Below are 109,460 nucleotides of genomic sequence, written 5' to 3'. Positions count from 1 at the left end.
GGACACGCGCGAAGGGGGGCGGCCCGGCCGGGCCGCCCCCCTTCGCGCGTGTCCGTCCGGCCGCGTCGGCTACACCCGTTCGCCCCGCCGCCGGTGCCCCCACAGCGCCATGTACGCCATGTCGCCGACGGCCACGATGACGATCGCGGCCACCAGCTGGAAGAGGTGCCGGGTCCAGTCGATGCTGCGGGTCTCGGCGACACCGACCACGCGGGCGACCGCGTTGCCGACGATGGCGCCGAGCATGCCGAAGATCGTGGTCAGCCACAGGGGGCTGTGCTGCTTGCCGGGGATGACCGCCTTGGCGATCAGACCGAGAACGAGACCCACGATGATCGCCCACAACCAGCCCATGGCTGCCTCCTCGTCCGGCTCGACGTGAGCATTACGGCAAGTGTCGGCGGGCCTGCCGTACGCCGCCTGCCGGGTACGGCCGTACGCGTGGTGCGCAGGGCGCGTACGGCGGGTGCGCGGGGCGCGCCCTGGCGGGGGTGCGTGAGCCGTTCGCGCAGGCAGGGGCGTGACCCGCCCTCGAATGCGGGGTGGGCGCGGCGTACCGTGGAGTCGTACCTGGTGCGGGACCGGCGCCGTCGGCCGGCCGGGAACCGGATGCGGGCCGAAGGGCTGTCCGATGCGGGCGATGGGTGGAATGTGATGCGGAAGCAGCATGGCGGTGGCCACGTCGAGGTGTTCCGGATCACGGGAGCCCGGACCGGTCTGCAGGAGGACGTGCGCGGCCGCCAGCGCCGGTACGTCATCTCCATGGCCGTCCGTACGCTCTCGGTGCTCCTCGCGGTGGTGCTGTGGAACGTCGAACGGTACGTCGCGATCGTGGCACTGGTGCTCGGCGCGGTGCTGCCCTATGTCGCCGTGGTGATCGCCAACGCCGGGCGGGAGAACGCGCCGAACCTGCCGTCGACGTTCGTCACCCTGCCCGCGAAGCCGATGATCACCGCGCCGCGGGGCACGGAGGACGGCTTTGCGGAATCCGTTCCGGAGGACGGGCCGCGCGGCCCGGCGGCGGACGCGCCGGGCGCGGCGCACGAGTCCCGTGACGGAGCGTGACCGGCGACGGCTGCCGGACTCCCGTGGGGTCTCCGCGTGAAGCTCAAGAAAAGCTCAGATCAATCATGTTGTTCCAGTGCCGGGCGACGGGTCACCCGTGACATACTTCGTACGCGCTCCGCATCCCCCGTCGGAGCGACAGACCGACGCCGGGCAGCTCCCCCCGTGGCTGCTCGGCGTCGCCTTGTGCGCAGTGGCTGTGAGACGAACCTGTGACTGACGAGACCGCCCCGATCTGCTCCGCCAAGGGCTGCCGTGCCGCCGCCGTGTGGGTGCTGGCCTGGAACAATCCGAAGCTGCACACGCCCGAGCGGCGCAAGACGTGGCTGGCGTGCGAGGAGCACCGGGAGCATCTGTCGCAGTTCCTCGGCGTACGGGGTTTCCTCAAGGACGTGGTCCTGCTCGCCGAGTGGGAGGCCCCCGAAGGGGCTTGACCCCTCGGTCCCCTGCTAGCCGCCGATCGCGGACATCGGGCGGTCCGGCTGGACGAAGGACGGGTCGTCCAGGCCCGCGCCGGCCTTCTTGCCCCACATCGCCAGCCGCCAGATGCGGGCGATCTCCTCGTCGGGGGCGCCCGAGCGCAGGGCGGCGCGCAGGTCCGTCTCCTCGGTGGCGAACAGGCAGGTGCGGACCTGTCCGTCGGCGGTGAGGCGGGTGCGGTCGCAGGCCGCGCAGAACGGGCGGGTGACCGAGGCGATGACGCCGACGCGGTGCGGGCCGCCGTCGACGAGCCAGCGCTCGGCCGGGGCGGAGCCGCGCTCGCCGGCGCCCTCGGCGGTCAGCTCGAAACGGGTGCGCAGGGAGGCCAGGATGTCGCCCGCGGTGACCATGCCCTCGCGCTTCCAGCCGTGCTGGGCGTCCAGCGGCATCTGCTCGATGAACCGCAGCTCGTAGTCGTGCTCCACGGCCCAGGCCAGGAGGTCGGGCGCCTCGTCGGCGTTGAGCCCTGGCATCAGGACCGAGTTCACCTTGACCGGGGTCAGGCCGGCCTCGCGGGCGGCGTGCAGTCCCTCGATGACGTCCTTGTGGCGGTCCCGGCGGGTGAGGGTCTTGAAGACGTCCGGGCGCAGGGTGTCCAGGGAGACGTTGACCCGGTCCAGGCCGGCCGCCTTCAGGGCCGGCGCGGTGCGCTTGAGGCCGATGCCGTTGGTGGTCAGGGACATCTGCGGGCGGGGCTCCAGGGCCGCGACGCGCTCGACGATGCCGGGCAGGCCGGGGCGCAGCAGGGGCTCGCCGCCGGTGAAGCGGACCTCCTCGATGCCCAGGGAGGTGACCGCTATGCCGATCAGGCGGACGATCTCGTCGTCGGTGAGCAGGTCGGGCTTGGCCAGCCACTGCAGGCCCTCCTCGGGCATGCAGTAGGTGCAGCGCAGATTGCACCGGTCGGTGAGCGAGACTCGCAGGTCGGTGGCCACCCGGCCGAAGGTGTCGATGAGCACGTGCGCCCCCTCCCTCGTCGCGGATCAGTGATGTGCCGTCTCCTGCGAGCCTACGCGACCGCACCGACAAGAACACCGGCCCGATCCGACGACGTGGGACGCGGCCGTGTCGTAGATCCCTACGACACCCGCGGCCGCGTCCCGGGAGGGGCGGGCCGGGGTCAGTGCGCTCCGGTGCCGGTCAGCGACCTGACCTCCAGTTCCGCGTACTTGGCGGCGTCCGGTGTCTCCTTGGACAGCAGGGTGCCGACGGCGCCCAGCAGGAAACCGACCGGGATGGAGATGATCCCCGGGTTCTCCAGCGGGAACCAGTGGAAGTCGGTGTGCGGGAACATCGAGGTGGGCTTGCCCGAGACGACCGGCGAGAACAGCACCAGGCCGACCGCGGTGACCAGGCCGCCGTAGATGGACCACAGGGCGCCGGCGGTGGTGAACCGCTTCCAGAAGAGGCTGTAGAGGATCGTGGGCAGGTTGGCGGAGGCGGCGACCGCGAAGGCGAGCGCGACCAGGCCCGCCACGTTGAGGTCCCGGGCGAGGGCGCCCAGGACGACGGAGACGGCGCCGATGCCGACGGTCGCCCAGCGGGCCGCGCCCAGTTCCTGCTTCTCGGTGGCGGTGCCCCGCTTGATGACGTTGGCGTAGATGTCGTGGGCGAAGGAGGACGAGGAGGCCAGGGTGAGGCCGGCGACGACGGCGAGGATGGTGGCGAAGGCGACCGCCGAGATGGAGGCCAGCAGGATCGCGCCCCAGGTCGAATCGGTCCCGCCCAGGTGCAGGGCGAGCAGGGGCGCGGCCGTGTTGCCCGCCTTGTTGGAGGCGATGATCTCGCCCGGCTCGATCAGTGCGGCGGCGCCGAAGCCGAGCGCGAGGGTCATCAGGTAGAAGGCGCCGATCAGGCCGATCGCCCAGATCACGGACTTGCGGGCGGCCTTGGCGGTGGGGACCGTGTAGAAGCGGATCAGGATGTGCGGCAGTCCCGCGGTGCCGAGCACCAGGGCGAGGCCGAGCGAGAGGAAGTCCAGCTTGGTGGTGCCGGTGGCGCCGTACTTGAGTCCCGGCTCCAGGAAGGCGGTGCCCTTGCCGCTGGTGTGGGCGGCGCTGCCGAGCAGGCCGGAGACGTCGAAGTCGAACTTGAGCAGTACCAGGAAGGTCAGCAGGACGGCGCCCGCCATCAGCAGTACGGCCTTGACCATCTGCACCCAGGTGGTGCCCTTCATGCCGCCGATCGTGACGTACACGATCATCAGGACGCCGACCAGGGCGACGATGCCGATCTTGCCCGCGTCGCTGGTGATGCCCAGCAGCAGGGAGACCAGGACGCCCGCGCCGGCCATCTGGGCCAGCAGGTAGAAGATCGACACGACGATGGTGGAGGTGCCGGCGGCGGTGCGGACCGGGCGCTGGCGCATGCGGTACGCCAGGACGTCGCCCATGGTGTAGCGGCCGGAGTTGCGCAGCGGTTCGGCGACCAGCAGCAGGGCGACCAGCCAGGCGACCAGGAAGCCGATGGAGTACAGGAAGCCGTCGTAGCCGAAGAGGGCGATGGCGCCGGCGATGCCGAGGAAGGAGGCGGCGGACATGTAGTCGCCGGAGACGGCCAGGCCGTTCTGGAAGCCGGTGAACTGCCGTCCGCCCGCGTAGAAGTCGGCGGCGTCCTTGGTCTGGCGGCCGGCCCGGACGGTGATGACGAGGGTAGCGGCGACGAACACCGAGAACAGGGTGATGATCAGCGTACGGTGCTCGCTCGCGGCGCCGCCGGCGGCCAGCAGGGTGTGCGCGGCGGGGTGCGCGGCCGGGGTCATGCGCCGCCCTCCATCCGGGACTTGATGGCCTCGGCCCGCGGGTCGAGCTTCGTGGCGGCGTGCCGCGCGTACCACCAGGCGATGAGGAACGTGGTGAGGAACTGGGCGAGGCCCAGGACGAGGGCGACGTTGACGTTGCCGACGACCCGGGTGCCCATGAACCGGCCCGCGTAGTTGGACAGCAGGACGTAGAGCAGGTACCAGGCGATGAAGGCGACGGTCAGCGGGAAGGCGAAGGCCCGTTGGGAGCGGCGCAGTTCACCGAACTCGGCGCTCTCGCGCACCGCGGCGAACTGCTCGGCGCCGGGGCCCTGGGGCTGGGTCTTGGGGGGTGGCGGTGTCTCGGTGGCCACGTCGGTCTCCTCGTTCGCGAATGCGGATGGCGCGGATTGCGGCAGGGGGCTCGATGGTCCCGGGACCTCTGTCGAAGGTCCACGGCGCCACGCGCGGGCCGGTTCAAGTCCTATGAGCCGTTTTCGCAAGCGGACTGGACGAGTCATTGCCAAGTCATTGCTGACCGGTGAGACGGCAGGATAGCTTCGCCCTGCGCCACCCGTCATGTACCTGCCCGAACAACACGCCTGTGTTCTCGGGCAGTTCTGTATCCGGACGATGATGATGTGGAGACCCCATGGCTCATCCGCGTTCCAGACGCCGACTCGCCCTGGCCGTACCGGTCGTGCTCGCGCTGACCGCCTCGCTCGGTTCCCTCCCGGCCGCGGCCTCGGCGTCGCCCCGGGCGCAGCCCACCGGCACCGGGGCCGACGCGGCCCCGCTCAGCTATGTCGTCGACGTCCGGCCGGGGCACGGTGTCCCGGCGCGGGTGAGGAACGCGATCACCAGGGCGGGCGGCACGATCGTGACGGCGTACGACCGTATCGGCGTGATCGTCGTCCACTCCGCGAACCCGGACTTCGCGAAGACGGTCCGGAGGGTGCCGGGGGTGGACGCGGCGGGCGCCACGCGCACCGCGCCGCTGCCCGCCCAGTCGACCACCGACGTGGGCACCCCGCAGCCGCTCACCGCCGCCCAGCTGGCCGCGGCGCGGGGCCGGGCGGCCGCCGGGCAGGACCCGCTGGAGCCGCTGCAGTGGGACCTGCCCGCCATCAAGGCGGACAAGGCGCACGAGAAGACGCTGGGCAGCCCGAAGGTCACCGTCGCGGTCATCGACACCGGCGTGGACGACACCCACCCGGACATCGCGCCCAACTTCGACCGCGGGGACTCCGTCAACTGCGTCTCCGGCAAGCCCGACACCACGGACGGCGCTTGGCGGCCCAGCGCCTCCGAGAGCCCGCACGGCACGCACGTGGCCGGGGAGATCGCGGGTGCGAAGAACGGCGTCGGCATCACGGGGGTCGCGCCGGGGGTGCGGGTGGCCGGCATCAAGGTCGCCAACCCGGACGGGTTCTTCTACACGGAGGCCGTGGTGTGCGGCTTCGTGTGGGCGGCCGAGCACGGCGTCGACGTGACCAACAACAGCTATTACACCGACCCCTGGTACTTCAACTGCGCCGACGACCCCGACCAGAAGGCGCTCGTGGAGGCCGTGCGGCGGGCCTCGCAGTACGCGGAGAGGAAGGGCACGGTCAACGTCGCGGCGGCGGGCAACGAGAACTACGACCTGGCGTCCCGCTCGATCACCGACCCCTCCTCCCCGAACGACTCCACCCCCGGCGGCCGGGTGATCGACCCGCACAAGTGCTACGACATACCCACCCAGTTGCCCGGTGTCGTCACGGTCGCGGCGACCGGCGCCAAGGGCGTCAAGTCGTCCTTCTCCAACTACGGCCTCGGGGTCATCGACATCGCGGCGCCGGGCGGCGACTCGACGGCCTACCAGAAGCCCGACGCCCCGGCGACCAGCGGCCTGATCCTGGGCCCGCTGCCGGGCGGCACCTGGGGCTACATGGCCGGTACGTCGATGGCGAGCCCGCATGTGGCGGGTGTGGCCGCATTGATCAAGTCAACGCATCCGCACGCGTCCGCCGCCCTGGTGAAGGCGCTGCTGTACGCGGAGGCGACCGGCACGCCGTGCACGAAGCCGTACGACATCAATGGGGACGGCAAGGTGGACGCGGTCTGCCAGGGCGTCCGGAACTACAACGGCTTCTACGGCCGGGGCACGGCGGACGCGCTGGCCGCGGTGACCTGGTAGCCGACCGCCCCACGGTGGCCGCCCGTCTCACGGTGGCCGGCCTCCCCTCGGCGGCCGCCCCGCAAGTTGATTCAATCAATACTGCATAGTGCGGTCATGACTGACATCGCGTTCGCATGGTCCGCGCTGGGCGGCGACCCCGCCCTGCTGCGGCGGATCACCACGGTGGAACGGGAGGGCGCGCTGCGGGCGCGCCTTCCCGTACGGGAACTGGCCCGCGCGTGCGTGGGCGCGTGCGCGCTGGCCGCCGCCGAACTGGCGGCGCGGCGCGCCGGGCGCGCCGGGGTGCCGGCGGTGCGCGTGGACGACGGGGCGCTGGCGACCGCGTTCGTCAGCGAGCGGCATCTGCTGATCGACGGGCGGGCGCCGGTCACCTTCGCCCCGCTGTCGCGGTTCTGGCGGACCGCGGACGGCTGGGTGCGCACGCACGCCAACTATCCGCACCACCGCGCCCGGCTGCTGCACGCGCTGGGGCTGCCGCCGGGCGCGACGGAGCGTGAGGTGGCCGGCCGGCTCGCCGAGCGGTCCGCGCTGGACGTCGAGGAGTGCGTGTACATGGCCGGGGGGCTCGCGGTCGCGCTGCGCACGCCCGCCGAGTGGGCCGCGCACGAGCAGGCGGCCGCGGTGGCCGCCCGCCCGCTGATCGGCCGCGAGCGCCTCGACGCGGCGCCCGCGCGCGTGTTCCCGTCCCTGGCCGGCGCCCCCGTCCTGCCCGCCGCCGGGCTGCGCGTCCTGGACCTGACCCGGGTCATCGCCGGTCCCGTGGCCACCCGCACGCTCGCCCTGCTGGGCGCGGACGTGCTGCGCGTCGACCCGCCGCACCTGCCGGAACTGGCCGACCAGCACGCGGACACCGGGTTCGGCAAGCGGTCGGCGGCGCTGGACCTCGCGGCCGGCCGCGCCGCCTTCGAGGAGCTGCTCGCCGGGGCGGACGTCGTCGTCACCGGCTACCGGCCCGGCGCCCTGGACCGGTACGGGCTCTGCCCCGAGGCACTGGCCGAGCGGCGGCCCGGACTGGTGGTGGCCCAGTTGTCGGCGTGGGGCGACTACGGGCCCTGGGCCGGGCGGCGGGGCTTCGACAGCCTCGTCCAGGTCGCCACCGGCATCGCGGCCGTGGAGGGAACGGCGGAACAGCCGGGCGCGCTGCCCGCGCAGGCCCTGGACCACGGCACGGGCTATCTCCTCGCGGCGGCCGTGCTGCGGGCGCTGACCGAGCAGTCGTACGAGGGCGGCACCCGCGTCCTGCGGGCGGTACTGACCCGGACGGCGGCCTGGCTGACGGGCGGCGACGCCACCGGCACGGCGACCGGCCCTTCGGCCACCACCTCGGTCGAGTCCGCCCCGTACGACAGCCCGGAACCGTGGCTGGCCGAGACGGCCGGCCGCCTCGGCACCCTGCGCCACGCCCTCTCCCCCGTCACCTTCGCCGACGGCCCCACCGACTGGGCACACCCGCCGGTGCCGTGGGGGACGGATTCGGCACGGTGGTGGTGAGCGGGGCGCGGTGCTCCCGCAGCCCCGTACTCCCGTGCCCCGGGGCGCACCCCCGTGCCCCGGGACCCGTCGGCGGTCAGGTCGTCGTGACCAGTACCTTCAGCGCCGCGCGGTCGTCCATGGCGCGGTAGCCGGCGGGGACGTCCTCCAGGCCGACGGTCATGTCGAAGACCGGTGAGGGGTCGATGGTGCCGTCGAGGACGTCGGGCAGCAGCTCGGGGATGTAGGACCGGACCGGGGCGACGCCGCCGCGCAGCGCGATGTTGCGGTCGAACATGACGCCGAGGTCCAAGCCGGTGCCACTGCCGTGCGGGACGCCGACGAAGCCGATGGCGCCGCCGTCCCGGGTGATGTGGACCGCCGTGCGCATCGACTGCTCGGTGCCGACCGCCTCGACGACGGCGTGCGCGCCCTGGCCGCGGGTGAGTTCGCGGACCGCCTCGACGGCGGCCTCGCCGCGTTCGGCGACGACGTCGGTGGCGCCGAAGCGGCGTGCGATGTCGGTCCGGGCGGAGTGGCGGCCCAGGGCGATGATCCGTTCGGCGCCCAGCCGCCGGGCGGCGAGCACCGCGCACAGCCCCACCGCGCCGTCGCCGACGACCGCGACCGTGGCGCCGGGCCGCACGCCCGCGCCGAGGGCCGCGTGGTGGCCGGTGCCCAGGACGTCGGAGAGGGTGAGCAGCGCGGACAGCAGGCGGTCGTCGGAGACCGCCTCCTTGGGCAGCCGCACCAGGGTGCCGTCGGCGAACGGCACCCTCACGGCCTCGCCCTGACCGCCGTCGTAGCCCACGGACCCCCAGAAGCCGCCGTGCTCGCACGAGGTGGTCAGGCCCTCGCGGCACTGGTCGCAGACGCCGTCGGACCACATGAAGGGCGCGACCACGAGGTCACCGGGCCGCACGCCGGTCACGTCGCCGCCGGTCTCCTCGACCACGCCCAGGAACTCGTGCCCGATGCGCTGTCCGGGCTGCCGTGCCGCCTCGCCGCGGTAGGCCCACAGGTCGCTGCCGCAGATGCAGGCGCGCAGCACCCGCACCACGGCGTCGGTGGACAGCCGTGTGATCGGCTCGGGCACGTCCTCCACCCGCATGTCGTACGGGGCGTGGATGGTGGTGGCGCGCATGACGGGTCCTTCTCGCTGTTCGTTCGGTGTGACGGCCGCGGCCGACGAGCGGCCGGGCGCATCTCACCGTACGTCGTCGCCGTCCTCCCTCGCGCACCGACGTGCCCGTGACCAGCGGAGTCCGCCGAGGCGGGAGCCGAGGACAGGGCGCCACCGTGCGACTCGTCGTGGGTGATGTCGCGCGTCTCGTCGTGCGTCTCGTCGTGCGTCTCGTCGTGCGTGGGTCCGGTCACCGCCAGGGGGATCACACGGCCGTGCCCGATTCCGCTTCGACCGGTTCCTTCGGCCCGTTCCCTCAACCGCTTCCCGCCGTGGGGGCCTTGTCGTGGCCCGGTGCCGGGGGGTTCGCGCGGGTGGCGCCACCGGCGTGAACTCCGGGGCGCGACGGACTCTTTCGCGCCCGGGTGTACGGGACCGGAGCCGGCGGTGGCCTGCGGGGACCGTTGTCCCGGGGGTCCGGGCGGCCACCTGGCGGGCCGGAGTGTCAGTCATGGCCCGTATCCTCAATGACCATGCTGGAAGACCGCACCCTCGCAGGGCCCTCCCCCGCACCGTGGCCGGTCGCGTATCCGCAGGGATACGCGGTCGTTGACGTGGAGACCACCGGCCTGGCCCGGGACGACCGCATCATCTCCGCGGCGGTCTACCGGCTGGACGCGCGCGGCGAGGTCGAGGACCACTGGTACACGCTGGTCAATCCGGAGCGGGACCCGGGGCCGGTGTGGATCCACGGACTGACCAGCGATGTGCTGGAGGGCGCGCCGCTCTTCACGGACATCGCCGAGGAGTTCGCCGTCCGGCTGGCCGACCGGGTGCTCGTCGCGCACAACGCGGTGTTCGACTGGCAGATGATCGCCCGCGAGTACGCGCGCGCGCAGCGCGAGGCGCCGGTGCGGCAGCGGCTGTGCACCATCGCGCTCTCCAAGGAGCTGCGCCTGCCGCTGCCCAACCACAAGCTGGAGTCGCTGGCGGCGCACTTCGGCGTCGTACAGCAGCGGGCGCACCACGCGCTGGACGACGCCCGGGTGCTGGCGGAGGCGTTCCGGCCGAGTCTGCGGGCCGCGGCGGCGGGCGGGGTGCGGCTGCCGCTGCTGGAGTGCCGGCCGCTGACGGAGTGGTCGGACCGGCCCGTGCCCCGGCAGCAGTCGGGGGGCTACAGCGGGTACGGCGGTTACGGCGCGGGCAGTTGGCGTCCGTCCCGGAAAAGGCCCGCATGCCCTCATCCCAACCCGGGACGCTATGAACCGGGCAAACGCCTCAAACAGGGTATGCGGGTCGCCTTTTCCGGTGACACCTCCACCGACCGCGAACTCCTGGAGGACCGGGCGACCGAGGCCGGACTGCATGTCGCCACCAGCCTGTCCCGGCTGACCAGCCTGCTCGTCACCAACGACCCGGACTCGGGCACGTCGAAGACGGCCAAGGCCCGCCAGTACGGCACTCCGGTGGTGGACGAGGCGGCGTTCGGGCAGCTCCTCGGGGACGTGGAACCGGCGGACGGGGCCTGACGGGGGCGGCGCCCGCGCGGCGGCGACCGCGCGGTCCGCGGGTGCGTGCCGGGGGCGGCCCGGCCGGGGCGCGTACGGGTGATTGCCGGACGACTCGCCCGCCGCCCGCTCGCCCGCGCGGCGGCCACGGCTCACCCTGTGGCGCATGGCGAGATGTGAGGTATGCGGCAATGACTACGGCATGACCTTCGAGATCCATGCCCAGGGAGCGGTGCACGTCTTCGACTGCTTCGCCTGCGCGATCCACCGCATGGCGCCGATCTGCGAGCACTGCCGGGTGCAGATCATCGGCCAGGGCGTCGAGGTCGAGGGCCACTGGTACTGCGGCGGACACTGCGCCCGCGCGGAGGGGAGGGCCGGCATCGTCGACCGTGTCTGAGGGCCGCCCGGACACCCCTGCCGAAAACACCCCACGGACGGAGAGGTACCGTCGTGGGGTGTACCGCTTCCTGTTGACCCGCCAGTGGGTGATCCTCACGATCATCGCGATCGCACTGATCCCGACGATGATCTGGCTGGGTTTCTGGCAGTTGCACCGCCACGACCACCGGCAGGCGCTGAACAAGGTGATCGCCGCCTCGCAGGCGGCCGAGCCGGTGCCGGTCGAGACACTGGCCTCGGTCGGCGGTTCGGTCGCGCACGACGACATGTACCGCCGGGTGACGGCGCGGGGCCACTTCGACACCGCGCACGAACTGGTGGTGCGCCGGCGCACCAACGCCGATGACAAGGTCGGCTACCACGTGCTGACCCCCTTCGTCCTGGACGACGGCAAGGTCCTCCTCGTCAACCGCGGCTGGATCCCCTCACCCGACTCGCAGACCGCCTTCCCGCAGATCCCGGCGCCCGCCCGGGGCGAGGTCACCGTCACCGCCCGCCTGATGCAGGACCAGACGACGGCGGCGAGCGGCATCAAGAACGTCAAGGGACTGCCGGACCGCCAGATCATGCTGATCAACAGCGCGCAGGTCGGCTCGCTGCTGCGCGACACGGGCGACCCCTCCGCCAAGGAGGTGCTCGGCGGCTACGCCGAGCTGCTGTCCCCCGCGCCCGCGGGCGGCAGCCCCGAACCGGTGCCGGCGCCCTCGGGCGACACGAGCTGGATCGGCGTCGAGGACGTCAACCTGCCGTACGCGGTCCAGTGGTGGCTGTTCGCGGCGTGCGTGCCCGTCGGCTGGCTGATCCTGGCCCGCCGCGAGCTGCGGGACCGCGGGCCTGCCGCCGAGGACGCGGCGCGGGAAGCGGAACCCGCCGCCGTCTAGCTCTCTCCCCGGCCCGGTCGTCTAGCTCTCTCCCCGGCCCGGTCCTCCCCCGCTCTCGCCCGGTACGGGGCCGACCGGGCAGGATAGGGGTCATGGATCTTGGACTGAAGGACCGGGTGTACGTCGTCACCGGGGCCACCCGCGGACTCGGCGGTGCCGCCGCGCGCGAGCTGGTCGCGGACGGGGCGAAGGTCGTGATCAGCGGGCGGGACGAGCAGCGGGTCGCCGACGCGGCGGCCGCACTGGGCCCGAACGCGGCCGGGGTGGCCGTGGACAACGCGGACGACGGTGCTCCGGAGCGGCTGATCGCGGCCGCGCGCGAGCGGTTCGGCGGCTTCCACGGCATCCTCGTCAGCGTCGGCGGCCCGCCGCCCGGCTTTGTCGCGGACAACACCGACGAACAGTGGCGGTCGGCGTTCGAGTCGGTCTTCCTCGGCGCGGTCCGGCTGGCCCGGGCGGCGGCCGCGGAGCTGGAGGCCGGCGGTGCGATCGGCTTCGTGCTGTCGGGTTCGGTGTACGAGCCGATCCCCGGGCTGACCGTCTCCAACGGCCTGCGGCCCGGTCTCGCCGGGTTCGCCAAGTCCCTCGCGGACGAGCTGGGGCCGCGCGGCATCCGGGTCGTGGGGCTGCTGCCCGGCCGTATCGACACCGACCGGGTCCGCGAGCTGGACGGCCTCTCGGCGGACCCGGCGGCGACACGGACGGCGAGCGAGTCGCGCATCCCGCTGCGGCGGTACGGCACGCCGGAGGAGTTCGGGCGCACCGCCGCCTTCGTGCTGTCCCCGGCGGCGTCCTACCTGACGGGACTGATGCTCCCGGTGGACGGCGGGTCACGGCACGGCTTCTGACGCCACGGGAGCCTGGAGCCTTCGGCGCCCGCCGCGAGGCCCCCAGGGCGGTCGCGTCGCGCGAGCCCCGGGCGGCCCCGGGTTCGCGGCGGACGCCGAAGGCGGACGTCCTCTTCCTATTCGCCGAGGCCGGCCAGGTCGCGCAGGCGGCGGGCCTGGGACTGGCGTTCGGCGGTGCGCTGCTGCTCGTACGTGCGGTCCCGGGCGCCCTGGAGCAGGGCCTTGGTCTCGATGACCGCGCTGCGGGGCGCGGCCAGGACCGCCGAGGCCAGGTCGCGTACGGCGTCGTCCAGGTCGTCGCGGGGCACGGCGAGGTTGGCCAGCCCGGTCGCCACCGACTCCTCGGCGGTGACGAACCGGCCGGTCAGGCAGATCTCCAGCGCGCGGGCCTGGCCGACCAGGCCCACCAGCGGGTGCGTGCCGGTGAGGTCGGGGACCAGTCCGAGGCTGGTCTCGCGCATGGCGAACTGCACGTCGTCGGCGACGACGCGCAGGTCACAGGCGAGGGCCAGCTGGAAGCCGGCCCCGATGGCGTGCCCCTGGACCGCGGCGACGGAGACGATGTCGCTGCGCCGCCACCAGGTGAACGCCTCCTGGTACTCGGCGATGGTCGCGTCCAGTTCGGCGTCGCCGCCGCGCGCGAGGTCGAGGAAGGACGGCTCGCCGTCGAAGCCCTCGGGAGTGAACGCCTGCCGGTCGAGGCCGGCGGAGAACGACTTGCCCTCGGCACGCAGCACCACGACGCGGACGGAGCCCGGCAGCAGCCGTCCGGCCTCGGTGAGCGCCCGCCACAGGGCGGGGCTCTGCGCGTTGCGCTTGGCCGGATGGGTCAGCGTCACCGTGGCGATCGCGTCGTCGACGGTGAGCCGTACGCCGTCCTTGTCGAGAACCGGGTCCAGTTCCGATTCGAGTTCGTGCTCGGGCGAAGCCATGGTTACGCCTCCGATGGGTGCGGTCAGCCGGGACGCCCGGTACGAGGCCCTACGCGAACGTGGGGAAACGTGCCGGGGCATCCGTAAGTGACTGCACAGTAACCACCCGGCCGGTCGGTCGACCGACCGGGTGGTCACCTCGGAGCCGAAGCCGGAGGGACCGCCCGGGGCCGGTCAGGCCGATGTGGCCTTCTTGCCCCGCGTCGCGCCGCCACGCCCACGGAGCGTGACGCCCGACTCGCTGAGCATCCGGTGCACGAAGCCATACGAGCGGCCGGTCTCCTCGGCCAACGCCCGAATGCTCGCACCGGCGTCGTACTTCTTCTTCAGGTCTGCCGCGAGCTTGTCGCGCGCGGCGCCGGTCACCCGGCTGCCCTTCTTCAGAGTCTCGGCCACCCGTGCCTCCTCATGGGAAGTGCGCTCTGGTCCCCTCATGATCACCCCTCCGGGCCCTCATGGCCACCCATTCGGCAAGGTCCGTGAGACAGGCTGGTGACGACAGGAGCGGGTCCCCACATGCGGAATCACAGATTCCGCACGCCGCGGTCCGTACCGCCGAACGGGTTCTTCCGCGAAGTGCCAGGTCAGCGACGCACGACGGCCGAGCCCTTGGCGCATAAGGGCTCGGCCGTGAAATCCGTGGAGGACACACCCCGGTACGAGGAGATCTCACGCAGATGATGGATCACCGATGGGCCGAATGATCCATACGCTGTTGATCACGGGGCGGCCGGGCGGCCGCCGCCGGGTCAGGCGAGGGCGACGAGGTCCGCGTAGCCGGCGCCCCACAGGTCCTCGACGCCGTCGGGCAGCAGGATGATCCGCTCCGGCTGCAACGCCTCGACCGCGCCCTCGTCGTGCGTGACGAGGACGACGGCGCCCTGGTAGGTGCGCAGCGCGCCGAGGATCTCCTCGCGGCTGGCCGGGTCGAGGTTGTTGGTGGGCTCGTCGAGGAGGAGGACGTTGGCGGAGGAGACCACCAGGGTCGCCAGCGCGAGCCGGGTCTTCTCGCCGCCGGAGAGCACCCCGGCCGGCTTGTCGACGTCGTCGCCGGAGAACAGGAACGAGCCCAGCACCTTGCGGACCTCGACGAGGTCCATGTCGGGCGCGGCCGAGCGCATGTTCTCCAGGACCGTGCGGTCCGGGTCCAGGGTCTCGTGCTCCTGCGCGTAGTAGCCGAGCTTGAGGCCGTGGCCGGGGACGACCTGGCCGGTGTCGGGCTTCTCCACGCCGCCCAGCAGGCGCAGCAGGGTGGTCTTGCCGGCGCCGTTGAGGCCGAGGATGACGACCCGGGAGCCCTTGTCGACGGCCAGGTCGACGTCGGTGAAGATCTCCAGCGAGCCGTACGACTTCGACAGGCCCTCGGCCATCAGCGGGGTCTTGCCGCAGGGGGAGGGCTCGGGGAAGCGCAGCTTGGCGACCTTGTCGGACTGACGGACGGCCTCCAGGCCGGCCAGCAGCTTGTCCGCGCGGCGGGCCATGTTCTGCGCGGCGACCGTCTTGGTGGCCTTGGCGCGCATCTTGTCGGCCTGCGAGTGCAGGGCGGCGGCCTTCTTCTCGGCGTTGGCGCGCTCGCGCTTGCGGCGCTTCTCGTCGGCCTCGCGCTGCTGCTGGTACAGCTTCCAGCCCATGTTGTAGACGTCGATCTGGGAACGGTTGGCGTCCAGGTAGAACACCTTGTTGACGACCGTCTCGACCAGGTCGACGTCGTGGGAGATCACGATGAAGCCGCCGCGGTAGGTCTTCAGGTAATCGCGCAGCCAGGTGATCGAGTCCGCGTCGAGGTGGTTGGTCGGCTCGTCCAGGAGCAGGGTGTCGGCGTCGGAGAACAGGATCCGGGCCAGCTCGACGCGGCGGCGCTGACCGCCGGAGAGCGTGTGCAGGGGCTGGCCGAGCACCCGGTCGGGCAGGTTGAGCGCGGCGGCGATGGTGGCGGCCTCGGCCTCGGCGGCGTACCCGCCCTTGGTGAGGAACTCGGTCTCCTGGCGCTCGTACTGGCGCAGCGCCTTCTCGCGGGTGGCGCCCTGGCCGCTCGCGATGCGCTGCTCGTTGTCGCGCATCTTGCGGATCAGGACGTCCAGGCCGCGGGCGGAGAGGATGCGGTCGCGGGCGAGCACGTCGAGGTCGCCGGTGCGGGGGTCCTGCGGGAGGTAGCCGACCTCGCCGGAGCGGGTGATGGTGCCGCCGGCGGGGACGCCCTCGCCGGCCAGGCACTTGGTGAGGGTGGTCTTGCCGGCGCCGTTGCGGCCGACCAGGCCGATGCGGTCGCCCTTGGCGACGCGGAAGGTGGCGTTCTCGATGAGGATGCGGGCACCGGCGCGCAGCTCGATGCCGGAAGCGGAGATCACGGACAGACTCCAGGGCGGGTCGGTGGCGGGTGGGGCGGCTGAGGGCGTTCCCGCCGTCTAATGCGCGAGGAGAAAGGCCATGGGGGACAGTCTAACGGGGGTGTGCAAGCACTTTTCCCGGGTGTTTGCCACGTCACAGCCTCGGCATGAAGGCGTGAAGGCATGAAGGGGTGCCCGAGTCCGACGTGACGGCCCCGTGCCGTCGGCGCTCCGGCTAGACACCCCCCGTGTGCACCTGGAAGGCGGCCCGGCGGACGGCTTTGGCCAGGGCCGGGTCGGGGTGGGCGGCGGCCAGCGCGACCAGCACCTGCACGGTGCGGGGGTGGCCGACGGCCCGTACCTCGTCGAGCAGCGCGGGGACGGTGGGCTGCAGCGCGGACTCCAGGTGGCGCACGAGCATCGCGGACTCGCCGTGGTCGGTGACGGCGGCGGCGGTGTCCACCCACAGCCAGGTGGCCTCCTCGCGGGTGAGCACCTCGTGGGCGTCCTCCGGGTCCACACCGTCGTGCTCGGCCAGCCACAGCAGGGCGTACGGCCGCAGCGCCGGCTCGTCGAGCACGGCCCGCACCTCGGGTTCGGCGGGGCCGCCGACCACCCGCAGCGCCTCGAAGGCGAGGCCGCGCAGCAGGGCATCCTCGCCGCGGGCGGCGCCGAGGAGCTCGGTGACGGCGCTGCCGACGGGGCGGGCGGCGAGCCAGGCCCGGTACTCGGCGCGGGCCGCGTTGGGCCGTAGCTGGGCGCAGCCGCGCAGCATGTCCTCGGCCGCCTGCTCGATGTTGCCGGCGGGGCTCTGCGCGGCGACGCAGATCTGCTCCAGCTTGACCCAGACCGCCCAGCTGCCGAGCGGGGTGAGGGTGGCCTGCGGGGCGCCGTAGGTGAGGGCGCCGACGGAGGCGAGGGCGCGCAGCGCCCAGTCGAGCAGGGGGGCGAGCGCGCCGGCGTCCGCGCTGTGCGGCTCGGGGGCGAGCGCCGCGGCGGCCGGCGCTGCGGCCAGCGGCCGGACGGGCTCCAGGCGCGGGTCGTAGGGGACCTCGCAGCGTTCGGTGCGCAGCTCGGTGACGCGCTGGCGCAGGAGGTCGAGCAGCTGCTCGACGGGGACCGGGCCGGCGGAGAGCTGGAGGAAGGACAGCACCTGCGGCATGGCCGAGACGACCTCGGCGACGGCGGCGGCCTCGTGGCCTCCCGGTTCCGGGCAGGCGAGCGACCAGGCGTCGAAGAGGGCGACCCAGCCGCGCAGTACGGCGCTGTCGTCGCGGTCCCAGGCGCGCAGCCGCCAGCCGGGGCGGGCGCTGCCGCCGTGCACCTCGACGAGTCCGGCGAGGCGGGCGGTGTCCCACTCGGCGCGCACCCGGGCGGCGGTCAGGCCCAGCTCCGCGGCGGCCCGCTCGGCGGTGGCCGCGGAGAGGGTGGCCTTGCCGTCGGCGGTCGCCGCGCCGCGGCCGGGGCCGAGGGCGGTGTCCGCCCAGCGGGCGACGCGGGCCGCCCAGGCGAGGTGGGAGCGCGCCATTCCGGCCAGTTCCGCGGGGGCCGGGGTGCCCTCCGGGGGGCGCGGTGCGGGGCGGTGCGTGCGCCGCTGGTTCACAGCTCGGGGGGCGGCGGCCAGGGGTCGTGGGCGGACGAGTCGAAGCCTGGAGTCGCGCGGGATACGGGACGTCACGGGTGCAGTCTTCCGGTTGACGGTCCGAAAACCCAAACGGAATGTCACCGCGGGCAACGGACAAGGCCAACGCAGGGGTCCGGCGGGGGCCTACGCGTCCTGGCCAAGGTGGGTGTGGGAGGGGTGGGGCGGGGCTTGCTGGGGGCGGGGGGGCGCTGCGGGCGGAGGGCGTTGCGGGCCGGGGGCGGGAGGCGCCGTGGGCCGCGCTCTGGGCCGACGCGGGCCGGGGGGCCGCCACGGCCCGGAGCCGAATCCGTCGCGGGCCGGAGCCGCGGCCCGCCGCGGCCCGAGGGCAGGGGCGGCTACGGGCCCGGGACTGGAGCCGCCACGGGCCCGAGCCGGGGGCCGCCAGGGGCCTGAGCCCAGGGCCGCCAGGGCCCGGAAGACGGGGTCCGCCGCAGGCCGTGGCCGGGGCCGCCGTGAGCCGAGGGAGGGGCGCCGCAGGCCGGGCCCTGGGCCGACGCGGACCGGTGCGGGGGCCTGCCGAAGTCCGGAGCCAGAGCCCATCGCGGGCCGGAGCCGCAGCCCGAGCCAGGGCCGGCACAACCCGGAGCCCGGGCCGCCACGGCCCGGAAACCGGAATCCGCCGCAGGCCGTGGCCGGGCCCGCCGTGAGCCGAGGGGGGGCGGAGGGCGGGGGCGGCGCAGACCGAACCCTGGGCCGACGCCGCCGGGGGGAGCCCGCCACGCCCCGGCCCGGAGCCCATCGCGGGTTCAAGCGGCAGCCCCCCGCAGCCCGGAGCCGACGGCTGCCAGGTCCCGTAGCCAGGACCAACAGCAGGCCGTGGCCACGATCCGCCGCAAGCCGTGACGAGGGCCCGCCGCAGGCCATGGCCGGGGCCCGCCGCAGGCCTAAGCGGAACCGCCCCCGGTGCAGGCCCCCCGGCTCACATCAGTGGCGTGAGGAAGCGTCGTAGGGCCTCCTCGTAGCCCTGGGGGTCGGCGTTCCACATGGCGTTGTGGGGGGCCCTGGGGACGGGGTGCAGGGCGATGAGGTTGGGGCGGGCGGCGGCCAGTCGGCGGGAGGCGGACCAGGGGGCGACCTCGTCGTCCGGGCCGTGGAAGATCAGCGTCGGCATGGTGAGCCGGGTCGGGTCCGGTGTCGCGGCGGCCCCGTCGCCGTACCGTCCCGTGCGGCCCTGGGCGGCGCGCACCGCGAGCGGCAGCAGCGGGCGCGGGGTGTGCCGGGCCCGGGCCAGGGCGCGCAGCGTCGCCTCCCAGTCGAGTACGGGCGAGTCCAGGACCAGGCCGCAGATCCGGTCGCGCAGCTCGGAGTGGAGGGCGGCGCGCAGCGCCATGGTGGCGCCGGTGGACCAGCCGTGCAGGACGACCCGTTCGGCGCCGTGGCGCACGGCGTGCCGGATCGCCGCGTCCAGGTCGCGCCACTCGGTCTCGCCGAGGTGGCTCAGGCCGTCCGGCGGGCGGGGCGCGCCGAGGTCGCCGCGGTAGGCGAGGTCGAGCACCGGGAAGTGCCTGCCGTGCAGGAACCGCAGGATGTTCAGGGGGTGTTCGCGGGTGGCGCCCAGCCCGTGCACCGTGATCACCCACGTCTCGCGGACGGCCGGCACGAACCAGGCGGGCAGCACCCCGAGTTCGCCCGGGACGTCGACGTCGGCGTAGCGCAGGCCGAGGGCGGAGCGCGGGTCGCCGACGTGCAGGTTGGGGGTGAGCCAGACCTTGTCACGGGGGTGCAGCGAGCCGTGCGTGACGCGCTCCAGGCGGCGTACGACGGTGTCGGGCAGGTGCGGGGCGCCGTCGAGGACCGGCCCGACGATCGCGTGGGAGCCGTCGCCGGCCAGGCCGTAGGTGCCCGGGCGCAGGGAGGCCAGGTCGCGGGTGAGGGTGATCTGGCCGGCCGCCGTGGAGTGCACGGTGAGCCGGGGTTCGGTGGGCAGGGGCCGGCCCGGGGCCGTCTTGAGCGCGGCGTCGCTGGCGAACCGGCCCGCGGCGACGCTCGCCGCGCCGGCCGCCAGGGCCGCGGTGGCGGCAGCGGCCGCCGCTCTGACTGTGCGCACGGGTCCAGTGTCCTGGCGTACGGGTCCACCGGCCAGCGGGAGGAACGGTCGGGGTGACATGTCCTTGCGGGTTCCAGGAACGGCCGTCTTCACCCCTGCGGCTCCGGCCGCCCTCCACGCGGGGCCCCGGGCAGGCCCCACGCAGGCACCGTGGTCAGGCTTCCGGGCCGTGCTGTCCGTAGCCCCGCAGCCGCTCCTGCGCCTGCGCCAGTTGCTCCGCCGTCAGCAGCGACGGCGTCAGGCCGGGCACCGAGGACGCGGTCAGCCACAGCCGGCACATCCACTCCAGCTGGGCGGTGCGGTCGTAGGCCTGGTCGAGGGTGGCGCCGTGGGTGACGGTGCCGTGGTTGCGCAGCAGGCAGCCGGAGCGGCCGGCCAGGGCGCGCAGCATGTTCCCGGCCAGTTCCTCGGTGCCGTAGGTCGCGTACGGCGCGACACGCACCGGGCCGCCCAGGGCGCCGGCCATGTAGTGGACCAGCGGCAGCTCGGTCACCAGGGTGGAGACGGCCGTGGCGTGCACGGCGTGGGTGTGGACGACGGCGCGCGCGTCGGTGGTGCGGTGGATCGCGAGGTGCATGGGCAGCTCGCTGGTGGGGACCAGGGTGCCGAGCACCTGCCGGCCGTCGAGGGCGACGCCGGTCACGTCGTCCGGGGTGAGACGGTCGTAGGGCACGCCCGAGGGGGTGACGAGCACGGTGTCGCCCACCCGGACGGAGACGTTGCCCGAGGTGCCGACGACGAGTCCGTCCGCCACGGTCCGGCGGGCCGTCGCCACCAGTTCCTCCCAGGCGCTCAGCTCTTCCGCGCGCGCCTTCCGCACACCGCTCGCGCCCCGGGCGTCCCGCTCCTGTCCACCCACGCGCCGCTCCTGTTCAGCCATGCGCCGATCCTGCCAGCCGGGCGGGCGCCCCGGGAGCCGTCCGGCGGGCCGACGGGTGGATCGGCGGATGGGCCGACGGGTGGATCGGCGGGTGGGAGTGCGAGGCACACCACAGAATCGGACACCACTGCGACCGGCCCAGTTCATCTTCCGTTCACCCTGGTTACCTACGTTCGACGAGCCAATGACGCTCGAACGATTGCCTGGGTAAATGGAAAGCTTCTCGCTGATCCTCGCGATTGTGGTCGTGACCGCACTCGCGTTTGATTTCACGAACGGTTTCCACGACACCGCCAACGCGATGGCCACCACCATCTCCACCGGCGCGCTCAAGCCCAAGGTCGCGGTGGCCATGTCCGCCGCGCTCAACCTGGTGGGCGCCTTCCTCTCCGTGGAGGTCGCCAACACGATCTCCAAGGGTCTCGTCGACGAGAGCGGCATCCGTCCCGAGGTCATCTTCGCCGCCCTGGTGGGCGCGATCCTGTGGAACCTGCTGACCTGGCTGGTCGGGCTGCCCTCCAGCTCGTCGCACGCCCTGATGGGCGGCCTGATCGGCGCCACCGTCGCCTCGGCCGGCACCGGCGCGGTGCACGGCGACGCCCTGGTCACCAAGATCATGATTCCGGCGGTCGCCGCCCCGGTCGTCGCGGGCGTCGCCGCGCTGGTCGCGACCCGGCTGTCGTACGGCATCGGCGCGAAGGCGGACGGCAAGGCGGCCGAGAAGGGCCACCGCGTCGGGCAGATCGCCTCCGCCGGACTGGTCTCGCTCGCGCACGGCACCAACGACGCGCAGAAGACGATGGGCATCATCACCCTCGCCCTGGTCGCCGGCGGCGCCCTCGCCCCCGGTTCCAACCCTCCCACCTGGGTCATCCTCTCGGCGGGCCTGGCCATCGCGCTGGGCACCTACATCGGCGGCTGGCGCATCATCCGCACCATGGGCTCGGGCCTGACCGACCTCCAGCCGCAGCAGGGCTTCGCCGCCCAGACCAGCGCGGCCGCGGCCATCCTGGCCTCCTCCCACCTCGGTTTCTCGCTCTCCACCACGCACGTGGTCTCCGGTTCGGTGATGGGCGCGGGCCTCGGCCGCAAGGGCGGGGTGGTCCGCTGGTCCACCGCGGGCCGGATGGCCGTCGCCTGGGTGCTCACGCTGCCGGCCGCGGCCCTGGTCGGCGCGGGCGCGGAGGCCGTCACCGGTCTCGGTGACTGGGGCACCGCGCTGGTCGCCGTGTTCCTGGTGGCCGCGAGCGCCACGATCTGGAAGATCTCCCGCCGCCAGGTCGTCGACCACACCGATGTGGCCCCGGCCCAGGAGCCGGCCGGTGTGGTGACCCAGGCGATCGCCGCCGTCGCCCCGCCCCCGGCGGCCCCGGCGCCCGCCTCCGCCCCCGCTTCCGCCGCGGAGCCCTTCGCGGCCGAGTCCTTCCCGGCGGAGTCCTTCCCCGCGGTAACGTTCCCCGTGCAGGCGACCGGTCCGGTCCGCGGCACGGCGCCCGAGCCGGCCCCCGCGGCAGCGGCGGCGCCCCCGGCCGCCACCGTCTGAGCCCGCGCCCGCCCCTCCCGGCACCGCCACCCCGGCACCCCAGGCACCCCAGGCACTCCCGGCACCCCAAGGAAGCATCATCATGAAGATCGACTGGGCGGCGCTCGGCTCCGTCTTCGGCGTCAGCATCGCGGTCACCGTGGGTCTGGTCGCCCTGTTCACCCTCGGCATCGCCGGGCTGTCCCGCCGCGAGCGGGCCGTCGCGCAGGGCAGCGGCGGCGGGACCCTCGCGGTCACCGGCGCCTACGTCTGCTTCGCCGCCTGCGCGGCGGCGGTGGTGTACGGCATCCAGCTCATCGTCGGCAAGGGCTGACCCCCGTCGTCCATGCCGGCCTCCGGCCGCGCACGCCGGTCGTACACGCCGGTGGTGTGGGCCTCATCTCAGTGCGCCTGCGCAGGTCAACAGCGAGTTGACGGGTGTTCGCGGGCCGTGGTGGACTTCCGGGGCCATGTACGGCGGCACGAGAGGAAGCCGGTGCGAATCCGGCGCGGTCCCGCCACTGTCACCGGGGAGAAAACACCCCGGGAGCCAGGAACTCTCGCCGCCGGTCTCGTCGAACCAGGGCGCGGAAACCCTGAGTGAGGACATATCGCCATGCGCGGCTGCCGACCCAGGTCCCTCAGCACCCCTCCGACCGGCACCCGGGACTGATCCCCATGGGTGCCGATCGCGTCTTCGCGTACGGCGCCGCGGCCGGCCTCCTCGGTGACCTGCTCCTCGGCGATCCGCGCCGCGGGCACCCGGTCGCCGCGTTCGGACGGGCCGCCGGCGCCGCGGAACGCGTGCTGTGGCGGGACCACCGCGGCTGGGGCGCGCTCCACACCGCGCTGTGCGCCGGCGGCGCCGCCGCGCTGGGCGCCGCCGCCGCGCGTGCCGTGCGGTCCTCCCCCGCCGCCTCCCTCGCGCTGACCTCCGCCGCCACCTGGGCCGTCGTCGGCGGCACCTCCCTGGCCCGGGAGGCCCGCACCATCGGCCGGGCGCTGGAGGCGGGCGACATCGAGGCCGCCCGGGCCCGGCTGCCGCATCTGTGCGGGCGCGACCCGCGGTTCCTGGACGCCGACGGCGTCGCCCGCGCGGTCGTCGAGTCGGTCGCCGAGAACACCTCGGACGCCGTGGTGGGCGCCCTGGTCTGGGGCGCGGTCGCCGGGGTGCCGGGGCTCGCCGGGTTCCGGGCCGTCAACACCCTGGACGCCATGGTCGGCCACAAGTCGCCCCGCCACCGGCGCTTCGGCTGGGCCGCGGCCCGGCTGGACGACGTGGCCGGCTGGCCGGGGGCGCGGCTGACGGCCGTGCTGGCCACCGTGGCCGGCGGCGATCCGCGCGGGGCCGCACGGGCCTGGCGCGCCGACGCCCGGCTCCACCCGAGCCCCAACGCCGGGCCGGTGGAGGCCGCCTTCGCGGGGGCGCTCGGGGTGCGGCTGGGGGGCACCTTGTCGTACGCGGGCCGGGTGGAGCACCGGCCGGTGCTGAACGGGGCGTCGGGGCGCGCGGTGCGGGCCGGCGACATCGACCGGGCCGTGCGGCTCTCCCGGCGGGTGGGCTGGCTCGCGCTCGGCACCTGCGCCGCCGCGAGCGTCGTGCGCGGCCGCCTGACGAAGGGACGTACCTCATGAGCGGCGGTCTGCTCGTCGCCGGGACCACCTCCGACGCCGGCAAGAGCGTCGTCACCGCCGGGATCTGCCGGTGGCTGGCGCGGCAGGGCGTCAAGGTCGCCCCGTTCAAGGCGCAGAACATGTCCCTGAACTCCTTCGTCACCCGCGAGGGCGCCGAGATCGGGCGGGCGCAGGCCATGCAGGCGCAGGCCTGCCGGATCGAGCCGACCGCGCTGATGAACCCGGTGCTGCTCAAGCCGGGCGGCGAGCAGAGCAGCCAGGTGGTGCTGCTGGGCAAGCCGGTGGGCGAGATGAGCGCGCGCGGCTACCACTCCGGGCGCCAGGAGCGGCTGCTGGGCACCGTGCTGGACTGCCTGGCCGAGCTGCGCGGCATGTACGACGCGGTGATCTGCGAGGGGGCGGGCAGCCCGGCGGAGATCAACCTGCGCCGCACCGACATCGTCAACATGGGCGTCGCCCGGGGCGCGCGGCTGCCCGTGCTCGTCGTCGGGGACATCGACCGCGGCGGTGTCTTCGCCTCCTTCTTCGGCACCGTCGCCCTGCTGTCCCCCGAGGACCAGGAACTGGTCGCCGGGTTCCTCGTCAACAAGTTCCGCGGTGATGTCTCGCTGCTGGAGCCGGGGCTCGACATGCTGCGCGGGCTCACCGGCCGGCGCACCTACGGCGTGCTGCCGTTCCGGCACGGGCTCGGCATCGACGAGGAGGACGGGCTGCGGGTGTCGCTGCGCGGCGCCGTACGGGAGTCGGCCGTCGCCCCGCCGGTGGGCGAGGACGTGCTGCGGGTCGCGGTCTGCGCCGTCCCGCTGATGTCGAACTTCACCGACGTGGACGCGCTGGCCGCCGAACCGGGCGTCGTGGTGCGGTTCGTGGACCGGCCCGAGGAGGTGGCCGACGCCGACCTCGTGGTGGTCCCGGGCACCCGCGGCACCGTGCGCGCGCTGGACTGGCTGCGTGAACGGGGCCTGGCCGGCGCGCTGCGCCGCCGGGCCGCCGAGGGCCGGCCGATCCTCGGCGTCTGCGGCGGCTTCCAACTGCTCGGGGAGCACATCGAGGACGACGTGGAGAGCCGCCGCGGGCACGTCGACGGGCTGGGTCTGCTGCCGGTGCGGGTCCGCTTCGCCCGCGAGAAGACCCTGACCCGGCCGGCCGGCGAGGCGTTGGGCGAGCGGGTCGAGGGCTACGAGATCCACCACGGGATCGCCGAGGTCACCGGCGGTGAGGCGTTCCTGGACGGCTGCCGGGACGGACAGACCTGGGGCACCCACTGGCACGGCTCGCTGGAGTCGGACGGCTTCCGGCGGGCCTTCCTGCGCGAGGTGGCCGCCGCGGCCGGCCGGCGTTTCGTCCCGGCGCCCGGCACCTCGTTCGCCGCGCTGCGCGAGGAGCAGCTCGACCGGCTCGGCGACCTGATCGAACAGCACGCGGACACGGACGCGCTGTGGCGGCTCATCGAGTCGGGACCGCCGCGGGGGCTGCCCTTCGTCCCGCCGGGAGCGCCAGGGACGCCAGGGACGCCAGGGACGCCGGCATGAGCATGTATCAGAATCTTGAAGGCGACTTGGAGGGCGACGAGAAGTGAGTACCCCGTTTCCGTTCACGGCGGTCGTGGGCCAGGACGACCTGCGGCTCGCGCTGCTGCTGAACGCCGTCTCCCCGGCGGTCGGCGGCGTGCTGGTCCGCGGCGAGAAGGGCACCGCGAAGTCCACCGCCGTACGGGCGCTGTCGGCACTGCTGCCCGGTGTGGACGTGGTCGCCGGGTGCCGGTTCTCGTGCGATCCGGACTCCCCCGACCCCACCTGCCCGGACGGCCCGCACGAACCGGGGGCCTTCGAGTCGCGCCCGGCCCGCATGGTCGAGCTGCCGGTCGGCGCCTCCGAGGACCGCCTGGTGGGCGCGCTGGACATCGAACGGGCGCTGGCGGAGGGCGTGAAGGCGTTCGAGCCCGGACTGCTCGCCGACGCCCACCGGGGCATCCTCTACGTCGACGAGGTCAACCTGCTCCACGACCACCTCGTGGACCTGCTGCTGGACGCCGCCGCCATGGGCGCCTCGTACGTCGAGCGCGAGGGCGTCTCCGTCCGGCATGCCGCGCGGTTCCTGCTGGTGGGCACCATGAACCCGGAAGAGGGCGAACTGCGGCCGCAGTTGCTGGACCGGTTCGGGCTGACCGTGGAGGTGGCCGCCTCGCGCGAACCCGACCAGCGGGTGGAGGTCGTGCGCAGGCGGCTGGCGTACGACGACGACCCGGCCGCGTTCGCCGCGCGCTGGGCCGACGAGGAGGCCGCCGTACGGGCCCGGATCGCGGCGGCGCGGGAGCTGCTGCCGCGGGTGCGGCTCGGTGACGGGCCGCTGCGGCAGATCGCGGCGACCTGCGCGGCCTTCGAGGTGGACGGCATGCGCGCCGACATCGTGATGGCGCGTACGGCGACCGCGCTGGCCGCGTGGGCGGGCCGCACCGACGTGCTCGCCGAGGACGTACGGCAGGCGGCGCTGCTCGCGCTGCCGCACCGGCGCCGGCGCAACCCGTTCGACGCGCCGGGGCTCGACGAGGACAGACTCGACGAGACGCTGGAGGAGTTCGCCGGGCCGGAGGACGACGACGAGCCGGACCCCGGCCCGGACGGGCCCGGCGGTGGCGGCGGGCAGCCCGCCCCCGACGACGGCGCCCCGCAGGGCGGGGACGGCGCCGCGCGCCCGGAGGAGGACCAGGCAGGCGGCGAGCCGGAGCCCGCCGGGGCCGACACCGAGCCGCAGCCGGCCGGGGCCGACGGCGAGCCGCAGCCCGCCCGGGCCGGCGCGGGCGAGCAGTCCGCGGTGCGGGCCGGCGAGCCGTTCCGCACCAAGGTGCTGAGCGTGCCCGGGCTCGGCGAGGGCGCCGCCGGGCGGCGCTCGCGGGCGCGCACCGAGCACGGACGCACCACCGGCGCGCGCCGGCCGCGCTCCACGCTGACCAAGCTGCACCTGGCGGCGACCGTGCAGGCCGCCGCCCCGCACCAGCGGGCGCGGGGCCGGTCAGGGCCGGGGCTGGTGGTGCGGCGCGACGATCTGCGGCAGGCGACCCGGGAGGGGCGCGAGGGCAACCTCGTGCTGTTCGTGGTGGACGCCTCCGGGTCGATGGCGGCGCGGCAGCGGATGGGCGCGGTCAAGGGTGCCGTGCTCTCGCTGCTCCTCGACGCCTACCAGCGGCGGGACAAGGTGGGGCTGGTGACCTTCCGGGGGACCTCGGCCGAGGTCGCGCTGCCGCCCACCTCGTCGGTGGACGCGGCGGCGGTCCGGCTGGAGTCGCTGCCCACCGGCGGGCGCACCCCGCTGGCCGCCGGGCTGCTGCGGGCGCACGAGGTGCTGCGGGTGGAGCGGCTGCGGGACCCCGCGCGGCGGGCGCTGGTCGTGGTGGTGACGGACGGGCGGGCCACGGGCGGCCCGGAACCGGTCGCGCTGGCCGGGCGGGCCGCGCGGCTGCTGGCGGCCGCGGGGACCGCCAGTGTGGTCGTGGACTGCGAGTCGGGGCCGGTGCGGCTGGGGCTGGCCGGGCGGCTCGCGGGTGAGCTGGACGGCACGGCCGTCACGCTGGACGAGCTGCGGGCCGACTCGATCGCCGGGCTGGTACGGGATGTGCAGGGGACGTCGAGGAGGGCCGCGTAATGCCGCAGGGACAGCCGAGTGTCGTACCGCAGGACGGGCTGACGACACGCCAGCGGCGCAACCGGGCGCTGGTCGCCGTGCACACGGGGGTGGGCAAGGGCAAGTCGACCGCCGCGTTCGGGCTGGCGCTGCGCGCCTGGAACCAGGGCTGGCCGATCGGGGTGTTCCAGTTCGTCAAGTCGGCGAAGTGGCGGGTCGGCGAGGAGCGGGCGCTGCGGGTGCTCGGGGACTCCGGCGAGGGCGGCAGCGTCGCCTGGCACAAGATGGGCGAGGGCTGGTCCTGGGTCCAGCGGGACGCGCAGACCGACAACGAGGCCAAGGCGCGGGAGGGCTGGGAGCAGGTCAAGCGGGACCTGGCCGCCGAGACGTACCGGCTGTACGTGCTGGACGAGTTCGCGTACCCGCTGCACTGGGGCTGGATCGACACCGACGAGGTCGTGGAGGTGCTGCGCAACCGGCCCGGGACCCAGCATGTCGTGATCACCGGCCGGAACGCGCCGCAGCAGCTGGTGGACTTCGCCGATCTCGTCACCGACATGTCCAAGGTCAAGCACCCCATGGACGACGGCCAGAAGGGCCAGAAGGGCATCGAGTGGTGAGTTCCGTGCCTCGGCTGGTCGTCGCCGCGCCCGCCTCGCGCAGCGGCAAGACCACCGTCGCCACGGGGTTGATGGCCGCGCTGGCCGCGCGGGGGCACACGGTGTCCCCGCACAAGGTCGGACCGGACTACATCGACCCCGGGTACCACGCGCTCGCCACCGGCCGCGCGGGCCGCAACCTGGACGCCTACCTGTGCGGGCCCGAGCTGGTGGGGCCGTTGTTCCTGCACGGGTCGCGCGGGTGTGACATCGCCGTCGTCGAGGGCGTGATGGGCCTGTACGACGGCGCCGCGGGCGAGGGCGAGCTGGCGTCCACCGCGCACGTGGCGAAGCTGCTGCGGGCGCCGGTGGTGCTGGTCGTGGACGCCTCGTCGCAGTCGCGGTCGGTGGCCGCGCTGGTGCACGGGTTCGTGACCTGGGACCCCGAGGTGCGGATCGGCGGCGTGATCCTCAACAAGGTCGCCTCCGACCGGCACGAGGCGCTGCTGCGGGAGGCGATGGACTCGGTGGGGGTCCCGGTGCTGGGGGTGCTGCGGCGGGCGCCGCAGGTCGACACTCCGTCGCGGCACCTGGGCCTGGTGCCGGTCGCCGAGCGGCAGGGGGCCGCGACGGAGGCGGTCGCGGCGATGGCCGCGCAGGTGGCGGCCGGGTGCGATGTCGCCGCGCTGGTGGCGCTGGCACGGAGCGCGGGGGCGCTGGGCGGTGCGGCTTGGGACGCGGGTGAGGCGGCGGGTCCGGGGGCTTCCGGCCGGGGGCAGGACGAGGGGCAGGGGCACGGCGGGAGCCAGGAGCACGGCGGGAGCCAGGGACAGGGCGGGAACCAAGGGCACGGCGGGAGTCAGGGACAGGGCGGGAACCAAGGGCACGGCGGGAGTCAGGGGCAGCGCGAGAGCCAGGCCCCGGGCGGGAGTCAGGCCCCGGGCGGGAGTCAGGGCCAGGATCGGGGGCCGGGCGCACGCGTGCGGGTCGCCGTGGCCGGCGGGTCCGCGTTCACCTTCTCCTACGCCGAGCACACCGAGCTGCTGTCCGCCGCCGGGGCGGAGGTCGTCCCGTTCGATCCGCTGCGCGACGAGGCGCTGCCCGAGGGCACGCGCGGGCTGGTGATCGGCGGCGGCTTCCCCGAGGTGTACGCCGCCGAGCTGTCCGCCAACGAGCCGCTGCGCGCGGCGGTCGGCGCCCTCGTGCGCGCCGGGGCGCCGGTCGCGGCCGAGTGCGCCGGGCTGCTGTACCTGTGCCGGGAGCTGGACGGGAAGCCGATGTGCGGGGTGCTGGAGGCCACCGCGCGGATGACCGGGCGGCTCACGCTGGGCTACCGGGACGCGGTGGCCGTGAGCGACAGTGTGCTCGCGGGCGCCGGGCAGCGGATGCGCGGGCACGAGTTCCACCGCACGGCCGTCGAGCCGGGCGCCGGAGACACCCCCGCCTGGGGGCTGCGGACGCCCGAGCGGCGGGTGGAGGGGTTCGTCCGGCAGAACGTGCACGCGAGCTACCTGCACACGCACTGGGCGGGCGCGCCGGGTGTGGCCCGCCGGTTCGTGGAGAGGTGCCGTACGTCATGAGCGGCGGACCGCCGGCCGGAGTGGACGGCAGGCTGTGAGCCGTGCGCCGGCTGCACGGCCGGGCGAACCGTCTTCACGCCCGGGCGGACCGGCTCGGCGTCCGGGCGGACCGGCTGCACGGACGGACGGATCGGCTGCACGGCCGGACGGATCGGCTCCGCGTCCAGCCGGACCGACTCGGCGTCCGGGCGGACCGGCTCGGCGTCCGGGCGAGCCGGCTGCACGGACGGACGGATCAGCTGCACGGACGGCCGGATCAGCTGTGCGTCGGGGCGGACCGGCTCCGCGTCCGGGCGGATCAGCTGCACGGCCGGACGGATCGGCTCCGCGGACGGACGGATCAGCTGCACGGACGGACGGATCAGCTGTGCGTCCGGGCGGACCGGCTTCGCGGCCCCGTGTCCCGGCTCCCGCGCCGTGGGTGCGGTCAGGCCGCCAGGCCGACCACCAGCCAGATGAACAGCACGCCCGCGACCGTGCACAGCAGGGTCGAGCGGGCCGGGTGCTCGTGATGGGCCTCGGGCAGGATCTCGGCCGCGGCGAGGTAGAGGAGTACGCCGCCGAAGAGGCCGAGATAGCCGCCGAGGAACCATTCCGGGATGCTGACGAACGAGGTCGAGGCGGCGCCCACCACCGGGGCCAGCGCGTCCGCGACGAGCATCGCGACGGCCTTGCGGCGGGCGTTGCCGTAGAGGCTGGTGAGGGTGAAGGTGTTGAAGCCGTCCGCGAAGTCGTGGGCGATGACCGCGAGCGCCACGGCGGCGCCCATGCCGCCGCCCACCTGGAAGGCGGCGCCTATCGCCACGCCGTCCATGACGCTGTGCCCGACCATGGCGCCCGCCGCCGTCAGGCCCACCTCGGGGGCGCGGTGCTGGTGACTCTCGTCGCCGCCGTGCGCGGCCTGCCTGCTGGCCAGCAGGCGTTCCACCAGGTGGGCCAGCAGGAAGCCGGTCACGAACAGCAGCAGCGCCGCCGGTACGCCGAACACCTCCCGGCCCACCGCGTGCAGTGCCTCGGGCAGCAGGTCGAGTCCGACCACGCCGAGCATCAGGCCGCCGGCCAGTCCGAGGACCAGATGGCGGCGGTCGGTGACCCGCTGTGCCGTCCAGCCGCCGGCCAGCGTCATCAGGAACGCGCCGAGCGCGACGAAGACCGCCATGTGCCCTTGCTATCCGATCAGGGACCGTTCGCGCACATCCGGCCCTCGCCCGGCCGTCCCACACCATGACATTCCGTACGAGAGGACCCGAGCCCATGGCCGATGTCCCCGGTGGCGAGGTGCCCTTCGCCGGTGCCGACACCGACGCTGGTGGCGCTGCTGACGGCGGGTACGGTGCCGCCGACCTGCCGGTCCTCCGCGTGGTGCGGGCGCTGTGCGAGGCCGGCGTCGTGTTCCGGCCGGCCGGCCCGGGGGTGGTGTACGTCGAGGAGGGCGGCCGGTGCGCCGGGGCGGTGGGCGCGGGCCCGGCCGGGCTGGACGTCCTCGGGCTGCCGGTGGAGGGGGACGCGGCCGGGGTGGCGCGGGCGCTGCTCGACGGGGAGCCGGTCGCCTTCGACGCCGAGGTGCCGTGGCCGCTGCCCGCGCTGCCCGTACTGCCCGTGGCGGTGCCGCAGGCCGGCGCCGCGTACGCCGTCCGGGTGACGGACCGTGCCGTGGCGCCCGGCGAGCGGGAGGTGGTCCTGCGGCCGCCGTCCCTCGTCGTGGGGGTGGGCGCCTCGCGCGGCGTGCCGGCCGGTGAGGTGCGGGGACTGATCGAGGCGGCGCTGCGGGACGCGGGCCTGTCGGCGCGCAGTGTGGCCCTGCTGGCCACCGTGGACGCCAAGGCGGCCGAGCCCGGCGTCGTCGCGGCGGCCGGGCACCTGGGCGTGCCCCTGGTGACGTACTCCGCCGCCGAACTGGCCCGGGTCGCCGTGCCGAACCCGTCCGGCGCGCCGCTGGCCGCCGCCGGCACCCCCTCGGTCGCGGAGGCCGCCGCCCTCGCCGGCGGGGGCGACCTCCTCGTCCCCAAGCGGAAGTCGCGGGGCGCGGACGGGCGGGCGGCGAGGGCCACCTGCGCGGTCGTACGCCGTCCCGCGCCCGGGCGGCTCGTGGTGCTCGACCCCGGGCCGGGCGGCCGGGGCCTGCTCACCCCTGCGGCCCGGGCCGCACTGCGCCGCGCCCGCGTGCTCGTGGGACCCGGCCGGTACGTCCGGTACGCCGGCCGGGTCCGCGACCTGCTGCCGCCCGGCACCCGCGTCCTGGCGTCCGGGCCCGGCGCCGAGGAGGAACGGGCCCGCACGGCGGTCGCCGAGGCCCGGCGCGGGCACGCCGTCGCGCTGATCGCCGGGCAGCATGCCCAGCCCGGCCGGCCGGGCCGCCAGGACCGGTACGGCGATCCCGAAGGCCACCAGCACGGGGACCACCATGACGAAGACCACCAGCACGGAGGGCACGCCCACTCGCATGCGCACTGACGATTTCGGGACAGGCCGGCCGGACGGCGGGCACGATCTGCGCCACCACGGGGACGCGGAGGTACGGGACGGGGGTTCCGCGCTGGTCGATCTCGCCGTGAACGTACGGGCCGACACCCCGCCGGCCTGGCTGCGGGAGCGGATCGCCGGATCCCTCGCCTCGCTCGCGGCCTATCCGGACGGGCGGGCCGCGAGGGCGGCGGTGGCGGCGCGGCACGGGCTGCCGGTGGAGCGGGTGCTGCTGACGGCCGGGGCGGCGGAGGCGTTCGTGCTGCTGGCGCGGGCGCTGAAGGTGCGCCGGCCGGTGGTGGTGCACCCGCAGTTCACCGAGCCGGAGGCGGCGCTGCGGGACGCGGGACACACCGTCGACCGGGTGCTGCTGCGGGCGGCGGACGGTTTCCGCCTCGACCCGGCGGCCGTGCCCGAGGACGCGGATCTGGTGGTGGTCGGCAACCCGACCAACCCGACGTCCGTGCTGCACCCGGCCGCCGTGCTCGCCGGGCTGGCCCGGCCCGGGCGGACGCTGGTCGTCGACGAGGCGTTCATGGACGCGGTGCCCGGCGAGCGGGAGGCGCTCGCCGGGCGGACGGACGTACCCGGCCTGGTGGTCCTGCGCAGCCTGACCAAGACCTGGGGGCTGGCCGGGCTGCGGATCGGGTACGTCCTGGCCGCGCCGGAGACCATCGCCGACCTGGAACGGGCCCAGCCGCTGTGGCCGGTGTCCACACCGGCGCTGGCGGCGGCCGAGGCGTGCGTGGCGCCGGCGGCGCTGGCGGAGGCGGCGCAGGCGGCGCGGCGGATCGCGGCGGACCGGGAGCATCTGGTCGCGGGGCTGGCCGCCCTCGCCGGGCACGGGCACGGGGTGCGGGTGGCCGGGCCGGCCGAGGGGCCCTTCGTGCTGGTACGGATGGAGGGGGCGGCGAAGGTACGGGGGCGGCTGCGTGAACTCGGGTTCGCGGTGCGGCGCGGGGACACGTTTCCCGGCCTCGGGGAGGAGTGGGTGCGGGTCGCTGTGCGGGGGCGGGGGGTGGTGGACGGGTTCCTGGAGGCGGTGCGGGTCGCTCTCGGCGAGCGTTGCCCACCCGCCCGCCCGACGCGGTGAGGAGAAGGCTTCCGTCCTCGGGGCTCCGCCCCCGGCCCCGGGGAGTTCGCACGCACGCCCGCCCGATTCGGTAGGGAGAGAGGTCCGGTCTCCGAGGCTCCGCCCCCGGCCGGGCCCCGGGGCGGAGCGCCGCCCGCCCGCTGAGGAGAAAGGGTTCCGCCCTGGGGGGGCTCCGCCTCCTCACCCGCCCCCCCAGGAAGTGGCCAGGAAGCGCCCTCATCCCCTGCACCCCCCTACCGGCTACCGGTCACCCGCCTTCGCCCCCCGAGTCCTCACCCCTTCCTCCTCCGTCGTGCCACCGCCACCGCTCCCCCGCCCGCGGCCAGCAGTACCGCCGAGCCGCCCGCCAGGTACGGCGTCAGGGAGCTGCCGCCGGTTTCCGCGAGGTCGGCCTTGGCGGGGGCGCCCTGGGGTTCGACGTCCGCGGCGGGGGTCGCCGAGGGCTTCGGCTGGTGCGGGGCGGCCGGGGTCTCGCAGGTGGCGGCGGCGAGGGTGAGGGTGCCTTCCACGTCCGCGACGTTCAGTTCGAGCGGGTTGACGGAGATCTTGAGCCGGAGGGCGGTGGCCGCGGCGGTGCGGGAGGTCGTCTCGCGCCGGGTGAGGTCCAGGCGGACCTCACCGACCGCCGGGACCCGGACGCTGGTCGTGCCGCCGGCGGTGAGCGTTACCTTCTGGCCGAGCACCGTGACGGCGCCCAGGAGGTCGCTCGTCGCCACCGGGGGCTTGCCGGCCTCGCAGGTCGCCCGGGAGCTGACCTGGCCGACCTCGATGACGGAGAGCAGGGGCAGGCCGGGGACGTGGACGCGGGCGTGGGCCAGCTCGACGCCGCCCTCGGCCTTGTCCGGCGAGACCGTCGCCCGCGTCTTCGCCACGTCCGCGCGCAGCACGCTGAACGGCTTGCCGCCGTCGACGCCGTCGAGGCGGGCGGTCAGGGCGGCCTGCTGGGCGCTTCCGGGCGCCTGGACCTCGTTGAGGGAGAGGGTGAGCGGGACGTCCACCGTCTTGTTGAGCAGGGACACGTCGAGGCCGGCGTGCAGGACGGACGCGCTCGCACGGCCCTGGCCGGCGCTCGCGTGGGCGGGGCCCGCGCCGGCCAGCGCCACCGGGGCGACGGCGAGGACGGTGGCCGCGGCCGCGGTGGCGCAGCGGCGGGCGGGCAGGCGGAAGGTGTGGCGGTTCACGGTGTGGGACCCCCAGGGGTGATGGCTCGGGACCCCGAAAGGATTACGCACTGAGAGTGAACGGGCGGCGATCCTGGGTGACTTCACTCCATCGAGGGGTTTCCGTGTTTGTTTTCGATTACTTCAGGCGGCCCGGGACGGATGTTCGCCACCGGGCCGCCCGGTCCCACCCTTTCGTGCGAGCGCGCCGGGCGCGCTCACGTCGCACCGGCCGGTCGAGCTAACCGACGATCCGCCCGTTCAGGACCACCCGGCGCGGGCCCGCCAGCACCCGTACGTCCGCTCGCGGGTCCTCCTCGTAGACGACGAGGTCGGCCGGGGCGCCCTCGTCCAGGCCGGGGCGGCCGAGCCAGGAGCGTGCGCCCCAGGCGGTCGCCGACAGGGCCCGCAGCGGCGGGATGCCCGCCTTGACGAGTTCGGCGACCTCGCCGGCCACCAGGCCATGCGGCAGGGAGCCGCCCGCGTCCGTGCCGACGTACACCGGGATGCCCGCGTCGTGGGCGGCGCGGACGGTGTCGTAGCGGCGCTCGTGGAGCCGGCGCATATGGGCCGACCAGCGCGGGAACCGGGCCTCGCCGCCGGCCGCGAGCGTGGGGAAGGTGGCGATGTTGACGAGGGTGGGGACGATGGCGACGCCGCGCTCCGCGAACAGCGGGATCAGGTCCTCGGTGAGGCCTGTGGCGTGCTCGATGCAGTCGATGCCCGCCTCGACCAGATCGCGCAGGGAGTCCTCCGCGAAGCAGTGCGCGGTCACCCGCGCGCCCAGGCGGTGCGCCTCGGCGATGGCCGCCTCGGCCGCCTCGCGCGGCCAGCAGGCGGACAGGTCGCCCAGGTCGCGGTCGATCCAGTCGCCGACCAGCTTGACCCAGCCGTCGCCGCGCCGGGCCTCGCGGGCGACGTAGGCGACGAGGTCGGCGGGCTCGATCTCGTGGGCGTAGTTGCGGATGTAGCGGCGGGTGCGGGCGATGTGCCGGCCCGCCCGGATGATCTTCGGCAGATCCTCGCGGTCGTCGATCCAACGGGTGTCGGAGGGCGAGCCCGCGTCGCGGATCAGCAGCGTGCCCGCCTCCCGGTCGGTCAGCGCCTGCTTCTCGGAGACGTCGTCGGGGACCGGGCCGTGCGCGTCGAGCCCGACGTGGCAGTGCGCGTCGACCAGGCCGGGCAGCGCCCAGCCCTCGACGGTCCGTACGTCCCGGGCGCCGGCCGGGCGCTCGTAGGAGATCCGGCCGCCGACCACCCACAGTTCGTCGCGGACCGAGTCGTCGTCCGGGCCGACGAGCACCCGCCCCTTCACGTGCAGCACCGCCTGATCGCTCATGCACGGCACCCTAGGCCCTGGCCCGGACACCGTCACCGGTGGTGGGCGGGTGACGGCCGCCGGTTACGCTCGACAGCGTCGCCCGCGCGCGACGATCATGAACCGCGCCGGGCCGGGCCGGTCCGAGCCGCTGAGCCGGTCCGGTCCGAGCCCGATCCGCGGCCGAAGCCGCAGCCGAGCCGGTCGAGACCGAGACGCGACCGAGAAGAGAGCACCGTCGTGACCCACCCGTTCCTGGACCTCGCCCCGCTGAGCGCCGCCCGCTTCGCCTCGATCGAGGACCGGGTGGCGCGGCTGCTCGGCACCGAGCAGGACGTCGTGATCACGCAGGGCGAGGCGCTGCTGCCGCTGGAGGGCGCGATCCGCGCGACGGCCGGTCCGGGCACGGTGGCGCTGAACGTGATCACCGGCCCGTACGGGCAGACCTTCGGCGACTGGCTGCGGGACTGCGGTGCGACGGTGCACGACCTGGCGGTGCCGTTCCACACGGCGGTCACCGCCGCGCAGGTGCGCGCCGCCTTCGCCGCGCACCCGGAGATCGACTTCGTGTCGCTGGTGCACGCGGAGGCCGCCACCGGCAACACCAACCCGGTCGCGGAGATCGGGGAGGCCGTGCGGGAGCAGGGCGCCCTCTTCTACCTGGACGCGGTGGCCTCCATCGGCGCCGAGCCGGTGCTGCCGGACGCGTGGGGCGTGGACCTGTGCGTGATCGGCGCGCAGAAGGCGATGGGCGGGCCGGCCGGGGTGTCGGCGGTGTCGGTCAGCGAGCGCGCCTGGGCCCGGATGGCGGCCAACCCGCGGGCGCCCCGCCGCTCCTACCTGTCGCTGCTCGACTGGAAGGAACGCTGGATCGACGGCGGCCGCACGGCCCTGCTGCACGCGCCGGCCCAGCTGGAGATGCTCGCCCTGGAGGCGTGTGTCGAGCGCATCGAGGCGGTCGGCCTGGACGCGGTGACGGCCCGCCACCGCTCGGCGGCCGCGGCCACCCGGGCGGGCGCGACAGCCCTGGGCGGGGGCCTGGAGCCCTACGTCCACCAGGCGTCCGAGGCGGCCCCGGTCGCCACCACCCTGCGCGCCCCGGCGGATGTCGCGGCCTCCGCGCTGGTGGCCCGCGCGCTGGCCGCGGCCCCGGGCCTCCCGCTGGCCGCGGGCGGCGGTCCGCTCGCCGCGGAGATGATCCGGGTCAACCACTACGGGCAGGACGCCACCCTGGAGACGGTCCAGGCGTGCCTGACGGCCCTGGGCACCGCCCTGGCCGCCGAGCGGGCCGCGGGCGACGTGGACGGGAAACGTGGGAACGGGGTCGACCTGGAAGGGGCGCGGCGCGCCGCCTCGGCGGCCTGGCGCTAGCGGCGCCGCCACCGGCACCCCCGCTGGATATCGGGGCGGAAAAACACAGGAATTCAATTCCGGGAATTAATCGAGGATAGCTATCCGTCTTCTTCTGCCCCGTTTTCCAATCTGTAAACGCGACGTTTTCGAATGGTTTCCCGAGGTCGGGCCGGGCCGATTCCGGGACTGTGACGCGACTTACATGGGTGTGACGCACTCCACATGCACGCCCTTTTCGTCCGGTATTTAACCGGCAAATCGTCCCAAACCTCCACCCCTCGCGCGAACGCGCGCCCGCGCGGTAACACATCGACCCCTTTCGCGTAAGGGCATCCGGCGATGCATTTTTGAATTCAGCTCGGTAAGTTCAATTCGCATGACTGCCGCACAAGCAGACCTGCGAACCGAAGCCACGGAAATACCGGATGCCGTGACCATCGAGCACCCCTCCGTATCCGACGGCGCCGCCCTGTGGCGGCTCGCCAAGGATTCCGGGACGCTGGATGTGAACTCCTCCTACAGCTACCTGCTGTGGTGCCGCGACTTCGCCGCCACGTCCGTCGTGGCGCGCGACGCCGACGGCACACCCGTCGGCTTCGTCACCGGGTACGTGCGGCCCGACCGCCCCGGCACCCTCCTGGTGTGGCAGGTCGCCGTGGACGCCGGCCACCAGGGCCGCGGCCTGGCCGGCCGGCTGCTGGACGCGCTCGCCGCCCGCGTCGCCGCCGAGGGCGGACTCACCACCGTCGAGACCACCATCACCCCGGGCAACACCGCCTCCGAGCGGCTCTTCGCCTCCTTCGCCGCCCGGCACGGCGCCGGCGTCGAGCGCGAAGTGCTGTTCGCCGCCGGGCAGTTCCCCGACGGGCCGCACGACCCCGAGGTCCTGCACCGCATCGGCCCGCTGCACCACTGAACCCCGCACCTGCCTCACCGCACCCGCCGCACCCCCGCACCTGCCTCTTCCTGGCCTGCCCCGATCTTCCACTCCCCCACCGAGGAGCGATTCGTCGTGACCATCACCCAGCCCGACCTGAGCGTCTTCGAGACCCTGGAGTCCGAGGTGCGCAGCTACTGCCGCGGCTGGCCCACCGTCTTCGACCGCGCGCGCGGCAGCCGCCTGTACGACGAGGACGGCCATGAGTACCTCGACTTCTTCGCGGGCGCCGGCTCACTCAACTACGGCCACAACAACCCGGTGCTCAAACGGGCGCTGATCGACTACCTGGAACGCGACGGCATCGCCCACGGGCTGGACATGTCCACCGTCGCCAAGCGCCGCTTCCTGGAGACCTTCCAGAATCTGGTGCTGCGCCCGCGCGACCTGCCGTACAAGGTGATGTTCCCGGGCCCGACCGGCACCAACGCGGTGGAGTCCGCGCTGAAGCTGGCCCGCAAGGTGAAGGGGCGCGAGGCGATCGTGTCGTTCACCAACGCCTTCCACGGCATGTCGCTGGGCTCGCTCGCGGTCACCGGCAACGCGTTCAAGCGAGCCGGCGCCGGTATCCCGCTGGTGCACGGCACGCCCATGCCGTTCGACAACTACTTCGAGGGCCAGGTCCCGGACTTCCTGTGGTTCGAGCGGCTCCTTGAGGACCAGGGCTCCGGCCTGAACAAGCCGGCCGCCGTGATCGTGGAGACCGTGCAGGGCGAGGGCGGCATCAACGTCGCCCGGCCCGAGTGGCTGCGCGCCCTCAAGGAGCTGTGCGAACGCCAGGACATGCTGCTCATCGTGGACGACATCCAGATGGGCTGCGGCCGCACCGGCGCGTTCTTCTCCTTCGAGGAGGCCGGGATCACGCCCGACATCGTCACCGTGTCGAAGTCCATCAGCGGCTACGGCCTGCCCATGTCGCTGTGCCTGTTCCGGCCCGAGCTGGACATCTGGGAGCCGGGCGAGCACAACGGCACCTTCCGCGGCAACAACCCGGCCTTCGTCACCGCCACCGCCGCCCTGGAGGCGTACTGGACGGACGGGTCGGCGATGGAGAAGCAGACCCGCACCCGCGGCGAGCAGGTCGAGCAGTGGCTGGTCTCGATCACCGAGGAGAACCTCGCCGACGTCAAGGAGTACCGCGGCCGCGGCCTGGTGTGGGGCCTGGAGTTCCACGACAAGGGCCGCGCCGGGCGGGTCGCCGCGCGCGCCTTCGAACTCGGCCTGCTCATCGAGACGTCCGGTCCGGAGAGCGAGGTCGTCAAGCTGCTGCCGGCCCTGACCACCACCCCCGAGGAGCTGGACGAGGGCATGAGCACCCTCGCCCGCGCGGTCCGCGAGACCGCGGCCTGACCGGCTCCCCTGCCCATCTGGAAAACCCCTGCAAGAAGGAGGCACGTACCACCGTGATCGTCCGTTCGTTCAAGGAGATCGAAGGCACCGACCGGCACGTGAAGGCGGCGTCCGGCACCTGGGAGAGCAAGCGCATCGTGCTGGCCAAGGAGAAGGTCGGCTTCTCCGTGCACGAGACGATCCTGTACGCGGGCACCGAGACGTCGATGTGGTACGCCAACCACATCGAGGCCGTCGTCTGCACCCGGGGCGACGCCGAACTGACCGACCGCGAGACCGGGAAGACGTACCACATCACGCCGGGCACCATGTACCTCCTCGACGGCCACGAGCGGCACACGCTCAAGGTCAAGGAGGACTTCCACTGCATCTGCGTCTTCAACCCGCCCGTCACCGGACGGGAGGACCACGACGAGAACGGCGTCTACCCGCTGCTCACCGAGCCCGAGGAGGTGTGAGGAAGCCATGACCACCGCCACCGTGAAGGACCTCTACCCGACCCGCGGCGCCACCGAGGTGGCCGTCCCCCGCCAGGACCCGGTCGTCTGGGGCTCCCCGGACACGCCCGGCCCGATCGCGAACGCCGACCTCCAGGCGTTCGAGCGCGACGGCTTCCTCGCCGTCGACCAGCTGATCGGCCCCGACGAGGTCGCCGTCTACCAGCGGGAGCTGGACCGGCTGGTGACCGACCCGGCGATCCGCGCCGACGAGCGCTCGATCGTCGAGCCGAAGTCCAAGGAGATCCGCTCGGTCTTCGAGGTGCACCGGATCAGCGAGGTGTTCGCCGCGCTGGTGCGCGATCCGCGGGTGGTCGGCCGGGCCCGGCAGATCCTCGGCTCGGACGTCTACGTCCACCAGTCCCGGATCAACGTCAAGCCGGGCTTCGGCGCCAGCGGCTTCTACTGGCACTCGGACTTCGAGACCTGGCACGCCGAGGACGGTCTGCCGAACATGCGGACGGTGTCCGTCTCGATCGCGCTGACCGAGAACCTCGACACCAACGGCGGTCTGATGATCATGCCGGGGTCGCACAAGACGTTCCTGGGCTGCGCCGGGGCCACGCCCGAGGACAACTACAAGAAGTCGCTGCAGATGCAGGACGCGGGCACGCCCTCCGACGAGGCGCTGACCTCGCTGGCCGGTGCGCACGGCATCAAGCTGTTCACCGGGAAGGCGGGCTCGGCCACCTGGTTCGACTGCAACTGCATGCACGGCTCCGGCGACAACATCACGCCGTACCCGCGCAGCAACGTCTTCATCGTGTTCAACAGCGTGGAGAACACGGCGGTGGAGCCGTTCTCGGCACCGGTGCGCAGGCCGGACTTCATCGGGGCGCGGGACTTCACCCCGGTGCGGTGACCGATCGTCGCCGGACGCGGTCGGACGTGTCCGGCGGACGCGGGCAGGGGCCTCCTCGTGTGGGACGGGAGGCCCCTGCCCGCGTCCGTGGCCGGGGTCCTGCCCGCGTCCGTGGCCGGGGCCCCGCGCGCGTCCGTGGCGGGACCCCCTGCACCCGTCCCGCTCAGCCCGCCAGCACGTCCAGCAGCCGGTCCACGTCCGCCTCCGTGTTGTAGAGGTGGAAGGCGGCCCGCAGATTGCCCGCGCGGGCGGAGACCTCGATGCCCGCCGCGCTCAGCTCGCCCTGCCGGTCGCCCAGTCCGGGCACGGACACGATCGGGGAGCCGGGCGCCGGCAGCGGTTCGCGGCCCAGGGCGGCCACCCCGGCACGGAACCGGTCGGCCAGGGCCAGGTCATGGGCCCGTACGGCGTCCACGCCCAGTTCCTCGACCAGTTCCAGCGAGCGGCGCCCGGCCGCGTAGGAGAAGAGCGCCGGGCTCTCGTCGAACCGCCGGGCGGTGTGGGCGAGTTCGTCGACCGGACCGTAGCAGCTGTCCCAGGGCCGCTCGCCGGCCACCCAGCCGGCGAACAACGGGCTAAGGCCGCCCAGGTCCTCGGGGACGACGAGGAAGGCGACGCCGCGCGGGCACAGCAGCCACTTGAAGGCGACGGCGGCGAGGTAGTCGCAGGCGCCGGCGTCGAGGTCCAGCCAGCCGGCCGCCTGGGAGGCGTCGACGTAGGTGCGCGCCCCGTGCGCGCGGGCCGCCGCCCGGATGGCGGGCAGGTCGGCGATCCGGCCGTCCGCGGACTGCGCGGCGCTCACCGCGACCAGCGCGGTCCCGGGCCGGACCGCCTCCGCGAGCTGCTCCAGCGGCACGCTGCGCACCTTCAGGTCGCGGCGGACGTGGAAGGGGTTCACCACGGAGCTGAAGTCGCCCTCGGCGGTGAGCACCTCGGCGCCCTCGGGCAGCGAGGCGGCGACGAGGCCGCTGTAGACGGCGACCGAGCCGCCGGCCGCCACCTGGCGTTCGGGCACCCGCACCAGCCGGGCGAAGCAGGCGCGGGCCGCCTCCACGTCGGCGAACATGTCGGTGGGCTGCCCGGCGGCCACGGCCTCCGCGGCCGTCCGCAGGGCCGCGACCGTACGGGCCGGCAGCAGCCCGAGGGACGCGGTGTTCAGATAGGTGTTCTTCGGGGCGAACTCGGCACGGACGAGGGGCTCGAAGGTCTCCATGGGTCCACTGTGCGGCCCCAGGAAATAAAAGTCCATCACCTGTTTATACGAGCTGTGTCCAAGTAACGCTTATGGACAGCGCCACTCATGGGCAGCCGCCGCGCCGGGCTCAGTCCCGCGGCACCGCGCAGCCGTCCGGGCCGCAGGCGTCCCCGTCGCCGGCGGGGACGAGGGTGAGCGGCGGGCGTTCGCCCCACGCCTGGGTGAGCGCCTGTGCGAAGACCTCGGCGGGCTGGGCGCCCGAGACGCCGTAGGCGCGGTCCAGGACGAAGAACGGCACCCCGTTCGCGCCGAGCTGGGCGGCCTCCCGTTCGTCGGCGCGGACCTCGTCGGCGTAGGCGGCCGGGTCGGCGAGGACCGCGCGGACGGCGTCGGCGTCCAGCCCTGCCCCGGCGGCCAGCTCCACCAGCCGCGCGTCGCCCTCGGTGAAGACGGACCGCTCCTCGGCGAAGTTCGCCCGGTAGAGCGCGTCCAGCAGCGCGGACTGCCGTCCCTGCTCCTTGGCGAAGTGCAGCAGCCGGTGCATGTCGAAGGTGTTGCCGTGGTCACGGCCCCGGGTGCGATAGTCCAGGCCCGCGGCGGCGGCCTGCGCGCCGAGGTCGTCCTCACCGGCCTGCGCCTGCGCCTGGCTCATGCCGTACTTCGCGGTGAGCATGGTGAGCACCGGCTGGACGTCGTCCTTGGCCCGGTGCGGGTCCAGCTCGAAGGAACGGTGCACGACCTCGACCCGGTCCCGGTGGGGGAAGGCGGCCAGCGCCTGCTCGAAGCGCGCCTTTCCCACGTAGCACCAGGGACAGGCGATGTCCGACCAGATCTCGACGCGCATGCTCTCGGTTCTCTCCCGCTCGTACGGACGGAGGGCGGACGCCCTCCCACGAGTGCGTGAACGTTCAAGCAGCTCGGTTCATTCCCTGGTCACCGCGTACGTCAGGGACAGGTGGTGGGAGCCCGGGGCGGGCCGGCCCACCGGGTCGGGCAGCCAGCCGCGGCCGGCGTAGAAGCGCTGGGCGCGCTGGTTGTCGGCGTGCACCTCCAGGACGGCCCTGCGGTGGCCGTCCGCCCGCCACTGCCCGGCGCAGGCCGCGTGCAGGGCGGTGCCGATGCCCGCGCCCCAGTGGCCCGGGTCGACGTGGAACTGGTACAGCATGACCGTGCCGGCGGACGCGCCCGGCGGCGGGCGGAACGAGGCCAGGCCCAGCACGCGGCCCTCACGGACCGCGCACAGCACCTGACCGTCGGGGCGCTCGACGGCCTCCCGCCACCGGGCAATCCAGTCGGCACCGGCGTCCGGCAGGCCGTCGGGGTAGTACGTGGACCGGGCCCGCGCCATCAGCCCGGCCAGGACGCCCGCCTCGGCGGGCAGGGCGGTCCTGACCAGCAGGGGCGCGGCTGCTGCCAGGGGTGTTCCGTCCATGCCGTCCATGCCGTCCATGCCGTCCATGCCGTCGAGGACGTGGCCGGGGCCCGGGGCGGTTCCGGGTACGGCGCGGGCGCGTGCCTCAGCTGCCGTCGCGCAGGCCGTCCGGCCAGCCGGGGCGGAACTCGATGCGGTCGTACGTCACCACGCAGCCCTCGCCCAGCGGCGACTGGGTCATGAACCCGACCAGGGCGGCACCGGTGGGCTCCGGCCCGTCCAGGGTGAACAGCCGGACGAAGGTCCAGCGCTCGCCGTCGCGGGAGGCGTGGAAGGCGAAGGCGCGGCCGGTGCGGCTCACCCGCAGCCACACCGAACTGCCGTCCACGGTGAAGGAGTTGGCGTCGTCGGAGTGCCCCCGGGTGACCACCGTGCAGACGGTGGGCACGTCCGGGGAGTACTCCAGGCAGAGCTTGGCCCAGGCGCGCTCGTCGACGTGGACGTAGAGGACACCGGCGTCGAAGGAGGCGTTGAACCCGACCGTCACCCGGGCGATCAGCTGGAAGTCGCCCTCCGGCGCGCCGAGCAGGCGGGGCGCGTCACCGGCAGGCTCCAGGGCCTCGCCGGTGGGCGGCACGAAACGGTCCTGCCGGGAGCCGGCCCAGCCGGTGAGCACCCCGTCCTCGTAGGACCAGTGGCCGTCGGGGCCGTAGGTGCGCAGGGCGAAGGGGAGTTCGGGAAGTTCCACGTCCATGCCGGGAGTCTTCCAGCCGGCCCGGGGGCGTACGGCTCCGGGGTCGCCGGGATCGGCGTTCGCCGGGCGGCCGGGCGCGTGCCGGAGGTACGCCGGGCGCTCGTCGGGCATCGCTCAGTGTTCGAGGCGGCCGTCGAGGCGGCGGGGCAGGCCGAGCGGGTTGTCGTCGCGGAGTTCGGGGGGCAGCAGGGCCTGGGGGACGTTCTGGTAGGCGACCGGGCGCAGCCACCGTTCGACGGCCGTGCCGCCCACGGAGGTGGAGGTGGAGGTCGTCGCCGGGTAGGGGCCGCCGTGGTGCTGGGCGGGCGCCACGGCGACGCCGGTCGGCCAGGCGTCGACGAGGACGCGCCCGGCCAGCGGGGTGAGCGCGGCGAGGAGCGCGGCGCCGCGCCCGCCGTCCGCGGCCTCCGCGGCGGAGAGGTGGACGGTGGCGGTGAGGCTGCCGGGCAGCCGGGCGAGGACGGCGGTGGCCTCGTCCTCGCCCTGGTAGCGGGCCACCACGGTGACCGGTCCGAAGCACTCCTCCAGGAGCAGGTCGTGGGCGCCCGCGCCGGTCAGCCGCGCGGCCGGGACGGTCAGGAAGCCCGCCGTCACGGCGTGCTCGCCGTCCGCGCCCGCGCGCAGCGGCGCCCGTACGCCGGGGAGGGCGGCGCGCGCGGCGACGCCGGCGAGGAAGGCCTCGCGCATGCGGTGGTCGAGCAGGACGCCGGGCCCGGTCGCGGCGACGGCGTCGGTCAGGGACTGCGCCAGGCGGTCGCCGGCCGGGCCGGCCGGGACGAGGACCAGGCCGGGCTTGACGCAGAACTGGCCGGTGCCCAGGGTCATGGACCCGGCGAGTCCCGCCCCGATGTCCGCCGCCCGTTCGGCCGCCGCCGCCTCGGTGACCAGGACCGGGTTCAGGGAGCCCAGCTCGCCGTGGAAGGGGATCGGCACCGGACGGGCCGCCGCCGCGTCGAACAGGGCCCGGCCGCCGCGCACGGAACCGGTGAAGCCCGCGGCGGCGACCAGCGGGTGCCCGATCAGGGCGGTGCCCGCCGCGAAGCCGTGGACCAGGCCGAGCACGCCCTCGGGGAGGCCCTGCTCCGCGGCGGCGCCGCGCAGTTCCCCGGCGACCAGTTCGGACAGCGCCGGGTGGCCGGGGTGGGCCTTGACGACGGCCGGGCAGCCGGCGGCCAGCGCGCTCGCGGTGTCGCCGCCGGCGACCGAGAAGGCGAAGGGGAAGTTGGAGGCGGCGTAGACGGCGACGACGCCGAGCGGCACCTTGCAGCGGCGCAGGTCGGGCACGGGCGGGGTGGCGGTGGCGTCGGGGTGGTCGATGATCACGTCGAGGAAGGCGCCCTCGTCGACGAGGTCCGCGAAGGCGCGCAACTGGTAGCAGGTGCGGGCGAGTTCCCCGGTGAGCCGGGCCGGGCCGAGCGCGGACTCGGCGTCGGCCGCCTCGACCAGCTTGTCCCGGGCCGCCTCCAGGCGGTCGGCGGCGGTGCGCAGGAAGGCCGCCCGGACCGTGCGGTCGGCGAGGGCGCCCCGGGCGTCGTGCGCGGCCCGGACGGCGGCGTCCACCTCCCGGTCCGTGGCCTCCACCGCGACCTGCTCCCGCCGCTTCCCGCTACGGGGGTCGACGCTCCAGACTGGTGCTGCTGCCACCGCGGTTCCTCCCGCCCTGTCGTGCCGCCGCCCGCGCGGTGCGGCGGCCGCCGTTCGCCCGCGTTCTCTCGCGCGTTCTCTATACTGAACACTGTCTCCGGTGATGAATGCGGCCCCGGAGACTATATCTTCAGGTCCTCGGCGGATGAAGGGTCAAGGGCGATGTCGGCAGGCGAGACGGGCGGCGCGGCGCAGGTCAAGTCCGCGGTGCGGACCGTGGAGTTGCTGGAGTACTTCGCCGGCCGGCCCGGCATGCACTCGCTGGCCGCCGTCCAGGAGGCCGTCGGCTATCCCAAGTCCAGCCTGTACATGCTGCTGCGCACGCTGGTCGAGCTGGGCTGGGTGGAGACCGACGCCACCGGCACCCGGTACGGCATCGGGGTGCGTGCGCTGCTGGTCGGCACCTCCTACATCGACGGGGACGAGGTGGTCGCGGCGGCCCGGCCGACCCTGGACCGGCTCTCCGACGACACCACCGAGACCATCCACCTCGCCCGGCTGGACGGCACCAACGTGGTCTACCTGGCCACCCGCCAGTCGCAGCACTACCTGCGCCCCTTCACCCGCGTCGGCCGCCGGCTGCCCGCCCACTCCACCGCGCTCGGCAAGGCGCTGCTGAGCACGTACCCGGACGAGCAGGTCCGCAAGCTGCTCCCGCAGACGCTGCCCGCGCTCACCGAGCACACCATCACCGACCGCGAGCAGCTCATCGAGGAACTGCACCGCGTCCGCGAGCAGGGGTACGCCGTGGACCGCGAGGAGAACACCGTGGGCTTGCGCTGCTTCGGCGTGGCGATCCCGTACCGCACCCCGGCGCGGGACGCGGTCAGCTGCTCGATCCCGGTGGCGCGGCTGACGCCCGCGCACGAGCAGACGGTGAAGGACGCCCTCTTCGACGCCCGTGACCGGCTGACGCTCGCCACCCGGAGGCTGTGAGGGATGAACGTCGTGCTCCGTGCGGTACACGACAGCGATCTGCCGGTGTTCTTCCGGCAGGCGAACGACCCGGAATCGGCGCGGATGGCCGCCTTCGGCCCGGCGGACCCGGCCGACCGGGACGCCTTCGACGCGCACTGGCGCCGGGTCCGCGCCTCCGCCGACGTCCTGCGCACGATCCTGGCGGACGGTGACGTGGTGGGCAGCGCGGCGGTGTACGGCGAGCCGGGCGAGCGCGAGGTCACCTACTGGGTGGACCGCGCCCACTGGGGCCGGGGCGTCGCCACGGCCGCGCTGCGCGCTCTGCTGGCCGAGGTGCCCGAACGCCCGCTGTACGCCAGGGCGGCGGCGGACAACGCGGGCTCGCGGCGGGTGCTGGAGAAGTGCGGCTTCCGGGAGACCGCGACGGCCCGGGGGTTCGCCCAGGCGCGCGGCGAGGAGATCGACGAGGTGGTGCTCGTCCTGCACGGCTGAGGGCGAGCCGGGTCTTCTCCCCCGTGCGGCGGAGGCGGATCGTCACCGGGCGGGAGGCGGCGGGGGCGGCCCGCGCGGGAGCGTGACGGTATGACGACCACACCGTCCCCGGGCACACTCGAACCACCGGCCCCGGGCACGCCCGAGCCGCCGTCCCCGGGCACGCCCGAGCCGCCCGCCCCGGGCACACCCGAGCCGCCGTCCGCACGCCCGCCCAGGTTGCCGACCCGAGGCGCCCCCGACCTCGCCGCCGTCCCGGCGGGCCGCGCGCGCCGTGTGCTGCGGGCCGTCGCCGTGGCCGCCTGTCTGCCGTATCTGTGCCTGAAGGCCCTCTGGATCGGCGGGAGTCACGCCGGTGTCCCGGCCGGCAGCCCGCTGCTCGGGCACCGTGCGACGACGATCGCCGTCAACGGCGGCACGGTCCTCATGGACTCGGCCGTGATCGTGCTGGCGCTGCTGCTGACCCGCCCGTGGGGGCTGCGCGGGCAGGCGGCGCCGCCGCCCTGGGTGGGGCGGCTCACCGGCCGGGAGGGCGAGGTGCTGCGGCTGATGGCGGCCGGGCTGGCCAACGCGGAGATCGCCCGCCGCATGGAGGTGGGGCCCGCCACCGTGAAGACGCATGTGGCGGCGGTGCTGGCCAAGACCGGTGCCCGGGACCGCACCCAGGCGGTGATCGCCGCGTACGAGGCGGGCTTCATGAACGTCCGATGAGAAAAGGGGCGCACGGGAACGATTCGCCCCTTCCCGCTCGTCGTGCGAACGCGATGAACGCATTGAACGGGATGAACAAGACGATCAGGCGGGCCTCGGTCTTCACGCTGCTGCTCGTGGTCGCCCTGCTGGCCAGGGCGACATGGCTGCAGTTCTACGACGGCAAGGCACTCGCGGACGACAAGGACAACCGGCGCGGGACGATCACGCGGTACGGGCAGCCGCTGGGGAACATCATCGTGGGCGGCAGCGCGGTCACCGGCTCCGCGCAGACGGACTCCGGTGACCTGCGCTACCGGCGGACGTACGCGAACGGGCCGCTGTACGCGGCGGTGACGGGCTACAGCTCGCAGGTGTACGGCGCGACCCAACTGGAGGGCGTCTACCAGCAGTTGCTGAACGGCACCGACAGCCGTCTGGACGACCCGCTGGACGTCCTCACCGGCAAGCGGGCCGCCCCCGGCGATGTGATCACGACGATCGACCCGGACGTGCAGAAGGCCGCGTACGCCGCGCTCGGCAGCAAGAAGGGCGCCGCCGTCGCGATCGACCCGGCCACCGGCCGGATCCTCGCGGTGGTCTCCACGCCGTCCTACGATCCGAACGCGCTCAGCACCGGCGCAGGCGACGCCTGGAACAAGCTGACGCAGGACGCCGACAAGCCGATGACCAACCGCGCGCTGCGCCAGCCGCTGCCGCCCGGCTCGACCTTCAAGCTGGTCGTGGCGGCCGCCGCGCTGGAGGACGGGCTGTACGCGTCGGTCGACACGAAGACGGACAGCCCCGACCCGTACCCCCTGCCGGGCACCACCCGGAACCTCGTGAACGAGACCCCCGGCGCGCCCTGCGAGAACGCCACGATCCGCACCGCGCTCCAGTACTCCTGCAACAACGTCTTCGGGAAGCTGGCCGTCGACCTGGGCCAGGACAAGGTGCGCGCGATGGCCGAGAAGTTCGGCTTCGACGACCAGGCGCAGGACGTGCCGGTACGGGCGTACCCGAGCGTGTACCCGTCGGGGATGGACAAGGCGCAGACCGCGCTGAGCGGCATCGGCCAGTTCGATGTCACCGCCACCCCGCTCCAGCTGGCCATGGTGTCGGCTGCCATAGCCAACGGCGGCACGCTGGTCTCGCCGCACATGGTGTCGCAGACCACGGACGGCAAGGGCAACGTGGTGCAGAACTACGACGACCATCCGGACAGCAAGCGGATCGTCAGCGCCTCCACCGCCGCGCAGCTCCAGTCCGCGATGCGCACGGTGGTCGAGCGGGGCACCGGCACGAACGCGCGGCTCCCCGGTGTGACCGTGGGCGGCAAGACGGGCACGGCCCAGCACGGCGAGAACAACAGCCAGGTGCCGTACGCCTGGTTCACCGCGTACGGCAAGTCCGGCGCGTCGTCCGGCACATCCGGCACATCCGGCACGTCTGGCACATCCGGTGCGTCCGGCAAGGAGGTCGCCGTCGCGGTGGTCGTCGAGCAGTCGGACGCGGCCCGCTCGGAGGTCAGCGGCAACGGGCTGGCGGCGCCGGTGGCCAGGGCGATGATGCGGGCTGCGCTCAAGGGGTGAGGGCGCGACCGGGCCGGCCGTCCCCGGCAGACCCCGCCGGGGACGGCCGGCGGGGCGGCTGCGGGGCTGCGGGGGCTGTGGGGCTGCCGGTGGAGCGGTCCGGCTAGCCGACGTAGTACGTCGGGTTGGGCAGCTTGTAGGCGCGGCCCGCGTAGCCGCCCTGGAGGTCGGAGTACTGGTCGCCGAAGCTGGCGACGATGTCGTACCCGAGGGACTCGATGTGCTTGCGGGTGCCGGACTTGAACTGGACGGTGGTGCACGTCCAGGAGTTCGGGGTGGCGCAGCCGCTCAGGTACGCCGGCGGGTTGGCCGCGTCCTTGAGGAACATGTGGCCGGCGTCGAGGTTCACGTCGGCGCCGACCTTCTTCAGGTTCTGCACGGCGGCGGAGCGCTGCGCCTCGCTCAGGCCCGAGTTGTAGAAGACGGCGACGCCCCGCTTCGCGGCGTAGCGCACCAGTTCGGGGCTGCCGAAGACCTCCGGGCGGTCCGCCTTGTCGACGTAGGCCGCCCAGGTGGCGCCGTTGTAGCCGTAGTTGTTCTTCTTCTCGTAGTCGAGGCTGAGCAGCAGCGTGTCGTCGATGTCGAAGACGACCGCCGGCTTCTTGCCCCGGTGCCCCTGGTGCCGCGCCTCGCGGGCCGCCTTGTCGATGGTCCGCTTCGCGTCGGCGTCGACGCGCGCCAGGTCCTTGGCGTACGGGCCGGACGGGGACGCCTGGTACACGCCGTTCGCGTCGAGCGCCGTGCCGTAGTAGGCGTCGATGTCCTTGGTCAGCAGCCCGATGTTGTACGGCTCGCGGGTGGAGTTGGCGGTGGACTGTCCGGCGGTGGCGGCACCGGCGCCGTAGAGGGCACCCCCGGCAACGGCACAGGCGGCGGCGACGGCGGCAACTCTGAGGGACTTCCGCATGGGATCTCCGGATCTGGTCGACGGTGGTGACCGGGCGTCAGCGTGGCGAGTGACGCGCCAGGTCACGCACTGTCTACGCGCATTGCGTCCGGGACGCGAGAGGCGTTATCCGATCGATACGCAATTCCCGCGCCGGGCACGCGGAAGCGGCCCCGGTGCGCGGGGCGGGGCCTGATCCCTGGTCAGCCTCCGGGTGTCGGGGCTCGGTTCACCGTCCCAGGCGCGAGAGGTGCGGAGGGAGGGGGAGGAAGGTCGAGCGGGCGAGGGAAGGGAAGGAGTGGGGCGCGGGACGGTCAGGGCTTCGCCGTCCAGCCCGGGTCCCGTCCGCTCAGGCCGAGCGCGCGGTCCAGCAGCGGGGCGTCGTCGGGGACGGGCACGAGCGGGCCGAAGACGCCGTGGCCGCGGGTGGGGTCGCTGTCGGCGGCGGCGCGCAGGAAGCCGTGTGCCGCCCGCAGCGCGGCCGGGTCCGGCGCGTATTCCTGGCCGGTGGCGCGGGCCAGGTCCCAGCCGTGCACGACCAGTTCGTCGGCGACGACGGCGCCGGCCACCTCGCCCGGCAGGTCCACGCCGCCCGCGCGGGTCATGCCGGTCCAGGCGGCCGGGTCGCGCCATGCCTCGGCGAGGGCGTCCAGCACCGCGGGCAGTTCCTCGCGCCAGCCGGGGCCGATGTCGGGCAGGGCGGCGTTCGGGCGGGTGTCCGTGGTGACGCCCAGGTTCTTGCGCGCGGCGTCGCGGAAGGCGACCGACAGGCCCAGCAGGTGCCCCAGCAGCTGGCGCGCGGCCAGGTCCGGGCAGGGCGTGGGCGCGGTCAGCTGCTCCTCGCGCACGCCCTCGGCCAGCCGCGCCACGACGCGGGTCTGCGGGCCGAGGTCGAGCAGGGTGTCGGTCATGGGGTGCTCCTCGGGCGGGTGCGGGTCGGCCTTCGTATCGTCCTTCACGAGGGCAGACCGCCGACGCCCCCGAAACTCATCGCCCGGCCCGCCTCCCACTCCCACTCCCATCGGAAGCCGCCGCCCGTCCGGCGGAGCGCGTCGGCCCGGCGGCGGTGCGGCTCGCGCGGGAGGGGCATGACCGGGGCGTAGCGGATCTGACGACAACGACCGGAACGGGGCGCGGCAGCGCGGCACGCTCCCGGCACCGGGCCCGCCCCTGACACGGGGCCCGCTCCGACGCCGGGCGGGCGCCGGAGCGCGTACCAGGCGCATTGCTGACACGTTCCGCCGGATTCCCGCCGGCGCGCTCCGGCGGTCAGGGCACCTGCCCCATCCGCACGGCGGGGCCTTAGCCGCACGATCGGCAGGCATGACGACGACTGATGTGACGGCGTGGCGGGTGCTGCGCGACCGTGGGGCGGGGCTGTGCCTGGCGGCGGTGGTGGTGTCCGGCTTCGGCACGTCGGCGCTGTGGCTGGCGTCCGGCGTGTGGGTGAAGGACCTCACCGGCTCCACCGGGCCGGCCGCGCTGTGCCTCCTCGCGATGTGGGCGCCCACCCTGGCCGGCCCGCTGCTGGGCGGCCTCGCCGACCGGGTCCGCCGCCGGCCCCTGCTGGTCGGCGCGAACCTGCTGCTCGCGGTGGTGCTCCTGCCCCTGCTCGGCGTCACCTCGCCCGGCCGGATCTGGCTGCTGTACGCGGTGCTGTTCGTGTACGGGGCGGTGGGCGTCGTGACCGACGCGGCGCAGTCGGCGCTGGTGGCCTCGGCCGTCGATCCGACACTGCTCGGGGACTTCAACGGCCTGCGGACGACCGCGACGGAGGGCATGAAGCTGCTGGCCCCGCCGGCGGGCGCGGGCCTGTACGCCGCGTACGGCGGCGGGTGCGTGGCCCTGCTGGACGCGGTCACCTTCGCCCTGGCGGCGGGCCTGTACGCGCTGCTGCGCGTGCGCGAGGAGGCGCCCGAGAGGCGGCCCGGCCCGTGGCGGGCGCACACCGCCGAGGGCGCGCGCCGCCTGTGGTCGCATCCGCGCCTGCGGCCGCTGGTGCTGGCCGGCGGCACCACGATGCTGTGCGCCGGCGTGAACGGCACGCTGGTCTACGCGGTCGTGGACGCCCTCGGGCACGCGCCCGCGTACGCCGGTGTGCTCTACGCCGTCCAGGGCGCCGGTTCGGTGGTGGCCGGGCTGGTCTCGGGGAGCGTGCTGCGCCGCCTGGGCGGGCCCCGGTTCGCGGCGTACGGGATCGCCCTCACGGCGGCCGGGGTGGCGCTGCGGGTGCTCCCGTACGACCCGGTGGCGCTGGGGTGCAGCGCGGCGATCGGCGCGGGGCTGCCGTGCGTGCTGATCGCGGTGTTCACCGCCGTGCAGACGGAGACGCCGGGCGGACTGGTGGGCCGGGTGAGTGCCACCGCCCAGACGCTCGTGTTCGTGCCGAACGTGCTGGGACTGGCGGCCGGTGCGGCGCTGGTGGACGTCACCGGCCACCGGCCGCTGCTGTGCGCGCTGGGCCTGTGCCTCCTGACGGTGGCCGCCCTGACCCGGGCCTCCGCGCGGTCCCGGCACACGGCCACCGAGCCGCCCTCCACCACCGCCGGGTCCCCGTAAGACCGGGCGGTACGGTCGGCCCGCCCCTCGCGCGGGCCGCCGCCACGCCTCTCCCCGCCACGGGCCGCCCGCCCGGCAGCCGACCACCGGCCGGCATCCGTGTCCGCCGCCGCGCACCCGGCCCCGCCCGTCGCCCCGCGCGACATGTCCCAGCTCTCCGCTCCGCCGCCGGTGACGTGGCGGGGTCGTGCGCGGACCCGGCTCCCCACGCCACACCCGCCCCCACCCTCGGCCCCCGCTTCCGTCACCCAGGAAGCCCGTCTCCAGGTAGCCCGTCTCCAGGTAGCCCGTCTCCAGGAAGCCCGTCCGCCTCTCCGCCAGCGCGCCCCCTCACACCTCCGCGAGCCCGTCCCGTACCGCTGCCAGATCGCTGTCCGAGGCCAGCCCGGCGTGGTAGAGGCGCAGTTCGGTCGCGCCGAGGGCCCGGGCGTGGGCGGCGTCGTGGGCGAGGGTGCGGGGGCGGCCGCCCAGGCCGGTCACCACCGTGAGGTTGGCGGCGAGGACGGTGTCCGCGCGTCGCCGCCCGGCGAAGGGGGTGAGCAGGCCGGCCCCGCCGGTGCAGGGCACCACGACCCCGTCCGCCACCGACAGGACGTGCCCGGGGTCGACACCGGCGTTGGCGCCGCAGTGGTAGGACACCGGGTCGGCGTGCAGCAGCACTTGGAAACCGGCCGGGGCCGCCGCGCGCACCGCCGCGACGGCCGCCGCCTGGAGCGAACGGGCCGTCTCGTCGCGCCACGCGCGGGTGAGGGCCGCCCTGCTCTGCCCGAGCAGTTCCTCCACGACCGCCCAGCCGCCACCGTCCCCGTTCCCCTCCGCACCCCCGTCCCACGCGCCCGGCGCCCCGCGCCACAGCGGCTCCAGGGCGGCGCGTACGGCGGCGGCCAGTTCGCCGGGATCGAGGCCCCGCCCGGCGTAGCCCGCGCGGCAGGCGGGGCAGAAGCACAGGGACATCAGGTACTGCCCGGCCTCCCCGAGCGCGACCCCGGCGGTCTTGTCGTGGGCGTGCAGGTGGGCGAGCCCGTACCAGCCGAGGGACTCCAGTTCGGTGCCGCGCGCCCCGGGCCGTACCGCGGCCTCGGCGGCGAGGGCGACGAGGTACGCGCGCACGGCGGGCTGCGCGATGCACGGCGCCCACGGGTAGCGGTCGCCGTAGGCGTTGACCACCGAGGTGCGCGGACGCTCGGCGCCCAGCCGGGAGTTGTGGGCGAGGACCACCCAGGTGTGCACCTTAAGACCGGCCCCGGCGAGGGCCTCGGCCGCCTCGCCGTAGGCGTCCCCGGGCGCCCAGTCCCCGGCCGGGTACGGGCGCAGGTCACGGTCCCGCCAGTGGGCGCCCGGCGGATAGAGCACGGCGGCGTGCCCGGCGGTGACCACGCGGTGGCGCGGGTGCCGGGGGGTCAGCGCGCGGGTGGAGTGGTAGGCGGCGGCGAGCGTCACCTGCGCCACGCCGAGCGCGGCGACGCGCGCCGGCGCCCCGGGGTCGCCGTTGACGTCCCAGGGATAGAGGAACGCCGACGCCCTCACGCCCGGCCGCCTGACTCGTGCTCCCCTTCATCCTCACCCTCGCCCTCCGCCTCATCTGCGCCCTCGCCCTGCCCCTCGCCCTGCCCCTCGCTCTCGCCTTCGCCCTCGCCCGCGCCCAGCAGCGCGTACCCGTGCTCGATCAGCCGCACCAGCCGCTCGACGTGCTCCTGCGCGGGCTCGTGCAGCGGAGGCCGCACCGGGCCCACGTCCAGCCCCCGGGCACGCACCCCGGCCTTGACGAGGGAGACGGCGTACCCGGCGCCCTCGGCGCGCAGTTCCACGAACGGGCGGTAGAAGCCGTCCAGGAGGCGGTGCGCGGTGGTGTCGTCGCCCTCGTGGAGCGCCCGGTGGAAGGCGAGGGCGATCTCGGGGGCGAAGCAGAAGACGGCCGAGGAGTACAGGGTGACGCCGATGCCCCGGTAGGCGAGCTGGGTCTGTTCGGCGGTGGGCAGGCCGTTGAAGTACAGGAAGCCGCCGGGGGCCTCGGTGCGCACGGCGCTGACGACGCGCTGCATCAGGTCGAGGTCGCCGAGGCCGTCCTTGAGGCCGATGATCCCGTCCGTGCGGGCGAGGGCGACGGCGGTGCGCGGGGTGAGGACCGCGTTGTCGCGCTGGTAGACGATGGCGGGCAGGGCGGTCGCGGCGGCCACTTCCCGGTAGTGGCGCAGCAGGCCCTCCTGTCCGGCGGCGACGAGGTAGGGCGGCATGACGAGCAGCCCGTCCGCCCCGGCGGCCGCCGCGAGCCGGGCGTAGCGGACGGCGAGCGCGGTGCCGTAGCCGGTGCCCGCCACCACCGGTACGCGTCCGGCGGTCGCCTCGACGGCCGCGCGGACGCAGGTCTCGGACTCCTCGGGGGTGAGCGCGTGGAACTCGCCCGTGCCGCAGCACGCGAACACGGCGGCGGCCCCGGCCGCCACGCCCGCGCGCACATGGGCGCGGTAGGCGTCGAGGTCGAGGGCGCCGTCGGGGCCGTAGGCGGTGACGGGGAAGAACAGCGGCCCGCTGGGGATGCTGAGACGATCGGCGAGGGGGGCTGACGGCACGGGCTCTCCCTAGGACAGCGGCTCACGTTTCTGATCGATGTCCATATGTATGAACGCGCTCACGCTAAGGGCACTTTCCGGGGCGGTCAAGACGGCGCGGGGAGCTTCCCGACACCTCCCCATGGCCTCCGCCCCGACCCTGCCCTGCCCTACGGCACCCCCGGCAGCGCCCCCGCAGCATCCTTTGGCCAGCACGCCCAACACCCCCACCAGTCCAAGCATGTGAATATATGGGTACGTCAGGAATGGCCGGCCCGGCACAAGGAGACCGAGGATGCCCGCTCCCCGCACCGTTCTGCTCACCGGCGCCGCCGGCGGCCTCGGCACCCTGATGCGGGAGTTGCTGCCGCCGTACGGCTACACGCTGCGCCTGCTCGACCTGCGGCCCGTCGAGGGCGAGCCGGACGCGATCACCGCGGACCTGTGCGACGCGGGGGCCCTGCGCGAGGCGGTCCGGGGCGTCGACGCGATCGTCCACCTCGCGGGCATCTCCCAGGAGGCCCCGTTCGAGAAGATCCTCAAGGCCAACATCGAGGGGCTGTACCACCTGTACGAGGCGGCCCGCGCGGAGGGCGTCGGCCGGATCGTCTTCGCCTCCTCCAACCACGCGGTCGGCTACACCCCGCGGCCCCGGGACGGCGATCCGCTCGTCCCGGTCGACACCCCGCGCCGCCCCGACACCTTCTACGGCCTGTCGAAGTCGTTCGGCGAGGATCTCGCCCAGTTCTACTGGGACAAGCACGGCCTGGAGACCGTCTCGGTGCGCATCGGCTCCTGCTTCCCGCGCCCCGCCACCGTCCGCTCGCTGTCCCTGTGGCTGAGCCCCGCCGACGCCGCCCGCCTCTTCCACGCCGCCCTGACCGCCGGGCACGTCGGGCACACCGTCGTGTACGGCTCCTCCGCCAACACGCGCCTGTGGTGGGACCTGACGAGCGCGCGGGCCCTCGGCTACACCCCGCGGGACGACTCCGAGGCGTACGCCGACGAGATCCTCGCCGCACAGGGCCCGCTCCGGGCGGACGACGAGGCGCACACCCGCCTCGGCGGCCACTTCGTCACCGACCCGCCGATCTGGCCGCACTGACCCCGGCAGGACCCGCGACCGGGCACCGAACGGGCCCGACAGGGCCCGCATCCGGGCATCCGCGCTGCCCGCTCCCACCCGGCCGCCGGCAGCCGCGCAGGTCCGAGACGGGCACCGGGTCCGGAGAACGGGCACACCCGGGCACCATCGCACCCGCGACAGGGCTGGTAGGCGCCGCGCCCCGGCGGTACAACTTTCCCCCAGGGCCCCACCGGGCCCGAACGGGCACCACGGCGGACAGCGGACGGCCGACGACGGACGGCCGGCGACGGACGGCCGACAGCGGGTGGGCGACAGGCCAGGAAGGCGGGTGGCGGGCATGGGCGCGGGCACGGCGGAGGAACGCCGGCGGGAGATCGTGCGGGCCGCCCGGGCCACCGGCCAGGTCGACGTCACCGCGCTGGCCGCCGGACTCGGCGTGGCGAAGGAGACCGTCCGCCGGGACCTGCGCGCCCTGGAGGACCACGGGCTGGTGCGCCGGACGCACGGCGGGGCCTACCCGGTGGAGAGCGCCGGCTTCGAGACGACGCTCGCCTTCCGCGCCACCAGCCACGTCCCCGAGAAGCGCCGGATCGCCGCCGCGGCGGCCGAACTGCTCGGTGACGCCGAGACCGTCTTCGTGGACGAGGGGTTCACACCGCAGCTCATCGCGGAGGCGCTGCCCCGGGACCGGCCGCTGACCGTGGTCACCGCGTCCCTGCCGGTGGCCGGTGCCCTCGCCGGGGCCGCGAACGTGTCGGTGCTGCTGCTGGGCGGCCGGGTCCGGGCGGGCACGCTCGCGACCGTGGACCACTGGACGACGAAGATGCTGGCCGGCTTCGTCCTCGACCTCGCCTACATCGGCGCCAACGGCATCTCCCGCGAGCACGGCCTGACCACCCCCGATCCCGCGGTCGGCGAGGTCAAGGCGCAGGCGATGCGGGCCGCCCGGCGCACCGTCTTCGCCGGGGCGCACACCAAGTTCGGCGCGGTCAGCTTCTGCCGGTTCGCGGAGGCCGGCGCGGTGGAGGCGATCGTGACCAGCACCCTCCTCCCGGCCGCCGAGGCCCACCGGTACGCCCTCCTGGGCCCGCAGGTCATCCGCGTCTGACCCCCGCGCCCCCCACCCGCACCGGACCACGCCCCCACACCTCCCACACCTCCCACACGACCCGACGCCCCTTATGACCCGTTCTGCACCTTGATCTGCCCCATCCCCTGTCCCCCTCCCCCACCGTCCCCCATCCCCCCCACGACTCCTACGCCCCCTACACGTCCAGGAGCGATCCATGCGATTCCCGAGCCGACGGCGGCCACCGCGAGCCCTGCTCGCCCTGGCCGCCGCAGGGACGCTGCTCGCCCCGCTGCTCTCCGGCTGCTGGGCCGGGGCCGGCGGAGCCGGGTCCGGCGGCGACTCCCTCAATGTCCTGATGGTCAACAACCCGCAGATGACCCAGTTGCAGAAGCTCACCGCCGCGCACTTCACCAAGGAGACCGGCATCAAGGTGAACTTCACCGTGCTGCCGGAGAACGACGTCCGCGACAAGATCAGCCAGGACTTCGCCAACCAGGCGGGCCAGTACGACGTGGCCACCCTGTCCAACTACGAGATACCGATCTACGCCCGCAACGGCTGGCTGCACCCGATGGACTCCTACGTCGCCCGCGATCCCGGCTTCGACCAGAAGGACGTCCTCCAGCCGATCCGCCAGTCGCTCACCGCCGCCGACGGCAAGCTCTACGGCGAGCCCTTCTACGGCGAGTCGTCCTTCCTCATGTACCGCAAGGACGTGTTCGCGGCGAAGGGCCTGACGATGCCCGCCCGCCCCACCTGGCAGCAGGTGGCCGGCCTGGCCGCGAAGGCGGACGGCGCCCGGCCCGGGATGAAGGGCGTCTGCCTGCGCGGCCTGCCCGGCTGGGGCGAGATGACCGCACCGCTCACCACGGTCGTGAACACCTTCGGCGGCACCTGGTTCGACAAGGGCTGGAAGGCCCGCCTGGACTCCCCCGAGTTCGAGCGGGCCACGAAGTTCTACGTCGGCCTGGTCCGCGAGCACGGCGAGTCCGGCGCCGCCCAGTCCGGCTTCGCCGAGTGCCTCAACGACATGACCCAGGGCAAGGTCGCCATGTGGTACGACGCCACCAGCGCGGCCGGTCTCCTGGAGGCCGCGGGCTCCCCGGTGAAGGGGAGGATCGGGTACGTCCCCGCGCCGGTGGAGCGGACCAGGTCCTCCGGCTGGCTCTACACCTGGGCCTGGGGCATCCAGAAGGCGTCCCGCAACGCCGACAAGGCGTGGAAGTTCGTCTCCTGGGCGTCCGGCAAGGGATACGAACGGCTGGTCGGCGAGCAGGTCGGCTGGTCCGACGTACCGGCCGGCAAACGCGCCTCGACCTACACGAACCCCGCCTACCGCAAGGCCGCCGGCGCCTTCCAGGCGATGACCGAGGACGCCATCCAGAACGCCCGCCCCGGCGATCCGGGCGTCCAGCCGCGGCCCGCGCCCGGCATCCAGTACGTCGGCATCCCCGAGTTCACCGACCTCGGCACCAAGGTCTCCCAGGAGATCAGCGCGGCCGTCGCCGGACGCCAGTCCGTCGAGGAGGCCCTGCGCAAGTCCCAGCAGCTCGCCTCGAAGATCTCCAAGGAGTACGAGGGACGATGACCGCCACCACCACGGCCCCCGCGGCCGCCGCCGCCCCGCGCACCGTACGGCAGCCCTCGGCCCGGCTGCGCGCCTGGGCCACCCGGGCCCCGCTGCTGCCCGCCCTCGTCTTCATGATCGCCGTCACCCAGCTGCCGTTCGTGGCCACGCTGGTGATCTCCTTCTTCGACTGGAACGCCCTCTACCCCAAGGCCCGCCGCTTCACCGGCCTGGACAACTACCATCAGGTGCTGACCGATTCCGCGCTGCGCCACTCGGTGTGGACGACCGTGCTGCTGACCGTCGCCGTGGTGCTGGCCAGCCTGGTCCTGGGCCTGGTCCTCGCCCTGCTCCTGGACCGCCGATTCCCCGGCCGGGGCGTCGTGCGCACCCTGCTGATCGCCCCGTTCCTGGTGGTCCCGGTGGCCGCCGCCCTGCTGTGGAAGCACGTCCTCTACAACCCCGAGTACGGCCTGCTCAACGGCCTGCTGCACTACGTCGGCGGCCCGCAGCCCGACTGGATCTCGAACACCCCGCTGCTCGCCGTCGAGGTCTCCCTGGTGTGGCAGTGGACGCCGTTCATGATGCTCATCCTGCTGGCCGGGCTGCAGAGCCGGGACCAGCAGCAGATCGAGGCCGCCCGGGTGGACGGCGCGGGCGGCTGGCAGATCTTCGTCCACCTCACGCTCCCGCACCTGCGCCGCTACCTCGAACTGGGCGCGCTGCTCGGCTCGGTGTACATCGTGCAGAACTTCGACGCGGTGTTCACCATCACCTCCGGCGGGCTGGGCACCGCCAACCTGCCGTACACCGTCTACCAGAGCTTCTACCAGGCCCATGAGAACGGCCTGGCCTCCGCGGCCGGCGTCCTGGTCGTCATCGGCTCGATCATCATCGCGACCTTCGCCCTGCGCGTGGTGTCGTCCCTGTTCCGCGAGGAGGTGTCCCGCGCATGAACGCCCTCAAGCGCAACGGTCTCGGCCTCGTGGCCTGGCTGGCCGGCATCGTGTTCTTCCTGCCGGTGGCCTGGATGGCGCTGACGTCCTTCCACTCGGAGGCGGACGCGGCGACCAACCCGCCCTCCTTCGCCGCCTCCCTCACCCTGGACGGCTACCGCGAGTTCTTCGGCAGCGGCGGCGGCCCGAGTCCCTGGCCGGCGCTGATCAACTCGGCGGTGGCGTCGGTGGCCTCCACGCTGCTCGTCCTCCTGCTCGCCCTCCCGGCGGCGTACGCGCTGTCGATCCGGCCGGTGCGCAAGTGGACGGACGTGCTGTTCTTCTTCCTCTCCACCAAGATGCTCCCGGCGGTGGCCGGGCTGCTGCCGGTGTACCTGTTCGCCAAGAACGCCGGGATGCTGGACAACATCTGGCTGCTCGTCATCCTCTACACCTCCATGAACCTGCCGATCGCGGTGTGGATGATGCAGTCCTTCCTGGCCGAGGTGCCGGTCGCGGTGATCGAGGCGGCCCGCGTGGACGGCGCCCGGCTGCCCACGATCCTGGCCCGGGTGGTCGCCCCCATCGCCGTCCCCGGGATCGCCGCGACCGCCCTGATCTGCTTCATCTTCAGCTGGAACGAGCTGCTGTTCGCCCGGGTGCTCACCGGTGTGGTCGCCGAGACCGCGCCCGTCTTCCTGACCGGCTTCATCACCAGCCAGGGCCTGTTCCTGGCCAAGGTGTGCGCCGCGTCGCTCGTCGTCTCCCTGCCGGTGCTCGCCGCGGGGTTCGCCGCCCAGGACAAGCTGGTCCAGGGCCTGTCGTTGGGAGCAGTGAAATGAAGGCCGCCGTCATCGAGTCCGTGGGCCGCGCCGTCGTCACCGAGGTCCCTGACCCGACGCCCGGACCGCGCGAGGTCGTCGTGGAGGTCGCCGCCTGCGGCCTGTGCGGCACCGATCTGCACATCCTCCAAGGCGAGTTCGCGCCCAAGCTGCCGATCGTGCCGGGGCACGAGTTCGCCGGCGAGATCGTCGGCGTCGGCACCCAGGTCACGGAGGTCGCGGTCGGCGACCGGGTGACGGTGGACCCGTCCCTGTACTGCCACGAGTGCCGCTACTGCCGCACCGGCCACAACAACCTGTGCGAGCGCTGGGCCGCGATCGGCGTGACCACCGCGGGCGGCGCGGCCCGTTACGCGCTGGCCCCGGTGGCGAACTGCGTGAAGCTGCCCGAGCACGTGCGCACCCAGGACGCCGCCCTGGTGGAGCCGCTGTCCTGCGCGGTGCGCGGCTACGACGTGCTCAACTCCCGCCTGGGCGCGCATGTGCTGATCTACGGCTCCGGGACCATGGGGCTGATGATGCTGGAGCTGGCCAAGCGGACGGGCGCGGCGAGCGTGGACATGATCGACGTCAATCCGGCCCGGCTGGAGACGGCGCGCCGGCTCGGCGTGTCGGGCTCCGCCGCGAGCCCGGACGAGCTGGAGCGCCCCCAGGGCTGGGACGTGGTGGTCGACGCCACCGGCAACGCGGCGGCCATCCAGGACGGCCTGGACCGGGTGGCCAAGGCGGGCACGTTCCTCCAGTTCGGGGTGGCCGACTACGCGACACGGGTGACCATCGACCCGTACCGGATCTACAACCAGGAGATCACCATCACCGGCTCGATGGCCGTGCTGCACAGCTTCGAGCGGGCGGCGGAGCTGTTCGCGAACGGGGTGCTGGACCCGGAGGTCTTCATCAGCGACCGCATCCCGCTGGAGCGCTACCCGCAGGCACTGGAGCAGTTCGCGGCGGGAGTGGGCCGCAAGATCGTGGTGGTGCCGTAGGGGCGGGGCCGGGCCGCGGGGACCGGACCGCGGGTCTGGGCCGCGGGGTCGGGGGCGGGAGGTCCGGGGGCGGGAGGTCCGGTTCACCCGGGTGGCGGGTAAGGGAACGGCAAAGCCGCCTGGCTCGTTCATCCGGCATGACAGCTATGACCCCCGGCTCGAACATCCCCCTCTCCACCGCCCGTATCACGGTCGACGTGGCCGCTCCGGTGCGGCTGGACGTCTCGGGCCTGCTGCTCACCGCCGACGGCAAGGTGCGCTCGGACGACGACTTCATCTTCTACAACCAGTCCTCCGGGCCGGGCGTGACGTACCGCTCGGGCGGCGGCGCCGCACCGGACGCGATCACCGTGGACACGGCCGCGGTGCCCGCCGGCATCGAGAAGATCGTGGTCACCGCCAGCCCGGACGCGGCCGGGCAGACCTTCCAGGGCATCGAGCCCACGGCCACGCTCCGCGACGCGGACGGCGGCGCGGTGCTGGCCACCTTCACCCCGCCCCGGCTGGGCACCGAGACGGCACTGGTGGTCATGGAGATCTACCGGCGGGCCGGCCAGTGGAAGGCGCGCGCCGTGGGCCAGGGGTACGCCGACGGCCTCGCGGGCATCGCGACCGACTTCGGGGTGTCCGTGGAGGAGCCGGCCGCCGCCCCGCCGCAGCCGGTGGCCCCGCCGCACCCGGGCACCCCGCCGCGGACCGACGTCCCGCCGCCGCCCGCCATGGCCCCCCAGGTCACCCTGCGGGACCCGGCCGCTCCCCCGGCGCCCCCGGCTCCCGCCGCGCCCGCGCCCGGCACCGGGAAGATCAACCTCGACAAGGGCCGGGTCAGCCTGCGGAAGAACCAGACGGTGTCGCTGGTGAAGGGCGGCCGGCCGCTGCTGGCCCAGGTGAAGATGGGGCTCGGCTGGGAGCCGGCGTTCCGCGGCGCCGACATCGACCTGGACGCCTCCGTCATCGCCTACGGCCCGCAGCGCGACCACGTCGACAGCTGCTACTTCGGCAAGCTGTCCATCCTGAACGGCGCGGTCAAGCACTCCGGTGACAACCTCACCGGCGAGGGCGCGGGCGACGACGAGGTGATCGTGGTCGACCTCGGCCGCCTGCCGCAGGAGGTCACCGGCCTGGTGTTCACCGTGAACTCCTTCTCCGGCCAGAAGTTCACCGAGGTCGCCAAGGCGTACTGCCGTCTGCTGGACGCGGCCAGCGGCGAGGAGCTGGTCCGCTTCGACCTCACCAACGCCGAGGCCCAGACCGGCGTACTGATGGCCAAGCTCATCCGCCAGTACTCCGGCGAGTGGGAGATGACCGCCATGGGCGACTTCGTCAAGGCCCGCACCGTACGGAACATGGTGAAGCCGGCCGCCCAGGCGCTGTAGGGCTCACGGGACGTCGACGGAGGGCGGCGGGCAGGGCCGCGCCCGCAGCCCCTCCGTCAGCAGGGACAGATACCGGCGGATGGAGGTGCCCTGCCCGTCCGCCGGTCCGTCCGCGAGTTCGGAGGCCGTCGTCACCCCGTGCGCGAGGCGCAGCACCTCGACCGGTTCCACGTCGGCCCGCAGAAACCCGTCCCGCTGCGCCGCCCGCACCAGTCGGGTCGCGGCCTCCTTGATCGCCGTACCGCAGACGGTGACCGCCGTCGCGCTGCCGTCCGTGACGGCCGACCCCAGCAGCGCCTTCAGCCCGCGCACCTGGACCGACCCGGCGCACAGCTCGTGCAGCCACTGGGTGAGCGCCTCGTCCGGCGGCAGCCGCAGCGCCAGTTCGTCCGCGCGGGCGGCGATCGCCTCGATCCGGTCGAGGTAGGCCGCCTCCAGCAGGGAACGGCGGTTGGGGAAGTGCCGGTAGAGGGTGCCGGAGCCGACGCCGGCCCGCTTGGCGATGTCGTCGAGCGAGGCGTTCTCCCCGTGCTCGGCGAAGGCCCGCGCCGCCACCTCCAGCAACCGCTCGTAGTTCCGGCGGGCGTCCGCGCGCATGGGCCTGCCCCGCGTCATCCAGCAACTCCTTGCGCACCGGAGGTCATCTCCGTATTTTACGGGAGACGAAACGGAGACAGTCCCCGTTTACTCGCTCGGGCGAAGCCGCCGCCCCCATGCCCTCCAGCCCCTCGGCCGCGTCGGGCCCGTCAACCGCCGCTTCCGGCCGGTCGACCGCTCCAGGCCGGTCAACGGCTTCCGGTTCCCCGGCCACCTCCGGTTCCCCGGCCGCCTCCGCCCTCCTCCCCGTGCTGGCCCGCTACCGCCAGGCCCTGCTGGACAGGTCCGCGGACGACCCGACCCGGCCCACCGGCGGACCGGCCCCGCCCCAGCCCCAGAGCCCCAGCCCCAGAGCCCCGGCCCCAGCCCCAGCCCCTACAGCCAAGGCCAGTCCGCGTCCCGGGCCCCTTCGAGCAGCGGCACCATCCGGAAGGCGGCGTCGGTGAGACCGCCGAAGGTGTGCCGCTGGTCCGTACCGGAGGGGCCGTGGCCCGCGCGGTGGCCGGCGAGGTTCCAGGTGTAGACCGGCACCCGCGCCGGGACCTGCTCGGTCGGAGCGCCGTGCCGGCTGTGGGCGTACTGCTCGTCGGTGACGATCAGCACCCGGTCGTGGCCCCGGTAGTGCCGCCGTACCGCGCCGGTGGTGTCGGTGCCGCCCAGGTCGCCGAAGCGCTCCAGGATTTTCAGCACCGACTCGCCCGCGCGGAAGGGCACTCGCCCGCTCGTCGTCCCGAACTCGACGAGGTCCGCGTCCGCCGCGCGCAGCGCCAGCGCGGCCCCGAAGACGGCCGCCGCGTCCGCCCGGTTCAGCTCGGAGCGGTCCGACAGCCGCGAGCAGAACATCGAGCCCGAGCGGTCCACGAGGACCAGCGTGCGGCCGGGCAGGGCGGGCACATGGGCCAGCGAGTGCCCCAGCGCCCGCTCCAGCGGGTACGCCCAGCGCAGCGACGGCGCGTGCTGGTAGGCGGCGAGGTAGCGGAACGGGAACTGCCGCGAGCGCGCGACCTCGGCCGGGTCGCTGATCTTCGCGGCGACGCGGGCGGCCACTTCGTCCGAGACCCCGGCCTGGTCGAAGTTGCGCAGGTTGCGCACGAGCGCCATCGCTCCCATGGAAGGGATCACCGCCTCCCAGGCCGCGCGGTCCATCGGCCCCCGCAACCAGCCGGCCTGCGCCTCCCAGGTCAGACCGGCCGCCGCCAGCCGCTCGGCGCCGTCCGGCGCGGTGACGACCGCGCGGCGCCGCTCGACCGGCAGCGCCATCAGCTCGCGGTGGGCGGCGAGCACCGGCACGGACGCGGGCGGCTCGGCCGCCTCCGGGTGGTGGCGGCGGTCCAGCGCGTACCGGAACAGGTCGCCCTGCCAGGGCTTGTCCGCGTCCGGCGTGGCGTGCACGAGGTTGAGGATGTCGCCGAAGCGGTAGCCCTTGCCCGCGGTGTCGTACTTCAGCAGCGAGGTGCCGGTGTAGAGGCGGCGTACGGCATCCGCGATGCCGCGCTTGACCGGCTTGGGCACATTGCGCCCGTGCACGGCGGTCCAGTACGCCAGCAGTTCACCGGGCTCGTCGGGGCGCCGCAGCACCCGGGCCACGACCTGGCGATTGGCCGGGCCGTCGGTGGCGCCGGCCGCCAGCCGCGCGTGCACGTACTCGGCGGCGCCCACGATGGAGGCCGTCCGCATGCCGCCGTCGCCGCGCAGCCAGCCGAGCAGGCCGGCCGTCCAGGACGGGTCACCGACGGCGAGTTCGCGCACCAGCCGCGTGAACCGGTCGTCGCGGTCGGCGCCGGACTCGTAGAACGTCCGCTGCCCGACCATGTTGGAGACCGCGAGCAGGAAGAGTTCCGAGCGGGCGTCGCGCTCGTGGCCCCGGCCGCCCTCGTGGGTGCGCGGCGCGCCGCCGGTCGTGGTGACCGGCGAAGTCGCCGGCGGCCGGGCCGCCTTGGTGTTGAACCGAGTCATGGTGAATCCCCCCGAATTCGAATTCATCGATGCTGGGGGGAGGCGCAGCAGAAGGAGGGTGCCCGAGATCAGAGGTCGGCGACGGACTGTGTCAGATGCTCTGCCGATTGAGCTACAGCGACCTTGAGCCGATGACGGGACTCGAACCCGCAACCGTCCGATCCGAAGAAGTAACCGTTGCCTGCGCACCGGGCACCCACCATGAGCTGCGCCTCCCGAGATCAAGTCGGCGGCGGCGTGGATTCTGTGAAAGAGAAGTAGCCGCAGCCCGCGCACCGGGAGTGCGCCGCGTCGTGGTCCCACTGTAGGAGGCACGGCCCGGGGCGGGCGAGCGAATAGATCTCCGCCCGACCGCCCCCGTGCATCGCACTGCGTCCCGTCAGTTCCCCTGCGCCGACCGCGCCTTGAACGCGGCCTTGCGTGCCTCCTTGGCGATCTTCTTGTCCGGGTGCAGCCGCCCCATCGCCTCCAGCACGTCCGCCGTCTGCGGGTGGTCCACCCGCCAGGCCGCCGCGAAGAAGCCGCTGTGCTGCTCGGCCAGGCCCTGGACGAGCGCGTGCAGTTCCTCGGACTCGCCCTCGGCGGCCAGTTGGGCGGCCACGGTGTCGATGGTGAGCCAGAAGATCAGGTCCTGGGTGGGCGGCGGTACGTCCGCCAGGCCCCGTTCGGTCAGCCAGACCCGGGCCAGCCCGCCCAGCTCCGGGTCGTCGAGCACCTCGCGCAGCGCCGGTTCGGCCACGGCGCCCACCAGGGACAGCGCCTGCTGGCAGCGCAGCCGGCGCAGCGGGGCCCCGGCGTCCGCGCCACGGGCCGCGGCGAGCAGCTCCCGCGCGGCGGCCAGCGGCTCGCGGCGCGCCAGCCACTGCTCGGTCTCGGCGTGCGAGGCGGCGGGCGGGAACACGGCGGTGCCGTCGAGCAGCGCGTCGGCCCCCTTGTCCGCGAGGTCGCCGACGGCCGGGGCGTCATGGCCCGCCTCCAGCAGCCGGGCGCGCATCCCGTACAGCCCGAGCGGGGTCAGCCGCACCATGCCGTAGCGGGTGACGTCGGTCTCGTCGACCGGCGCGGACGGCTCGGCGCCCTCCTGGGCCCGGCCGGCACCCGCAGCCCGGCCGGCATCAGCTTCCACGTCCGTGTCGATGTCCGCGTCGGCGTCCGTCAGCAGCGCCTCGTCCACCGGCCGGTACTCGACCAGCCCGGCCGGTTCCAGCAGCCGGAACTGGTCGTCGAGGCGCATCATCGCGTCGGAGACCTGTTCCAGTATGTCGTTGGTGGGCTCCCCCATGTCGCTGGGCACGATCATGGAGGCGGCGAGCGCGGGCAGCGGCACCGGGGCGCCGGCCGGGCCGTCCGCGCCCACGGTGAGCAGGTAGAGGTTGGCGAGCACGCCGTCCAGGAACTCCGCCTCGGCCCGCGGGTCCCAGTCCAGCCCGGACAGGTCGACGGCGCCGCCCTCGTCCATCGCGTCGAGCAGCCCGTCCAGATCGGGCACGCTCGCGTCGGCGAGCACGGCCTCCAGCGCGGTCAGCCAGACGGTGAGCACGTCGTGCGGCGAGCCGCCGGTGAGCTGCCGCAGCTCGGCACCGGCCGCGACGGCGCCGGTCTCCTCGTCGGTGATCTCGACGAGCCCGGCGTCGACGGCGGTCCGCCAGGCCTCGCTCGCCCCGGCGGCGGCGTCGTCCCCGCTCAGCTCCAGCGCCTCGGCCGCGGCGGGCAGCTGCTCGGGCACCAGCGCGCCGCCCGCGTCGACCCGGGTCTCGGGGCCGGCCCAGCGGGCGAGCCGGGCGGCGCGGGACAGCAGCGGGGTGGCGAGGGCGTCCCGGGCCAGCTCCGCTTCGGGAGCCAGCCGCACCGGCGGCAACGGGGACCTGTCTGACATCGGCTGGTTCTCCTAGCGGGCCTGGGCCCAGAGGTCTGAGCGCTCAGAGGGCCTGAGCGCCCCGGGGCCTGGAAGGCTGACGACTCGACCGCTCAGCCTAGACGGGTTTCCACCCATGCCGCCCGGTTCATCTCCCCGACAGCCCGCGTACATGGCCGAAACCTTGACAACTGGCCTGGCCGGGCAGGAGATTGACGCGCGTAGAAATCGGCGGACACCTGTTCACCGACCCGCTACGCGCGTCGCGCCGGACCCACCGGCCGCGGCTCCCGGTTCCCCGTTCCACCCTCGTCCCGGCGCACCTGTACGTCCCCGGAGGGATTCCGTTGCCGAGCAAGTCTTCCGCCCGTTTCGCCGCGCTCACCGTCGCCGCGGTGTGTTCCGTCGCGTCCACGATCGTCCTCACCTCGCCCGCGCACGCGGAGTCCGTGCGCATCCACGACATCCAGGGCACGACCCGGACCTCCCCGTACGCCGGCCAGAAGGTCGCGGACGTGGCCGGAATCGTCACCGGAGTACGCACCTACGGCTCGTCCAAGGGCTTCTGGATGCAGGACCCGCACCCGGACGCCGACCCGGCCACCAGCGAGGGCGTCTTCGTCTTCACCAGCTCCGCCCCGAAGGTCGCCGTCGGTGACTCGGTCACGGTCACCGGCACGGTCTCCGAGTACGTCCCCGGCGGCACCTCCTCCGGCAACCAGTCGGTCACCGAGATCACCAAGCCGACGGTCACCGTCGTGTCCAGCGGCAACGCGGTCCCGGCCCCCGTGGTCATCGACGCGCGCTCGGTCCCGGCCGCCTACACCCCGGCCGGCGACCCCGCCGCGAACGGCTCGGTGGGCGCCCTGACCCTCCGGCCCAAGAAGTACGCCCTGGACTACTACGAGTCCCTGGAGGGCATGAACGTCCAGGTCGCCGACGCCCGGGTGGTCACCGGCACCGACCCGTACAGCGAGCTGTGGGTCACGGTGAAGCCGTACGAGCACCCCACCCGCCGCGGCGGCACGGTGTACGGCTCCTACACCTCCCAGAACACCGGCCGGCTCCAGATCCAGTCGCTCGGCCCGACCTCCGCCTTCCCGGCGGCGAACGTCGGTGACACCCTCACCGGCGCCACCACCGGCCCGCTGGACTACAACCAGTTCGGCGGCTACACCCTCGTCGCCGACCGGCTCGGCACGCTCAAGGGCGGCGGGCTCCAGCGCGAGACCACCCGCAAGCAGTCCCGCGGCGAGCTGGCGGTGGCCACCTACAACGTGGAGAACCTGGACCCCTCGGACGGCACCTTCGCCGCCCACGCCTCCGCGATCGTGAACAACCTGCGCTCGCCCGACATCGTCTCCCTGGAGGAGATCCAGGACGACAACGGCGCCACCGACGACGGCACGGTCGACGCGAGCCAGACCGTGAACAAGCTGATCGACGCGATCGTCGCGGCCGGCGGCCCGAAGTACGACTGGCGCTCCATCGACCCGGTCAACGACCAGGACGGCGGCGAGCCCGGCGGCAACATCCGCCAGGTGTTCCTGTTCAACCCGCGGCGGGTCTCCTTCACCGACCGCCCGGGCGGCGACTCGACCACCGCGGTCGGCGTCACCAAGGTGCACGGCAAGGCGGCGCTGACCGCCTCGCCCGGCCGGATCGACCCGGCGAGCGAGGCGTGGAAGTCCAGCCGCAAGCCGCTGGCCGGCGAGTTCGTCTTCCGCGGCCGTACGGTCTTCGTGATCGCCAACCACTTCGCCTCCAAGGGCGGCGACCAGGGCCTGACCGCCCAGTACCAGCCGCCGGTCCGCAGCTCGGAGACCCAGCGCCACCTCCAGGCGACCGAGGTGAACGCCTTCGTCAAGGACATCCTGAAGGTGCAGCGGAACGCGGACGTCATCGCGCTCGGCGACCTGAACGACTTCGAGTTCTCCGGCACCGCGAAGATCCTCGAAGGCCGCGGCGAACTGTGGTCCGCGATCAAGTCGCTGCCCGCGAGCGAGCGCTACACCTACGACTACCAGGGCAACGAGCAGGTCCTCGACCAGATCCTCATCAGCCCCGCGATCCGCCGCGGCGGGGACTTCGCGTACGACAGCGTGCACCTGAACTCGGAGTTCCACGACCAGATCAGCGACCACGACCCGCAGGTGCTGCGGTTCCGGCCGTGACCTCGGCTCAGGCGGGCACCAGGCCGAACGTGTGCTCGTAACGGCTGACCGAGCTGCTCTTCAGGCCCGGCCACCGCTGCACGTGCCGCCACTGCGCGGTGGCCGAGCCGACGCCGTCACCGGGAGCGTCCAGCGCGTCGATGTGCGCCTGGGCGCTCTCCCACTCGGCGTAGTTCAGCACCCGGGTGCCGTCGGTGCTCAGATGGAAGTGGGCGCCGATCCCGCCGGGCCGCGGCTGCGGATCGCTCGCCAGGGCGTCGAAGACGGCGTCGACCCAGGCGCGCTGCTGCTCGGGGTCGGGGCCGTCGAACTCGACCTCGACGATCACGACGCAGCCGGGCACCCGGCCGCCCCGGTCGGCGGCCCCGCCGCTGCGGTAGCGCCGGTAGCGGCCGAGCCCCGGCCGCTCGATCCCCGGCACGGCCGCGTCGATCTCGTCGACGCGGTCCGGCCGCCCGGTCCGCGCGAAAGCGGCGTGCGCCCGCTCGTCGGTCCACTGCGAGTAGTGCAGCAGCGTGGAGCCGTCGTGGCCGGTGTAGAGGTGGTGGGCGAGCAGTTCGTCGGCGGGCCAGGGGTGGCGCTGCCAGGAGGCGGCGACCGCCTCGACCGTGCGCCGTTGCCGCTCGGGGGTCCCCACCCGCCAGGTGCTGAAGAGGGGCGAGCCGACGCGGGGATCGGTGAGGTCGGGGTGGGTGTCGGTACGGCGGGCGGCGGAACGCATCGGGGCCTCCGCGGAACGGGGATGGGTGAGTCGGACAACGACCACCCTCCGACCTGAACCATGCTTGAGGTCAAGCCCTGATGCGCACCACAGGGGAGGCCGCCCCACCGGTCCGGTGGGGCGGCCTCCCCTGGCTTGCCCTCCCTGTCCTGCCCTCGTACGTCAGCGGCACCCGCGGCGCCGCCGGCGCAGCAGCAGACCGGCGGCCGTCACCGCCACCGCCCCGGCCGCGCCCGCGATCACCAGCGACCGCGGATTGCGCCGGTACCCCTGGACGGCGCCGCGCACGGTCCGCCGGGCGGGGCGCCCGGCCGGATACCCGGCCGAATCCACCGGGAGACCGGCGGACTCCACCGGATACTCGGCCGGCTCCACCGGATACCCGCTCCGGTACGCGCCGTCGCCGTGCGCCGTGCGCCCGGCCCCGGTGACCTTCTCCTGGGCCTTGTGGCCGGCCCGCACCGCCCGCTCCTGCACGCGGTGCCCGGCCTGCGCGGCACCGCTGCGCATCTGGACGGTCATCGCGCCGGCCTTGTCCCGCAGGTCGGCCGCGCGGGCCTTGGCGCGGCCCTTCACATCGGCCTTGGCCGCCAGCTCCTCGACGGTGTCGCCGAGACGGCTCCTGGTCTCCTCGATCTGCTGCCGCAGCTCGTCGGGGCCCTTCGCGCCGACACCCTGCGCGGGCCCGTCGGCCGCCCCCTGCGTCCTGTCCGTCATCGGTGGTGCGCCCTTTCCTTGATCTCCTCGACGTCCGCCTTGACGCTGCCGATCGTCTCCTTCGGCGCGGGCGACCCGGCGCTGCGCAACTGCCCGCGGCCGGTGAGGGCCAGCACGCCGGCCACCGCGAACAGCACCGCGGTCACGATGAGCGCGGCCGCCCACACGGGCAGCACCAGCGAGAGCGCGGCGACGCCCGTACCGGCGAGCGCGAACAGCCCGACGTAGGCGACGGCACCCGCCGCGCCCAGCAGTCCGCCGCCGCGTCCCATCCGCCGGCCCTTGGCGGACAGTTCCTCCTTGGCGAGGGCCACTTCCTGCCGTACGAGCAGGGAGAGATCTTCGGTGGCCTGGTGGACGAGTTCGCCCACCGGCCGGTCGCCCGCCGGGCGGTGCGTCTCGCGCAGCGGCCTGGCATCGATGGTCCCGGTCACGGTGTCCCGCCTCCTCTCGGTCCGGAACAGCCGGGTACCCCGGGCCGGGAGCGCTACCCCTGGCCGGGACGCTACCCCTGGCCGGGAGCGCTACCCCTGGCCGGCGCCGCCGGACCCGCCGGGCCCGTGCTCACCGAGCCGGGCCAGCTCGCTCTGGAACCAGTCGAGCCGCGCCTGCAACAGAGCCGCCTCCGCCACCAGTTCGGGCACGCCGAGTTCCCCGGCCCCCTCCGGGACGGGCGGCGCCGCGGGCGCGCCCCCGGTACCGGCCGGCAAGGGGTGGGCGGCGACCACCCGCAGCCCGTCCCCGGCCAGCCGGGCGAAGGCCGCGAGTGTCACGGACGTACGCCCGCGCACGCACCCGGCGCAGGCCGGTGCCAGCGCCCGGCGGCCGGGCCTGCCCCAGCCCGCGTCGGCCAGCACGGCCGCCGCCGCGCCGCACGGACACGGCCCGGCCGTCATGGTCCGCACCCGCTGGCGGGCGAAGCGGAATCCGCGCTCGAACCGGATGTACGCCCCGAGGACGGAGACCTCCAGAAGTACCGCCCCCCGGTGCTCGGCCGTGCACAACAGCGCCTCGGCGACCCGGCGTTCGTGTACGCAGTGGAAGCCGCAGTCGCACAGCCGGGCGGGCGGCCGGTGCCGCCGCCCGTAGACGCAGGCGGCCTCGGCGACGACACCGTACGGCAGCGCACCGCCGAGCGACACCCCGGTGAACCCGGCCCGCGTGCCGTCCTGGGACAGCACCGGATGGGCGATCTTGTACCCGGTGGGCGGCTCCGCCGGACGCTCCGCCGGCAGCCGCAGCCTCATCGCGCGGCCGGAACCTCTTCGACGACGGTGCCCTGCGACTCCTCCGGAACCTCCACGGCCCGTACGGGGCTGTCCGCCAAGGCGGCGCGCGCCCCCCGCTCCCGCCCCTGCTCCCGCTCCTCCGCGACCCCGGTGGCCAGTGCCTTGCCGAGCTTCATGACGCCTCCCATGAGCTGCCCGTCAGCGACCTTCTCCCCCATGGTGACCCATACCGCCGACTTTGGACACAGCGCACGGTAGCTCCAGCACCGCTTACCAATACGCTGTAGAAATTTTAAGTGGAGCTTCACGGTCACCTTGCCGAGACTGTCCCCATGAAGACCGCACCCGGCAGGACCGCCGATCGCCACCCTTTCGGCCGCGCCCTGTGCGCCATGATCACGCCCTTCACCGAGGCGGGCGCGCTCGACCTGGACGGCGCCCGGCGGCTGGCCGCCCGGCTGGTGGACGAGGGGTGCGACGGCCTGGTCCTGAACGGCACGACGGGCGAGTCCCCGACCACGACGGACCGCGAGAAGGCCGCTCTGATCCGGGCCGTGCGCGAGGCGGTCGGGGACCGCGCCGCACTCGTCGCGGGCGTGGGCACAGCCGCCACCCGGCACACCGTGGAACTGGCCCTGGCCGCCGAGCAGGCGGGCGCGGACGCGGTGCTGGTGGCCACGCCGTACTACAGCAGACCCCCGCAGGACGCCGTCGAGGCGCACTTCCGCACGGTCGCGGACGCCTCCGGGCTCCCGCTCATGCTCTACGACGTCCCGGCCCGCACCGGCACCCGCATCGAGCCGGACACCCTGCTGCGCCTGGCCGGCCACCCGGGGATCGTCGCCCTCAAGGACTGCTCCAACGACTTCCTCACCGCCCAGAAGCTGCTGTCCCGCACCGACCTGGCCCTCTACGCGGGCTGCGACGAACACAACCTGGCCCTGTACGCACTCGGCGCCGCCGGCTACATCAGCACGGTCGCGAACCTGGCCCCCGCCCCGCTGCGCGCCGTCCTGGACGCGTTCGACGCGGGCGAGAGCGCACGGGCGGCCCGGCTCCAGCAACGGGCCACCGAACTCATCGAGTCGACGATGGCATCCGGCCTCCCCGGCACGGTCACCGTGAAGGCCCTGCTAGGCGCGCTCGGCCTGCCCGCGGGCCCGGTCAGAGCCCCGCTGCTCCCCGCAGCACCGGCGAGGACGGAAGAACTGCTGGCAGCCTACGAACGCCTCACAGCCCCCGCGGCGTCGGCCGTACGCTGACCCGGTGAACCGCCCCTTGCTGTTCCTCGACGTCGACGGCCCCCTCAACCCCTGGGCAGCCAAGCCCGAACGACGCCCCGAGGGCTACACCACGATCCGGGCCACCCCGACCCCGGGCCGGACCCTGCGCGTCTGGCTCAACCCCACCCACGGCCCGGCACTGCTGCGCCTGGGCTACGACCTGTGCTGGGCCACCACGTGGATGGCCGAGGCGAACCGCTGGATCGCCCCGGTCGTGGGCCTGCCCGAACTCCCCTACGTCGACTTCGGCACGAACCTGTTCGCCCCGCGCCCCGACGACGTCCACTGGAAGACGGAAGCGATCGTGGCGTACGCCGCGGGCCGCCCCTTCGCCTGGGTCGACGACGAACAGACCCCCGCGGACACCGCCTACGTCACCACCGAACACCCGGGCCCCGCCCTGCTCCACCACGTCGACCCACGGGTGGGCCTGCGCGAGCCTGACTTCAGGACACTGGCGGAGTTCGCCGCGTCGTTGAACCCGTGACGGCCCCCCATGTGATGGTCATGGCCATGTTCACCCGAGGTCGAACCACGGCTTCCCGGCGGCCCAATGCCCGACCCACCCGGCAAAACCCGGCTCGGCGGTGGTGTACCCGAACCCGGCACCGAACGGAGTGGCACCTTTCCCGGTGATCAACCACACGTGCCCGCGGTGCGGACCGGTGACGACAAGATGCCAGTACATACCGCACCCCTCCGTCCCCAGTACGACCGACCCATGATCGAAAACCGCGTCCGGAGGCACCTCACCGTCCTCCTCCCACAGCCACTGCGAGGTGAGCGGAAAGGCCCGACTCAGCTCACGCTCCGCCCGACCGCCACCCCGGTCCCCGGGCACCTCCGCCAGACCCATCAGCCCATACTCAGGCGGCCCGGCGGAGGAACCGTCGGCGATCTCAGCGACGACCGTCCGATACGGCTCCGGCAGCACCACACCGTGCTCGGCCTCGAAGGCCCGCACTCCTCCCCACCCCAGCGCGCACCGCCCACCACCGCCACCGGCAAAGGCGCCCCGAATCACCGCAAGCTCACCAGGAACCACCTGCTCAGCATTCACGGGACCCATCGATACCAGGTGGCACTGACAGCGGTTTCCCCATCGACATAGGTTGCTCCACAGTGGTCGGTACAGGCTCATCATCGGCGCAGACCCGCCTGAATCCACTTGCCAGCGCCAGCCGCAGCAGCTCCGCAAGGCGTTCGGCCGTACCGGGAGACACCCGGCCCAGATCGACGAGGCCACTCCCCGAGGCGTTCAAGTCCGCCCGCAGACAAGGGAAGTCCTTCTCCATACCGGCGTTCATGAGGGCGTCCCGCAGTGCGGTCGTCGCGTTCCGCGCCGCGTACCATCCCTCACTGTCGGCGGGCGGCCAAGCGGCGGCGTCGCGCCCGCTGGTCGGCTCATCCCGCATCGGTCGACGTCTCCTCCGGAAGCGCGGCGACCGCGGCGTACGGGGTCGGGTACTGCTCGTCGAAGCGGTCGATCCTCGTGAGGAGTTCCGCGGAGGCCACCAGCGCCGTGGCAAGGGCCACCGGCCGCAGCGGGTTGGCCTCCGGGCGGCGCATCGGCGCGCGGAGCCACTGGTAACGGTCGGCGGACAACGGAATGGGCCCGGGCACGACGACAGCGGACCCTTCGCCGAGGTACCGGTGCGGCGGCGGGGAGGGAGTTTCGCGTCCGAGATAGTGCGTGAAGGTGTCACGGCTCTGCGACCCGAGGAAGAAACCGACACGCCGGGCCTTGCGGTCGACGACCGAGGGCCCGAACGGCATGCCGCTCCGCAGAAGGCGGTCGAACATCTCCAGTCCCAAGCGCTCTTCCACGCTCACCACGTCGAAGTACCGTCCGGTCGCCAGCAGGCACGGCATCCGCGGGTCGTCCGCCCAGACCTGTCGGCACTGCTCGGGGTCGTCCGCCGCCGCAGACAGCCACTCCATGCCTCGTCCGGTCATCCTCTGCATGTCGTCTCACCCTCGGTCGGACTGCGGCGCGGCTCCGATGCCGCCGTAGGCCCAGACTCATGGCTCGGCCCCTGAGCAGGGCAGATGACGAGAGATGACGGGGGATGACGCGTCCACGGATGCCACGTCATCCCCCGTCACCCTGTACCTGTGGCGATCTCCGATCACTGCCTGCGAGAGGCGATGAACTGCGCGTACATTCGGCAGCAGCCTCCGAGACGTCGCGCGGAGAGCGCCCAGGGAGCAAGGGATCACGTCTTCATGGAGCCGACCAGTGCCCGCTTACGTGCCGCTCGTACCGACCGGGGCTGGAGTCAGCCACGGCTGGTGAGGGAGTTGCGTCGGGTCGCTGCCGCGCGTGGGCACCAGCTTCCGTCGGACGCCGGCGTGAAGCGCCGTATTGCCAGTTGGGAGAACGGCCACAGCACCCCGGACGACTTCTACGGGCCACTTCTGTGCGACGTCTTCGCCACCAACGCAGCGGAACTCGGATTGCCCCATGGAGAACTCAGGGACACAGCGCTGCTCGGCTCCGCGTATCCGGCCGGCCCGGACGACGCCGTCGAGACGGTCGGCCGGTTGTGGCGTGCGGACCTCAGCCAGTACGAGCCGTTGCTGACGGCGGAGCCGTCCGAACCCGCGTGGAACGAGGCGTCCCTCCGTTGGTTGGTCGCGCCCGAACCGGGCGTCCTCCGGCAGCGTGCCGAGGGTGTACGGGTCGGCTTCGGGGACGTGGCAGCCGTGAAGACCACGATGGACATGTTCGCCCAGCTGGACGACCAGTTCGGTGGAGAGCACGCACGTCGATCGGTCATCCAGTACCTCAGCAACGATGTGGCCCCGCTCCTGCACGGCCGCTACACCGAGCAGGTGGGACGGGCTCTGTTCTCCACCGTGGCGGAGGCGACCCTCCTTGCCGCCTGGATGTCGTACGACGCCTGCCGTCATGGGCTAGCTCAGCGCTACTTCCTCCAGGCGCTCCGGCTCGCCCAGGACGCCGACGACCGCCGGCTCGCGGGCAGCATCCTGTCAGCGATGAGCCATCAGGCGACCTATCTGGGGAAGTACACCCAGGCCGCGACTCTCGCCCGCGCCGCGCTCATGGGCATCTCCTCGGTCGCCACGCCGACGCTGCGCGCTCAGTTCCACGCGATGGAGGCCCGCGCTCTCGCGCGCACCGGCGACGTGGGCGCCTGCCAGGCCGCCCTGAGCGCGGCGACCACGGCCCTCGAAGGCCGGAACAGCCAGGACGAGCCGGAGTGGATCAGCTACTTCGACGAAGCCGAGCTGGCCGCCGAAGCCGCTCACTGCTTCCGGGACGTCAACCGCGCCCGGCAGGCCGTCGCCCACGCCGCGAACGCCATGAGCGGCAGCCACGTGCGGAGCGACTTCTTCGCGGCCATGGTCCTGGCCGACGCCCAGCTGCGCGCCGGGGACATCGAGGAGGCATGCCGCACAGCACTCGACGCGCTGGATCTCGGAGAGCAGCTGAAGTCCGCGCGATGCGTCGGCTACCTCACGGACTTCCGGCGGACCCTCAGCGCGACCGGCCCCAGCACCGCAGCGCATGATCTCGCGGAACAGGCCCAGGAGCACAGACTGTGGGTAGCGGCGGCTCAGTAACTTGACGAGACACCTCCGGACAGCACCACCGCCCCGTCAGAAGGCACTCCACGAGTCACGCCCCTCCCCCGTCCGCAGTGACCGCACTCGCCGGGCGAACTCAGCGGCGGCGCGCTCGCTGGTGCCCACCTGATGGCCCACCCACGCCACCATCATCAGCTCCCGCAGGTCGGCCAGGGTCTCGTATCCGGGCCAGTTCATGACATCGAAGCCGTACCGATGGACGAACTCGGCGTACTCCGCTTCGGTGTGCCAGCCGTACCGGTCGTAGTAGATCGCGGTGAGGATCAGATCCCATTCGCGCGGGGCGAGAACAAAGCCGTCGAGGTCGATGAGGACGGCATGCCCGTCCCGGTGACGGAGCACGTTCCCGATGTTGGCGTCTCCGTGTACGACCCCGGCGGCCAACACGAAGTCCAGCCGCCCGTAATCCTTGGCGAGCCTGGCCGCCCGCTCCTCAAGGAAGGACCGGTCGTCACCGGGCACGGCATCCAGCCCGTCCAACGACCTTGCCAGCTTGGCCAGAGGATCGAAGCAGGGCAGACACAACGACTCAGGTTCCTCCAGCCAGTGCAGCCGACGCAGCAGGTCGGCCAACTCCCCGACGGTCGCGTACTCCTCCCGCTCCTGCACGCTCTCCCAGAAGGTCACCACCTGACCGCGCACGACGAACGGTTGGGCAACGGTACTAGGCACACGCACAGCCGGAAAGTCGTCCACCTCAAGCCACCGAGCGACACCGACGACCCGTTCCACATCCACCAAGTCGGCCGGTTCACGGGCGATACGAACGATGACCGGCAAGGACGCCAACCGATACACGGCGTTGGAGCCGATCCGCAGCAACTCCGCTCCACGAGCGTCCAGCCCGGCAACCTCACACGCCTCACGCAGAACGACCGCCAGCCCCTCCGCCGTGAACGCCGGCCCACCACCGACCGGCCCCACGCCACTGCCCGAGATCATGCCTTCGACGATACGACGCAGCGCATCCCAAGACAGATGCCGGCAAGGCCCGCACGGCTAGGACGCAAGCCGTCTCTGCGGCGCAGCTCGCTTCCTGTCTCCGCCCCGGCTGGCCGCACCCGCCGGCTGCGGGAGAAGCTAGTGTCCCACCGCTTCGTAGTGGGCGGCAGCTCGATTTCTCAGCTGTCGTGGCATCTTGCGCATGGGGCACAGTCCTGACGTTGTAGCGGTGCTCACGCACGAGCGCCCTCCCCGGCCGTCGTCGGGCCGCGGAAGGGCGCTCACCGATGACCAACGCCGGCAGCCACCGACAACTCAGCAGCAGCTCACAACGCGGATCGACAACACGGCCGCAAGTCACGGCCGCCCCAGCTCAGTTGTGGCTGTGCAACACCTCGTTCAAGCCGCCCCACACCGCATTGTTAGGCCGCGCCTCCACCGCCCCCGTGACCGAGTTGCGGCGGAAGAGGATGTTGGAGGCGCCGGAGAGGTCGCGGGCCTTGACGATCTGGCCGTCGGGCATGGTGACGCGGGTGCCGGCGGTGACGTACAGGCCGGCCTCGACGACGCATTCGTCGCCGAGCGCGATGCCCACGCCCGCCTCGGCGCCGATCAGGCAGCGCTCGCCGATGGCGATGATGACGTTGCCGCCGCCGGAGAGGGTGCCCATGGTGGAGGCGCCGCCGCCGATGTCGGAGCCGTCGCCGACCACGACGCCCGCGGAGATGCGGCCCTCGACCATGGAGGTGCCCAGGGTGCCCGCGTTGAAGTTGACGAAGCCCTCGTGCATCACGGTGGTGCCCTCGGCGAGGTGCGCGCCGAGCCGGACGCGGTCGGCGTCGGCGATGCGGACGCCCTTGGGGGCCACGTAGTCCGTCATGCGCGGGAACTTGTCGATCGAGGTGACCTGGAGGTGCAGGCCCTCGGCGCGGGCGTTGAGCCGCGCCTTCTCGATGTCGTCCACGGCGACCGGGCCGAGCGAGGTCCAGGCGACGTTGGCGAGGTGCCCGAAGATGCCGTCCAGGCTCTGGCCGTGCGGCTTGACCAGGCGGTGGGAGAGCAGGTGCAGGCGCAGGTAGACGTCGTGCGCGTCGAGCGGCTTCTCGTCCAGGGAGGCGATGACCGTGCGGACCGCGACCACCTCGACGCCGCGGCGGGCGTCCGGCCCGGTCGCCGCGGTCGCGCCGCCGCCGAGCAGTTCGGCGGCGCGCTCGGCGGACAGCCGCTCGGTACCGGCCGGGCCGGGCTCGTCCGTCAGCTCGGGGGCGGGGAACCAGGTGTCGAGGACGGTGCCGTCGGCGGCGATCGTGGCGAGTCCGGCGGCCACGGCGCCGGTGGTGCGGGGAGCGGTGTCGGTCATGGGGAAAACCTAACGTGGGGCGGGGTGCGGGAGCGAACCGTGTCTCACGTGCCGGGCGGCACTTGGGGGATCACCCGGGACAGCGCCTCGCGGGCGTACTCCTCGTCGTACGAACCTCCGGTCAGCAGGACTTGCAGGCAGATGCCGTCCATCAGCGCGAGCAGGGCCCGTGCGGTGACCGGGTCCGTGCGTCCGGCGAGCAGTGCCGCCGTCTGCTCGGCCCATTCGGCGGCCACGGGTCGCAGCGCGGGGCGGCGCAGCGCGGCCAGGTACAGCTCGTACTCCAGTTCGGTGCCCGGCCGGTCGCCGACCAGCCACTGGCCGAGGACCCGGGCGAGTCCGGCCGCGAGGTCGCCGTCCGCGTCGGCCAGGACCCCGCTGGCGGCCAGGACGCCGGCGAAGCCCTCGCTGGCCTGGCGGAGGGCGGCCACCAGCAGGTCGTCCAGGGTGGCGAAGTGGTACGTGGTGGAGCCGAGCGGCACGTCGGCCTCGGCGGCGACCGTGCGGTGGCTCAGCCCGGCGAGGCCGTCCCGCGCGGCCACGCGGATCGCGGCGTCGATGATGCGCCGGCGCCGGTCGGGGTCGTAGCGGCGGGCCATCAGTGGGTCGCTCCGCCGAGGTTGAGGAGCACCACTCCCCCGATGATCAGCAGGATGCCGGCGACCTTCGGCACGCCGAGCCCCTCCCCGAACAGCAGCAGGCCGAGCACGGCGACGGCGGCGGTGCCCATGCCGGACCAGATCGCGTACGCGGTGCCGATCTGCACCGACTTCAGCGTCTGCGCGAGCAGCGCGAAGGAGACCAGGTATCCCAGTGCCGTCAGCAGCGAGGGCCAGAGCCTGCTGAACCCCTCGCTGTACTTCAGCGCCGTCGTGGCGGCGACCTCGGCGGCTATGGCGCCGGCCAGCGTCAGATATCCCATGTGTACGAGCGTACACAACGCTGCGTACGGGCGTACACAACGCAGGAGCGGCGGCACCCGGGACGGGTGCCGCCGCTTCGCGTCAACGACGAGTGCTCAGACGTTGAACCCGAGCGCCCGCAGCTGCTCGCGGCCGTCGTCCGTGATCTTGTCGGGGCCCCACGGCGGCATCCAGACCCAGTTGATGCGCAGTTCGTTGACGAGGCCGTCCGTGGCGGACCTGGCCTGGTCCTCGATGACGTCGGTGAGCGGGCAGGCCGCCGACGTCAGGGTCATGTCGACGGTCGCGATGTTCGCGTCGTCGACGTGGATGCCGTAGATGAGGCCCAGGTTGACGACGTCGATGCCCAGTTCGGGGTCGACGACGTCCATCAGGGCCTCGCGCAGCTCCTCTTCCGAGGCCGGCTTCACTTCCACGGTCTCGCTCATGCGGTCTTCCTTTCGGCGTCGGCGCCGTCCAGCGCCTGGGCCGTCGCGTCCTTCCAGGCCATCCAGCTCAGCAGGGCGCACTTGACCCGGGCCGGATACTTGGACACCCCGGCGAACGCGACCGCGTCCTCCAGGATCTCCTCCATCGCGTCGTCGGGTTCGATCTTCCCCTTGGACTGCATCAGCTCCAGGAAGGTCTCCTGGATCTTCCGCGCGTCGGCCAGGTCCTTGCCGACCAGCAGATCGTTCAGCACGGAGGCCGAGGCCTGGCTGATGGAGCAGCCCTGTCCCTCGTAGGAGACGTCCTCGACCGTCGTGCCGGCGTACTTCACCCGGAGGGTGATCTCGTCGCCGCACGTCGGGTTCACGTGGTGTACCTCGGCGTCGCCGTCCCGCAAGCCCCGTCCGTGCGGGTGCTTGTAGTGGTCCAGGATGACTTCCTGGTACATGGAGTCCAGCTTCACGCCTCAGCCCCTCATCCGAAGAAGTTCCGTACGTGCTCCAGGCCGTCGACCAGGGCGTCGATCTCGGCCGGCGTGGAGTACAGATAGAACGACGCTCGCGTGGTCGCGGGAATTCCGTACCGCAGGCAGACGGGCCGGGCGCAGTGGTGGCCGACCCGGACCGCGATGCCCTGCTCGTCGAGGACCTGGCCCACGTCGTGCGGGTGGATGTCACCGAGCGTGAAGGAGATCGCGGCGCCGCGCTCCTCGGCCGTGGTGGGGCCGATGATACGCAGGTCGGGGACCTCCGCGAGCCGCTTCACCGCGTACTCGGTGAGCGCGTGCTCGTGGGCGAGGATCTTGTCCATCCCGATCGAGTTCAGGTAGTCGATCGCCGCGCCCAGACCGATGGCCTGGGAGATCGGCGGGGTGCCCGCCTCGAACTTGTGCGGGGCGGGGGCGTAGGTCGAGGAGTGCATCGACACCGTCTCGATCATCTCGCCGCCGCCGAGGAACGGAGGCAGGTCCTCCAGCAGCTCCTGGCGGCCCCAGAGCACGCCGATGCCGGTCGGGCCGCACATCTTGTGGCCGGTGAAGGCCACGAAGTCGGCTTGCAGCGCCTGCACGTCCAGCGGCATGTGCGGGGCGGCCTGCGAGGCGTCGACGCAGACCAGGGCGCCGACCTCCTGGGCGCGGCGGACTATCGCCTCGACCGGGTTGTGGGTGCCGAGGATGTTGGAGACCAGCACGAAGGAGACGATCTTCGTCTTCTCGGTGATGACCTCCTCGATGTTCGACAGGTCGAGGCGGCCGTCGTCGGTCAGGCCGAACCACTTCAGCTTCGCACCGGTGCGCTGCGCGAGCAGCTGCCACGGCACGATGTTGGAGTGGTGCTCCATCTCCGTGATGACGATCTCGGTGTCCTGGTCCACCCGGTAGGGCTCGTCGGCCCAGCCGAGCATGTTCGCCACGAGGTTCAGCGACTCGGAGGCGTTCTTGGTGAAGATCACCTCGTCGCGGCTGGGCGCGTTGATGAACTCGGCGACCTTGTCACGCGCGCCCTCGTACAGCGCCGTGGCCTCCTCGGCGAGCACGTGCACGCCGCGGTGGACGTTGGCGTTGTGCTGTTCGTAGTACTCGGAGAGCACGTCGAGCACCTGGCGCGGGGTCTGCGAGGTCGCCGCGTTGTCCAGGTACACGAGCTTCCTGCCGTCGTGGACCAGCCGGTCCAGCACGGGGAAGTCCTTGCGGATCGCCTCGGTGTCGAGGAGGCCCGGCAGCTGTGTCACGCGGATGCGCCACCCTTCACGTATGCCTCGTAGCCCTCGTTCTCCAGCTTGTCGGCGAGTTCGGCGCCGCCGGACTCGACGATGCGACCGCCGGAGAAGACGTGCACGTAGTCGGGCTTGATGTAGCGCAGGATGCGCGTGTAGTGCGTGATCAGCAGGGTGCCGACCTCACCGGTCTCGCGGACCCGGTTCACGCCCTCGGAGACGATCCGCAGGGCGTCGACGTCCAGGCCGGAGTCCGTCTCGTCGAGGATGGCGACCTTCGGCTTGAGCAGCTCCAGCTGGAGGATCTCGTGGCGCTTCTTCTCACCGCCGGAGAAGCCCTCGTTGACGTTGCGCTCGGCGAAGGAGGGGTCCATGTGGAGCCGCTCCATGGTCTCCTTGACCTCCTTCACCCAGGTGCGCAGCTTGGGGGCCTCGCCGCGGATGGCGGTGGCGGAGGTGCGCAGGAAGTTGGAGACCGAGACGCCGGGGACCTCGACCGGGTACTGCATCGCCAGGAACAGGCCGGCGCGGGCGCGCTCGTCGACGGACATCTCCAGGACGTCCTCGCCGTCCAGGGTGACGGTGCCGCCGGTGATCGTGTACTTCGGGTGACCCGCGAGCGAGTAGGCGAGGGTCGACTTGCCGGAGCCGTTGGGGCCCATGATGGCGTGCGTCTCGCCCTGCTTCACGGTGAGGTCGACGCCCTTGAGGATCTCCTTCGTGGCGTTGTCGGCCTCGACGGTGACGTGCAGGTCTCGGATTTCAAGCGTTGCCATGGGTGCCTCAGGACTCCTGGGAGAGGGAGACGAGCACGTCGTCCCCTTCGATCTTTACGGGGTATACGGGGACGGGACGCGTCGCCGGAAGACTGTCGGGCTTGCCGGAGCGGAGGTCGAAGCGCGAGCCGTGCAGCCAGCACTCGATGTGACAGTCGTCGACCTCGCCCTCGGCGAGCGAGACGTTCGCGTGCGAGCAGATGTCGTGGATCGCGAACACCTCGCCCTCGGTGTGCACCACGGACAGAGGCGTGCCGTCGAGTTCCACCCGTTTCGGGGTGTCCTCCTCCAGCTCGCTCAGCCCGCACACACGGACGAATGCGGGGCTCATGCGACCGACGCCTCCAGCTCCTCCTCGATCTTGGCGAGCAGGCGCTCCTCGATGTCCTTGACACCGATCTGCTGGACCAGTTCGGCGAAGAAGCCGCGGACCACGAGGCGGCGGGCCTCGTGCTCCGGGATGCCGCGGGCCATCAGGTAGAACAGCTGCTCGTCGTCGAAGCGGCCGGTGGCGGAGGCGTGGCCGGCGCCGACGATCTCACCGGTCTCGATCTCCAGGTTCGGCACGGAGTCGACCCGGGCGCCGTCGGTGAGCACCAGGTTGCGGTTCATCTCGTAGGTGTCGGTGCCCTCGGCGCGGGCCTCGATGAGCACGTCGCCGATCCACACGGCGTGCGCGGCCTCGCCCTGGAGCGCGCCCTTGTAGACGACGTTCGACTTGCAGTGCGGGGCGTCGTGGTCGACGAAGAGCCGGTGCTCCTGGTGCTGGCCCGTGTCGGTGAAGTACAGGCCGAACATCTCGACCTCGCCGCCGGGGCCGGCGTATGTCACGCGCGGGTGCAGCCGGACCAGGTCGCCGCCGAAGGTGACGACGACCGACTTGAAGGAGGCGTCCCGGCCGACCAGCGCGTTGTGCTGGCCCACGTGCACGGCCTTGTCGTCCCAGTCCTGCACGGAGACGACGGTGAGCTTGGCGCCGTCGCCCAGCAGGTAGTCGACGTTGGCGGCGACGACCGCGTCACCGGTGTGGTCGATGACGACGACGGCCTCGGCGAACGCGCCCAGCTCGATGATCTGGTGGCCGTAGGCGACCCCGCCGTCGCCGTGCACCGCGATGCGGATCGGCTCGGCGAGGACGGTCTCCTTGGGGACGGTCACGACGGAGGCCAGCTCGAAGGCGGAGTACGCCTGGGCGGCGACCCGGTCCACCGGCATACCCGCGCGGCCGAGCCGCGCGTCGTCACGGCCGACGCTCTCCACGGTCACGCCCTCGGGGGCCTGCACGGCCACCTTCACGCCGCCGCTGGCGGTCGCGGTGCCGTCGTGCAGCCCGCGCAGGCGCTCCAGCGGGGTGAACCGCCACTCCTCCTCGCGGCCGTGCGGGACCGGGAAGTCCGCCACGTCGAAGGACGGGGGCGCGCTCATGCGCGTGGCGACGGTCGACTCCGCGGCGACCGCGATCTGGCCGGCGGTGGTGGACCCCACCGGGATGTTCTGGGCCTCAGCCATGGCTGTCGGTCTGCTCTCTTCCTACGTCGGTGTTCGCTGGCTGTCCGGGCGGGCGGGCGTCAGCCGACCGCGCCTTCCATCTGCAGCTCGATCAGCCGGTTCAGCTCCAGCGCGTACTCCATGGGGAGTTCCTTGGCGATCGGCTCGACGAAGCCGCGCACGATCATCGCCATCGCCTCGAACTCGGACAGGCCGCGGCTCATCAGGTAGAAGAGCTGGTCCTCGGAGACCTTGGAGACGGTCGCCTCGTGGCCCATGGACACGTCGTCCTCGCGGACGTCCACGTAGGGGTAGGTGTCGGAACGGGAGATGGTGTCCACGAGCAGCGCGTCGCAGAGCACGTTGGACTTGGAGCCCGCGGCGCCCTCGCCGATCTCGACCAGGCCGCGGTACGAGGTGCGGCCGCCGCCGCGCGCCACCGACTTGGAGACGATGTTGGACGAGGTGTTCGGCGCCATGTGGACCATCTTGGAACCGGCGTCCTGGTGCTGGCCCTCGCCCGCGAAGGCGATGGACAGGGTCTCGCCCTTGGCGTGCTCGCCCATCAGGTAGACGGCCGGGTACTTCATCGTCACCTTGGAGCCGATGTTGCCGTCGATCCACTCCATGGTCGCGCCCTCGTAGGCGACGGCGCGCTTGGTGACCAGGTTGTAGACGTTGTTCGACCAGTTCTGGATGGTCGTGTAGCGGCAGCGGGCGTTCTTCTTGACGATGATCTCGACGACCGCGGAGTGCAGCGAGTCCGACTTGTAGATCGGCGCGGTGCAGCCCTCGACGTAGTGCACGTAGGCGCCCTCGTCGACGATGATCAGGGTCCGCTCGAACTGGCCCATGTTCTCCGTGTTGATGCGGAAGTAGGCCTGGAGCGGGATCTCCACGTGGACGCCCGGCGGGACGTAGATGAAGGAGCCGCCCGACCACACGGCGGTGTTCAGGGAGGCGAACTTGTTGTCGCCGACCGGGATCACCGTGCCGAAGTACTCCTTGAAGAGCTCCGGGTGCTCCTTGAGGGCGGTGTCCGTGTCCAGGAAGATGACGCCCTGCTCCTCCAGGTCCTCGCGGATCTGGTGGTAGACGACCTCCGACTCGTACTGGGCGGCCACGCCGGCGACCAGGCGCTGCTTCTCGGCCTCCGGGATGCCCAGCTTGTCGTAGGTGTTCTTGATGTCCTCGGGCAGGTCCTCCCAGGACTCCGCCTGCTTCTCCGTGGAGCGCACGAAGTACTTGATGTTGTCGAAGTCGATCCCCGACAGGTCCGAGCCCCAGTTCGGCATGGGCTTCTTCTCGAACAGGCGCAGGCCCTTGAGGCGGAGCTTGGTCATCCACTCCGGCTCGTTCTTCTTCGCCGAGATGTCCCGGACCACGTCCTCGTTCAGGCCGCGCTTGGCGGAGGCACCGGCCTCGTCGGAGTCGGCCCAGCCGTATTCGTACTTGCCCAGGCCCTCGAGTTCGGGGTGGGCAGTCTCCGTGGGGAGAGTCATGCGGGGTTCCTCCCGGCCGTGCTAGCAGATGCGTCAGTGGAAATCTTGGGGATGAACGTCGTGCAGACGCCGTCGCCGTGGGCGATGGTCGCCAGTCGCTGGACGTGGGTACCCAGCAGCTCGGCGAAGATCTCGGTCTCCGCCTCGCACAGCTGCGGGAACTGTTCCGCGACGTGGGCGACCGGGCAGTGGTGCTGACAGAGCTGCTCACCCTGGTGCGGGAGGGGCGCGCTGCGCGCCGTAGCAGCGTACCCGTCCATGCTCAGGGCCTTGGCCAGCGCTTCGGCGCGTCCGTCGGGTCCGGCCGCCTCGATCGCCCGGCGGTACGCGCGCGCCTGCGCGGCGATCCGGGCCCGGGCGAAGGCGGCGACCGCCTCGGGACCGCCCTCCCGCTCGGCGATCCAGCGCATCGCGTCGGCGGCGAGCTTGTCGTACGACTGGTCGAAGGCGTCCCGGCCGCAGTCGGTCAGGGCGAACACCTTGGCGGGCCGCCCGCGCGTGCGCGCGCCGTACACCCGCCGCTCGCGCGCCTCGACGACCTCGTCGGCCGCCAGCGCGTCCAGATGGCGCCGCACGGCGGCCTGGGTGAGGCCCAGCCGCCCGGCCAGCTCGGCGACGGTCGACGGGCCGTGGTCCAGGATGGACCGCACGACCCGGTTGCGCGTGGAGCGCTCACCGGTCGCGATCTCCTCCTGCGGGGTCCCCGTACGGGTCTCCCGAGCCTCGCCGACGTTTTTCACAACACCATTGTTGCGTAATTCGGCGGAGCCTGACAAGCGCCCTTGCTCCGGGTGGACGGTGCCCTGCGTCACTTAGGTAAACCTAATCCGACCTGCGGAAACGATCTCCGATCGATCAAACAGGTGGCGCCCGCGAGGGTGGTGCGCCACACTGCCGAACCATGCCCACACCCCCTCCGACCGGCCCTCTTGTGACCCGGGACACGCTCGCCGAGGAGCTGCGCGCGCTCGGTGTGCGGCCCGGCGAGACCCTCCTCGCGCACTCCTCGCTCAGCTCACTCGGATGGGTGTGCGGCGGCGCCGTGACGGTCGTCCACGCCCTGCTCGACGCCCTCGGCCCGGACGGCACGCTCGTGGTCCCCGCGCAGACCGGCGACCTGTCCGACCCGGCCCTGTGGAGCGCGCCCCCGGTGCCCGCCGCGTGGTGGGACACCATCCGGGCCACCATGCCCGCCTACGACCCCGCCACCACCCCCGCGCGCGGGGTCGGCGTCGTCCCGGAGACGGTCCGCACCTGGCCGGGCGCCCGGCGCAGCGTCCACCCGCAGACCTCGTTCGCGGCGATCGGCCCGCGCGCGGGGGACCTCGTCGACGGCCACGCCACCGACTGCCGGCTGGGCGAGCGCAGCCCGCTGGCCCGGCTGGAGGCCGCGGGCGCGCGGGTCCTCCTGCTGGGCGCCGGGTACGGCTCCTGCACCTGCTTCCACCTGGCCGAGTACCGCATACCGTCGCCCCGCGTGCGGGTGGGCAGGCCGGGCCCGGACGGCTGGGAGGTGGTGACGGAGGTGTCGATCACCTCCGAGCGGTTCGACGAGCTGGGCCACGACTTCGAACGGGACCGCCCCCGTCGTGCGCGGGCGGGCCGGCGCGGCCGACGCCCGGCTGTTCCCGGTGGCCGACGCGGTCGCGTACGCCGAACGGTGGCTGCCGCTGCACCGCCCCCGCGAGGAGGACATGGCGCACCCCCGCGTCTGAACCCCGCGCCGCCTCCCTAGACTCTTCAACCATGCGAGACAAGCCTGTGGTCCAGGTCCAGGCCCTGGTGAAGCGGTACGGCACGAAGACCGCGGTGGACGGCCTCGACCTGGTGGCCCGGGCGGGCGTGACCGCCGTGCTCGGACCCAACGGCGCGGGCAAGACGACCACGGTCGAGACCTGCGAGGGGTACCGCGGGCCGGACTCCGGCACGGTGCGCGTCCTCGGCCTCGACCCGGTGCGCCAGTCCGCCGAGCTGCGGCCCCGGATCGGCGTGATGCTCCAGTCCGGAGGCGTGTACTCCGGTGCCCGCGCGGACGAGATGCTGCGGCACGTCGCCAAGCTGCACGCCCACCCCCTGGACGTGGACGCCCTGATCGAACGGCTGGGCCTGGGCGGCTGCGGTCGCACGGGCTACCGCCGGCTCTCCGGCGGCCAGCAGCAGCGCCTCGCGCTCGCCATGGCGGTCGTGGGCCGCCCCGAGCTGGTCTTCCTCGACGAGCCGACCGCCGGACTCGACCCGCAGGCCCGCCGGGCCACCTGGGACCTGGTGCGCGACCTGCGCGCCGACGGCGTGTCCGTGATCCTCACCACCCACTTCATGGACGAGGCCGAGCAGCTCGCCGACGACGTGGCGATCATCGACGCCGGCCGGGTCATCGCCCACGGCTCGCCCGAGGAGCTGTGCCGCGGCGGCGCCGAGAACACCCTGCGCTTCGCCGGCCGCCCGGGCCTCGACGTCGCCTCCCTGCTCAAGGCGCTGCCGGCGGACTCCTCCGCGGCCGAGCTGACGCCGGGCGCCTACCGGGTGACCGGCAAGGTCGACCCGCAGCTGCTCGCCACGGTGACGTCCTGGTGCGCCCAGCACGGGGTGATGCCGGACCGGATCTCGGTGGAGCGGCACACGCTCGAAGACGTCTTCCTGGAGCTGACCGGCAAGGAGCTGCGCTCATGACCACCGCCCCGGGCACCTACGCCCCGAAGCCGGGGGCGGCACCGCTGCCCCGCATGATCGGGGCGCAGGCGGCCCTGGAGACGAAGATGCTGCTGCGCAACGGCGAGCAGCTGCTGCTGACCGTGGTCATCCCGACCCTGCTGCTCGTGCTGTTCAGCTCGGTGGACATCGTGGACACCGGCAAGGGCAGGGCGGTCGACTTCCTCGCGCCGGGCGTCCTGGCGCTGGCCGTGCTGTCGACGGCGTTCACCGGGCAGGCCATCGCGACCGGCTTCGAGCGCCGCTACGGCGTGCTGAAGCGGCTCGCCGCCTCGCCGCTGCCGCGCTGGGGCCTGATGGCCGCCAAGACGGCGTCGGTGCTGGTCACCGAGGTTCTCCAGGTGATCCTGCTGGCCGTGATCGCCCTCGCCCTCGGCTGGTCGCCGCACGGCAACCCGCTCGCCGTGCTCCTGCTGCTCGTCGTCGGCACCGCCGCCTTCTCCGGGCTCGGCCTGCTGATGGCCGGCACCCTGAAGGCCGAGGCCACGCTGGCCGCCGCCAATCTGGTGTTCCTGCTGCTGCTGGTCGGCGGCGGGGTGATCGTGCCGCTGGAGAAGTTCGGCCCGGCCGGACAGCACGTGCTCGCCCTGCTGCCGATCTCCGCGCTCTCCGACGGCCTGCGGGACGTGCTCCAGCACGGCGCCGGGACGCCCTGGGCCGATCTCGGCATCCTCGCCGTGTGGGCGGTCGTGGGGCTGGCGGCGGCCGGCCGGTTCTTCCGCTGGGAGTAGCGGGAGCGAGCCGCCGGCGCCGCCTCGCGGACCGGGTGTGAAAGACATCCCACGGGACCCTCGTGAAACGGTGCACAAGCGGCGGCCTACGATGGAGGGCGTGCCGAACCTGACCCGCGCCGACGCCGTGGCCGCCGCGCGCAATCCCCTCGCCTTCATCGCCGACCGCTGGACGCCGCAGCCGCGGACCGTGCGGCGGGCGGCCCTCGCCGCGCTCGTCATGGCGGTCGTCATCGTCGTGACCGGCGGCGCCGTCCGCCTGACCGGCTCGGGCCTCGGCTGCCCGACCTGGCCCACCTGCACCGACGACTCGCTGACCACCACGCGGGCGATGGGCTTCCACGGGGCGATCGAGTTCGGCAACCGCATGCTGACGTACGTGCTGTGCGCCGCCGTCGGCTGGGCGATCATCGCCGCGCGCGCGCAGAAGCCGTGGCGGCGCGGCCTGACCCGGCTGGGCTGGGCGCAGTTCTGGATCGTCATGGGCAACGCGGTGCTCGGCGGCATCGTCGTCCTGGTGGGCCTGAACCCGTACACCGTCGCGGCCCACTTCCTGCTGTCCACCGCGCTGATCACGGTCGCCGCGGTGACGTGGCAGCGCACCCGCGAGGGCGACGCGGCGCCGCGCCCGCTGGTCGGCAAGGCGGTGCAGCAGCTGGTGTGGTTCCTGGTGGCCGCGAGCGTGCTGCTGATCGCGGTGGGCACGGTGGTGACCGGGGCGGGACCGCACGCGGGCGACTCCAAGGACGTGGCGCGGATCCCGATCGACTGGGAGACGGTGGCCAAGCTGCACGCGGTGCTCGCGTGGATCGTGGTGACGCTGACGTTCGCCCTGTGGTTCGTCCTCAAGGCCGTCGACGCGCCGAAGGGCCCGCTGCACCGCACCCGGGACCTGTTCGTCGTCCTGCTGCTGCAAGGCGTCATCGGGTACGTCCAGTACTTCACGCACCTCCCCGAGGCCATGGTGGCCGCGCACATGCTCGGCTCCTGCCTGGTGTGGATCGCGGTGCTGCGGGTCCTGCTGTCGCTGCGCGAGCGGCCCGGAGACCCCGCGGCGGTGGCCGAGCTGCCGGAACCGTCCGCCGAGGCGACCCTGACGAAGGCGTAGGCGTACCGGGGACTCGGGGCCTGGCGCCCGGAGTCCCCGGCCGGCTCAGCCGAGCCCGTACACCCGCCGCGCGTTGCCCGCCGCCACCATCTGGGCCACCCGCTCGGCGTCCCGCGCCGACCAGGCGTCCTGCGCGACCCAGCCCCCGAGCAGCCGGTCCAGCGCCTCCCGGAACAGCAGGGCCCCCACCACGTGCAGCTCGGGCAGCGCGCGACCGCCGCTGGAGAAGAGGACCTTGCCGAAGGGGGCCAGTTCCAGCACCTCGGCCAGGACCGCGGCGGCCCGGGCGCCGGTGCGCACCAGGGCCGCGCCCGCGTCGGCGTACACATGCGGGAAGACACCGGCGAGATGGGCGGCGTGGCGGTGGTACGGATAGCCGTGCAGCAGCACCAGATCCGTGCCGAGGCCCGCGGTTGCCCGGACGAAGTCCGTCAGCAGCGCCGGATCGGTGCGCCCGGCGTGCGCGCCCGGCTCGCCGAGCCCCGCGTGCAGCTGGAGCGGGCGCCCGGAGGCCACCGCCGTCCACAGCAGATGGCGCAGCAGCACCGGGTCGGCCAGTTCGCCGCCGACCTCCCGCCGGGCCAGCCAGCGGCCCGCCGCGCCCCGCACCTGAGCGGTGTCGGGCGGTTCGGGGGCGAGCGCCAGGCCGTGCCGCGCCCCCGCCACCGTGGTGAAGGCGACGGCGTGCGCGGCGGCACCGTGCACCGACTCGGCGAGGTTGGCGAGGAAGGAACCGACGGTGCCGGAGGTGTCCGCGACCTGCTCGGCCAGGGGTTCCAGGCGCACGGTCTCGTGCGCGTCGGCGTCTCCCGCCGCGGCCATCTCCTCCGGTCCGGTGAGATCCCCGGGCAGCCCGGTGTCGACGAGGTAGGCGGTGACGCCGCTGCCCCGCAGCAGCCTGCGGCCGGCCTCCAGGGCGCCCAGTTCGCGCCGCCGGGCCAGATAGCGCGCGGGCGGGCAGTGCGGCTCCAGGCCGAGCAGCGGCGGGCACCAGCGGCGTACGGCGAAACCGGTCTGGGTGTCGAAGAGGGTGGTGCCGGGCGCGGGCGGGCCCTCGGTCCGGGCCAGCTGGGCCTCGAAGGTGGCGAGGCCCAGCTCGGTCCGCAGTACGCCGTGGCAGTACTGGTCCACGAGGGACGGCGTCTCGATCATCCGGTGCTCCCCGTGGGCGGACCGCTTCTCCAGGGGCCTAACGGGTGCACCGGCCGTCAGGTGTTGCTCGGGCCGCCGACCTGGATGCCCGCCATCCGGCTCCACTCGTAGGGGCCGGTGCGCACCTTGGCGGCGAACTCGCCGTCGAAGGACTCGTGGACGGTGATCCCGGACTTCGCCACCGCCTGCTCGGCGATGGCGTAGGTGGGGGCCACGATGTCGCCCCAGGCTCCGTCCTCGCCGACGAGGACGATCCGGGCGCCGCGCTCCCCGAGGTACGCGACCTGTCCCCCGGCCCCGCCGTGGGCCTTGGCGAACGAGCCGATGCGCTGGGCCAGGCGGCTCGCCTTGCGCTCGGCCTTGGGGTCAACCTGCTGCGTGTCTGCCATGGCCAGGAGACTACCCACGAGTAGCCCCGACGGCGACGGGCGGGGTGCGTGGCCTTGACCACGCGCCCCGCCCGTCGACGAGTGCAAGACGAGTACAGACGAAATACAGGCGGTCTACCGCAGGAAGGGGTCCACCGCCACCGCGACGAACAGGATCGACACATAGGTGATCGACCAGTGGAACAGCCGCATCTCCTTGAGCTTGGTACCCGTCACCTCGGCCTTGGCGCGGTTCTGCAGCCCGTGCGCCTCCCACAGCCAGAAGCCGCCGGCCGCCAGGGCGACCACGGTGTAGAACCAGCCGGTGTAGCCCAGCGGGGTCAGCAGCAGCGAGACGGCGACCATCACCCAGCTGTAGATCACGATCTGCCGGGCGACCACCTTGTTGGAGGCGACGACCGGGAGCATCGGCACGCCCACGCGCGCGTAGTCCTCCTTGACCTTCATGGACAGCGGCCAGTAGTGCGGCGGCGTCCAGAAGAACATGACGAGGAAGAGCACGACCGGCGCCCACGACATGGAGTCGGTGACCGAGGACCAGCCGATCAGCACCGGCAGGCAGCCGGCGATGCCGCCCCACACGATGTTCTGCGACGTGCGCCGCTTGAGGATCATCGTGTAGACGACGACGTAGAAGAGGAGCGCTCCGAGCGACAGCCACGCCGACAGCCAGTTGACGGTGAGGCCGAACAGCAGCGTGGAGACGACCGCGAGGCCGATGCCGAAGGCGAGGCACTCGCGCGGGTCGACCATGCCGGTCACCAGCGGGCGCTGCGAGGTGCGGTCCATGAGCGCGTCTATGTCGCGGTCGATGTACATGTTGAGCGCGTTGGCGCCGCCCGCCGACAGGTAGCCGCCGACACAGGTGAGCAGCACCAGCTTGAGGCTGGGCACCCCCTGCTGCGCCAGGAACATCACCGGAACGGTGGTGATCAGCAGCAGCTCGATGATCCGCGGCTTGGTCAGCGCCACGAACGCCTTGACACGGGCCCCGAACGGCCGGTGGCTCGGGCCCTGGCCTGCACCGAGTAGTCCCGCTGGACGGGATTCGACGGCCGTCACGCACACCCCTGACAGAGACTCCCAGCGAGCCCTGCCCTGTGAACGCAGGGTAAGGGCTCGCGCGTACCACGCCACTGTAGACGTTGCCCAGACCCGGACATTCGCGGGGGTGGGGTCGTGTTGACGGCACCCCCCGCGCGAGGCCCGGAGGGCAGGCGCGCGGGGTGTTCGGACGGGCGCGCGGGGGCTCGTTCGAGCGATCGGATGAGCGGTCGCGCATTCACTTGCCGAATGGGCCTCCCGGCCAGTCGACAGGCGGATTCCGTGGACTCCCGGCAGTCTTGAATGACTCGAAAAAACGCACGTCTTCCCGGGGGTAGGCTCAACAACGGCCGGCCGACGCGAGTACGCCGGCAGCCGGTGCGCGGGCACGTGTTCCGGCATCCGACATGTGGAGAGGAGCCCTGAACCAGGGTGAGCACCAAGCCGACCACCACAGACCTCGAGTGGACCGAGTTGGACCAGCGCGCGGTGGACACCGCGCGTGTCCTGGCCGCCGATGCCGTACAGAAGGTCGGAAACGGCCATCCCGGTACGGCGATGAGCCTGGCTCCTGCCGCCTACACCCTGTTCCAGAAGGTGATGCGGCACGACCCGGCCGATCCGCAGTGGGTGGGGCGCGACCGTTTCGTGCTGTCCGCCGGCCACTCCTCCCTGACTCTCTACACCCAGCTGTACCTGGCCGGTTTCGGCCTGGAACTGGCCGACCTGGAGTCCTTCCGCACCTGGGGCTCCAAGACCCCCGGTCACCCGGAGTACGGGCACACGGTCGGGGTGGAGACCACCACCGGCCCGCTCGGCCAGGGTGTGGCCAACGCGGTGGGCATGGCGATGGCCGCCCGCTACGAGCGCGGCCTGTTCGACCCGGAGGCCCCGCAGGGCGAGTCCCCGTTCGACCACTACATCTACTGCGTCGCCGGTGACGGCTGCCTGCAGGAGGGCATCTCGGCCGAGGCGTCCTCGATGGCCGGCCACCAGAAGCTCGGCAACCTGATCCTGCTGTGGGACGACAACCACATCTCGATCGAGGGCGACACCGAGACGGCCGTCTCCGAGGACACCGCCAAGCGGTACGAGGCCTACGGCTGGCACGTGCAGCGCGTGGAGGCCAAGGCGGACGGCGACCTGGACCCGCAGGCGATCTACGCCGCGATCCAGGCGGCCAAGGCGGTCACCGACCGCCCGTCCTTCATCGCGATGCGCTCGATCATCGCCTGGCCCGCCCCGCACGCCCAGAACACCGAGGCCGCGCACGGCTCGGCGCTCGGCGAGGACGAGGTCGCGGCCACCAAGCGCGTCCTCGGCTTCGACCCGGACCAGCACTTCGCCGTCTCCGACGAGGTCATCGGCCACACCCGGCAGGCGCTGGAGCGCGGCCGGCAGGCGCGGGACGAGTGGGAGAAGACCTTCCAGGCGTGGCGCGCGGCCAACACGGAGCGGGCCGCCGAGTTCGACCGCATCGCCGCCGCCGAGCTGCCCGCCGGCTGGGCCGAGAAGATCCCGGTCTTCGAGGCGGGCAAGAGCGTGGCGACCCGCGCGGCCTCCGGCAAGGTGCTCCAGGCGCTCGGCGAGGTGCTGCCCGAGCTGTGGGGCGGCTCGGCCGACCTGGCCGGCTCCAACAACACCACCATCGACAAGACCTCGTCGTTCCTCCCCGAGGGCAACCCGCTGCCGGAAGCGGACCCCTACGGGCGCACCATCCACTTCGGCATCCGCGAGCACTCGATGGGCGCCGAGCTGAACGGCATCACGCTGCACGGCAACACGCGCGTGTACGGCGGCACCTTCCTGGTGTTCTCCGACTACATGCGCAACGCGGTGCGCCTGTCCGCCCTGATGCACCTGCCGGTGACGTTCGTGTGGACGCACGACTCCATCGGCCTGGGCGAGGACGGCCCCACCCACCAGCCGGTCGAGCACCTGGCCTCGCTGCGCGCCATCCCGGGCCTGAACATCGTCCGCCCCGCCGACGCCAACGAGACCGCGATCGCCTGGGCCGAGATCCAGCGCCGCTGGACCAAGGAGTTCGGCAAGGGCGCCCCGCACGGCCTCGCGCTCACCCGCCAGGGCGTGCCGACGTACGAGCCGGACGACGACACCGCGCGCGGCGGCTATGTCCTGTTCGAGGCCGAGGGCGGCGAGCCGCAGCTGATCCTGATCGCCACCGGTTCCGAGGTGCATGTGGCGGTCGAGGCGCGCGAGGCGCTGCAGGCCGAGGGCGTGCCCACCCGCGTGGTGTCCATGCCGTGCGTCGAGTGGTTCGAGGAGCAGGACCAGGGGTACCGGGACAGCGTCCTGCCCCCGGCCGTGCGGGCCCGTGTCGCGGTCGAGGCGGGTGTCGGGCTGACCTGGCACAAGTACGTCGGGGACGCCGGACGCATCGTCTCCCTGGAGCACTTCGGTGCTTCGGCCGACGCCAAGGTGCTGTTCCGCGAGTTCGGCTTCACCGCCGAGAACGTGGTCGCCAAGGCCCGGGAATCGCTCACCGCCGCCCAGCGCTGACGCTCACATACGACACGTAGGAGATGCATTTTCCATGACAGACGCACTCAAGCGCCTCTCCGATGAAGGCGTCGCGATCTGGCTGGACGACCTGTCGCGCAAGCGGATCACGTCCGGCAACCTCGCCGAGCTGATCGACCAGCAGCACGTCGTGGGCGTCACCACCAACCCGACGATCTTCCAGAAGGCGATCTCGCAGGGCGACGGGTACGACCAGCAGGTCTCCGACCTCGCCGCCCGCCGGGTCACCGTCGAAGAGGCCATCCGCATGATCACCACGGCGGACGTCCGCGACGCCGCCGACATCCTGCGCCCGGTCTTCGACGCCACCGGCGGCCAGGACGGCCGGGTCTCCATCGAGGTCGACCCGCGCCTGGCGCACAACACCAAGGCGACGGTCGCCGAGGCCCGGCAGCTGGCCTGGCTGGTGGACCGCCCCAACACCCTCATCAAGATCCCGGCGACCCGGGCGGGCCTGCCGGGCATCGCCGAGACCATCGGCAACGGCATCAGCGTCAACGTCACGCTGATCTTCTCCCTGGAGCGCTACCGCGCGGTCATGGACGCCTACCTGACCGGCCTGGAGAAGGCCAAGGAGCGCGGCCTGGACCTCTCCGAGATCCACTCGGTGGCGTCCTTCTTCGTGTCCCGCGTGGACACCGAGATCGACCGGCGGATCGACGAGATGGGCACCGACGCGGCCAAGGCGCTGCGCGGCAAGGCCGGCGTGGCCAACGCCCGCCTCGCCTACCAGGCCTACGAGGAGGTCTTCTCCTCGGACCGCTGGAACGCGCTGGAGAAGGCGGGCGCGAACAAGCAGCGTCCGCTGTGGGCCTCCACCGGGGTGAAGGACAAGGCGTACAAGGACACCATGTACGTCGAGGAGCTGGTGGCGCCGAACACGGTGAACACCATGCCGGAGTCCACCCTGGAGGCCGCCGAGGACCACGGCGAGATCCGCGGTGACGCGGTGCGCGGCACCTACGAGCAGGCCCGTGCCGACCTCGACGCGCTGGAGGGGATCGGGATCTCCTACGACGAGGTGGTCCAGGTCCTGGAGGACGAGGGCGTGGAGAAGTTCGAGTCCTCCTGGAACGACCTGCTCAAGTCGACCGAGGCGGAGCTGGAGCGCCTCTCCCCCGCGGAGGGCTGAGGTCTTGTCACCTCTTTCCGGTACCGGAGCGAACCCGCTCCGTGACCCCGCGGACCGACGGCTCCCGCGTATCGCGGGGCCGTCGGGCCTGGTCATCTTCGGCGTCACGGGCGACCTGTCCCGCAAGAAGCTGATGCCGGCCGTGTACGACCTCGCCAACCGGGGTCTGCTGCCGCCGGGCTTCTCGCTGGTCGGCTTCGCCCGCCGCGACTGGGAGCACGAGGACTTCGCCCAGGTCGTGCACGACGCCGTCGAGGAGCACTCGCGCACGCCCTTCCGCGAGGAGGTCTGGCAGCAGCTCAGCCAGGGGATGCGCTTCGTGCAGGGCACCTTCGACGACGACGACGCGTTCGAGCGGCTGCGCGGCACGATCGAGGAGCTGGACAAGGCGCAGGGCACCGGCGGCAACTTCGCCTTCTACCTGTCCGTGCCGCCCAAGTCCTTCCCGGTCGTCATCCAGCAGCTCAAGAAGCACCACCTGGCCGAGCAGACCGGTGGTTCCTGGCGGCGCGCGGTCATCGAGAAGCCCTTCGGCCACGACCTGGAGTCGGCCGAGGAGCTGAACACGGTCGTGCACGAGGTCTTCGCCCCGGAGCAGGTCTTCCGCATCGACCACTACCTGGGCAAGGAGACCGTCCAGAACATCCTGGCGCTGCGCTTCGCCAACACCATGTTCGAGCCGATCTGGAACCGGTCCTTCGTGGACCATGTGCAGATCACCATGGCCGAGGACATCGGCATCGGCGGCCGGGCCGGGTACTACGACGGCATCGGCGCGGCCCGGGACGTCATCCAGAACCACCTGCTCCAGCTGATGGCGCTGACCGCGATGGAGGAGCCGTCCTCCTTCGGCGCGGACGCGCTGGCCGCGGAGAAGGAGAAGGTGCTGGGCGCGGTCCGGCTGCCCAAGGACCTCGGCCGTGCCACCGTGCGCGGCCAGTACGCGGCCGGCTGGCAGGGCGGCGAGAAGGTCATCGGCTACCTCGAAGAGGACGGCATCGACAAGAAGTCGAAGACCGACACCTACGCCGCGGTGAAACTGGAGATCGACAACCGCCGCTGGGCGGGCGTCCCCTTCTACCTGCGCACCGGCAAGCGGCTGGGCCGCCGGGTCACCGAGATCGCGGTGGTCTTCCAGCGGGCCCCGCACTCCCCCTTCGACACCACGGCGACCGAGGAGCTGGGCCAGAACGCGGTCGTCATCCGGGTGCAGCCCGACGAGGGCGTCACCGTGCGCTTCGGCTCGAAGGTGCCGGGCACGTCCATGGAGATCCGGGACGTGTCGATGGACTTCGCCTACGGCGAGTCCTTCACCGAGTCCAGCCCGGAGGCGTACGAGCGCCTCATCCTGGACGTGCTGCTGGGCGACTCCAACCTCTTCCCGCGCACCGAGGAGGTCGAGCTGTCCTGGAAGATCCTCGACCCGATCGAGGAGTACTGGGACCAGCACGGCAAGCCCGCGCAGTACGCGTCCGGGACGTGGGGCCCCGCCGAGGCGGACGAGATGCTCGCACGAGACGGACGGAGCTGGCGCCGGCCATGAAGATGGACCTGACCGACACCACGGCAGGAAAGATCAACAAGGCGCTGGTGGAGGGCCGCCGGTCGATCGGCACGCCGGCCGTCGGCATGGTGCTCACCCTCGTCATCGTCACCGACGAGGAGAACGCCTACGACGCCCTCAAGGCCGCCGGCGACGCCTCGCGCGAGCACCCCTCGCGCACCCTGGTGGTCATCCGGCGCGTCTCGCGCACCCTGCGCGACCGCACGTCCTCGCGGCTGGACGCCGAGGTGCGGGTCGGCGCGGAGGCCGGCACCGGCGAGACGGTGGTGCTGCGGCTGTACGGCGAGGTGTGCGACCACGCCCAGTCCGTGGTGCTGCCGCTGCTGCTGCCGGACGCGCCGGTCGTCGTCTGGTGGCCGGTGAACGGCCCGCTGGACCCCGCCAAGGACCCGCTGGGCGCCCTGGCGCAGCGCAGGGTCACCGACGCCTACGCCTGCGAGGAGCCGGTACGCGAACTGGCGGCGCGGGCCGAGGCGTACACCCCGGGCGACACCGACCTGGCGTGGACCCGGATCACTCCGTGGCGTTCGATGCTGGCCGCCGCCCTCGACCAGGTGACCTGCGAGGTCCGGTCCGTCGAGGTGGAGGGCGAGGAGTTCAACCCGAGCTGCGAGCTGCTGGCCATGTGGCTCGCGGACCGGCTGGACGTGCCGGTGCGGCGCTCGCGGTCCGCCGGGCCGGGTCTGACCGCGGTGCGCATGGACACCAGCTGCGGCCCGGTCCACCTGGACCGGGCCGACGGACGGCTCGCGACGCTGTCTCTCCACGGGCAGCCGGAGCGCGCGGTGGCGCTCAAGCGGCGGGACACGGCCGAGCTGATCGCGGAGGAGCTGCGGCGGCTCGACCCGGACGACACCTACGCGTCCGCGCTGCGCCACGGCGTGGACCGGCTGGAGTCCCCGGCGGACTCCGCGTCCGGCGGGGAGCAGGGGGCCGCGGCCGCGTCCGGGGAGGACACGGCGAAGGCTCCGGCCCGGCGGTCCGCCGCCAAGACGGCCCGCAAGGCCCCGACCCGGAAGGCGGCGGCGAAGTGAGCGCTCCGCAGCTGGTCGTCCACCACGACAAGGAGCTGATGGCGCAGGCCGCCGCGGCCCGGCTGATCACCAAGATCGTCGACGCGCAGACCTCGACGGGTTCGGCGTCCGTGGTCCTGACCGGTGGCCGCAACGGCAACGGGGTGCTGGCCGCCCTGGCCGCCGCGCCCGCCCGCGACGCCGTCGACTGGGCCCGCCTCGACCTGTGGTGGGGTGACGAGCGGTTCCTGCCGGAGGGCGACCCCGAACGCAATGACACCCAGGCCCGGGACGCTCTGCTGGACGCCGTGCCGCTGGACCCCGAGCGTGTGCACGCCATGCCCGCGTCGGACGGCCCCCACGGCACGGACGTCGAGGCGGCGGCGGACGCCTACGCGGCGGAGCTGGCCCGGGCGGCCGGTCCCGCCAACCACGGCGCGGTGCCGGTCTTCGACGTGCTGATGCTGGGCGTCGGCCCGGACACGCACGTGGCCTCCCTGTTCCCGGAGCACCCGGGGGTACGGGAGACCGAGCGCACGGTGATCGGGGTGCACGGCTCCCCGAAGCCGCCGCCCATCCGGATCTCCCTCACCCTGCCCGCGATCCGCTCCGCCCGCGAGGTGTGGCTGCTGGCGGCCGGTGAGGACAAGGCCAACGCGGTGGCGATGGCGCTGTCCGGCACGGGCGAGATCCAGGCCCCGGCCGCCGGCGCGTACGGCCGGGCCCGCACCCTGTGGCTGCTGGACACGGCGGCGGCCGCGCAGCTGCCGAGGTCGCTGTATCCGCCGGCGTCGGCCTGACCGTCCGTCCATCGGAGGGGGCGGCGCGGACCGTGCGGTCCGCGCCGCCCCTTTTCCGTCTCCCGGCCCGCGTCCGGGTACCGCCTCGACCGCCTTACGGCCGGTACGGATTCCCGTAGGGACTGTTGCCGTACGGGCTGTTGCCGTACGGGGTGTTGCCGTAGGGGTGGCCATGGTGGCCGGCGTACGGGTCGCCCTGCGGCGGTATGTACGGCGGGGGCATGTGCGGAGGGGGCATGTGCGGAGGGGGCATGTGCGGAGGGGGCATGTGCGGGTGCGGCGGCGGGGCGAGGCGGGGCAGGGTCGCCGGGTGGGCGCCGAGCCTGATGCCGTAGCGGCGCTTGAGGCGGCGCATCTCCAGCAGGGCTATGCCGGTCACGGTGACCGGCGCGCCGAGGATGAACACGATGCCCAGGGTCAGGCTGAGCCCGTGCAGATCGCCGGTGACCAGATCGGGGACGGCCATCAGCCAGGTCGTCACCGTGGCGAGCAGCGGCGGCAGGCAGCGGTGCACGACCGCCGTGCCGAAGAAGTTCCCGGAGACCTGGAAGGCGCCTTGGCCCGCGAACAAGGTGAGCCACAGGGCGACGAGCCCGAGCACCAGCACGAACAGGCCGCTGCCCGAGGCCACGCGCCACATCACGACCGTGCCGACGACCGTCCCGACGAACGCCAGCAGCAGCTTGAGCGAACTGAGCAGCGGGTGCCTCAGCTCCCGCACCGTCCCGCCGCGCCGCCACACGTACAGCATCACGCCGACCGTGAGCGGTGTGATGAGCAGCAGCACGAGGCACGCCACCAGCATGTTCTGGAGTATCTCCTCGAAGGCGAAGCCGCCCTGCACGAACGTGTACACGCCGACGGCCGCGACCGTCCCGGCGATGATCCGCACCCGCTTGAGCTTCTCCACCTCGGGGTCGAGCGGGCCCGGGATCCACGCCGGGTGGAACACCGCCCGTGCCACATCCTTGGGCCGCAGCAGCGACCGCGCCGTCAGCTCCCCGCTCAGCCAACGCCCGTGCGGACCAGTCATGTTGCACTCCCCCGAGTGACGGATCGCATGATCGTCAGATCTTATGCCACACGCCGCCGGCTCACCTCACTTCCGCCCGCCCCCGGTATCAGGGCGAGGACGGACAGGACGAAGAACGCGGCCGTGAGCAGGGCCGGGGTGTTGGGGCCCCAGGCGGTGGCGACGGCGCCGCCGAGCAGCGCGCCCAGCGGCGCCCCGGCGACCGCCAGGGTCCGGAAGGCCGCGCTGACCCGGCCCAGCATGCCGGCGGGGCTGCGCTGCTGCATCAGCGTGGTGGTGTTGACGTTCCACACCATGCCCATCAGGCCGAAGACGGCCAGCGCGGCGACCAGGGCGGGCAGGCTGCGCACACAGCCCATGACGACCAGGGCGGCGATCTGCGCCGTGCCGGCCAGCAGCACCGCGCGCGGGCGGCCGGTACGGTCCGTGATCCGGCGGTTGACCGCACCGCCGGCCAGACTGCCGACCGCGTAGGCGGTCATCGCCGCCGCGTACCCGCCGGGACCCGCGTGCAGCCAGCCGGTCACCAGGACGACCAGGGTGGCGACGAGGGCGCCCATGCCGACGTTGCACAGGGCCGTCGCCGCGCACAGGGCCCTGAGCCCCTTGTCCCGGCTCAGCGCGCGCAGTCCGGCGGCGATCTCGCGGCGCAGGGTGCTGCCCGGCGGTGCGGGCGCGCGCTCGGGCGCCGGGGTGCGCAGCGAGGCGACGAGCGCGGCGGCCAGCAGGAAGGTGACGGCGTCGGCCGCGAAGGGGGCGGCGGCGCCCACGGCGAGCAGCAGGGGCACCACCGGGCCGCCGAGCAGGCCGCCGGCGATGCGCTGGCCGGTCATCAGCCGGGCGTTGGCGCTGCCGAGCGCGGCGGGGTCCACCAGCGCGGGCAGCAGAGCCGTCGCCGCGTTGTCGAAGAGGGTCTGCAAGGTGGTGAGCGTGAACGTGAGGGCGATCAGCAGGGCGATCGAGGCGTGGCCGAGGGCGACGGCCACCGCGAAGCCGCCGACCAGCAGGGCGCGCACCACGTCCACCGTCCACATCGCGCGCCGCTGGTCGACCCGGTCGGCGAGGGCTCCGCCGAGCAGCCCGAAGACGATCCAGGGCAGATAGCCGCAGGCGGTGACCGAGGAGATGAGCAGGGGGTCGCCGGTGAGCGAGGCGGCGAGCAGCGGCAGCGCGGCCGTCCGCAGCGCGTCACCGAAGCTGGAGAGCACGGCGGCGCTCCACAGCCGTCCGAACGTCCCGCGCCACGCGGGCCGCGTCGCGGCCCCGGTCGCGGCCGCGTCGACCGTCGTCATCCCCGTCGCCCCCCTCACGATTCGCCGATGTACGAACCGTAGAGGGCACCACTGACAATCGGTCCGCGGCGGCGGGCCGGCCGCTGCCGGCTCACCTGGCGGAGCGTCAGTCCCTAGATCTCGCCGCGCAGTTTGGCGAGCGCCTCCGCGAGGATCGCCTCGCCGTCCGCGTCGCTGCGCCGCTCGCGTACGTACGCCAGGTGCGTCTTGTACGGCTCGGTGCGCGGCGGGGCCGGCGGGTTGTCCCGGTCCTGGCCGGCGGGGAAGCCGCAGCGCGGGCAGTCCCAGGTGTCGGGGACCTGCGCGTCGCTGGCGAAGCTGGGCTGCGTCTCGTGCCCGTTGGAGCACCAGAAGGAGATGCGCAGACGCGGCGCGGACTCGCCGCGCTCGGCCTCGCCCATCGGCCCCGCCCCGACCCGGCTTCCTCGGATCGCGTTGCCACTTGCCACGGTCGTAACTCCCTGCGTGATGGTGCCGCGAAGCGAGTCGGCGTTTCCGCTTCGCCGCGAGCGCCTCAGTCTACGTAAGGCCCAACGCGCGTCCAGTGACTGGAGTTACCGCCCCCCACGCACACAGACGCAAGCCCCATGATAGGCCGCGCTCCGCGGCGCGTACCGACCATGGGGCCTTACGGGTGGAAAGAACGGTGTGCGGTGTCCGTCAGCTGTTCGACTTCATCAGGATGCCGAGGACGATGATGCACGCGAGCCACAGCGTGCCGATCACCACGGTGATGCGGTCGAGGTTGCGCTCGGCGACCGAGGAGCCGCCGACGGAGGACTGCATGCCGCCGCCGAACATGTCGGAGAGGCCGCCGCCCTTCCCCTTGTGCATCAGCACCAGCAGCATCAGCAAAAGGCTGAAGACGATCAGGGCGATCGAGAACCCCAGAACCACGGCTGGACCAACTTCCTCGGATTCGGATGGACGACGGGGACACAGCGCCTCGGCTGTGCCCCCGCCAGGGTACGACGTATCGCCGCTACCGCCTACTCACGTTCCGATCACTGCTCGCGGAACCTGATGATCTTGACGAACTCGTCGGCGTCCAGCGAGGCGCCGCCGACCAGGGCGCCGTCGATGTCGGCCTGCCCCATGATCTCGGCGACGTTGCCGGACTTCACCGAGCCGCCGTACTGGATGCGGATCTGGTCGGCCACTTCCCGCGAGTACAGCTCGGCGAGCTTGCCGCGGATGGCGGAGCACACCTCCTGGGCGTCCCCGGCGCCGCAGACCTTGCCGGTGCCGATGGCCCAGACGGGCTCGTAGGCGATCACGATCGTCCCGGCCTGCTCGGCCGGGAGGTCCTTGAGCCCGCCCTCGACCTGGGCGAGGGTGTGGGCGACGTGGTTGCCCGCCTCGCGGACGTCCAGCTCCTCGCCGACGCACAGGATCGGGGTCAGGCCGTGCTTGTAGGCGGCCTTGACCTTGGCGTTCACCAGCTCGTCGGTCTCGTCGTGGTACTGGCGGCGCTCGGAGTGGCCGATCACCACGTAGGTGCACTTGAGCTTGGCCAGCATCGGGCCGGAGATCTCGCCGGTGTAGGCGCCGGAGTCGTGCTGCGAGATGTCCTGGGCGCCGTACTTGATCTTGAGCTTGTCGCCGTCGACCAGGGTCTGCACGGAGCGCAGGTCGGTGAAGGGCGGCAGGACGGCGACCTCGACGGCGTCGTAGTCCTTGTCGGCCAGGGCGAAGGCGAGCTTCTGGACGTGGGCGATGGCCTCCAGGTGGTTGAGGTTCATCTTCCAGTTGCCCGCCATCAGCGGCGTGCGGGTGGTCATCGAGGTCAGTCCTCCAGTGCGGCGAGGCCGGGGAGCGTCTTGCCCTCGAGGTATTCGAGGGAGGCGCCGCCTCCGGTCGAGATGTGGCCGAATGCGTTCTCGTCGAAGCCGAGCGTACGGACGGCCGCGGCGGAGTCGCCGCCGCCGACCACGCTGAAGCCGTCGGAGTCGACGAGGGCCTGGGCGACCGCCTTGGTGCCCTCGGCGAAGTCGGGGTGCTCGAACACGCCCATCGGGCCGTTCCAGAAGACGGTGGCGGCGTCGGCGAGCTTCGAGGCGTACAGCTCCCGGGTCTTCGGGCCGATGTCCAGGCCCTCCTGGTCGGCGGGGATCTTGTCCGCGTCGACCGTGTTGTTCTGGGTCGGCGCCTTGGTCTTCAGGTCCGGGAACTCCCGGGAGACCACGATGTCGACGGGGAGCAGCAGCTCCACGCCGTTCTTCTCGGCGCGCTCCATGTACTCGGTGACGGCCGGGACCTGGTCCTCCTGGAGGAGGGAGATGCCGACCTCGTAGCCCTTGGCCTTGAGGAAGGTGTAGGCCATGCCGCCGCCGATGAGCAGCCGGTCGGCCTTGCCGAGCAGCTGGTCGATGACGGCGAGCTTGTCGGAGACCTTGGCGCCGCCGAGGGCGACGACGTAGGGCCGCTGGACGTCCTCGGTGAGCTTCTTGAGGACGCCGACCTCGGTGGCGATGAGGTAGCCGGCGTAGTGCGGCAGCCGGGCCGGCAGGTCGTACACGGAGGCGTGCTTGCGGTGCACCGCGCCGAAGCCGTCGCCGACGTAGACGTCCGCGAGGGCGGCGAGGGCGTCGGCGAACTCGCCGCGCTCGGTGTCGTCCTTGGCGGTCTCGCCGGGGTTGAAGCGCAGGTTCTCGATGACCACGACCTGGCCGGGCTCCAGGCCGTCCACGGCGTCGTGGGCGGCGGGGCCGACGGTGTCCTGGGCGAAGGCCACGGGGGCGCCGAGCAGTTCGCCGAGCCGCTCGGCGGCGGGCAGCAGCGAGAAGGCAGGGTCCGGGGCGCCCTTGGGGCGGCCCAGGTGCGAGGCCACGATCACCTTGGCGCCCGCGTCGGCGAGGGCCTTGACGGTGGGCAGCACGGCGCGGATGCGGCCGTCGTCGGTGATGACACCGTCGGCCAGCGGCACGTTGAGGTCGGCGCGGACGAAGACCCGCTTGCCGTTGACGCCTTCGGTGAGAAGTTCGTCGATCGTCTTCATGGAATGGGACTCCTGGGAGGAGGGGCTCTTGATCGTACGAGGACCGGGCGGCGCGCTCGCGGGCGGGCCGCGGTGACACGGCCCGCCGCACGCGCGTCAGGGCCCGGACCGCGCGTTGGCGCGCTGCCCGAGCCCTGTTCTCACATCGAGGTGCCTGCTCCGCCGATCAGAGCTGGTTGCCGATGAAGACCGTCAGGTCGACGAGGCGGTTGGAGTAGCCCCACTCGTTGTCGTACCAGCCGATGACCTTCACGTTCTTGCCGTCCTGGACCATGGTCAGGGACGAGTCGAAGGTGCAGGACGCCGGGGCGTTGACGATGTCGGAGGAGACGATCGGGTCCTCCGTGTACTCCAGGATGCCCTTCAGCTCGCCCTCGGCGGCCTTCTGGAAGGCGGCGTTGACCTCTTCCTTGGTGACCTCGCGGGAGAGCTCGACGACGAGGTCGGTGACTGAGCCGGTCGGGACCGGGACGCGCATCGCGATGCCGTCCAGCTTGCCCTTGAGCTGCGGCAGCACCAGGGCGGTGGCCTTGGCGGCGCCGGTGGTGGTCGGGATGATGTTCTCGGCGGCGGCGCGGGCGCGGCGCAGGTCCGTGTGCGGGAAGTCCAGGATGCGCTGGTCGTTGGTGTACGCGTGCACCGTCGTCATCAGACCGCGGACGATGCCGAAGTTCTCGTCCAGGATCTTCGCCATCGGCGCCACACAGTTGGTGGTGCAGGAGGCGTTGGAGATGACGTTGTCCGTGGCGGCGTCGTACTTGTCCTGGTTGACGCCCATCACGATGGTGACGTCTTCGTTCTTCGCCGGGGCGGAGATGAGGACCTTCTTGGCGCCGCCCGCGATGTGCTTCTCGGCGTCTTCCTTCTTGGTGAAGATGCCGGTGGACTCGATGACGATGTCCACGCCCAGCTCACCCCAGGGGATGTCGGCCGGGTTGCGCTCGGAGAGGACCTTGATGGTCTTCCCGTCGACGGTGATGGTGTCCTCGGTGTGCGTGACCTCCTGCTTGAGGCGGCCGAGGATGGTGTCGTACTTCAGCAGGTGAGCGGTGGTCGCGGTGTCACCCAGGTCGTTGACAGCCACGATCTCGATGTCTGCACCCTGCTCCAGCAGCGCGCGGAAGTAGTTACGACCGATGCGGCCAAAGCCGTTGATGCCTACGCGGATCGTCACGAACCGATCTCCTCGTTGGTACGCCGGTTTCGACGCCGGCGAGCTGTGTTTGGGATGTCCCCGACCACCTCTGACCCTACCCCGCCAAGGCCCCTCCGGTGACATTCGCACGCCCCCTTCGAAGCGCGCCGACGCCTACCCATCAGTAGAGGCGCGGGCCGCTCGCACGAGCGTCCGGATCACTCCATTTCGCTACGGATGTCGGTGGCGGGTTGACCCCATTGGTCACTCTTTCGTGAGCGTGTCGGCTCACTTGTGCAGGGGCGTCTCCGGCGGGCCCCGCGGGGCCCTTCGTCCCGTCTCCGCGACCGTCCGGCCGGCCCCCGCCGAGGGGTGCTCCAGGGGGCCGGAATCAGTCGTTCCGGAGAGCGGTGACGGCCGGTGTGACGGCTTGGGTGACGGCCGGTGCGGCGGACCCGGGTCGGGTGCCCGCTCCGGGCACGTCGATGTCCCCGCGCTCACCTCGCGCGCACAGGAACGGGGGCGGTGCCGGCCGCTCACGCGCCGGCACCGCCCCCGCCCTCGTCGTCGTTCTCGTCGGCCTTCGTCGTGGATCAGCCCACGAGATTGTCCGCCAGCTCGTCGGTGATGTTGGCCTCCGTGCCCGGGATGCCCAGGTCCAAGGCGCGCTTGTCGGCCATGGCCAGCAGGCGGCGGATGCGTCCGGCGACGGCGTCCTTGGTCAGCGGCGGGTCGGCGAGCGCGCCCAGCTCCTCCAGGGATGCCTGCTTGTGCTCCATGCGCAGCCGCCCGGCGGCCGCGAGGTGCTCGGGCACGTCGTCGGCGAGGATCTCCAGGGCGCGCTGCACCCGGGCGCCGGCGGCGACGGCGGCGCGGGCCGAGCGGCGCAGGTTGGCGTCGTCGAAGTTGGCCAGCCGGTTCGCCGTGGCCCGGACCTCGCGGCGCATCCGCCGTTCCTCCCAGGCCAGCACCGACTCGTGGGCGCCCAGCCGGGTCAGCAGGGCGCCGATGGCGTCACCGTCGCGGACCACGACCCGGTCCACGCCGCGCACCTCGCGGGCCTTGGCCGCGATGGAGAGCCGGCGCGCGGCGCCGACGAGGGCGAGCGCGGCCTCGGGCCCCGGGCAGGTCACCTCCAGCGAGGAGGAGCGTCCCGGCTCGGTGAGCGAACCGTGGGCCAGGAAGGCACCGCGCCAGGCGGCCTCGGCGTCGCAGGTGGCCCCCGAGACCACCTGCGGGGGCAGCCCGCGGATCGGCCGGCCCCGGCCGTCGACCAGGCCGGTCTGCCGGGCCAGCTGGTCGCCGCCCGCGACGACCCGCACCACGTAGCGCGAACCGCGGCGCAGGCCGCCCGGTGCCATCACGATCAGCTCGGAGCTGTGCCCGAAGATCTCCAGGATGTCCCGCTTGAGGCGCCGCGCCGCCATCGCGGTGTCGAGTTCCGCCTCGATCACGATGCGCCCGCTCACCAGGTGGAGGCCGCCGGCGAACCGCAGAATGGCGGAGACCTCCGCCTTCCTGCAGCAGGTCCGGGTGACGGGGAGCCGGGAGATCTCGTCCTTCACCGCTGCCGTCATCGCCATGGGCCGATCCTTCCATGCATCCGAAAAATACGGTCGTACGCGGCGGCCAGCAGCTCCGGGTCATGCCGCGGAGTTCCGTCCCTCCGGGCGACCGGCGCCAGCTCGACCGCGGCGCCGAACCGCTTGGCGGCCTCGGTGAGGACTTCGCGGTCGGGCACGGCGGCCTCGTCGGCCAGCACCACGTCCAGGGCGAGTTTAGGGGCGTGTCGTCCCAAAACCTCCAAATGACGCTGCGGGGAGAAGCCCTCGGTTTCTCCCGGCTGCGGCGCGAGGTTCAAGGAGAGCACCCGGCGCGCCTTGGTCTCGGTGAGGGCGTCCAGCAGTTCGGGCACCAGCAGGTGCGGGATGACCGAGGAGAACCAGGAGCCGGGGCCGAGCACCACCCAGTCCGCGTCGAGGACCGCCTCGACGGCCTCGGGGACGGCGGGCGGGTCGTGCGGCACCAGGTGCACGGACTGCACCTCGCCCGGGGTGAGCGCGACGGTCGCCTGACCGCGGACGGTGTCGACGTCGTCGGGCCGCTCCACGTCGTGCCCCTTGACCAGGGCCTGCAGCTCCAGCGGCACGGCGGACATGGGCAGCACGCGCCCGTGCGCGCCCAGCAGCTTGCCGACCAGGTCCAGGGCCCGCACGTGGTCGCCGAGCTGCTCCCACAGGGCGACGATCAGCAGATTGCCCACCGCGTGGTCGTGCAGGTCGCCCTGGGAGGTGAAGCGGTGCTGGATGACCCGGGACCACGTCTGGCCCCAGTCGTCGTCCCCGCACAGCGCGGCCAGTGCCTTGCGCAGATCGCCGGGCGGGAGCACGCCCAGCTCGTCGCGCAGGCGCCCGCTGGAGCCGCCGTCGTCGGCCACAGTGACGACGGCGGTGAGGTCGCCGGTGATCCGGCGCAGCGCGGCGAGTGAGGCGGACAGGCCCAT

The 109,460-nt window shown here is 73.2% G+C and carries 104 protein-coding genes, 2 pseudogenes and 1 riboswitch (1 of these 107 running past the window's edge); of the genes and pseudogenes, 47 read left to right on the top strand and 59 right to left on the bottom strand.

The window, feature by feature from the left end; genetic code table 11:
- Positions 1 to 69: 69 nt before the first annotated feature.
- On the bottom strand, positions 70 to 354 hold the full coding sequence (locus ABZ858_RS03315; protein WP_361371872.1) for a GlsB/YeaQ/YmgE family stress response membrane protein: 285 nt from the start codon (positions 352 to 354) through the stop codon (positions 70 to 72).
- 300 nt (positions 355 to 654) lie between these two features.
- Here ABZ858_RS03315 and ABZ858_RS03310 point away from each other — a divergent pair, with 300 nt between their 5' ends.
- Both ABZ858_RS03310 and ABZ858_RS03305 read left to right on the top strand, forming a co-directional pair.
- Complete coding sequence (locus ABZ858_RS03310; protein ID WP_361371869.1) at positions 655 to 1,065, top strand: DUF3099 domain-containing protein; 411 nt, start codon at positions 655 to 657, stop codon at positions 1,063 to 1,065.
- Positions 1,066 to 1,277: 212 nt separating this feature from the next.
- Positions 1,278 to 1,499 carry a hypothetical protein gene (locus tag ABZ858_RS03305; protein WP_361371866.1) on the top strand — a complete coding sequence of 74 codons (222 nt, stop codon included), beginning with the start codon at positions 1,278 to 1,280 and terminating at the stop codon, positions 1,497 to 1,499.
- A 15-nt stretch (positions 1,500 to 1,514) separates the two neighbouring features.
- Here ABZ858_RS03305 and moaA read toward each other — a convergent pair whose 3' ends face one another.
- The 3 genes from moaA to ABZ858_RS03290 all read right to left on the bottom strand — a co-directional run bounded on the left by moaA (position 1,515) and on the right by ABZ858_RS03290 (position 4,659).
- Positions 1,515 to 2,504, bottom strand: a complete 990-nt coding sequence (gene moaA, locus ABZ858_RS03300; RefSeq protein ID WP_361371863.1) for a GTP 3',8-cyclase MoaA — start codon at positions 2,502 to 2,504, stop codon at positions 1,515 to 1,517.
- A 161-nt stretch (positions 2,505 to 2,665) separates the two neighbouring features.
- Positions 2,666 to 4,306: a cation acetate symporter gene (locus ABZ858_RS03295; protein ID WP_361371860.1), complete on the bottom strand. Its 1,641-nt coding sequence runs from the start codon at positions 4,304 to 4,306 to the stop codon at positions 2,666 to 2,668.
- The gene (locus tag ABZ858_RS03290) at positions 4,303 to 4,659 is read right to left on the bottom strand and encodes a DUF485 domain-containing protein (RefSeq protein ID WP_361371857.1); all 357 of its coding nucleotides are present in this window, start codon (positions 4,657 to 4,659) and stop codon (positions 4,303 to 4,305) included. Before ABZ858_RS03290 ends, ABZ858_RS03295 begins: the two co-directional genes overlap by 4 nt.
- 278 nt (positions 4,660 to 4,937) lie before the next feature.
- Here ABZ858_RS03290 and ABZ858_RS03285 point away from each other — a divergent pair, with 278 nt between their 5' ends.
- Both ABZ858_RS03285 and ABZ858_RS03280 read left to right on the top strand, forming a co-directional pair.
- Positions 4,938 to 6,464, top strand: a complete 1,527-nt coding sequence (locus ABZ858_RS03285; protein ID WP_361371854.1) for a S8 family serine peptidase — start codon at positions 4,938 to 4,940, stop codon at positions 6,462 to 6,464.
- Positions 6,465 to 6,560: 96 nt separating this feature from the next.
- A complete protein-coding gene (locus ABZ858_RS03280; protein ID WP_361371851.1) occupies positions 6,561 to 7,958 on the top strand; it encodes a CoA transferase in 1,398 nt (465 codons plus the stop codon).
- A gap of 76 nt (positions 7,959 to 8,034) precedes the next feature.
- Here the strand turns inward: ABZ858_RS03280 and ABZ858_RS03275 are convergent, their stop codons facing one another.
- The gene (locus ABZ858_RS03275) at positions 8,035 to 9,081 is read right to left on the bottom strand and encodes a zinc-dependent alcohol dehydrogenase family protein (RefSeq protein ID WP_361371848.1); all 1,047 of its coding nucleotides are present in this window, start codon (positions 9,079 to 9,081) and stop codon (positions 8,035 to 8,037) included.
- A gap of 512 nt (positions 9,082 to 9,593) precedes the next feature.
- Between ABZ858_RS03275 and ABZ858_RS03270 the strand changes: the two genes are divergently transcribed.
- The 4 genes from ABZ858_RS03270 to ABZ858_RS03255 all read left to right on the top strand — a co-directional run bounded on the left by ABZ858_RS03270 (position 9,594) and on the right by ABZ858_RS03255 (position 12,699).
- Positions 9,594 to 10,589 carry a DEDDh family exonuclease gene (locus tag ABZ858_RS03270; protein ID WP_361371845.1) on the top strand — a complete coding sequence of 332 codons (996 nt, stop codon included), beginning with the start codon at positions 9,594 to 9,596 and terminating at the stop codon, positions 10,587 to 10,589.
- 145 nt (positions 10,590 to 10,734) lie between these two features.
- Positions 10,735 to 10,968 carry a hypothetical protein gene (locus ABZ858_RS03265; RefSeq protein WP_361371842.1) on the top strand — a complete coding sequence of 78 codons (234 nt, stop codon included), beginning with the start codon at positions 10,735 to 10,737 and terminating at the stop codon, positions 10,966 to 10,968.
- Positions 10,969 to 11,026: 58 nt separating this feature from the next.
- Positions 11,027 to 11,851 carry an SURF1 family protein gene (locus tag ABZ858_RS03260; RefSeq protein ID WP_361371839.1) on the top strand — a complete coding sequence of 275 codons (825 nt, stop codon included), beginning with the start codon at positions 11,027 to 11,029 and terminating at the stop codon, positions 11,849 to 11,851.
- Between the two features lie 92 nt (positions 11,852 to 11,943).
- Positions 11,944 to 12,699: an SDR family oxidoreductase gene (locus ABZ858_RS03255; RefSeq protein ID WP_361371836.1), complete on the top strand. Its 756-nt coding sequence runs from the start codon at positions 11,944 to 11,946 to the stop codon at positions 12,697 to 12,699.
- 116 nt (positions 12,700 to 12,815) lie between these two features.
- Here ABZ858_RS03255 and ABZ858_RS03250 read toward each other — a convergent pair whose 3' ends face one another.
- The 6 genes from ABZ858_RS03250 to ABZ858_RS03225 form a co-directional block, all read right to left on the bottom strand.
- The gene (locus ABZ858_RS03250; protein WP_361371833.1) at positions 12,816 to 13,631 is read right to left on the bottom strand and encodes an enoyl-CoA hydratase/isomerase family protein; all 816 of its coding nucleotides are present in this window, start codon (positions 13,629 to 13,631) and stop codon (positions 12,816 to 12,818) included.
- A gap of 174 nt (positions 13,632 to 13,805) precedes the next feature.
- Complete coding sequence (locus ABZ858_RS03245) at positions 13,806 to 14,027, bottom strand: helix-turn-helix domain-containing protein (protein ID WP_003976983.1); 222 nt, start codon at positions 14,025 to 14,027, stop codon at positions 13,806 to 13,808.
- A 353-nt stretch (positions 14,028 to 14,380) separates the two neighbouring features.
- The gene (locus ABZ858_RS03240) at positions 14,381 to 15,979 is read right to left on the bottom strand and encodes an ABC-F family ATP-binding cassette domain-containing protein (protein WP_361371830.1); all 1,599 of its coding nucleotides are present in this window, start codon (positions 15,977 to 15,979) and stop codon (positions 14,381 to 14,383) included.
- A gap of 214 nt (positions 15,980 to 16,193) precedes the next feature.
- Positions 16,194 to 17,486: a hypothetical protein gene (locus ABZ858_RS03235; RefSeq protein ID WP_361371827.1), complete on the bottom strand. Its 1,293-nt coding sequence runs from the start codon at positions 17,484 to 17,486 to the stop codon at positions 16,194 to 16,196.
- 1,036 nt (positions 17,487 to 18,522) lie between these two features.
- The gene (locus ABZ858_RS03230) at positions 18,523 to 19,650 is read right to left on the bottom strand and encodes a hypothetical protein (protein ID WP_361371824.1); all 1,128 of its coding nucleotides are present in this window, start codon (positions 19,648 to 19,650) and stop codon (positions 18,523 to 18,525) included.
- A 154-nt stretch (positions 19,651 to 19,804) separates the two neighbouring features.
- Positions 19,805 to 20,530, bottom strand: a complete 726-nt coding sequence (locus ABZ858_RS03225) for a class II aldolase/adducin family protein (RefSeq protein ID WP_361371821.1) — start codon at positions 20,528 to 20,530, stop codon at positions 19,805 to 19,807.
- A gap of 211 nt (positions 20,531 to 20,741) precedes the next feature.
- Between ABZ858_RS03225 and ABZ858_RS03220 the strand changes: the two genes are divergently transcribed.
- The 7 genes from ABZ858_RS03220 (at position 20,742) to ABZ858_RS03190 (ending at position 29,487) form a co-directional block, all read left to right on the top strand.
- Entirely contained in the window at positions 20,742 to 22,073 is a 1,332-nt protein-coding gene (locus ABZ858_RS03220) for an inorganic phosphate transporter (protein WP_361371818.1), read from the top strand.
- An 82-nt stretch (positions 22,074 to 22,155) separates the two neighbouring features.
- Positions 22,156 to 22,386 carry a hypothetical protein gene (locus ABZ858_RS03215; RefSeq protein ID WP_361371815.1) on the top strand — a complete coding sequence of 77 codons (231 nt, stop codon included), beginning with the start codon at positions 22,156 to 22,158 and terminating at the stop codon, positions 22,384 to 22,386.
- A gap of 151 nt (positions 22,387 to 22,537) precedes the next feature.
- Positions 22,538 to 22,612: riboswitch (cobalamin riboswitch) on the top strand.
- A gap of 118 nt (positions 22,613 to 22,730) precedes the next feature.
- Entirely contained in the window at positions 22,731 to 23,687 is a 957-nt protein-coding gene (locus ABZ858_RS03210; protein WP_361371813.1) for a cobalamin biosynthesis protein, read from the top strand.
- Positions 23,684 to 25,219, top strand: a complete 1,536-nt coding sequence (locus ABZ858_RS03205) for a cobyric acid synthase (RefSeq protein WP_361371810.1) — start codon at positions 23,684 to 23,686, stop codon at positions 25,217 to 25,219. Before ABZ858_RS03210 ends, ABZ858_RS03205 begins: the two co-directional genes overlap by 4 nt.
- A gap of 43 nt (positions 25,220 to 25,262) precedes the next feature.
- On the top strand, positions 25,263 to 27,329 hold the full coding sequence (locus ABZ858_RS03200) for a putative cobaltochelatase (RefSeq protein WP_361371807.1): 2,067 nt from the start codon (positions 25,263 to 25,265) through the stop codon (positions 27,327 to 27,329).
- A complete protein-coding gene (gene cobO, locus ABZ858_RS03195; RefSeq protein WP_361371804.1) occupies positions 27,329 to 27,928 on the top strand; it encodes a cob(I)yrinic acid a,c-diamide adenosyltransferase in 600 nt (199 codons plus the stop codon). The genes ABZ858_RS03200 and cobO overlap by 1 nt, the downstream gene beginning before the upstream one ends.
- Positions 27,922 to 29,487, top strand: coding sequence for a cobyrinate a,c-diamide synthase (locus tag ABZ858_RS03190; protein WP_361371801.1), 1,566 nt, complete (start codon positions 27,922 to 27,924; stop codon positions 29,485 to 29,487). The genes cobO and ABZ858_RS03190 overlap by 7 nt, the downstream gene beginning before the upstream one ends.
- On the opposite strand, the gene ABZ858_RS03185 is transcribed toward ABZ858_RS03190, so the two are convergent.
- Entirely contained in the window at positions 29,415 to 29,837 is a 423-nt protein-coding gene (locus tag ABZ858_RS03185; protein ID WP_361371798.1) for a hypothetical protein, read from the bottom strand. The two genes, ABZ858_RS03190 and ABZ858_RS03185, sit on opposite strands and share 73 nt — an antisense overlap.
- Positions 29,838 to 29,914: 77 nt before the next feature.
- The gene (locus ABZ858_RS03180; RefSeq protein WP_361371795.1) at positions 29,915 to 30,646 is read right to left on the bottom strand and encodes a ZIP family metal transporter; all 732 of its coding nucleotides are present in this window, start codon (positions 30,644 to 30,646) and stop codon (positions 29,915 to 29,917) included.
- A gap of 311 nt (positions 30,647 to 30,957) precedes the next feature.
- Here ABZ858_RS03180 and ABZ858_RS03175 point away from each other — a divergent pair.
- Together ABZ858_RS03175 and cobC are read left to right on the top strand one after the other, a co-directional pair.
- Positions 30,958 to 31,809: pseudogene (locus ABZ858_RS03175) on the top strand (cobalamin biosynthesis protein); the annotation flags it as partial.
- A gap of 121 nt (positions 31,810 to 31,930) precedes the next feature.
- Entirely contained in the window at positions 31,931 to 33,043 is a 1,113-nt protein-coding gene (cobC, locus tag ABZ858_RS03170; RefSeq protein ID WP_361371792.1) for an Rv2231c family pyridoxal phosphate-dependent protein CobC, read from the top strand.
- A gap of 272 nt (positions 33,044 to 33,315) precedes the next feature.
- Here the strand turns inward: cobC and ABZ858_RS03165 are convergent, their stop codons facing one another.
- Both ABZ858_RS03165 and ABZ858_RS03160 read right to left on the bottom strand, forming a co-directional pair.
- Positions 33,316 to 34,224: an SCO1860 family LAETG-anchored protein gene (locus ABZ858_RS03165; protein WP_361371789.1), complete on the bottom strand. Its 909-nt coding sequence runs from the start codon at positions 34,222 to 34,224 to the stop codon at positions 33,316 to 33,318.
- A 220-nt stretch (positions 34,225 to 34,444) separates the two neighbouring features.
- Positions 34,445 to 35,542, bottom strand: a complete 1,098-nt coding sequence (locus ABZ858_RS03160; RefSeq protein ID WP_361371786.1) for an amidohydrolase family protein — start codon at positions 35,540 to 35,542, stop codon at positions 34,445 to 34,447.
- 219 nt (positions 35,543 to 35,761) lie between these two features.
- Here ABZ858_RS03160 and ABZ858_RS03155 point away from each other — a divergent pair, with 219 nt between their 5' ends.
- The 5 genes from ABZ858_RS03155 (at position 35,762) to thpD (ending at position 40,520) form a co-directional block, all read left to right on the top strand.
- On the top strand, positions 35,762 to 36,892 hold the full coding sequence (locus ABZ858_RS03155) for an aminotransferase class V-fold PLP-dependent enzyme (protein WP_361371783.1): 1,131 nt from the start codon (positions 35,762 to 35,764) through the stop codon (positions 36,890 to 36,892).
- A 358-nt stretch (positions 36,893 to 37,250) separates the two neighbouring features.
- Positions 37,251 to 37,790 carry a diaminobutyrate acetyltransferase gene (gene ectA / locus ABZ858_RS03150; RefSeq protein ID WP_361371780.1) on the top strand — a complete coding sequence of 180 codons (540 nt, stop codon included), beginning with the start codon at positions 37,251 to 37,253 and terminating at the stop codon, positions 37,788 to 37,790.
- A 96-nt stretch (positions 37,791 to 37,886) separates the two neighbouring features.
- Positions 37,887 to 39,161 (top strand): diaminobutyrate--2-oxoglutarate transaminase, encoded by a 1,275-nt coding sequence (ectB, locus tag ABZ858_RS03145; RefSeq protein WP_361371777.1) that lies wholly within the window; start codon positions 37,887 to 37,889, stop codon positions 39,159 to 39,161.
- A gap of 53 nt (positions 39,162 to 39,214) precedes the next feature.
- Positions 39,215 to 39,619, top strand: coding sequence for an ectoine synthase (locus ABZ858_RS03140; protein WP_037860869.1), 405 nt, complete (start codon positions 39,215 to 39,217; stop codon positions 39,617 to 39,619).
- A 7-nt stretch (positions 39,620 to 39,626) separates the two neighbouring features.
- The gene (thpD, locus tag ABZ858_RS03135; protein WP_361371774.1) at positions 39,627 to 40,520 is read left to right on the top strand and encodes an ectoine hydroxylase; all 894 of its coding nucleotides are present in this window, start codon (positions 39,627 to 39,629) and stop codon (positions 40,518 to 40,520) included.
- 163 nt (positions 40,521 to 40,683) lie between these two features.
- Here the strand turns inward: thpD and ABZ858_RS03130 are convergent, their stop codons facing one another.
- The 5 genes from ABZ858_RS03130 to ABZ858_RS03110 form a co-directional block, all read right to left on the bottom strand.
- Positions 40,684 to 41,769 (bottom strand): aminotransferase class V-fold PLP-dependent enzyme, encoded by a 1,086-nt coding sequence (locus ABZ858_RS03130; protein ID WP_361371771.1) that lies wholly within the window; start codon positions 41,767 to 41,769, stop codon positions 40,684 to 40,686.
- 73 nt (positions 41,770 to 41,842) lie between these two features.
- Complete coding sequence (locus ABZ858_RS03125) at positions 41,843 to 42,559, bottom strand: DsbA family oxidoreductase (RefSeq protein WP_361371768.1); 717 nt, start codon at positions 42,557 to 42,559, stop codon at positions 41,843 to 41,845.
- Positions 42,560 to 42,637: 78 nt separating this feature from the next.
- Positions 42,638 to 43,165, bottom strand: coding sequence for a GNAT family N-acetyltransferase (locus ABZ858_RS03120; protein WP_361371977.1), 528 nt, complete (start codon positions 43,163 to 43,165; stop codon positions 42,638 to 42,640).
- 67 nt (positions 43,166 to 43,232) lie between these two features.
- Positions 43,233 to 43,841: a DUF1349 domain-containing protein gene (locus tag ABZ858_RS03115; protein WP_361371974.1), complete on the bottom strand. Its 609-nt coding sequence runs from the start codon at positions 43,839 to 43,841 to the stop codon at positions 43,233 to 43,235.
- Between the two features lie 114 nt (positions 43,842 to 43,955).
- The gene (locus tag ABZ858_RS03110; RefSeq protein WP_361371765.1) at positions 43,956 to 45,485 is read right to left on the bottom strand and encodes an aldehyde dehydrogenase (NADP(+)); all 1,530 of its coding nucleotides are present in this window, start codon (positions 45,483 to 45,485) and stop codon (positions 43,956 to 43,958) included.
- Positions 45,486 to 45,647: 162 nt separating this feature from the next.
- Between ABZ858_RS03110 and ABZ858_RS03105 the strand changes: the two genes are divergently transcribed.
- The 4 genes from ABZ858_RS03105 (at position 45,648) to ABZ858_RS03090 (ending at position 49,177) form a co-directional block, all read left to right on the top strand.
- Complete coding sequence (locus ABZ858_RS03105) at positions 45,648 to 46,421, top strand: IclR family transcriptional regulator (protein WP_361371762.1); 774 nt, start codon at positions 45,648 to 45,650, stop codon at positions 46,419 to 46,421.
- Positions 46,422 to 46,424: 3 nt separating this feature from the next.
- A complete protein-coding gene (locus ABZ858_RS03100; protein WP_361371759.1) occupies positions 46,425 to 46,895 on the top strand; it encodes a GNAT family N-acetyltransferase in 471 nt (156 codons plus the stop codon).
- 90 nt (positions 46,896 to 46,985) lie between these two features.
- Positions 46,986 to 47,606 (top strand): LuxR C-terminal-related transcriptional regulator, encoded by a 621-nt coding sequence (locus tag ABZ858_RS03095; protein ID WP_361371756.1) that lies wholly within the window; start codon positions 46,986 to 46,988, stop codon positions 47,604 to 47,606.
- A gap of 71 nt (positions 47,607 to 47,677) precedes the next feature.
- Positions 47,678 to 49,177, top strand: coding sequence for a penicillin-binding protein 2 (locus tag ABZ858_RS03090; RefSeq protein ID WP_361371753.1), 1,500 nt, complete (start codon positions 47,678 to 47,680; stop codon positions 49,175 to 49,177).
- Positions 49,178 to 49,280: 103 nt separating this feature from the next.
- Here the strand turns inward: ABZ858_RS03090 and ABZ858_RS03085 are convergent, their stop codons facing one another.
- Together ABZ858_RS03085 and ABZ858_RS03080 are read right to left on the bottom strand one after the other, a co-directional pair.
- Positions 49,281 to 50,084 carry an HAD family acid phosphatase gene (locus tag ABZ858_RS03085; protein ID WP_361371751.1) on the bottom strand — a complete coding sequence of 268 codons (804 nt, stop codon included), beginning with the start codon at positions 50,082 to 50,084 and terminating at the stop codon, positions 49,281 to 49,283.
- Between the two features lie 293 nt (positions 50,085 to 50,377).
- Positions 50,378 to 50,974: a TIGR03086 family metal-binding protein gene (locus ABZ858_RS03080; protein WP_361371748.1), complete on the bottom strand. Its 597-nt coding sequence runs from the start codon at positions 50,972 to 50,974 to the stop codon at positions 50,378 to 50,380.
- Positions 50,975 to 51,386: 412 nt separating this feature from the next.
- Here ABZ858_RS03080 and ABZ858_RS03075 point away from each other — a divergent pair, with 412 nt between their 5' ends.
- A complete protein-coding gene (locus tag ABZ858_RS03075; RefSeq protein ID WP_361371745.1) occupies positions 51,387 to 52,622 on the top strand; it encodes an MFS transporter in 1,236 nt (411 codons plus the stop codon).
- A 330-nt stretch (positions 52,623 to 52,952) separates the two neighbouring features.
- Here ABZ858_RS03075 and ABZ858_RS03070 read toward each other — a convergent pair whose 3' ends face one another.
- Together ABZ858_RS03070 and ABZ858_RS03065 are read right to left on the bottom strand one after the other, a co-directional pair.
- Complete coding sequence (locus ABZ858_RS03070; protein ID WP_361371742.1) at positions 52,953 to 54,149, bottom strand: hypothetical protein; 1,197 nt, start codon at positions 54,147 to 54,149, stop codon at positions 52,953 to 52,955.
- Positions 54,146 to 55,192, bottom strand: a complete 1,047-nt coding sequence (locus ABZ858_RS03065) for a 5-dehydro-4-deoxyglucarate dehydratase (protein WP_361371739.1) — start codon at positions 55,190 to 55,192, stop codon at positions 54,146 to 54,148. The genes ABZ858_RS03070 and ABZ858_RS03065 overlap by 4 nt, the downstream gene beginning before the upstream one ends.
- A 274-nt stretch (positions 55,193 to 55,466) precedes the next feature.
- On the opposite strand from ABZ858_RS03065, the gene ABZ858_RS03060 reads away from it, so the two are divergent.
- The 7 genes from ABZ858_RS03060 to ABZ858_RS03030 all read left to right on the top strand — a co-directional run bounded on the left by ABZ858_RS03060 (position 55,467) and on the right by ABZ858_RS03030 (position 63,036).
- Positions 55,467 to 56,276 (top strand): NAD(P)-dependent oxidoreductase, encoded by an 810-nt coding sequence (locus ABZ858_RS03060; protein ID WP_361371736.1) that lies wholly within the window; start codon positions 55,467 to 55,469, stop codon positions 56,274 to 56,276.
- A gap of 319 nt (positions 56,277 to 56,595) precedes the next feature.
- Positions 56,596 to 57,366: a DeoR/GlpR family DNA-binding transcription regulator gene (locus tag ABZ858_RS03055; protein WP_361371733.1), complete on the top strand. Its 771-nt coding sequence runs from the start codon at positions 56,596 to 56,598 to the stop codon at positions 57,364 to 57,366.
- A 178-nt stretch (positions 57,367 to 57,544) separates the two neighbouring features.
- A complete protein-coding gene (locus ABZ858_RS03050; RefSeq protein ID WP_361371731.1) occupies positions 57,545 to 58,918 on the top strand; it encodes a sugar ABC transporter substrate-binding protein in 1,374 nt (457 codons plus the stop codon).
- On the top strand, positions 58,915 to 59,853 hold the full coding sequence (locus ABZ858_RS03045; protein WP_361371728.1) for a sugar ABC transporter permease: 939 nt from the start codon (positions 58,915 to 58,917) through the stop codon (positions 59,851 to 59,853). The genes ABZ858_RS03050 and ABZ858_RS03045 overlap by 4 nt, the downstream gene beginning before the upstream one ends.
- On the top strand, positions 59,850 to 60,674 hold the full coding sequence (locus tag ABZ858_RS03040) for a carbohydrate ABC transporter permease (protein WP_361371725.1): 825 nt from the start codon (positions 59,850 to 59,852) through the stop codon (positions 60,672 to 60,674). Before ABZ858_RS03045 ends, ABZ858_RS03040 begins: the two co-directional genes overlap by 4 nt.
- Positions 60,671 to 61,660 carry a zinc-dependent alcohol dehydrogenase family protein gene (locus tag ABZ858_RS03035; protein WP_361371722.1) on the top strand — a complete coding sequence of 330 codons (990 nt, stop codon included), beginning with the start codon at positions 60,671 to 60,673 and terminating at the stop codon, positions 61,658 to 61,660. The genes ABZ858_RS03040 and ABZ858_RS03035 overlap by 4 nt, the downstream gene beginning before the upstream one ends.
- A 146-nt stretch (positions 61,661 to 61,806) precedes the next feature.
- Entirely contained in the window at positions 61,807 to 63,036 is a 1,230-nt protein-coding gene (locus tag ABZ858_RS03030; RefSeq protein ID WP_361371971.1) for a TerD family protein, read from the top strand.
- A 3-nt stretch (positions 63,037 to 63,039) separates the two neighbouring features.
- On the opposite strand, the gene ABZ858_RS03025 is transcribed toward ABZ858_RS03030, so the two are convergent.
- The 3 genes from ABZ858_RS03025 to ABZ858_RS03015 form a co-directional block, all read right to left on the bottom strand.
- Entirely contained in the window at positions 63,040 to 63,651 is a 612-nt protein-coding gene (locus tag ABZ858_RS03025; protein WP_361371719.1) for a TetR/AcrR family transcriptional regulator, read from the bottom strand.
- 357 nt (positions 63,652 to 64,008) lie between these two features.
- Positions 64,009 to 65,589 (bottom strand): TROVE domain-containing protein, encoded by a 1,581-nt coding sequence (locus ABZ858_RS03020; protein WP_361371716.1) that lies wholly within the window; start codon positions 65,587 to 65,589, stop codon positions 64,009 to 64,011.
- Positions 65,590 to 65,968: 379 nt separating this feature from the next.
- Positions 65,969 to 67,465, bottom strand: coding sequence for a hypothetical protein (locus tag ABZ858_RS03015; protein WP_361371713.1), 1,497 nt, complete (start codon positions 67,463 to 67,465; stop codon positions 65,969 to 65,971).
- Positions 67,466 to 67,791: 326 nt separating this feature from the next.
- Here ABZ858_RS03015 and ABZ858_RS03010 point away from each other — a divergent pair, with 326 nt between their 5' ends.
- Positions 67,792 to 69,618 (top strand): endonuclease/exonuclease/phosphatase family protein, encoded by a 1,827-nt coding sequence (locus ABZ858_RS03010; RefSeq protein ID WP_361371710.1) that lies wholly within the window; start codon positions 67,792 to 67,794, stop codon positions 69,616 to 69,618.
- A 7-nt stretch (positions 69,619 to 69,625) separates the two neighbouring features.
- On the opposite strand, the gene ABZ858_RS03005 is transcribed toward ABZ858_RS03010, so the two are convergent.
- From ABZ858_RS03005 to ABZ858_RS02985, 5 genes are all read right to left on the bottom strand, one after another.
- Complete coding sequence (locus ABZ858_RS03005; protein ID WP_361371708.1) at positions 69,626 to 70,339, bottom strand: antibiotic biosynthesis monooxygenase; 714 nt, start codon at positions 70,337 to 70,339, stop codon at positions 69,626 to 69,628.
- A 162-nt stretch (positions 70,340 to 70,501) separates the two neighbouring features.
- The gene (locus ABZ858_RS03000) at positions 70,502 to 71,056 is read right to left on the bottom strand and encodes a DUF3618 domain-containing protein (RefSeq protein ID WP_361371705.1); all 555 of its coding nucleotides are present in this window, start codon (positions 71,054 to 71,056) and stop codon (positions 70,502 to 70,504) included.
- Positions 71,053 to 71,463, bottom strand: a complete 411-nt coding sequence (locus ABZ858_RS02995; RefSeq protein WP_361371969.1) for a phage holin family protein — start codon at positions 71,461 to 71,463, stop codon at positions 71,053 to 71,055. Before ABZ858_RS02995 ends, ABZ858_RS03000 begins: the two co-directional genes overlap by 4 nt.
- Before the next feature lie 117 nt (positions 71,464 to 71,580).
- The gene (locus tag ABZ858_RS02990; protein WP_361371702.1) at positions 71,581 to 72,303 is read right to left on the bottom strand and encodes a hypothetical protein; all 723 of its coding nucleotides are present in this window, start codon (positions 72,301 to 72,303) and stop codon (positions 71,581 to 71,583) included.
- A complete protein-coding gene (locus tag ABZ858_RS02985; RefSeq protein ID WP_361371699.1) occupies positions 72,300 to 72,461 on the bottom strand; it encodes a hypothetical protein in 162 nt (53 codons plus the stop codon). Before ABZ858_RS02985 ends, ABZ858_RS02990 begins: the two co-directional genes overlap by 4 nt.
- A gap of 156 nt (positions 72,462 to 72,617) precedes the next feature.
- Here ABZ858_RS02985 and dapA point away from each other — a divergent pair, with 156 nt between their 5' ends.
- Both dapA and ABZ858_RS02975 read left to right on the top strand, forming a co-directional pair.
- Positions 72,618 to 73,547: a 4-hydroxy-tetrahydrodipicolinate synthase gene (dapA, locus tag ABZ858_RS02980; RefSeq protein WP_361371697.1), complete on the top strand. Its 930-nt coding sequence runs from the start codon at positions 72,618 to 72,620 to the stop codon at positions 73,545 to 73,547.
- Between the two features lie 4 nt (positions 73,548 to 73,551).
- Positions 73,552 to 74,055 carry an HAD domain-containing protein gene (locus tag ABZ858_RS02975; protein ID WP_361371694.1) on the top strand — a complete coding sequence of 168 codons (504 nt, stop codon included), beginning with the start codon at positions 73,552 to 73,554 and terminating at the stop codon, positions 74,053 to 74,055.
- A 30-nt stretch (positions 74,056 to 74,085) separates the two neighbouring features.
- Here ABZ858_RS02975 and ABZ858_RS02970 read toward each other — a convergent pair whose 3' ends face one another.
- The 3 genes from ABZ858_RS02970 to ABZ858_RS02960 are packed head-to-tail and all read right to left on the bottom strand — an operon-like array spanning position 74,086 to position 75,533.
- Entirely contained in the window at positions 74,086 to 74,628 is a 543-nt protein-coding gene (locus ABZ858_RS02970; RefSeq protein ID WP_361371692.1) for an SMI1/KNR4 family protein, read from the bottom strand.
- Positions 74,618 to 74,983 (bottom strand): hypothetical protein, encoded by a 366-nt coding sequence (locus ABZ858_RS02965; protein ID WP_361371689.1) that lies wholly within the window; start codon positions 74,981 to 74,983, stop codon positions 74,618 to 74,620. The genes ABZ858_RS02970 and ABZ858_RS02965 overlap by 11 nt, the downstream gene beginning before the upstream one ends.
- Complete coding sequence (locus ABZ858_RS02960; RefSeq protein ID WP_361371686.1) at positions 74,973 to 75,533, bottom strand: bifunctional DNA primase/polymerase; 561 nt, start codon at positions 75,531 to 75,533, stop codon at positions 74,973 to 74,975. Before ABZ858_RS02960 ends, ABZ858_RS02965 begins: the two co-directional genes overlap by 11 nt.
- A gap of 387 nt (positions 75,534 to 75,920) precedes the next feature.
- Here ABZ858_RS02960 and ABZ858_RS02955 point away from each other — a divergent pair, with 387 nt between their 5' ends.
- Complete coding sequence (locus ABZ858_RS02955) at positions 75,921 to 77,156, top strand: hypothetical protein (RefSeq protein ID WP_361371683.1); 1,236 nt, start codon at positions 75,921 to 75,923, stop codon at positions 77,154 to 77,156.
- A gap of 36 nt (positions 77,157 to 77,192) precedes the next feature.
- On the opposite strand, the gene ABZ858_RS02950 is transcribed toward ABZ858_RS02955, so the two are convergent.
- The 12 genes from ABZ858_RS02950 to ABZ858_RS02895 all read right to left on the bottom strand — a co-directional run bounded on the left by ABZ858_RS02950 (position 77,193) and on the right by ABZ858_RS02895 (position 87,056).
- Positions 77,193 to 78,122, bottom strand: a complete 930-nt coding sequence (locus tag ABZ858_RS02950) for an aminoglycoside phosphotransferase family protein (protein WP_361371680.1) — start codon at positions 78,120 to 78,122, stop codon at positions 77,193 to 77,195.
- Positions 78,123 to 78,495: 373 nt separating this feature from the next.
- Positions 78,496 to 79,482, bottom strand: a complete 987-nt coding sequence (gene dapD / locus ABZ858_RS02945; protein WP_361371677.1) for a 2,3,4,5-tetrahydropyridine-2,6-dicarboxylate N-succinyltransferase — start codon at positions 79,480 to 79,482, stop codon at positions 78,496 to 78,498.
- 44 nt (positions 79,483 to 79,526) lie between these two features.
- Positions 79,527 to 80,081 (bottom strand): TetR family transcriptional regulator, encoded by a 555-nt coding sequence (locus ABZ858_RS02940; RefSeq protein WP_361371674.1) that lies wholly within the window; start codon positions 80,079 to 80,081, stop codon positions 79,527 to 79,529.
- Complete coding sequence (locus ABZ858_RS02935) at positions 80,081 to 80,404, bottom strand: multidrug efflux SMR transporter (RefSeq protein ID WP_361371671.1); 324 nt, start codon at positions 80,402 to 80,404, stop codon at positions 80,081 to 80,083. The genes ABZ858_RS02940 and ABZ858_RS02935 overlap by 1 nt, the downstream gene beginning before the upstream one ends.
- Before the next feature lie 96 nt (positions 80,405 to 80,500).
- Positions 80,501 to 80,833 carry a metal-sulfur cluster assembly factor gene (locus ABZ858_RS02930; RefSeq protein WP_361371668.1) on the bottom strand — a complete coding sequence of 111 codons (333 nt, stop codon included), beginning with the start codon at positions 80,831 to 80,833 and terminating at the stop codon, positions 80,501 to 80,503.
- Positions 80,830 to 81,297, bottom strand: coding sequence for a Fe-S cluster assembly sulfur transfer protein SufU (sufU, locus tag ABZ858_RS02925; RefSeq protein ID WP_361371665.1), 468 nt, complete (start codon positions 81,295 to 81,297; stop codon positions 80,830 to 80,832). The genes ABZ858_RS02930 and sufU overlap by 4 nt, the downstream gene beginning before the upstream one ends.
- Positions 81,298 to 81,308: 11 nt before the next feature.
- Positions 81,309 to 82,565, bottom strand: coding sequence for a cysteine desulfurase (locus tag ABZ858_RS02920; protein WP_361371662.1), 1,257 nt, complete (start codon positions 82,563 to 82,565; stop codon positions 81,309 to 81,311).
- On the bottom strand, positions 82,562 to 83,326 hold the full coding sequence (gene sufC / locus ABZ858_RS02915) for a Fe-S cluster assembly ATPase SufC (protein WP_018567631.1): 765 nt from the start codon (positions 83,324 to 83,326) through the stop codon (positions 82,562 to 82,564). Before sufC ends, ABZ858_RS02920 begins: the two co-directional genes overlap by 4 nt.
- A gap of 7 nt (positions 83,327 to 83,333) precedes the next feature.
- The gene (locus ABZ858_RS02910; protein WP_361371658.1) at positions 83,334 to 83,657 is read right to left on the bottom strand and encodes a non-heme iron oxygenase ferredoxin subunit; all 324 of its coding nucleotides are present in this window, start codon (positions 83,655 to 83,657) and stop codon (positions 83,334 to 83,336) included.
- Positions 83,654 to 84,835 (bottom strand): Fe-S cluster assembly protein SufD, encoded by a 1,182-nt coding sequence (gene sufD, locus ABZ858_RS02905; protein ID WP_361371655.1) that lies wholly within the window; start codon positions 84,833 to 84,835, stop codon positions 83,654 to 83,656. Before sufD ends, ABZ858_RS02910 begins: the two co-directional genes overlap by 4 nt.
- A gap of 59 nt (positions 84,836 to 84,894) precedes the next feature.
- Positions 84,895 to 86,316 (bottom strand): Fe-S cluster assembly protein SufB, encoded by a 1,422-nt coding sequence (gene sufB / locus ABZ858_RS02900; RefSeq protein ID WP_361371652.1) that lies wholly within the window; start codon positions 86,314 to 86,316, stop codon positions 84,895 to 84,897.
- The gene (locus ABZ858_RS02895; protein ID WP_361371649.1) at positions 86,313 to 87,056 is read right to left on the bottom strand and encodes an ArsR family transcriptional regulator; all 744 of its coding nucleotides are present in this window, start codon (positions 87,054 to 87,056) and stop codon (positions 86,313 to 86,315) included. The genes sufB and ABZ858_RS02895 overlap by 4 nt, the downstream gene beginning before the upstream one ends.
- 161 nt (positions 87,057 to 87,217) lie before the next feature.
- Between ABZ858_RS02895 and ABZ858_RS02890 the strand changes: the two are divergent.
- The 4 genes and pseudogenes from ABZ858_RS02890 to ABZ858_RS02875 all read left to right on the top strand — a co-directional run bounded on the left by ABZ858_RS02890 (position 87,218) and on the right by ABZ858_RS02875 (position 90,864).
- Positions 87,218 to 88,031: pseudogene (locus ABZ858_RS02890) on the top strand (AAC(3) family N-acetyltransferase).
- Positions 88,032 to 88,062: 31 nt separating this feature from the next.
- On the top strand, positions 88,063 to 88,986 hold the full coding sequence (locus tag ABZ858_RS02885) for an ABC transporter ATP-binding protein (RefSeq protein ID WP_361371646.1): 924 nt from the start codon (positions 88,063 to 88,065) through the stop codon (positions 88,984 to 88,986).
- On the top strand, positions 88,983 to 89,756 hold the full coding sequence (locus tag ABZ858_RS02880; RefSeq protein ID WP_361371643.1) for an ABC transporter permease: 774 nt from the start codon (positions 88,983 to 88,985) through the stop codon (positions 89,754 to 89,756). The genes ABZ858_RS02885 and ABZ858_RS02880 overlap by 4 nt, the downstream gene beginning before the upstream one ends.
- A 91-nt stretch (positions 89,757 to 89,847) precedes the next feature.
- Complete coding sequence (locus ABZ858_RS02875; protein WP_361371640.1) at positions 89,848 to 90,864, top strand: COX15/CtaA family protein; 1,017 nt, start codon at positions 89,848 to 89,850, stop codon at positions 90,862 to 90,864.
- Between the two features lie 45 nt (positions 90,865 to 90,909).
- Here ABZ858_RS02875 and ABZ858_RS02870 read toward each other — a convergent pair whose 3' ends face one another.
- From ABZ858_RS02870 to ABZ858_RS02860, 3 genes are all read right to left on the bottom strand, one after another.
- On the bottom strand, positions 90,910 to 92,016 hold the full coding sequence (locus ABZ858_RS02870; protein WP_361371637.1) for an amidohydrolase family protein: 1,107 nt from the start codon (positions 92,014 to 92,016) through the stop codon (positions 90,910 to 90,912).
- A gap of 56 nt (positions 92,017 to 92,072) precedes the next feature.
- Positions 92,073 to 92,405, bottom strand: a complete 333-nt coding sequence (locus ABZ858_RS02865) for a hypothetical protein (RefSeq protein WP_361371634.1) — start codon at positions 92,403 to 92,405, stop codon at positions 92,073 to 92,075.
- Positions 92,406 to 92,519: 114 nt separating this feature from the next.
- Positions 92,520 to 93,473, bottom strand: a complete 954-nt coding sequence (locus tag ABZ858_RS02860; RefSeq protein ID WP_361371631.1) for a heme o synthase — start codon at positions 93,471 to 93,473, stop codon at positions 92,520 to 92,522.
- 408 nt (positions 93,474 to 93,881) lie between these two features.
- Here ABZ858_RS02860 and tkt point away from each other — a divergent pair, with 408 nt between their 5' ends.
- The 5 genes from tkt to pgl are packed head-to-tail and all read left to right on the top strand — an operon-like array spanning position 93,882 to position 100,499.
- Positions 93,882 to 95,969 carry a transketolase gene (gene tkt / locus ABZ858_RS02855; protein WP_361371628.1) on the top strand — a complete coding sequence of 696 codons (2,088 nt, stop codon included), beginning with the start codon at positions 93,882 to 93,884 and terminating at the stop codon, positions 95,967 to 95,969.
- A 34-nt stretch (positions 95,970 to 96,003) separates the two neighbouring features.
- Complete coding sequence (gene tal / locus ABZ858_RS02850; RefSeq protein ID WP_361371625.1) at positions 96,004 to 97,122, top strand: transaldolase; 1,119 nt, start codon at positions 96,004 to 96,006, stop codon at positions 97,120 to 97,122.
- A gap of 4 nt (positions 97,123 to 97,126) precedes the next feature.
- Positions 97,127 to 98,665, top strand: coding sequence for a glucose-6-phosphate dehydrogenase (zwf, locus tag ABZ858_RS02845; RefSeq protein WP_361371622.1), 1,539 nt, complete (start codon positions 97,127 to 97,129; stop codon positions 98,663 to 98,665).
- Entirely contained in the window at positions 98,662 to 99,720 is a 1,059-nt protein-coding gene (gene opcA / locus ABZ858_RS02840; protein ID WP_361371619.1) for a glucose-6-phosphate dehydrogenase assembly protein OpcA, read from the top strand. Before zwf ends, opcA begins: the two co-directional genes overlap by 4 nt.
- Positions 99,717 to 100,499: a 6-phosphogluconolactonase gene (gene pgl / locus ABZ858_RS02835; protein ID WP_361371616.1), complete on the top strand. Its 783-nt coding sequence runs from the start codon at positions 99,717 to 99,719 to the stop codon at positions 100,497 to 100,499. Before opcA ends, pgl begins: the two co-directional genes overlap by 4 nt.
- A 94-nt stretch (positions 100,500 to 100,593) precedes the next feature.
- Here the strand turns inward: pgl and ABZ858_RS02830 are convergent, their stop codons facing one another.
- From ABZ858_RS02830 to yvcK, 9 genes are all read right to left on the bottom strand, one after another.
- The gene (locus ABZ858_RS02830) at positions 100,594 to 101,532 is read right to left on the bottom strand and encodes a hypothetical protein (protein WP_361371613.1); all 939 of its coding nucleotides are present in this window, start codon (positions 101,530 to 101,532) and stop codon (positions 100,594 to 100,596) included.
- Between the two features lie 41 nt (positions 101,533 to 101,573).
- Complete coding sequence (locus ABZ858_RS02825; protein WP_361371610.1) at positions 101,574 to 102,824, bottom strand: MFS transporter; 1,251 nt, start codon at positions 102,822 to 102,824, stop codon at positions 101,574 to 101,576.
- A gap of 113 nt (positions 102,825 to 102,937) precedes the next feature.
- On the bottom strand, positions 102,938 to 103,273 hold the full coding sequence (locus ABZ858_RS02820; RefSeq protein ID WP_010352468.1) for an RNA polymerase-binding protein RbpA: 336 nt from the start codon (positions 103,271 to 103,273) through the stop codon (positions 102,938 to 102,940).
- Between the two features lie 211 nt (positions 103,274 to 103,484).
- Positions 103,485 to 103,715 carry a preprotein translocase subunit SecG gene (gene secG, locus ABZ858_RS02815; protein WP_361371966.1) on the bottom strand — a complete coding sequence of 77 codons (231 nt, stop codon included), beginning with the start codon at positions 103,713 to 103,715 and terminating at the stop codon, positions 103,485 to 103,487.
- Between the two features lie 113 nt (positions 103,716 to 103,828).
- Entirely contained in the window at positions 103,829 to 104,605 is a 777-nt protein-coding gene (gene tpiA / locus ABZ858_RS02810) for a triose-phosphate isomerase (protein WP_361371607.1), read from the bottom strand.
- 5 nt (positions 104,606 to 104,610) lie between these two features.
- A complete protein-coding gene (locus ABZ858_RS02805) occupies positions 104,611 to 105,822 on the bottom strand; it encodes a phosphoglycerate kinase (protein WP_361371604.1) in 1,212 nt (403 codons plus the stop codon).
- 166 nt (positions 105,823 to 105,988) lie between these two features.
- Positions 105,989 to 106,996, bottom strand: coding sequence for a type I glyceraldehyde-3-phosphate dehydrogenase (gene gap / locus ABZ858_RS02800; RefSeq protein ID WP_361371601.1), 1,008 nt, complete (start codon positions 106,994 to 106,996; stop codon positions 105,989 to 105,991).
- Positions 106,997 to 107,550: 554 nt separating this feature from the next.
- Positions 107,551 to 108,540: a DNA-binding protein WhiA gene (whiA, locus tag ABZ858_RS02795; RefSeq protein ID WP_361371598.1), complete on the bottom strand. Its 990-nt coding sequence runs from the start codon at positions 108,538 to 108,540 to the stop codon at positions 107,551 to 107,553.
- Positions 108,531 to 109,460 carry the 3' portion of a uridine diphosphate-N-acetylglucosamine-binding protein YvcK gene (gene yvcK, locus ABZ858_RS02790; RefSeq protein ID WP_361371595.1) on the bottom strand. The gene runs 165 nt beyond the window's last position, so 930 of the gene's 1,095 nt are visible here — the last part of the coding sequence; its start codon lies beyond the right edge, outside the window; its stop codon occupies positions 108,531 to 108,533. The genes whiA and yvcK overlap by 10 nt, the downstream gene beginning before the upstream one ends.

It is taken from the genome of Streptomyces sp. NPDC047017, from assembly GCF_040644175.1.
Classification (GTDB): domain Bacteria; phylum Actinomycetota; class Actinomycetes; order Streptomycetales; family Streptomycetaceae; genus Streptomyces.
This window is presented reverse-complemented; position numbering and strand designations above follow the sequence as displayed.

Coding starts and splice junctions, on each gene's coding strand:
- ABZ858_RS03215 (WP_361371815.1), top strand. CDS start 22,156: ATGAAGATCGACTGGGCGGCGCTCGGCTCCGTCTTCGGCGTCAGCATC.
- ABZ858_RS02830 (WP_361371613.1), bottom strand. CDS start 101,532: ATGACTGGTCCGCACGGGCGTTGGCTGAGCGGGGAGCTGACGGCGCGG.
- ABZ858_RS03050 (WP_361371731.1), top strand. CDS start 57,545: ATGCGATTCCCGAGCCGACGGCGGCCACCGCGAGCCCTGCTCGCCCTG.
- ectA (WP_361371780.1), top strand. CDS start 37,251: ATGACTGCCGCACAAGCAGACCTGCGAACCGAAGCCACGGAAATACCG.
- ABZ858_RS03275 (WP_361371848.1), bottom strand. CDS start 9,081: ATGCGCGCCACCACCATCCACGCCCCGTACGACATGCGGGTGGAGGAC.
- ABZ858_RS02965 (WP_361371689.1), bottom strand. CDS start 74,983: ATGCGGGATGAGCCGACCAGCGGGCGCGACGCCGCCGCTTGGCCGCCC.
- ABZ858_RS03130 (WP_361371771.1), bottom strand. CDS start 41,769: ATGGACTTTTATTTCCTGGGGCCGCACAGTGGACCCATGGAGACCTTC.
- ABZ858_RS03060 (WP_361371736.1), top strand. CDS start 55,467: ATGCCCGCTCCCCGCACCGTTCTGCTCACCGGCGCCGCCGGCGGCCTC.
- ABZ858_RS03100 (WP_361371759.1), top strand. CDS start 46,425: ATGAACGTCGTGCTCCGTGCGGTACACGACAGCGATCTGCCGGTGTTC.
- ABZ858_RS02985 (WP_361371699.1), bottom strand. CDS start 72,461: ATGAAGCTCGGCAAGGCACTGGCCACCGGGGTCGCGGAGGAGCGGGAG.
- ABZ858_RS02805 (WP_361371604.1), bottom strand. CDS start 105,822: ATGAAGACGATCGACGAACTTCTCACCGAAGGCGTCAACGGCAAGCGG.
- ABZ858_RS03310 (WP_361371869.1), top strand. CDS start 655: ATGCGGAAGCAGCATGGCGGTGGCCACGTCGAGGTGTTCCGGATCACG.
- ABZ858_RS03235 (WP_361371827.1), bottom strand. CDS start 17,486: ATGGCGCGCTCCCACCTCGCCTGGGCGGCCCGCGTCGCCCGCTGGGCG.
- ABZ858_RS02990 (WP_361371702.1), bottom strand. CDS start 72,303: ATGAGGCTGCGGCTGCCGGCGGAGCGTCCGGCGGAGCCGCCCACCGGG.
- ABZ858_RS02875 (WP_361371640.1), top strand. CDS start 89,848: ATGGAGGGCGTGCCGAACCTGACCCGCGCCGACGCCGTGGCCGCCGCG.
- ABZ858_RS03265 (WP_361371842.1), top strand. CDS start 10,735: ATGGCGAGATGTGAGGTATGCGGCAATGACTACGGCATGACCTTCGAG.
- ABZ858_RS03090 (WP_361371753.1), top strand. CDS start 47,678: ATGAACAAGACGATCAGGCGGGCCTCGGTCTTCACGCTGCTGCTCGTG.
- dapA (WP_361371697.1), top strand. CDS start 72,618: ATGAAGACCGCACCCGGCAGGACCGCCGATCGCCACCCTTTCGGCCGC.
- ABZ858_RS03295 (WP_361371860.1), bottom strand. CDS start 4,306: ATGACCCCGGCCGCGCACCCCGCCGCGCACACCCTGCTGGCCGCCGGC.
- whiA (WP_361371598.1), bottom strand. CDS start 108,540: ATGGCGATGACGGCAGCGGTGAAGGACGAGATCTCCCGGCTCCCCGTC.
- ABZ858_RS03115 (WP_361371974.1), bottom strand. CDS start 43,841: ATGGACGTGGAACTTCCCGAACTCCCCTTCGCCCTGCGCACCTACGGC.
- tal (WP_361371625.1), top strand. CDS start 96,004: ATGACAGACGCACTCAAGCGCCTCTCCGATGAAGGCGTCGCGATCTGG.
- ABZ858_RS03280 (WP_361371851.1), top strand. CDS start 6,561: ATGACTGACATCGCGTTCGCATGGTCCGCGCTGGGCGGCGACCCCGCC.
- ABZ858_RS03045 (WP_361371728.1), top strand. CDS start 58,915: ATGACCGCCACCACCACGGCCCCCGCGGCCGCCGCCGCCCCGCGCACC.
- ABZ858_RS03180 (WP_361371795.1), bottom strand. CDS start 30,646: ATGGCGGTCTTCGTCGCGCTCGGCGCGTTCCTGATGACGCTGGCCGGC.
- cobO (WP_361371804.1), top strand. CDS start 27,329: ATGCCGCAGGGACAGCCGAGTGTCGTACCGCAGGACGGGCTGACGACA.
- ABZ858_RS03020 (WP_361371716.1), bottom strand. CDS start 65,589: ATGACTCGGTTCAACACCAAGGCGGCCCGGCCGCCGGCGACTTCGCCG.
- ABZ858_RS03160 (WP_361371786.1), bottom strand. CDS start 35,542: ATGAGCGATCAGGCGGTGCTGCACGTGAAGGGGCGGGTGCTCGTCGGC.
- ABZ858_RS02885 (WP_361371646.1), top strand. CDS start 88,063: ATGCGAGACAAGCCTGTGGTCCAGGTCCAGGCCCTGGTGAAGCGGTAC.
- ABZ858_RS03080 (WP_361371748.1), bottom strand. CDS start 50,974: ATGACCGACACCCTGCTCGACCTCGGCCCGCAGACCCGCGTCGTGGCG.
- ABZ858_RS03000 (WP_361371705.1), bottom strand. CDS start 71,056: ATGACGGACAGGACGCAGGGGGCGGCCGACGGGCCCGCGCAGGGTGTC.
- ABZ858_RS03250 (WP_361371833.1), bottom strand. CDS start 13,631: ATGGCTTCGCCCGAGCACGAACTCGAATCGGAACTGGACCCGGTTCTC.
- ABZ858_RS03015 (WP_361371713.1), bottom strand. CDS start 67,465: ATGTCAGACAGGTCCCCGTTGCCGCCGGTGCGGCTGGCTCCCGAAGCG.
- ABZ858_RS02865 (WP_361371634.1), bottom strand. CDS start 92,405: ATGGCAGACACGCAGCAGGTTGACCCCAAGGCCGAGCGCAAGGCGAGC.
- ABZ858_RS02960 (WP_361371686.1), bottom strand. CDS start 75,533: ATGCAGAGGATGACCGGACGAGGCATGGAGTGGCTGTCTGCGGCGGCG.
- ABZ858_RS02935 (WP_361371671.1), bottom strand. CDS start 80,404: ATGGGATATCTGACGCTGGCCGGCGCCATAGCCGCCGAGGTCGCCGCC.
- ABZ858_RS03270 (WP_361371845.1), top strand. CDS start 9,594: ATGCTGGAAGACCGCACCCTCGCAGGGCCCTCCCCCGCACCGTGGCCG.
- opcA (WP_361371619.1), top strand. CDS start 98,662: ATGAAGATGGACCTGACCGACACCACGGCAGGAAAGATCAACAAGGCG.
- ABZ858_RS02930 (WP_361371668.1), bottom strand. CDS start 80,833: ATGAGCGAGACCGTGGAAGTGAAGCCGGCCTCGGAAGAGGAGCTGCGC.
- tpiA (WP_361371607.1), bottom strand. CDS start 104,605: ATGACCACCCGCACGCCGCTGATGGCGGGCAACTGGAAGATGAACCTC.
- ABZ858_RS03040 (WP_361371725.1), top strand. CDS start 59,850: ATGAACGCCCTCAAGCGCAACGGTCTCGGCCTCGTGGCCTGGCTGGCC.
- sufC (WP_018567631.1), bottom strand. CDS start 83,326: ATGGCAACGCTTGAAATCCGAGACCTGCACGTCACCGTCGAGGCCGAC.
- ABZ858_RS03025 (WP_361371719.1), bottom strand. CDS start 63,651: ATGACGCGGGGCAGGCCCATGCGCGCGGACGCCCGCCGGAACTACGAG.
- ABZ858_RS03220 (WP_361371818.1), top strand. CDS start 20,742: ATGGAAAGCTTCTCGCTGATCCTCGCGATTGTGGTCGTGACCGCACTC.
- ABZ858_RS03105 (WP_361371762.1), top strand. CDS start 45,648: ATGTCGGCAGGCGAGACGGGCGGCGCGGCGCAGGTCAAGTCCGCGGTG.
- ABZ858_RS03125 (WP_361371768.1), bottom strand. CDS start 42,559: ATGCGCGTCGAGATCTGGTCGGACATCGCCTGTCCCTGGTGCTACGTG.
- sufB (WP_361371652.1), bottom strand. CDS start 86,316: ATGACTCTCCCCACGGAGACTGCCCACCCCGAACTCGAGGGCCTGGGC.
- sufD (WP_361371655.1), bottom strand. CDS start 84,835: ATGGCTGAGGCCCAGAACATCCCGGTGGGGTCCACCACCGCCGGCCAG.
- ABZ858_RS02910 (WP_361371658.1), bottom strand. CDS start 83,657: ATGAGCCCCGCATTCGTCCGTGTGTGCGGGCTGAGCGAGCTGGAGGAG.
- ABZ858_RS02825 (WP_361371610.1), bottom strand. CDS start 102,824: ATGACGACGGTCGACGCGGCCGCGACCGGGGCCGCGACGCGGCCCGCG.
- ABZ858_RS03225 (WP_361371821.1), bottom strand. CDS start 20,530: ATGGCTGAACAGGAGCGGCGCGTGGGTGGACAGGAGCGGGACGCCCGG.
- cobC (WP_361371792.1), top strand. CDS start 31,931: ATGCGCACTGACGATTTCGGGACAGGCCGGCCGGACGGCGGGCACGAT.
- ABZ858_RS03005 (WP_361371708.1), bottom strand. CDS start 70,339: ATGCGTTCCGCCGCCCGCCGTACCGACACCCACCCCGACCTCACCGAT.
- ABZ858_RS03205 (WP_361371810.1), top strand. CDS start 23,684: ATGAGCGGCGGTCTGCTCGTCGCCGGGACCACCTCCGACGCCGGCAAG.
- ABZ858_RS03120 (WP_361371977.1), bottom strand. CDS start 43,165: ATGGACGGCATGGACGGCATGGACGGAACACCCCTGGCAGCAGCCGCG.
- ABZ858_RS03035 (WP_361371722.1), top strand. CDS start 60,671: ATGAAGGCCGCCGTCATCGAGTCCGTGGGCCGCGCCGTCGTCACCGAG.
- ABZ858_RS02870 (WP_361371637.1), bottom strand. CDS start 92,016: ATGATCGAGACGCCGTCCCTCGTGGACCAGTACTGCCACGGCGTACTG.
- ABZ858_RS03030 (WP_361371971.1), top strand. CDS start 61,807: ATGACCCCCGGCTCGAACATCCCCCTCTCCACCGCCCGTATCACGGTC.
- ABZ858_RS03255 (WP_361371836.1), top strand. CDS start 11,944: ATGGATCTTGGACTGAAGGACCGGGTGTACGTCGTCACCGGGGCCACC.
- ABZ858_RS02940 (WP_361371674.1), bottom strand. CDS start 80,081: ATGGCCCGCCGCTACGACCCCGACCGGCGCCGGCGCATCATCGACGCC.
- thpD (WP_361371774.1), top strand. CDS start 39,627: ATGACCACCGCCACCGTGAAGGACCTCTACCCGACCCGCGGCGCCACC.
- ABZ858_RS03285 (WP_361371854.1), top strand. CDS start 4,938: ATGGCTCATCCGCGTTCCAGACGCCGACTCGCCCTGGCCGTACCGGTC.
- ABZ858_RS03055 (WP_361371733.1), top strand. CDS start 56,596: ATGGGCGCGGGCACGGCGGAGGAACGCCGGCGGGAGATCGTGCGGGCC.
- ABZ858_RS03095 (WP_361371756.1), top strand. CDS start 46,986: ATGACGACCACACCGTCCCCGGGCACACTCGAACCACCGGCCCCGGGC.
- ABZ858_RS03085 (WP_361371751.1), bottom strand. CDS start 50,084: ATGCGGAAGTCCCTCAGAGTTGCCGCCGTCGCCGCCGCCTGTGCCGTT.
- ABZ858_RS03075 (WP_361371745.1), top strand. CDS start 51,387: ATGACGACGACTGATGTGACGGCGTGGCGGGTGCTGCGCGACCGTGGG.
- ABZ858_RS03315 (WP_361371872.1), bottom strand. CDS start 354: ATGGGCTGGTTGTGGGCGATCATCGTGGGTCTCGTTCTCGGTCTGATC.
- ABZ858_RS03210 (WP_361371813.1), top strand. CDS start 22,731: ATGGGTGCCGATCGCGTCTTCGCGTACGGCGCCGCGGCCGGCCTCCTC.
- dapD (WP_361371677.1), bottom strand. CDS start 79,482: ATGACCGACACCGCTCCCCGCACCACCGGCGCCGTGGCCGCCGGACTC.
- ABZ858_RS02950 (WP_361371680.1), bottom strand. CDS start 78,122: ATGATCTCGGGCAGTGGCGTGGGGCCGGTCGGTGGTGGGCCGGCGTTC.
- ABZ858_RS02880 (WP_361371643.1), top strand. CDS start 88,983: ATGACCACCGCCCCGGGCACCTACGCCCCGAAGCCGGGGGCGGCACCG.